Origin of the sequence: Pseudomonas sp., from assembly GCF_049300855.1 — a bacterium.
Classification (GTDB): domain Bacteria; phylum Pseudomonadota; class Gammaproteobacteria; order Pseudomonadales; family Pseudomonadaceae; genus Aquipseudomonas.
In genome coordinates this window covers 1-115343 of sequence record NZ_JBAQKH010000039.1, presented here as the reverse complement: position 1 = coordinate 115343, position 115343 = coordinate 1, and the positions used below count along the sequence as shown (strand labels likewise).

The following is a 115343-nucleotide window of genomic DNA, read 5'->3' as shown; positions in this document are numbered from 1 at the left end:
CCGCCGCTTGTGCGTCGTCAGCGAGTAACGCCAGCGTCCCGGCTGCCACGACCATCCAGTGTTTGCCTGTCATTGCGCCCGTCCCGACTCCTTCAGGTTGACTTGACCACCGCGCTCATCATCGAGCGCCCTTCCCTGCGCAAACCCTGTCCCTTGGTTTGCCCTTTTGAACCTTGCTCACCAGGTGACCGTCACCTTGACCAGATCGGAATAGCGGCTGACTCGCGGTACTTCAGCCAGCCGTTCGATCCGCGCGTACAACGGCAACTCCACCGTGCCGCTGTCCGGTACCCGCCCGCTGACGGGTTCATTGACCACCAGCGGTATGCGCCGCGCCGCGTCCTGAAACAGCCGGTACGGAATCGGCTTGCCGCCTGCGGACCCGGCCATGTAGCGAACCTCTCCGACCCCGCCGTGCAAACCACCGTCGACGCGCAATTGATACGGCGTGTCCGGGTTGCATTCCAGCCGCGGCAGGCGTTGTTGGGTCAGTGCCGCCGACAGCGGCCCGGCAGGATCATCGAGCCGCGCGGTGCTGCCGAAGTCGAGTACACCCAATTGCTCGATGCCGGCCTCGCGTTGCTGGCCGACCAACTGGCAACCACGCTGCACATCAACGCGCACTTCAACCTGCAGATCCGCCGCGTCAACCGATGCAGCCAGCACCCCCAGCAAGCCCATGACCCCACGTAGATTCACCGCGCTCTTCCTTGTCAGCGATCGCTCGCGCTGTCGTTACTGTGTTTCAGGTTAGCAACGGTCGACGATTCCGCCAGTCGATTGGATCCATGTAACGCCCGCGATATGTTACGAAAGGTTGGCAACACGCCGGATGATGCCGCTGAAAAATGCTGTACCGCCCGCACAATATTGTTCAATGACCGCCCACTTTCGCTCACCCCGCTGGATCCGCGATTGAGCATTTGATTAGACTATTGCCGCCGTGCGCACTGACGCCGGCTCGACGAACACGGAGTCATCCCGGATTGCCCGCCCGACCGTCCACACGATCGCGTCTGACCCAACGCTGGCCGGCGTTACGCCGCTGGTTCGGCAGCGGCTTGCCGGCGCCTTCGGGGTCAGAAGCCAGCGCCCAGTCGATCCGCGATTATTTTCGTCTCAAGGCGCACGGCCAGGGTTACACCCTCAGCCACAGTCAGCAGCAGGTGATCGAGTGCATGGCGCAGCAAGCCAGCCTGTTGTTCGCCACGCCGGCACAAACACCGCCAAGCCTGTACTTGTATGGCGCGGTCGGGCGCGGCAAGAGCTGGCTGCTCGACGGTTTCTTTCAGGCGCTGCCGATCACACAAAAACGGCGCCTGCACTTTCATCAATTCTTCGCGCAACTGCATCAGGGCATGTTCAGGCACCGCGAGCAGGACGACGCCCTCGCCGTCACCCTGGATGAGTTGCTGGAGGACTGCCGGGTCCTGTGTTTCGACGAGTTTCACGTGCATGACATCGGCGATGCGATGCTCATCACGCGGTTGTTCAAGGCCTTGTTCGAGCGCGAAATTGTGCTCTTGGTCACGTCCAACTACGCGCCCGAAGGCCTGCTGCCCAACCCGCTTTATCACGCCCGGTTCAAGCCGGTGATCGAGTTGATCAACGCGCGTATGCAGGTCATGGAGGTCGGCGGCCCGCATGATTACCGCAGCCAGGCACGTCGCCATGCGCATCAACTGTTCACGCAGGGGCATTACGTGTGGCCGGCAACGCCCGCTCAGCGGCACACCCTCGACCTGCCGCCACAGAATGCGCCGGCGCTGTCGTTAACCGTGGGCACCCGGCAGTTTCGCGCACGGTTGTGCGAGGGCCGCCGCGTCGGTTTCAGCTTCGACGATTTGTGCGAACAACCGACGGCGGTGATGGATTATCTGGAACTGTGCCGACGTTTCGATCACTGGATCATCGATGATCTGCCGCTGTTGGCGGAGTGTTCGATTGCCGCGCAACAACGCTTTATCAATTTGATCGACGTGCTCTACGACCAGGACAAACACCTGACCCTGCTCGGCAGACTGCCGCTGCACGAAAGCCTGGCCGGCAACGTCATCGATCTGGCCCGCACCCGCAGCCGACTCGGTCAGTTGCAGTAATTCCCTGCGCCTGCACGCGCGTCGGCATCTGCCGTTATCATGTCGCCCATTCTCAGCGACCCTCATTATTGCGAATCCCTACATGCATACCCTTGCTCAATTACGCGCCGGCGAGTTGTCGGGCATCACCCGACTGGACTTGTCTTGCGGCCTGACCGAATTTCCCCCGGAGATTTTCGCGCTGGCCGATACGCTCGAGATCCTCAACCTCAGCGGCAATGCGTTGAACCACCTGCCGGATGACTTGCATCGGCTGACGCGCCTGCGTGTGCTGTTTTGCTCGGACAACCGCTTCACCACACTGCCAGCCTGCCTGGGCCAGTGCGCCGCGCTGAGCATGATCGGCTTCAAGGCCAACGCCATCGTCGATGTGCCCGCTGCCGCCCTGCCACCGCAGCTGCGCTGGCTGATCCTGACCGACAACCGCATCGAAACCCTGCCGGCTGAACTGGGCGAGCGCCCTTATCTGCAAAAACTCATGCTGGCCGGCAATCGCCTGCGCACGCTGCCGTCCTCGCTGAGCCATTGCCAGCGTCTGGAACTGATCCGCATCGCCGCCAACCAACTGAACGAATTGCCGCAATGGCTGCTGACACTGCCAAGCCTGACCTGGCTGGCCTACGCCGGCAATCCGCTGGAAACCGAAGCCCCCGCCACGGCGCTTGAAGCGACACCGCTGATCGATTGGTCGGCATTGCGTCTGCAACAACAATTGGGCGAAGGCGCTTCGGGCGTGATTTCCCGCGCGCTCTGGCAGTGCCGCGACGGTTCGCAGCAACCGGTGGCGGTGAAACTGTACAAAGGCGAGATGACCAGCGACGGCTCGCCCCTGCATGAAATGAACGCCTGTATCACCGCGGGCCTGCACCCGAACCTGATTCGCGTTGAAGGTCGTATCAGCGGCCATCCCGACGCACAGCAAGGGCTAGTGATGCAGCTCATCGACCCAAGCTTTGCCAACCTGGCCGGATTGCCGAGCCTGGCGTCCTGCTCGCGCGATGTTTATGCCGAAGACCGCCGGTTTACCGCCGAGGTGGCGCTGCGCATTGCCCATGGCATTGCGTCGGCGGCAGCACACCTGCACCAGCAAGGTATCACCCACGGTGATCTGTACGGGCACAACATTCTGTTGAATGACCAAGGCGAGTGCTTGTTGGGGGATTTCGGGGCGGCGTCGTTCCATGCCACCCGCGACACCCTGGAAACCCGCGCGTTGCAACGTATCGAGGTGCGAGCGTTCGGGATTTTGCTGGGGGAATTGCTGGCGCGTATCGACTCGGGGTTGAGCGCGGAGCGGCGTGGGGTGCTGGAGGATCTCGAGCGACGTTGCTGCCAGGCCGATGTGCTGGCACGACCGGGGTTCAGTGAGGTGATTGAGGTACTGGCAAAGCGGTGACCGCGACACACGCTGTGGCGAGGGAGCAAGCGCCCTCGCCACAGGTCAATTGAGCAGTCGATCAGCCCGCCAGACCGACAAACATGTCCTGCACGTCATCGTGGTTGTCGAGGCCTTCGAGGAACGCTTCAACCTCAGCCATCTGCTCATCGCTGAGACCGCTGACCGGGTTTTTCGGCTGGTAGCCAAGCTTGGCCGACAGCACGGTGAAGCCTTGTTCCGGCAGGGCTTTCTGTACCGCGTCGAGGTCACTCGGATCGGTCAGGAACAGCGTCGCGCCGTCTTCACCGGCTTCGAAATCCTGGGCACCGGCTTCGATCGCGGCCATTTCCGGATCGGCGTCCGGGGTGTCCGGCGAGGCTTCGATCATGCCGACGTGGTTGAAGTCCCATGCAACCGAACCGGAAGCGCCGAGTTGGCCCTTGCGGAATGCCACGCGGATTTCCGCCACGGTGCGGTTGATGTTGTCGGTCACGCACTCGACGATCAGCGGCACCTGGTGCGGGGCGAACCCTTCGTAGGTCACGCGATGGTACTGCACGGTCTCACCCAGCAGGCCTGCGCCTTTCTTGATCGCGCGGTCCAGGGTTTCCTTTGGCATCGAGGCTTTCTTGGCCTGTTCGACCACCAGACGCAGGTGTGCGTTGGTGGTGGTATCGGCACCGTTGCGGGCAGCGATGGTGATTTCTTTCACCAGTTTGCCGAAGATTTTGCCCTTGGCGTTGGCTGCCGCTTCTTTGTGTTTAACCTTCCACTGTGCGCCCATTACTCACTCTCTTGATCTGTGGCGCCGAGACATCTATTGGCCGACGCGTGCCGCCAAGTTTATACGGCCTAAAGTCGGCAATCGACCAAAAAAATCCAATGTGGAATCGACATCTTCACCAGAGCTTGTAGGGCAATTCTGAAAAACCCCTTTGACATGACCATTTGGCGCTGCGGTTTCGTACCCTCTGAACCCCGTATTCCCGACAGAGCCTGTGCGAATGCTCAATGACAAGGAAAGTCCTTTTACCCTGACCCTCACCGACAGCGGATTATGCCTACCGGTATTGCGCTTCAGTGGCGAGGAAGCACTCAACCAGCCCTACCGTTTCGATATCGAATTGATCGGTCTGGCCCCGGCCATGCCGCCCAGAACGTTTTTGCAGCAACCGGTGTTTCTGCGCCTCAACGATGATCACGGGGTGCACGGCCTGATCCACAGCGCCAGTTGCGAACATCGCGGCACCCACCGGATCGGCTATCGACTGATCGTGGTGCCGCACCTGCGCAGATTGGCAGAGCCCGACAAACGTCGAGTCTTCGTGCAGATGAGCGTGCCGCAGATCCTTCAGCAATTGCTCGAAGACCATGCGCTGCCGAGCGACGCCTACCGGATCGAGATGACGGTGGGGCATTACCCGCTGCGGCCGTTTTGCATTCAGTACGAGGAAAGCGATCTGGCCTTGCTGCATCGTCTGTGCGAAGAAGAAGGCATTCACTACCATTTCGAACACCGCCCGGATGGGCATGTCGTGGTCTTTGCCGACGACAGCCTGAGCCTGCCGCAAACACCGGTGCTGGTGCCGTTCGAGGCCGATGGGCAGACCTCGTCGCCGTGTGTCAGCACGCTGTATCAACATCACCACAGTGCGCCAATCGTCGGGCTGCCGGCGATCCGCAACCGCAGCCAGCCGGTGGCGATGGAAGCGGCCGCCAACCAGACCTCTGCTCAGCCGCGGTCTTCAACGCCGTCACTGGCCCAACGTCATGCCGAGCAGCGCAGCCGCCGTCATCTGGAGCGCCAACGCTGTCAGCACCGCTCGATCCATGGTCGCAGCGACTGCGTGGGTTTACTCAGCGGCCATTTGCTGCAGGTGCTCGAACATCCGCTCAGCCATTTCAACGAGCAATGGCTGATCACCGAACTGCGGCACAACGGTCAACATCCGTCGATACTCGACCCCAGTCCGACGGTGCACCGTTACGCCAACGATTTCACCGCGCAACCGTGGTCGACCGACTATCGCCCACCGCTCAGGCAAGCGCGTCCGAACATCGCCGGCTACCATGTGGCGCGCGTGCAGGGCGCGCCGGGGCAAGCGCCGCGACTCGATGAGCAAGGTCGCGTCGCCGTCACGCTATGGCCCGCCGCGACGGAGCCACCCGACGACACTGCCACGCTGTGGCTGCCGATCGCCATGAGCCAAATCAATGGCCGCCTCAGTGTCGACGACCTGCCCTGTGCCGGCAGTGAGGTGTGGGTCAGTTTTCTCGACAGCGATCCTGACCGGCCCATCCTCTGCCTCGGTTACTCAAGCAAACCCGCCGCAAGAGAAGCCCCGTGCACGCACGATGACAGCTTGCTGCTCGACTGGTTACTCAACGCGCCATGAGCTTTGGCTTCGGGATTTCGCGGCCACCGGGCTCTGCGCAGGATCAGCCTTTGTCGGCCTTGCCCGCCGCCGCGGCGAATTTTGCCAGGCGCACGTCCAGATGCCGTGGCCGGCGCCCGTGATCTTCGGCGCGTTCCTTGCGGCGGATGGCGTTGCGCACCATCAACGAGCCGAGGTAGCGGATGGGCTCTGGCGGAAAGTAGCCCAACGGCCCGTTGACCAACGGTGAACGGGTCCACGGATTATCGAGGCCTTGCACCAGCGCGGCAAGAATCTGCCCGCCCATGTGGCACGGGCCGACGCCGCTGCCGGAGTAACCGAAGCCGTAAAACACATTGCCGCTGTTGCTCATCTGGCCGAAGAACGGCAGCCCGGTGACCGAGCGATCCGACGGGCCGTTCCAGGTCGCGTCGATTTTGACGTCGGCGAATGCCGGGAAGAAATCCGCAAGGCTGCGCTGGAGCAACCCGGCATACGGCGATGGCTGATCGAACACCGGCAACATCCGCCCGCCATAAGCAAAGGTGTTGCCGCCCTTGCCGAGCATGATCCGGCCGTCCGGGGTGTTGTGGTAGTAGTGCACGAAAATCCGCGAATCGAGCACAGTGACGCCGCTGGTCAAACCGATCTCCTGCAACAACTGCGGACGCGGTTCGGTGATCAACATGTCGCTGGAAACAATCGCCACGCTGCGCTCGAACTGCGGGAAAGCCCGGGCCATCCATGCGTTCATCGCCAGTACCACGCGGTCGGCGACGACATTGCCGTTCGGCGTCTGAAGGCGCGCCGGACGGCCCTCCTCCAGCCCGGTCATCGCGGTGTTTTCATGAATTTTCACGCCTAGCTGCAACGCCACCCGGCGCAATCCGCGCACCAGTTTGCCCGGTTGTACACTGGCCGCCGCTGGCGAGAACCAGCCTTCCAGATGTTTGGCGGAACCGGCCATACGCTGCACATCGGCCAGCGGGCGTTGAGTAAATGAATTGATGCCATTGCGTTCCAGCGCCGCGATCACCGCGTCGGTCGAACCGACTTGCGCGCGATTGGTGGCGGTGTACAGCGTGCCGTCGAGGCGGTAGTCGGCATCGACGCCATACTGCTCGCAGAACTCACCGATGGCGTGAATGCTGCGCTCGGATTCCTTGACCAGTCGCACGGCTTCTTCGACACCGAACAAGCGCTCGAGGGTGAAATACTTGGCAGACCACGACAGCGCACAACCACCGTTGCGCCCGCTGGCACCCGCGCCGCAGATGTCCGCCTCGATCAGCAACACATCGAGTTCGGGGTTCTGTTGCTTGAGCATGATCGCCGTCCACAACCCGGTGTATCCGCCGCCAACGATGCACACGTCTGTGCGCACTTCGCCCTGCAACGGCGGGCAGGTTTCAGACGTGTCGGCCAGCAAGGCCTGCTCCAGCCAAAACGGTCTCATGGGGTTTCTCCAATCAATTGGCCACGCCACAGCCTGCCGCGAGCGCCGCAGCAGGCCGCGAGGCACAGGGTTTCAGGAACGCAGCGGTTTGATGGTCAAACGGCAATTGGGAATGGCGGCACGCGGCTCCATCACCCCGACCGGGCGACTGTTCCAGTGCGGAATCAATACCAGCGCCGAGAACAGCGCGCAGCCGGCAAACACGATAAACACCGTCACCGAGTCGAAGTAACCCGGCAGCAAGCCACCGAGCACCGCGCCGACCGAGCCGCAGCCGTTGACGAATCCGGCAGCGGTGGCACCGGCCTTGGCTTTGCCGAAATCGATGGCGGCAGCGCCGCTGATCATCGAATCCGGGCCGTACAGGGTCAGGCCCATGACGAACAGCAACGCGACCACCAACAAGACACTGCCGGTGTGCAACGCGCCCATGAACAGCGCCAGGGTCACGGTCAGCGCCAGCAAACTGATCACGCAGGCTGGCATGCGTCGGGCGCCGAACAACTTGTCCGAAGCCAGGCCGATCATGATCGGCCCGAGCAGGCCGGCCAGTTCGAACGACGTCGGGATGATTGCCGCGCCGACCTTGCCGACACTGGGCATCTGTTCAAAGACAATCACCGGGCCCCACAACAGAATCGCGTAACGCGCCGGTTTCAACAGGAAATACGCGAGGCCCAGCACCAGCACCGTGCGGTTGCGCAGGATTTCCTTCAACGGTTCCCAAACGCTGAGTTTGCTGTTGGCTTCGATTTCCTCGGCGCTGAGTTCCGGCTCCGGCTCCACCGCCGGCAAGCCGACATCCTCCGGTTTGTTGCGCTGGAAGATAAAGAACAGCACCGCCACCACGGCGACCACCGCCGCACTGGAAATAAACGCCGCATGCCAACTGCCGATCAGCGTATACGCCCACCAGCCAGCGAACGGCGAAGCGACCAAACCACCAAACGCATAGCAGGAACTCCATAAGCCGAGTACCCGCCCGCGCTGCTGCGCGGGGAAGAAGCTGCCGAGGTTCTTGCACAACCCCGACCATCCGGTGGACTGCGCCAACCCCTGTATCAGCATGCAGGTGGCGAAGATCGGCAACGTGGCGTAACTGCCCATCACCAGCGCTGCGGCGGCGGAAATCAGCAACCCGCCGAGCACCACGACCCGTGGGCCAAAGCGGTCGGCGAGCATGCCCCAGGTGAACTGGCCAATGGCGTAAGCGGCCAGATAGATCGCATCGAGGTTGGCCATGGCCATCTTGTCGAGCATGAAGGTCGGGTCTTCGGCGATGCCCAGTTTGGCCACCGAAAAAGCTTTACGGGTGAAGTAGAAAGCGGCGTACGCGAGCCAGGTGACAGCGAAGATCTGCACGCGCCAACGCGCAATGGTGCCGATGTGCTTGTTCATGGTGGTTCTGACCTCAGGGTGTGAGTGTGCCGGCAGAATCGTTAAGAAAAACGCCTGTGTTTTTATTGTTGAGCACTGCGCTGGCACCCCGTCCCTGTGGCGCTAGCGGTCAGATGAGTCCTGTTGTTGCACGCACAGGCTCATGGCCACCGTGCTGCCCGAGCGGACAGTCAGCGATGGCGTGAGCCGATCAAAGCAATTACTGTTTAATAAATAAAATCGATTTATCGTATTTCACACATAAGCTCAGCTTGTTACTGACTTAACGATCAGGTGACTTCATGTCGGTTTCCCACGCCCAACTCAAAGCCTTCCACGCCGTGGCCGTGCATGGAAGCTTTACCAAAGCCGCCGAGCGTCTTTTTCTGACGCAACCGGCGATATCCGACCAAGTGCGCAAACTCGAAGAACGCTTCGGCGTGTTGCTGTTTCACCGCAATAAACGTTCCGTGCGCCTGACCGACCTGGGTGAGCGCTTGCTGGCGATCACCCAGCGCCTGTTTGTCATTGAAGCCGAAGCCCAAGAGTTGTTGCAGGAATCTAAGGCGCTGCAGACCGGCAGCCTGATTCTGGCAGTGGATGCACCGGTGCATGTGCTGCCGCAGATCGCGCGGTTCTGCGAGCGCTATCCGGGGATCAGCGTGAAGATCGAGACCGGCAACACCGATGAGTCGCTGTTTCGCCTGTTCAACTATCAGGCCGATCTGGCGTTGCTCGGGCGTGACGTCAGTGATGAGCGTTTGCTCTGTGTGCCGCTGCGCAATGATCCGATGGTGGCGTTCGTGTCGCGCAATCATCCGTGGGCCGAGCGTGAATCGATCTGCCTGGCGGATCTGGATGACACGCCCTTGGTGTTGCGTGAACACGGTTCGGTGACCCGGCAGACCCTGGAAGAGGAAATGGCCCGCGCCGGTTTTCGCATTCGTCCGGCGATTCAGGTCGAGGGCCGGGAAGCGGCGCGTGAGGCGGTGGTGGTCGGGATTGGTGTCGGCGTAGTGTCGGCGGCGGAGTTTGGCGCGGATTCGCGGGTGTGCGCACTGCCGATTGTTGATTGCACGCGGCGGCTGACGGAGACGCTGGTGTGTTTGCGTGAGCAAAGCAATCGACGGGTGGTGGCGACCTTTCTCGATATGGTTCGCGAGAGTCTTGTGTAGGCAATACCGGCCCCATCGCTGGCAAGCCAGCTCCCACAAGGACTTGCGGTGCATACAAATCCCCTGTGGGAGCTGGCTTGCCAGCGATTGGGGCGACTCGCTGTATCAGGCTGGCGCAAGACCGAAGAACGCCTGAATCAAGCGCAACTCCCGCCGCCGCTCCATGCAGCCGATCATGTGCCGATTAACCAGCCCTTCTCCGACAATCGGAATCGCCACCACGCGCGGGTCATGGCTGACCTCCACCGACGACACCACGCCAACGCCCAACTCGGCGGCTACCGCTTCGGTCACCGCCTCGCGGCTATCGAGTTCCAGCAACACCCGCGGCTGGATCGACGCCTGCGCGCAGGCCTGATCAAACGTGCGGCGGGTGATCGAACTCGGCTCGCGCAACACCATGATCACCTGATCCAGTTCCTTGAGTTTCACTTCACCGCCGCGCATCGCCCAGGGATGCCCCGCCGGCACCAACGCGCAAATCCGCGATTCGCTCAAGGCTTGCAGATGCAGGCCCTTGCGCGGTTCGACTTCGGTCAACACCGCCACATCCGCGTGTTCCGATAACAACGCCGCGAGGGTTTCCTGGGCATTGCCCAACCGCAGATTCACGGTGATCCCCGGGTAACGCGCGCGCAGGCTGGCCAGCATCGGCATGACCATGTGCGGCCCGTCGGCCGCCACTTCGAGCCGCCCGGTCAGCAACTGTCGGTTGGCTTCGAGCAGGGTCTGCGCCTCTTCCGCCAGCCCGAACATCGCCCGGGTGATCGCTGCCAGTTTGATGCCCTCCTTGGTCAATTCCACCCGTCGTGCGGTGCGCCGCAACAAGGTGATCTGGTAGTGCTCCTCCAGCGCCTTGATGTGCCCGGTGACCGCAGGCTGACTGATGAACAACCGCGCGGCAGCACGGGTGAAGCTGCCTTCGCGGGCCACGGCGTCGAACGCGCGCAAGTGGAACAGGTTCATGAATAACTCTCACTGATGGCTGGCATAACAACAAACAATTTGATTGATGCAACGGCGAATTGCAACGTATGCCCCGTAGCTTCATCCCACAGCGCAATCGCGAGGACACACGAATGAGTATCGCCGAACCCATCCTGCTCACTCCCGGCCCGTTGACCACTTCGGTCCGCACCCGACAGGCGATGATGGTCGACTGGGGGTCATGGGATGACCGCTTCAACCAACTGACCGCCAGCCTTTGCGAACAATTGCTGGCGATCCTCAACGGCGCCGCGACTCACCACTGCGTGCCGTTGCAGGGCAGCGGCACCTTCGCCGTCGAAGCCGCCATCGGCACTTTGGTGCCGCGTGACGGCAAAGTACTGGTGCTGATTAACGGTGCCTACGGCAAGCGTCTGGCGAAGATCTGCGAAGTGCTTGGCCGCTCGTTCAGCACTTTCGAAACCGCCGAAGACGAACCGACCACCGCCGCCGACGTCGATCGTCTGCTGCGCGCCGACAGCGATATCACTCACGTTGCGCTGATTCATTGCGAAACCAGCACCGGGATTCTCAATCCACTGCCGGAGATTGCCCAGGTCGTTGAGCAACACGGCAAACGCCTGATCATCGATGCAATGAGTTCGTTCGGCGCATTGCCGGTGGACGCACAGAAAGTGCCGTTCGACGCACTGATCGCCGCCTCCGGTAAATGCCTGGAAGGCGTACCGGGGATGGGTTTTGTCTTCGCGCGCAAAGAGTCATTGGCCGCAGCGGCCGGCAACTCGCACTCGCTGGCGATGGACCTGTTCGATCAGCACGCTTATATGCAGAAAACCGGGCAATGGCGCTTTACCCCGCCGACCCACGTCGTCGCGGCGCTGCACGAAGCCCTGCTGCAATACAACGAAGAAGGTGGCCTGCCGGCACGGCATGCGCGCTACGCCGCCAACTGCCAGGCGTTAATGGAGGAGATGAGCAAGCTCGGTGTGCGCAGTTTCCTGCCGGCGGCGATTCAGGCGCCGATCATCGCCACGTTCCATGCGCCGCAGGATCCGCGTTACCAGTTCAAGGATTTCTACGAACGCGTGAAGGCCAAGGGTTACATCCTGTACCCGGGCAAATTGACCCAAGTCGAGACCTTCCGCGTGGGTTGCATCGGTCACGTCAGCCCGGGCGAAATGCGCCAGGCCGTCGCAGCGATCGGCGAAGTGCTGCGCGAGATGGAAGTCCTAGAAATCTAAAACCCACCCTTAATCCCCTGTGGGAGCGAGCTTGCTCGCGAATGCGTCGTCTCAGGCGACATCAATGGTGACTGTCAGACCGCATTCGCGAGCAAGCTCGCTCCCACAGTTTGAATTGCATCGCCAACTCAGGAATTGATTGCCATGAACTACGTAAACCCAAGCAAGCTGCAAGCCGCCATCCTCGACTGGGCCGGCACCGTGGTCGATTTCGGCTCGTTCGCACCAACGCAAATCTTTGTCGAAGCCTTCGCCGAATTCGACGTGCAAGTCTCCATCGAAGAAGCCCGTGGCCCGATGGGCATGGGCAAGTGGGACCACATCCGCACCCTCTGCGATCAGCCGCAGGTGGCCGAGCGTTATCGCAAGGCGTTCGGCCGCACGCCGACCGATGACGACGTGACGGCGATCTACAACCGCTTCATGCCACTGCAGATCGAGAAGATCGCCGAGCACTCGGCGCTGATTCCCGGCGCACTGGAGACCATTGCCAACCTGCGCGAGCAAGGGATCAAGATCGGCTCCTGCTCCGGCTATCCGAAGCAAGTAATGGACAAAGTCGTCGCGCTGGCGGCCACCAACGGCTACGTCGCCGATCACGTGGTCGCCACCGACGAAGTGCCGAACGGCCGTCCGTGGCCGGCTCAGGCCTTGGCCAACGTGATCGCGCTGGGCATCGACGATGTCGCGGCGTGCGTGAAGATCGACGACACCGTGCCGGGCATTCTCGAAGGTCGCCGCGCCGGCATGTGGACGGTCGCGCTGATCTGCTCGGGTAACGCGCTGGGTCTGGATTACGCCGGTTTCCGTGCGCTGGGCAGCGATGAACTGGCCAGCGAGCGCAAGCGCATTCACGCACTGTTCGAAAGCTCGCGCCCGCATTACATGATCGACACCATCAGCGATTTGCCGCAAGTGATTGCCGACATCAACAAGCGTCTGGCCAACGGTGAGATGCCGCAGTCGAGCTGATTCTGCTGCTCGTAGCCAACAAAAACGCCAGGGTCTTCGTGACACTGGCGTTTTTTTATTGGCAAAGCCCTGATTCAGAGCATTGAAAGTCCGATCAGCCTCAGGCAAATCCGCCAAAGCGGATTACAGTTAAAGCATGCCGTCGCACAAGAACGGCAGGTTTTGACCCTGACCTGTGAGGAAACACCGTATGCCGTGGACAAGTTCCGAATCACGTTACAGCACCGTGTCGGTCCTGCTGCACTGGCTGATGCTGGTGTTGTTGGTGCTGGTGTACGCCAGCATGGAATTGCGCGGCCTCTTCCCCAAAGGCAGCGGCGGCCGCACGCTGATCCGCGAAGTGCATTACATGCTCGGCCTGACTGTGTTTGTGCTGGTCTGGTTTCGCCTGCTGGCGCGCAGCCTCGGCCCGGCACCGAAGATCTTCCCCGCCTCGCCGCAATGGCAAACCGTACTGGCGCGGCTGATGCACTGGGCGTTGTACCTGTTCATGATCAGCATGCCGATCCTCGGCTGGCTGATCACCAGCGCCGAAGGGCATCAGGTGATGTTCTATGGTTTTGATCTGCCGCTGTTGGTCGCGGAAAACAAAGACTTCGCCAAGCAGGTCGAGCACTGGCACGTGCTGATCGGCACGATCGGCTACTGGCTGATCGGCCTGCATGCGCTGGCGGGGATCTATCACCATTATGTGGTGGGCGATAACACGCTGTTGCGGATGATGCCCAAGCGCGGCTGACGCTCAGGGGCTGGCGATAAAACCGCGCCGGCCCTGCAAGCCACCGGTGTGAATGAAGATCAGCCGCGTGCCGGTGGTGAACCTGCCCGCCTCGACCTGCTGTTTGAGCGCCAGCAACGCCTTGCCGGTGTACAGCGGCTCCAGAGGAATGCCGGTGGCCTGCTCGGTCTGTTTGATGAACGCAAGCAACGCCGGATCAACCCTGGCAAAGCCGCCACGGCTGGCGTCTTGCAGTTCATAACTCCCGTTGCCGTGCCCTGCGGCGTGCAGGATCGACTCGACTTGCGGCGCCACACCGTGATCGTCCGGCACAGCCAGCGCGCCATAGACCGGGTGGGCCCCTGCTTCGGCCAGCACCAGTCCCGCCAATGTCGTGCCGGTGCCACAGGCCAGCCACCACGCGTGATAATCACTCCAGCCCAGCGTGGGCAATCGGGCTTGCGCCTGCTGTTGGATGGCCGAGCAACCTAGCGCCCCCGTCAATCCGCCACCGCCCTCGGGCACCGCATACAGCTGCGGATACTGCGCGTGCCAAGGTTCCCAAAAGCCTGGTTTATTCCGCGCGCGATAGCCACCGTAACCCAACCAATGCAATTGCATGCCGAACGCCTGCAGATCCTGCACTGTCGGCGTTTCCTGTGCATGCCCGCGCAGCAGCCCCACGGTTTTGAACCCCAGCCGTTGACCGGCCGCCGCCAATGCGTGCAGATGATTGGAATGCGCACCACCGAGACTGATGATGCCTTCGGCCCCTGCGCGGTCTGCCGCTTTGAGGTGTTCGATGAGTTTGAACCATTTGTTGCCGCTGATCAGCGCGTCGATCTGGTCGAGGCGCAGAATGGCGACTTCAATGCCGGCGGCTGTCAGCCAGTCCAGATGAAGGTGTTCGAGAGGGGCTTGGGGTAGCCAATCGGAGGGAGGCAAAAGCATGGGCGGCGATTCGATCTGGACAGAGCCGGCATTCTAGTCGCTCACAAGCCGCCATCGCGAGCAGACTCATAAGGTTCGCGGTGTGCACAAATCCTGTGGGAGCGAGCTTGCTCGCGAAAGCGGAGTGTCAGCCAATACATATGTCGACTGACACCCCGCCTTCGCGAGCAAGTTAAGCGGTGGAGCTTAGAGCTCAGCGGCGAGGCGCGAACCCTGATTGATCGCACGCTTGGCATCCAGTTCGGCCGCGACATCCGCACCGCCGATCAGGTGCACGTTCTGCCCCGCTTCAACCAGACCGTCATGCAGCTCACGCAGCGGATCCTGCCCTGCGCAAATCACGATGTTGTCCACCGCCAGCACTTGCGGCTCGCCGGTTTCACCGATGCGGATGTGCAGGCCCTGGTCATCGATGCTCAGGTATTCGACGCTGTTGAGCATCTGCACCTGCTTGTTCTTCAAACCGGTCCGATGAATCCAGCCAGTGGTTTTACCCAGACCGTCGCCGACCTTGGTTTTCTTGCGCTGCAACAGGAACACTTCGCGCGCCGGAGCATGCGGCGCCGCTTTGATCCCGGCGACGCCACCGCGTGCTTCCAGCTTCGTATCGATGCCCCACTCTTTCCAGAACGCGGCGCGATCCTGACTGGTGGCCACGCCTTCGTGAACAAGGAATTCCGAGACGTCGAAACCGATACCGCCGGCACCGATCACCGCGACGCGCTTGCCAACCGGTTTGCGCTCAAGAATCACATCGATGTAGCTCAGCACCTTGGCGTTGTCGACGCCCGGAATCGCCGGCACGCGCGGCGCAATGCCGGTGGCGAGGATGATTTCGTCGTAACCGCCCTCCACCAGTTTCGCCACGTCGACGCGGGTGTTCAGGCACACCTCGACGTTTGTGGTCTGCAGTTTGCGTTTGAAGTAACGCAGGGTTTCGAAAAACTCTTCCTTGCCCGGCACGCGCTTGGCGATGTTGAACTGGCCACCGATTTCGCTGGCCGAATCGAACAACGTCACCTGATGCCCACGCTCGGCAGCCACAGTCGCGGCAGACAATCCGGCAGGGCCGGCGCCAACCACAGCGATTTTTTTGATCTGCTGCACCGGCAAGTAGTTGAGCTCGGTCTCGTGGCAGGCACGCGGGTTGACCAGGCAACTGGTCAGCTTGCCGCCGAAGGTGTGATCGAGGCAGGCCTGGTTGCAACCGATGCAGGTGTTGATTTCGTCGGCGCGACCTTCGGCAGCCTTGTTGACGAAATCCGGATCGGCGAGGAATGGCCGCGCCATCGAGACCATGTCGGCATCGCCTTCGGCAAGAATCTGCTCGGCGATTTCCGGGGTGTTGATGCGGTTGGTGGTGATCAGCGGAATGCTCACCGAGCCACGCAGCTTGGCCGTGACCTTGCTGAATGCCGCACGCGGCACTTTGGTGGCGATGGTCGGAATGCGCGCTTCGTGCCAGCCGATACCGGTGTTGATGATGGTCGCGCCGGCCTGCTCGATGGCTTTGGCCAGGGTGACGATCTCGTCCCAGGTGCTGCCGCCCTCGACCAGATCGAGCATCGACAGACGGAAAATAATGATGAAGTTCGGGCCGACCGCTTCGCGAACGCGACGAACGATTTCCACCGGCAGGCGCATGCGGTTTTCGTAGCTGCCGCCCCAACGGTCAGTGCGGTGGTTGGTGTGCGCGGCGAGGAACTGGTTAATGAAATAACCTTCCGAGCCCATGATCTCGACGCCGTCATACTCGGCGGTCTGCGCCAGTACCGAGCAGGTGACGAAGTCGCTGATCTGCTTCTCGATGCCTTCCTCGTCCAGCTCTTTGGGTTTGAACGGGTTGATCGGCGCCTGAATCGCGCTCGGTGCCACCTGCTTCGGGCTGTAGGCATAACGCCCGGCGTGGAGAATCTGCATGCAGATCTTGCCGCCCGCCTCGTGCACTGCGCGGGTGACGATGCGGTGCTTGAGCGCTTCTTCTTCGGTGGTCAGCTTGGCCGCACCAGAATAAACCCCGCCCTCGTCGTTCGGGCCAATGCCGCCGGTGACCATCAAGCCAACGCCGCCGCGCGCACGCTCGGCGAAATACGCCGCCATGCGCTCGAAGCCACCCGGTTTTTCTTCAAGGCCGGTGTGCATCGAGCCCATCAGGGTGCGGTTGCGCAGCGTGGTGAATCCCAGGTCCAGCGGGGCCAACAGGTGCGGGTAATGAGCGGCGGTCATCGGTAACTCCACAACGAGCGATCACGGAAAAAGTGCGGGAGCTCTGCGTCCCCCGTCAGTCATGTGGCACAGACTAAGAGTCGCACCGTTGTCACTCAATGACCGTAACTGACAACTTATTGATCCAAATGCGCAGCGCCCTTTCCTGATGGGTAGTGCCAATTGATGACCTGCTAATTCGGCCACTCGGTAACGATGCTCCAATCAAAACACCGAACAATCGAAGCTGGCACCCTGCCATCCATAGCAGCTAGACTGAGTCTGGATTTCCGCTGCACGGCACCCTCTCTGCTTATATGAGAGATTGCGCGATTGGCAGTCTATTTCCAGTCACCGCTTTTTCTATCGCAAGGACGACGATGCTTTCTCCAGAAACAGAAAAGAAAATCGAGGCACTCTGGGACTTAGTGTCCTCAGCTGGTCTCGCAGCCTCTCCCTATGTGGTACTAGATCAAATTGCCTGTCTGATCTTCCTAAAGCATCTGCATGAGCTCGATTTGCAACGTAGTGCAGCGGGGACAGTGGCGGTTTCGCAAGTACGTGTTTCGGACAAAGCCAAGCCAACAACGCCTACTATATCTTTGTGGAAAAAGACTCTGCAGCAGGAAGACATCGGAGTGTTTCTCGTAGATGTCGCCTACCCTTGGCTACGGAAATTAGAACAACGCTTGAGTAACGAAAAAATTTTTGGTACCGCACTACGTCTCAACGGCTTGATGGGGGACGCTTACTTTCAGCTCGATATGACCAAGAACCAAGCGATTCAACAGCTTGTTCAAAGTGTTGATGAATTGTTTCCGTGCCCTGGCTTTGATCACGACGGACCTCAATCTTCAGGCGAAGTGTTCGCAAAACTATTCGAACAAGCGTCGCAGAATAGTACTCTTGGTCAAATCGCCACCCCGCCCCATATCGCAAGATTCATGGTATCGCTGCTAGATCCTGCGGCAGGTGAAAAAATAATTGACCCCGCGGTCGGCACCGGTACATTGCTGGTTAATGCACTTGGATACATGCGCGAGGGCAAGACTCCTAGTGACCGTTCACTTGCGGGGCGCAGTGACTCATTGACTGGCATCGACCTGAATCACGCCCAAGTCCGCATAAGCTGGATATATCTATTGTTGCAAGGCATTGAGTCGCCCTTGTGCATTCAAGGCAATAGTTTGAACATGCAAAACAACGCGTCCATCACCAACAAGATACTCCAAGACAAATACGACTTCGTCCTCTCGGATGTGCCCTTCGGTGGGCGGATTCAGCAAGTAGAGAATTCGGATGCAAATGGTGATGCCAATATTCAGCATATCGAGCTTCAATACCTCTCCCAGGCACTGAGCTTGCTCCGGCCTAATGGCCGTACCGCGCTGATTGTTCCACAGAGCTTGTTGACAGTTGAAGATACAGCCCACATCCGCACTCGCCGTACGCTGCTTATCGGGCATCAGCTGGAGGCTGTGGTCCTGCTGCCAGAGGAAGTATTTGCGCCGCACATCGGAATAAAAGCAGCGATACTGGTGGTCCGAAAGCATCCAGCGCAGCAACCTGCGTCAGCGCGCTCCAACCCTGAGCTGAAAACGACTACCGTCTGGTTTTATGAAGTCGAGAATGATGGAGTATCGGATGAATCCGGTACAACGGGAGTTGCCAGCCCGGAGAATGATTTACTGGATGCATGGATGCACTTTAAGCTCCGCAACGCAGATCTGCAAAGTTGGGAGGCGACGAAGGGTCGCTACTATCAGGCTGTTAGTCTTCAACCTAATACCAAGTGGTTCAATCCGCAAGTAACCCACCGCACTGCCACTCAAACTAAACAATGGCAAGTCCCAGTGCGAATCTGGCTGGAACAGGCTGAATGGAGCAACGCGCCCGACGGTGTACTCGGCTCACACGACGCCGCAGGCCGCGTGCGGTCAGAATATATCGAGGAAATGGCCTCTAGACTCTATGTCGCTGACCGGCTCGACAAAACACTGTTGGCTCACAACTGCATTGAGGCGCACGGCTGGAGTCTTGAACTGACCCGCTATAAGCCACTGGAGAAACCGAATCTATTGGGTGAGAAGTCGGTATTAGAACTTATCAACGAACTTGAGGCTCTTGAAAGGAACATTCTGCAGCATCTGATTGATCTACGTAAAAACTTGGGGGGTGATAGATGACGCTGCCAGACTCTTGGCGGAAAGTCAGCCTGATAGACGTGTGCGAGCTTAATCCACGCCTTTCCCCGGCAGATCGGCCCAACCCTGAGAAGATCGTAAGCCTGTTTTCGTACGACAACTTCGAGAAATCCGATGGTGAGCAGATCAAGTACGAGAGCCAACCTTTTCATCAAATGCCCAAGACCGCAGTGCTATTTCGCGCCAAAGACGTGCTGATCGCAACCCGTGGCTCGAGAGTCATGAACTGCATCTTTGTTGAAGAACTGCCCACCGAATTCGGCGTCGCACAGCACTGTTTGGTATTGCGACATAGCGATGAACTTAATCCGGAATACCTGCTGTACTTTGTTAAACAGCCATCATTCAAACAGGCTGCGCGCAGAACCAACCGTGGTACTTCGCATCAACTCGCGATTCCGACCCAGTTTTTTCGCGACATGTACCTCCCGCTCCCCCCCTTACGCGAACAAAATGCACTAGTTGAACTGTTCAAAAAATCCACTCTCGCGCCTTATCACTTGGCTTTGGCGCAAGCACGGAATTTATCTACCCAGTTGGCCCAAACCCTTCTACTATCAAGTGAGGAAGCGGGTAGTTGGCCCATCTACAGTCTGGCAGATGTCTGTAAATTGGGCCCGCACAAGGTAGTCTCACAAGAAGACACTTCGGGCACAGTAGTTAACTTCTACTCCAGTTCGGGAGTGAACCGGTTGACTCGTACGGTGACGCCTGAAAGAACTGCACTCCAAGTACTCCCGAAGTTAAGTTTTCAGGTACTCGAAGGTGATGTTCTGTTCGGCAGCAGGGCCGGGACAAGTAACTCAGGTAATACATGTTTTATTCCAGGAGACGCTGAGTCGCGCCACTATGCATCTAGGGCATTTCAGGTATTGCGACCAACTCCTTCGATACTGCCGCAGTATTTGGCCTGCTTCATGAGACTGCCTTGGTTGCTTTTACAAATCGAGACGTTTGGTAATAACATAGGTCGTCTGTCCCATTCTTTGTTGAGGAGAATCGAGTTCCCCCTGCCCTCCATCGACCGGCAGCGTGAAATACTCTTACTGATGGATCAAGTGCCGATATCGAGTATACATAGCGCACTTGATATGGCTGCATTATTGTCGCGGGCCATCTTCAGAGAAGGTTTTACCGGCGAGTTATCTAGTCGCTGGCGAGAAGCTTTCGCTCAGATGTCAGAGGTGACCAGCGCTGTTAAAGCGCAATTTTCCAATCCTCAAATCGTAGCCTCTGAACTTTACGCGCCAGAGTGGCGTACCTCTCGGCGCCTGATTATCGAAAGACTCTCGGCAGTACAGCTTGATGTTTGGAAGCAACTGTGCGAACAGCGCCATCCACTGGTGATCGGGGATCCGGCGGCGTTCGCTTCTTTTTGCTTCGCAGTTCAGGCGCAAAGCAATATCAGCCAAATCGCCGTTCGCAGAGCCTTGCATCAACTTGCTGCGTTAGGCTTGATCAGGCACATGTCCATTCCCAATGCATACGGACAATTCATGGCGGCATATCGAAGATGTCGCGTTGTCGATTCAGGCCGCGCGGGTGAAGACACGGCTTACATTGATGCCCTAAACATTCGTCACAATCTTTCGACCCAAGATAAGGCGATATAAAGTGCGTCTTCGTTATTTGAAGCTTGACAACTACGCTCCACTCAGTGACTTGAAAGTATGTTTCGTCAGCGATCCTGCTTGGTCCGCATTTTCCCAAGGAGGGCCGAGTCCCTGTGCAATTCACTTTGTAGTAGGTCTCAATGGCAGTGGAAAAAGCCATCTGCTACGCGCCTTGTCCGCCATTTTCGTTGCCCTAGCCGATGGCCGTTTACCGGGCTTTGCCTTTACTTTGATCTATGAATTGGGCACCGCTGGAAACCTACGAACAGTTATATTTGACAACCCCGGCTCGCGCGATGAAGCCAGTGTGTGGCAGGCCAACGGCCTTGAATTCAGCAGTACCGCAGGGGTAGACGATTTCGAATCGGCTATTCCAATGCGCAAAAGCGACGAGAGCTCAGCCTACATTGCCAGAATTGCGATAGGCGATTTCCCGCAAGCCGTGACCGATCTACTGCCTAAAGTGCTGGCGTACACCTCGGGCTCCTGGACTGCTTGGGATGAAGTCTGGGCACTACCCGTGGAAACAGGTGGAAAAGATTTTCGCTTTACCGAAGACGAAGACTTCCCGTTAGAGCTGGAGCGCCCGTTGGGCTGGTCCCAGCAAGACGAAGAGGCGTTGAATCAGGCCAACGATCAGCCATCCATAACGATTCTGCCACCCCACGCGTATGTCGACGCGAGCGACCTCCTCAACAGACCGATGCTGCTCAAAGGCAATCGTCAGGATGCTGCGGTGCTTGCTGTGGCATTGCAAGAGTTGCAGATTGAACGAAACAAAGGTGCACCTGAGCATTTACTGGCAGATCTGTTTCAAAAAGCCGGATGGCAACGCTTGGTCAGCATACGTTTGCGTCTTGATCTTGAGCAAGTCAAGGCGGCACCACGTGCGATGCAGCACAAAATTCATGACGCCCTGCTCGCTGCCGGTGAAGTAATTGCGCTGCCCGAGCCAGGAGACCGTCTGCGCGTGCTGCATTTCGATGTGGATGCGCCACTCGATCAAGACCGGAATTACTTCGACCGGCAGCTCAATAAAGCCAAATATCAGGACGAGGCCTTGGCGCTCTTACTGGGTGAGCAAAACCAGAGTGCTTTCAGCAGGTTCAGCGAACTCTCACGCTGGTTGGCGTTGGGTTTGATACAAAACATCGAACTTTCAATCCGTCGCAACGCTAAACCCTCACATGCTCAAATATCAGACAGTGGTGTGATGAGTTATACCGACTTGTCTGACGGTGAGCAGATGGTATTGAGACGCTGGGCACTGTTTCATCTACTGGCGGGACAGCAGGACGCCCTTTTATTGCTCGATGAGCCTGAAACCCACTTTAATGACGCGTGGAAACGAGAGATCGTCAGTGTTATCGAACAAGCGATGGGCGAAGACGCCAGTAGCGTATTGATTGCTACCCATTCATCCATCGTGATCTCCGATGTGTTTGATGAAGAGATTTTACACATTCAAAAGACCCCGGACGGCACTTCACAGGCAATCCAAGTCGGCAACCGCACCTTCGGTACTGATCCAAGTGCCCTGATGATGAGCCTGTTCAAGACAGACGATAGCATTGGTCTGCGGGCCCAACGTCGAATCGAAGCGTTTACGGCATATATTCGCGATCAACAATCGCCCATCGAACAGAGAATCAGAGAACTCCAGCTGGTGATCTCGCGGCTCGGTACTGGTTTTCATCGCAGTGAACTACGCACGTTACTTAAAGAGTTGCAAGAGGACGATGACAAACGCGCATTGAAGCAATCAATCATGACCTTGGAGTCGGTTCAATTGAAAACTAAGCTTCTGACGGTCCTAGATCAATCAACGCCTGACGGTAGCGACGATGCTTAGGCCTATCAATAAAACTGGCTGCGCAGGCGCCTTGAGATCTACTCAGAAGATGATTCAGAGTTTTGCTTTGTGGTTGTGTGATCCCAATACCTATGCCGATGGAGTGACTGAGCCTGCCATCGAGCAATTTTTACAAACCCCACAGGAAGCAAAGTGGTTGTGGCGTTTTCTGAACGGCACTCTCAAGGAAAAAACCTACTTGGAGCGCGCGAAGCATTTGGCTGGATTGGCGCCCGAAGAAAAAACGCTCTTAAAAAAATGGATAGAGTGCTCTGTAAATATAGGTATTTACTTCGATGTCGTCCCCACCGGCCAGCAGATACCAACAGCTTCACCGTTCGCTGGACGCCGTGATGGCGAGCTTCATTGGAAAAACTTCAAAGACCTGATGGAGGCTTTCTATTTAAAGGGCCTCAGGGAAGGTCTGGCGTATTCACCTGATGGAGCACCAACGGAAGATAGAGAAACCGCACTGAACTACACTGCGTTTCGCGCAAATTTCATTGAGCAGCATCAGTTTGACAAGCATGAATACGCTCGGAAGGTCTGCGTCATATGCAATGGGGAGTTACGTAACCCGTCAGTTGATCATTGGGTGGCGAAAGCCAACTACCCGTTACTATCCGTCTGCGCCGACAATTTGATACCTATCTGCGGCGAGTGCAATCAGTCACCGAACAAAGGTACAAAAACCGTTCATACCGACGGCGATTTTGAAGACTGGTTCCATCCATACTTTCGTCATCCCAACGGCACACTCAAACTCGTTCACCAGACCTCCGGTTTGCGACTCAAGCTCACCAGCACCCGCGCCACCGATACCAAGCGGGTGGCCAACTTAAATGGGTTGTTTAACCTGGAGCAGCGCTGGACGAGGGAATTCAAAGGTGAATATCGAAAACTGTATAACTCGATACTGACCCGCCAGAAGAAAAGAGGTATCGCTTTGACACTGGAAAGTCTATGTCAGCAACTTGAGGACTGGGCTGATGGTTTAGATTCCAACCAACCCCATTTCGAGGTACATGAGGCACTCGCCAAAACACTCCTAGACGCTAATCGCCTTGTAGCTTGGTGCAAAGATCTGAACATAGACTTGCGACCTCATCTCCTCGGTCGAAACAACGTTGCCGCTCGCTCTGAGGCACCGTGATCCCTTGGTGAATGTCGCGGAACCAAGATCTTTCTGCCGAGCCGAAAAAGCCTATGGTTTACCTCGAAGCTGACGATCCCCTTTGCCATAACGTATTGATTAATTTACTTTCAATGGATCTTTCGAAGTAAAGTGACGTTTTGTACGCGGCTGTTGTTGGTTTTCATGCGCAAACTTTTGTACCTGACGTTTTCCATGGCCCTGGTGGCTGTCCTTACTACCTACGCCATGTGGGCGGCGGACCGGCCGGCGGGGCATTACCTGTCGGACCTGCGCATAAAAGTGGCGGTCGATCAGGGCACGCCCGGCGACCGTGGCAATCTGCTGGGCATCCAGCCCGAGCTGTTTCCCACTGACTATCAAAGCCCCGAGCGCCTGCACCGCAAACTCGCGGCGTATCTGCAGCAGGCCCAGGATCAAGGTCTGCTGAGTGAGAAAACCGTGGTGGTGTTGCCGGAGAACGTCGGCACCTGGTTGCTGCTCAGCGGCGAGAAAGACGAGCTGTATCAGGCGCCGTCCCTCGCCGAGGCGATGAACTGGCTGGCGGCGAGCAATCCGTTGTTGTTCGCCCGCGCCTGGCTCAGCGCCAATGGCAGCGACCGCCTCAACGACGCGTACCTGCGGATGAAATCCAAGGCGATGGCCAAGGATTACCAAGCCCTGTTCGGCGGCCTGGCCAAGGAATTTCACGTGACACTGGTGGCCGGCTCGATCGTGCTGCCGGAACCCAGCATCCGTGACGGCCGGCTGAAACCCGGCAGCGGCGCCCTGTTCAACAGCAGCGTGGTGTTCGGCCGTGACGGCGTGCCGCTTGGCCAGCCGCAGCGGCAGATGCACCCGGTGTTCGATCAGCGTGAAGTGATCGAAGGCGCAGACAAACACCAGATCAACGTGGTCGACACCCCGGCGGGACGCCTCGGCGTGCTGATTGGCAGCGACAGTTGGTATCCGGACAACTACCGCACACTCGACGAGCAAGGCGCGCAATTGGTCGCGGTGCCGGCGCAGGTGTTCGGCCAGGGTGCGTGGAATCAACCGTGGCGCGGCTACAAAGGTTCAAGTACACCGGGATCGGTCAGCCTCAAACCCGGTGAAGTCACCGAAGGACAGGCCTGGCATCGTCTGACGCTGACCGCACAACCGCCGAGCAGTCGGGCGATTGCCGGCATCAGCGTGTTCCTGCGCGGGCAGTTCTGGGACAAGGCCAGTGCCGGTCAGAGTTTCCTCAGCAGCAACGGCCAGCAGTTCGCCGATAGCGAAGCCCGTGGCGCGCGTTTGCTGAACATCTGGTTGTAAGCCATGAAACCACTGCCGATGCGCCTCGGGGATCTGTCGGTGGGCTTCGTTCACAGCCTCGCCGATGCCGTGCGCAGTCAGGCGGCCGACCCACAGCCGTTGCTCGAGCAATATGGTCTGGACGCCGCGCGATTGGCCGAGGCCGGGGCGCGCTTGTCGATTCCGCGCTACATGCGTCTGGGTCATGCGGCGATTCAGTTGACCGGCGATTCGGCGCTGGGCTTGCGCATGGGTCAGCTCAGTCGCCTGAGCCAGGCCGGGCTGGCCGGTGTCACCGCCGCCCAAGCGCCAACCGTGCGCGAAGCCGCGCGCTGCCTGATCCGTTTCGAGGCGCTGTACGGCTCCAACTACCGTGGCCAGTCAAGTTTTCACGAAGACGTCCATGGCGCGTGGCTGCGTTTCTATTCGATCAGCCCGTACAACGCCTACAACCGTTTTGTGGTGGATTCGATCATCGCCGGCTGGCTGCAGCAACTGTCGAGCGTCAGCCAACAGCCCTTACGCGCGGAACGCATCGAGATCGAATTCGACGCACCGGATTACCGCGACGCCTATAGCGTGCTGGGTGATTGCCCACTCCAGTTCGGTGCCGAACGCAATCAACTGCGGCTGAACCTGAGCAGTCTTGCGCAACGGAATCCCGAGCATTGCCCAAGCACCTGGCGGCACCTGCTGCAATTGTGCGAACGGGAACTGGAGCAACTGACCCGCACCCGCAGCCTGCGTGAACGCATCACTCAGCTGTTGGGACCGTTGCTCAATGGTGGTCGGGAGCCCGACCTGGAAGAAGTGGCGGCGCGCCTGAAGCTGCCAACCTGGACATTGCGGCGCAAACTCGCCGAGGAAGGCACGCAGTTTCGCGCAATCCTCAATGACACCCGCCGAGACCTGGCGATGACTTACATCCGCGACACCGAACTGGCCTTCGGCGAAATCGCCTACCTGCTGGGTTTCGCTTCAGCCGAAGCCTTCCAGCGCGCATTCAAACGCTGGAGCGGTCAGACGCCCGGCGAATTTCGCCGCAGTCATCGTCAATCCGCCTGACGCTTACAGCTCGGTCGCGTCTTCCGCAGGTTCCGGTTGGTCCAGTTCAAAGGCCTGGTACTCAAGCAGTTCTTCTTGATAGTCATCCATCGTGTAAACCCCCTACTGCTCTCTTGAATGGGCCTGAACACATATTCAGTGCCTGGAGCATAACGCGCCCATGTGAAGGAAAAGTGAAACCCGGCCTTCATGAATAAAACGTAGCAGGCGGTCAGGAATTTATCGCGGGATTTTTGTCAGGGGAATGTAACGAGATTTAAGGCAAGCCAAAAACCACTGTGGGAGCGAGCTTGCTCGCGAAGGCGCCGGACCATTCAGCACATAGGTGACTGAAAGTCCGTCTTCGCGAGCAGGCTCGCTCCCACAGGGTTTGCGGGTGAAGCTGATTTATTGGCCGGACGCAGGCATCGCCGGAATCGGCTCGGATGGCGGCGGGATGTCCGGGTTGGCCGGTGGCGTGATGATTTCGCTGGCCGGTGCCGGCTCGGCGCTCGGTGCCGGCGTGATCGGCGCGGCTTCTGCAGGTGGAGCGAGCGGTTCAGACGTCACTGGCGCGGCCTCGGCAGGTGCGGGCGCCGGTTCTGCGGCAGGTACCGGGGTCGCAGCAGGTTGAGCGGCCGGAGTCGGCGTCGGCGCCAGCGCTGCCGGCGCAGCCTTTACCTCAGGCACACCCAGATCAGCTTTCGGTTTTTCTTCGATATGCGCGGCTTTCTTCGCATCTGCCGGCATGAACTGCTCGACCAAGGTAAAGAAACGCTCGTAGAACTTCTGTGCGGTCACCGTCTCGCTGGCGACCTTGACCATCGAATCGTCGGACGAGCCGATCGGCATCGACACCGAGCCCAGCACACCCACGCCGAGACTGGCCGAGTTATTGGTCTTCTTCAGTGCGTATCGGTCCTGCAAGGCGTTGGCGAACATCGTCGCATGGTGCCCGGCGCTGCCGTCATCGGCGCAGACCACGTTGAAGCTGATCTCCATGTGGGTGTCGCCGGTTTGCTGAAAGCTCTTGTGGCCGCTGACCAGTTTCGGGTCACTGCTGGTAATGATGTAGCCCTGGCTGAGCAACGCACGACGGGCCGCTTCGCAGCTGACCGAATCGGTCACCGGGTAATTGCGCGAAAACGTACCGGAGTCATCGAAGTTCTCATGCTCATACATCGGCTTGTCTTTCGAACAGCCGGCAACAGCGGTCAACAACAGCGCCAACCCGACAACACGCATGGGAGTGGAAATCAACATTGAACATCCTGAGAGAAAACAGTCCGGGGCGTATTGTGCAACAGATCGCTGCCCCGCTGCGCATGGATTAGTGTCTTAAAGCAGTTACAACTCTATCGACCCTCGGTTGCGGGAAAAAGTCGCAACGCCAGATGATCAATGAACACGCGCAACTTGGCCGTCGCATGACGACTCGATGGCCATAGGACCCAGAACTGCCCGGTGTGTTCAAGATAAGTGTCCAGCACCCGACGCAAACGGCCTTGCGCGACGTCCTCATGGGTCATGAAGTCGGGCAGACAGGCAATGCCCATCCCGGCGAGTGCAGCGAAGTTAACCGCTTCGATCGAGGTGCTGACCAACCGCGCCGGTAATGACGGCTCCGGACTACCTTCGTCACGACGCAAAGGCCATGCTTCCAGCTTGCCGGTGGCGTGGAAGGTATGACGCAGGCACGCGTGACTGGCCAGCTCGGCAGGCGTTTGCGGCACACCGTGCTGCGCGAGATACCCGGGACTGGCGACCAGCACCATGTGAAACTCGCCCAACGGTCGCGCCATCAGTCGCGAATCCCGCGGTTTGCCCGTACGGATCACCGCGTCGAAGCCCTCTTCCACCACATCGACCATGCGGTCGGTCAAGTCCAGATCCAGCTCGATCTGCGGGTACAGCGCCATGAACTCGGCCATGACCGGCATCACCAGGCCGTGCACCTGCGGCAGGCTGATGCGCAACTTGCCATGGGGTTTCGCCGCGGCATCGCACAGCTCGAACTCCGCCGCCTCGACTTCCGCAAGAATCTTGCGACAACGCTCAAGAAACAGCGCCCCTTCACTGGTCAGCGTGACGCTACGGGTGGTGCGCTGAAACAACCGCACGCCCAGTCGCGCCTCCAGCCGGGCAATGCTTTTGCCCACCGCTGACGATGACACCCCTTGCAGCCGACCAGCCTCAGTGAAGCTGCGTGTCTCGGCGACCTGAACAAACACCGAAATACCGCCAAGGCTATCCATACCACCCTCCCATTGCTGACATCCGTGTCCGATATGTTCGGAACCTTAACCCGTTTTTCGCCGACGCGCAGCGCCCTACCCTGTGCTCCTCGTAAACTTTGCACATGGATGCCGGCTCATGAACGATGCCCAACTCGGTTGCCCTGCCCTCGAACAACCTGCCGATCGCCGCGAGCGATTACCCCTCGGCGCGCTGCTGGCGCTGGCCACCGCCGGATTCATCACAGTAATGACCGAAGCCATGCCGGCCGGCCTGTTGCCGCAAATGAGCAGTGGTCTGAACGTTTCCCAGGCGCTGATCGGGCAACTGGTCACGCTGTACGCCATCGGTTCAATCCTGGCAGCCATCCCCCTGACCATCGCCACCCGCGGCTGGCGAAGAAAACCACTGTTGCTGTCTGCCATCGCAGGGTTTGCCATCGCCAACAGCCTCACCGCCCTGTCGCAGCTGTACTGGCTCACCTTGATTGCACGCTTCATCGCCGGCGTATTTGCCGGGTTGCTGTGGGCACTGCTGGCCGGTTACGCCAGCCGCATGGTCGCCCCGCACCTGCAAGGCCGCGCCATCACCGTGGCCATGCTCGGCGCCCCCATTGCGCTATCACTGGGAATCCCCGCAGGCACCCTGCTCGGCACCCTGATCGGCTGGCGCCTGAGCTTTGCGATCATGACCGCGCTGACCGTGGTGCTGGTGATCTGGGTACGCTGGCAAGTCCCGGACTTCGCCGGCGAACGCGAGGAAAAACGCCTGCCGCTGCGTCAGGTATTGACCTTGCCCGGCGTGCGATCCGTATTGTTCGTCACCCTCACCTACGTCGTTGCGCACAACTTGCTGTACACCTACATCGCGCCCTTCCTGCAGCCATCCGGGCTTGATGCCAATGTCGACCGCGTGCTGCTGGCATTCGGCCTCGCTTCAGTGCTGAGCCTATGGATCGTCGGCAGCCTGATCGACCGCTGGCTACGCGAACTGGTGTTGATCAGCGCCGCGTTGTTCATGCTCTCAGCGGTCGTGTTGGCCCTGTGGCGCGATTCGCCGATTGTCATTTACATCGCCACCGCTGTTTGGGGACTGGCGTTCGGTGCCATGCCATCGCTGCTGCAAACCGCCTCGGCGAAAACCGCGAAAGAGGCTGCCGACACGGCGCAGTCGATGCTGGTGACGTTGTGGAATGTCGGGATTGCTGGCGGAGGTTTGGTGGGTGGGTTGTTGCTAGGTAACCTCGGGGTGGAGACATTTCCGTGGATTGTTGCTGGGTTGTTGGTGTTGACCTTGTATGTGGCGATCAAAGCTCGGGACCATGGTTTTCCGAGGGTCAGATGAAACCGAATGGCCTGTTGAGTCGGGTCCGGCCTGCTGGAAATTGAACGGCTGTCAGGCCGCCTTCGCGAGCAAGCTCGCTCCCACATTTAAACCGCGTGCGCCCCACGCGGCAAAGCCGCCCCACTCAACAGGATGAGCGTTAGCTCGGCTGCAGCTTTTGATCTCGCCGTGCCGGCCCCTTCGGCAGGCTTCGTTCCGGGATTTATCCGGGGGTGGGAGCGAAGCGACCGTTTGGCGAAGCCAAACACATCGAGAGGAGGTGCAGCGAAGCAAACCGTAGGCGATGCCCCCGGATGAATTCCGTAACGAAGGAACCCCGAGCCCCAGCGAGCGGGCCGAACGCCGGGGCCCAGACCTTTGCTTCCTTTGGGGCGTTTGCCAAAGGGAGTCGCCGTAAGGGCGAAACCGCCAGCCGCAACCCCCACAGAAACGGATATTCACCCAACCCGAGCCCCAAAAAAAAGCCCCGACCTATACAGGCCGGGGCTCTCACATCACATCTCAGTCAACCATCAAAACCGCTTGATGTCCGCCTGACTCTCCAACTGCTTGCGATAAGCCGCAAAATCCTGCTGACCTTCACGCGAAGCAAGGAAACGACGGTACTGAACCTTCTCTTCATCCGTCGGCGCAGCCGCTTCGTTCACGCCATTCAGACGCACGATCATCAGACTGCCATCCGCCAGCGTCACGCTGGTGAACGTCGGTTTGTCCTTCGCAGCCGGCTTCGGCATACGGAACAACGCTTGCAGTACCGCCGGATCAACCCCTTCCTGACCACGAGTGGCCGCTTCGGTAGCTTTCCAGTTCTGGCCATCAACCGCCTTGTCCAGTGGCGCCTTGCCATCGCGCAGATCAGCAATCAGCTTCTCGGCCTTGGTCTTGGCAGCAGCACTGGCGTGCTCTTTGGTCAGTTGAGTGCGGATGGCCGCATTCACGCTTTCCAGAGGCAGTTGAGCAGGCTTCAGGTGCTCCTTGGAACGCAGCACCACCACGGTTTCCGGATCCAGCTCAATGGCGGTGCTGTTGGCACCCTCGTCGATCACTTCAGTGCTGAACGCAGCAGTGACCACAGCACGGTTGGCTGCAACACCTTCGCCACCTTCACGGCCAAACGGCTTGGAAGTGTGCACGGTCAGTTTCAGATCCGCCGCTGGCTGAGCCAGGTCAGACGCTTCGAACGCCGAGTCTTCCAGTTGCTTGGTCGCCTCGACAAAACGCTGCTCGACCTGTGCGGCTTTCAGCTCGCGGGTCAGCTTGTCTTTCAGGCTGGCCAGGGTCGGCACTTCAGGCGCTTCCACACCCAACAGCTTGATCAGGTGATAACCGAAATCAGTACGAATCGGCTCGGACACCTGGTCTTTCGACAGCGAGTACAGAGCTTTTTCGAACGCCGGGTCGTAAACGCCAGGGCCTGCGTAACCGAGGTCACCGCCATTGTTGGCCGAGCCCGGGTCTTGCGAGAACTCTTTGGCCAGCGCTTCGAACTTCTCGCCCTTGGCCAGACGCGCCTGGACTTCTTCGATCTTCGCCTTGGCCTGAGCTTCGGTGGTCTTGTCGTTCACTTCGATCAGAATGTGCGCCGCACGACGCTGTTCCGACAGGTTGGCGATCTCTTTCTGATACGCCGCCTGCAGGTCTTCGTCCTTGACCGCGACCTGATCGAAGAACGAGGACTTCTTCAGCTCTACGTAATCGATGATCACTTGGTCCGGAGTCATGAACTCCTTGGCGTGCTCGTCGTAGTAAGCCTTGACTTCGTCGTCGGTCAACTTGACCGCTGCCGGGTCAGCCTTGACGTTCAAGGTAGCGAAATCGCGAGTCTGTTTTTCCAGACGGGCAAAGGCCAGCACTTCGGCGTCGGTGACGAAACCGCTACCGGCTACACCGGCGCGCAGTTGGCCGATCAGCATTTCCTGAGCCAGCATTTGGCGGAATTGCATGCGGCTGTAACCCAGCTGACGGATCACCTGGTCGAAACGCTCGGAGCTGAACTTGCCGTCCACCTGAAACTCAGGGGTCTGCAGGATCACTTGATCCAGTGCGCCTTCGGAGAAAGCGAATTTGGCCTGTTCGGCACCTTGCAGCAGCAACTTGCGATCGATCAGACCTTTGAGGGCCGATTCGCGGAGCATTTTTTCGTCGAGCAAAGAAGCATCGAAGTCTTTGCCCAGCTGTTGCATCAGCTGACGGCGTTGCATATCAACGGCCTGGCTCAGCTCGTTTTGGCTGATTTCTTCACCATTGACCTTGGCCGCCTCATTCTTGTGAGTGGTGGCCTGGAAAATGGCGTCGAAACCGGTCAGGGCCATCAGTGCAACGATGACTCCGATAATGGTCTTGGCAATCCAGCCTTGTGAATTGTCCCTGATATTCTGCAGCATGCGTCCCCCAGAAACGGTTGAACTTCAAAATTAGGCAACCGTGGAGCGTGGGTAGAATCCGGATAGAAGAAAGGCGCATCCGAGGATGCGCCTTCTCGTAACTGGCGGAGCGGACAGGGCTCGAACCCTCGATCCCGGCGTTACAGGAAGCTGTTTCAGCGACCTGCTCTACCGCTCCGCTGCCAAGTCAGGCATGACCCCGACCCGGATGGGTAAAAACCTGAAGCTTAGTTAACCGCTTCTTTCAGTGCTTTACCGGCTTTGAAACCTGGCTTCTTGGCAGCCGGGATTTCCAGAGTCTTGCCAGTCTGAGGGTTACGACCGGTACGAGCCGGACGGTCAGTCACGGAGAAAGTGCCGAAACCAACCAGAACAACGGAGTCGCCAGCCTTCAGAGCGCCAGTGACGGATTCGATTACAGCGTCCAGCGCACGGCCAGCAGCAGCTTTCGGGATATCAGCGGATGCAGCGATAGCATCAATCAGTTCCGACTTGTTCACTCTAAGTCCCCTTATATCTATTTTGAGATGATTCTAAGTTTTTTGGTGAAAGCAAAAACGAGTGCTGAATGGCCTACAGACACTTAAGAGCCGCTTTATAACAAGGGCTCTAAAAAACTGTCAAGGAAGCCCCCCAGGCAAAAGCGTATTAATGCGTGCTAATTCTTTCCTTAGAGTCAGACTCACGTTTTTCGTCCTTGGCAACTATCTCCGGATCCACATCCGGCAAGGGCTCCGGCGCGTATTGCAGCGCAATTTGCAGGACCTCGTCAATCCATTTAACCGGTTTAATCTGCAGATCCTGCTTGATATTGTCAGGAATCTCCTTCAGATCGCGCACGTTCTCTTCCGGAATAATCACAATCTTGATTCCGCCGCGGTGAGCCGCCAGCAGTTTTTCCTTCAGACCGCCAATCGCCAGCACTTGGCCACGCAGCGTAATCTCACCGGTCATGGCAACATCGGCGCGCACCGGAATGCCGGTCAATGCCGATACCAGTGCCGTACACATGCCTACACCGGCGCTAGGGCCGTCTTTCGGCGTCGCCCCTTCCGGCATGTGAATGTGCGTGTCGCGCTTCTCGTGGAAGTCCAGAGGAATGCCCAGACTCTTGGCGCGGCTGCGCACAACAGTAAGCGCAGCAGTGATCGATTCGACCATTACGTCGCCCAGCGAACCGGTCTTGATCAACTGGCCTTTACCCGGCACAACAGCGGCTTCGATGGTCAGCAATTCGCCGCCCACCTGGGTCCAGGCAAGGCCGGTCACCTGACCGATCTGATCCTGTTGCTCGGCCAGGCCGTAGCGGAATTTACGCACGCCGAGGAAGTGTTCCAGCAGGTCAGCTGTCACTTTCACCGAGAAGCGTTTTTCCATTGCGTGCTCTTTCACCGCTTTGCGGCAGACCTTGGCGATCTGACGTTCGAGGCCACGCACACCGGCTTCACGGGTGTAGTAACGGATGATGTCGCGGATCGCTTCGGCATCGAATTCCAGCTCGCCCTTCTTCAGACCATTGGCAGCGATCTGTTTTGGCGAGAGGTATTTGACCGCGATGTTGATCTTCTCGTCTTCGGTGTAGCCCGGCAGACGGATCACTTCCATCCGGTCGAGCAGCGCCGGCGGAATGTTCATCGAGTTCGAGGTGCACAGGAACATCACATCGGAGAGGTCGTAATCGACTTCCAGATAGTGGTCGTTGAAGTTGTGGTTCTGCTCCGGATCGAGCACTTCCAGCAACGCCGACGCCGGGTCGCCACGCATGTCGCTGCCCATTTTGTCGATTTCATCGAGCAGGAACAGCGGGTTGCGTACGCCCACCTTTGTCATCTTTTGAATCAATCTTCCTGGCATCGAACCGATGTAAGTCCGACGGTGACCACGAATTTCCGCTTCATCACGCACGCCACCAAGGGCCATGCGCACGAATTTACGGTTGGTGGCATGGGCAATCGACTCCGCCAGCGAGGTTTTACCCACGCCAGGAGGACCGACCAGACACAGCACCGGGCCACGAATCTTTTTCACGCGCTTTTGCACGGCGAGGTATTCAAGGATGCGTTCCTTGACCTCTTCGAGACCGTAGTGGTCGGCATCGAGAATGTCTTCTGCGCGCGCCAGGTCCAGACGTACCTTGCTTTGCGCCTTCCACGGCACTTGCACCAGCCAGTCGATGTAGGAGCGCACGACGGTGGCCTCAGCGGACATCGGCGACATTTGCTTGAGCTTGTTCAGCTCGGCAGTGGCTTTGGCCAACGCGTCTTTCGGCAGACCGGCAGCGTCGATACGCTTTTTCAGGTCTTCGATTTCGTTGTGGCCTTCGTCGCTGTCGCCGAGCTCCTTCTGAATGGCCTTCATCTGCTCATTCAGGTAGTACTCGCGCTGACTGCGCTCCATTTGCTTTTTGACGCGGCCACGAATGCGTTTTTCGACTTGCAGCAGGTCGATCTCAGCGTCCAGCAACGCCAGAACGTGCTCGACCCGGGCCGACAAATCGATGATTTCGAGGATTTCCTGCTTCTGCTCGATTTTCAGCGCCATGTGCGCGGCCATGGTGTCGACCAGACGACCCGGCTCATCAATGCTGTTGAGCGACGACAGGACTTCAGCCGGGACTTTCTTGCCCAGCTGTACATATTGTTCGAACTGCGACAGCAGTGTGCGCACGAACACTTCGGATTCGCGCTCGGCGGCGTCGACTTCTTCGATCAGGGAAACTTCGGCGCGGCAGTGGCCGTCGACTTCGCTGAAGCGCTCGACCGTACCGCGCTGCTCACCTTCGACCAACACCTTGACGGTGCCGTCAGGCAGCTTGAGCAGTTGCAGAACAGTGGCGATAGTACCTACGCGATAGAGAGCGTCTTCACCGGGATCATCATCAGCCGGGTTTCTCTGGGCCAGCAAAAGGATCTGCTTGTCGCCCGTCATCGCGGCCTCGAGGGCTTCGATGGATTTCTCGCGCCCCACGAACAGCGGGATAACCATGTGCGGATAAACCACGACATCACGCAATGGCAGGAGAGGCAATTCGATGGTTGTCTTCATGATTTCGCCTCTACGGCGGCCATATGGCCGTAATCAGATGGAATTAAGCTTGAAACCAAGATGGGGGCTGCCTTGAAAAAAAACAAGCGCAAAGCGGATGTAAAAAACGACATAAAAAAAAAGAGGCCCGAAGGCCCCTTCTTTGTCACAGCGCAGTGGACACTTACGCGTCCGGCGCTGCCTTGGCCGTCGGCTCACTGTTCTCGTAGATATACAGTGGCTTGGACTTGCCTTCGATCACGCTTTCATCGATCACGACTTTGCTCACCTCGGATTGCGAGGGGATTTCATACATCGTGTCGAGCAGCACACCTTCGAGAATCGAGCGCAGGCCACGGGCACCGGTTTTACGTTCCAGGGCACGCTTGGCGACCGATTTCAGTGCGTCGGTCCGGAACTCCAGATCCACGCCTTCCATCTCGAACAGCTTGGCATACTGTTTGGTCAGAGCATTTTTCGGCTCGGTGAGGATCTGCATCAGCGCAGCCTCGTCGAGCTCGTCCAGCGTTGCGAGGACCGGCAGACGACCGACGAATTCCGGGATCAGACCGAACTTGACCAGATCGTCAGGCTCGACTTCACGCAGGGATTCACCGACTTTCTTGCCTTCTTCCTTGCTGCGCACTTCTGCGTTGAAACCGATGCCGCCCTTGGTGGAACGGTTTTGAATAACCTTTTCCAGACCGGAGAACGCACCACCGCAGATGAACAGGATGTTACGGGTGTCGACCTGCAGGAATTCCTGCTGTGGATGCTTGCGGCCACCTTGCGGCGGAACGGAAGCGACCGTGCCTTCGATCAACTTGAGCAAGGCCTGCTGCACGCCTTCACCGGAAACGTCCCGAGTGATCGACGGGTTGTCGGACTTGCGCGAAATCTTGTCGATTTCATCGATGTAGACAATACCCATCTGGGCCTTCTCTACGTCGTAATCGCACTTTTGCAGCAGTTTCTGAATGATGTTCTCGACATCTTCACCCACGTAACCCGCCTCGGTGAGGGTGGTTGCGTCAGCGATGGTGAACGGAACGTTCAGCAAGCGGGCCAGTGTTTCGGCCAGCAGGGTTTTACCAGAGCCGGTCGGGCCGATCAGCAGGATGTTGCTCTTGCCGAGTTCGACGTCGTCCGCCTTTTTGTCACGCTGGTTCAGACGCTTGTAGTGGTTGTACACCGCTACGGCCAGAACCTTTTTCGCACGCTCTTGACCAATCACATACTGATCAAGGATGCCGCTGATTTCTTTAGGCGAAGGCAATTTATGCGCGCTGCTTTCGGCCTGGGCTTCCTGCACCTCCTCGCGGATGATGTCATTGCACAGGTCGACGCACTCGTCGCAGATAAAGACCGAGGGGCCGGCAATCAATTTGCGCACTTCATGCTGGCTTTTGCCACAGAAGGAGCAATAGAGCAGCTTGCCGTTGTCCTCGCCGTTGCGGGTGTCAGTCATTCGTTCGATCCAAATCCGATAGGCTTGCAACACAAGATGAAGGCTATTGCGGGCTTTTTCAAGCCCGCCGCTGATCAGACCAGCCGACCAAGCCTATTTTGAGCTGCTTATTTTAAGCTGGGCGCTGGTTGATCACTTCGTCGATCAGGCCATATTCCTTCGCAGCTTCTGCACTCATGAAGTTGTCGCGATTGGTATCGCGCTCGATTTCTTCCAGAGTACGCCCGCTGTGCTTGGCCATCAGCGTGTTCAGACGCTCGCGAATGAAGAGGATTTCCTTGGCGTGGATTTCGATATCCGACGCCTGGCCCTGGAAACCGCCCAGTGGCTGGTGAATCATCACGCGCGAGTTCGGCAGGCAGAAACGTTTGCCTGGAGCACCTGCGGTCAGCAGGAATGCGCCCATGCTGCAGGCCTGGCCGATGCAAGTGGTCGATACGTTCGGCTTGATGAACTGCATGGTGTCGTAGATCGACATGCCCGCTGTCACCGAACCGCCCGGGGAGTTGATATAGAGATGGATGTCCTTGTCCGGGTTTTCCGCTTCAAGGAACAGCAGTTGCGCGCAAATCAGGTTGGCCATGTAGTCCTCTACCGGACCAACCAGAAAGATCACTCGCTCCTTGAGCAGGCGCGAATAGATGTCATAGGCGCGTTCGCCACGAGCAGATTGCTCGACAACCATCGGGACCAGGCCGCCTGCGGCCTGGATATCAGAGTTCTGCTGAATATACGAATTACGGAACATGCTCTGCAGTCACTCCCAAATAGTTATGTCTTGAATACGCATAAGCCAGCGCGAAGGCTGGCTTATGTGTGTACTTCTTAACGCAAAAACAATCAGTCGGCTGTTGGAGCTTCTACCGGCTTGACCGCTTCTTCGTAAGAGACCGATTTGTCGGTCACGCTAGCTTTCTGCAGAACAGTATCCACAACTTGCTCTTCCAGCACAACCGAACGCACTTCGTTCAGTTGCTGCTCGTTTTTGTAGTACCACGACACAACCTGCTCAGGCTCCTGATAAGCCGAAGCCATTTCCTGAATCATTTCGCGAACGCGAGCTTCGTCAGGCTTCAGGTCGAACTGCTTAACCACTTCAGCAACGATCAGACCCAGCACAACGCGGCGCTTGGCTTGCTCTTCGAACAGCTCGGCCGGCAGTTGATCAGGCTTGATGTTGCCGCCGAACTGCTGAACAGCCTGCACGCGCAGACGGTCAACTTCGTTGGCCAGCAGAGCCTTAGGCACTTCGATCGGGTTGGTGGCCAGCAGACCGTCCATTACCTGATTCTTGACCTTGGATTTGATTGCCTGACGCAGTTCACGCTCCATGTTCTTGCGAACTTCGGTGCGGAAACCGTCGATGCCGCTTTCCTTGATACCGAATTGAGCGAAGAACTCTTCGTTCAGTTCTGGCAGCTTAGGCTCGGAAACAGTGTTGACGGTCACGGTGAACTCGGCGGTTTTGCCAGCCAGGTCCAGGTTCTGATAGTCCTCTGGGAAGGTCAGGTTCAGAACGCGTTCTTCGCCAGCTTTAGCGCCTACCAGACCTTCTTCGAAGCCCGGGATCATGCGGCCGGAACCCAGTACCAGCTGAGTACCTTTGGCGGAGCCGCCAGCGAACACTTCGCCGTCAACCTTGCCAACGAAATCGATGTTCAGTTGGTCTTCGTTCTGGGCAGCGCGATCGGCCACTTCAAAACGAGTGTTCTGCTTGCGCAGGATGTCGAGCATTTTGTCCAGGTCAGCGTCAGCCACGTCAGCGCTCAGGCGCTCAACGGTGATGCCGTCGAAGCCAGCAACGGTGAACTCCGGGAACACTTCGAACACTGCAACGTATTCCAGGTCCTTGCCAGCTTCGAGCGACTTGGGCTCGATCGACGGCGAACCGGCCGGGTTCAGCTTCTGCTCAACCACAGCTTCGTAGAAGGAGGACTGGATCACGTCGCCTACAGCTTCCTGACGAGCATCAGCACCGAAACGGCGCTTGATTTCGCTCATTGGCACTTTGCCTGGACGGAAGCCAGCAATCTTGGCCTTTTGGGCAGTCTGCTGCAGACGCTTGTTGACCTGAGTCTCGATGCGCTCAGCCGGCACGGTGACGCTCATGCGGCGCTCGAGAGCAGTAGTATTTTCAACAGAAACTTGCATGGATATTCCTCGTTGCACAGACGTTAGCCGGCCGTTTCCGACCCCAGAATCAAGGGCATGCATTCTAGTGGGTCAAACTCAAGAAGTCACCCTACTGAAAACGGGTAAAAAAACAGCAGGCAATTTATAGGGACCGCAGCACAAATGCAGCGCACCCCAAAGGCGAATACAACCAATCACGCCAGGGCTCTGCGCCAACCTCTTCTATATATAGAGGAGGCTGCCAATCACTCCCTGACGGCCGACCCTGCAAGCAAGCCCGGCGAGCAGCACGACATCATCGAGCAACATAAATACGACGAAGCGCCCTGCCCCTGCGTCTCGAAACCGGCCATCGCCGGCTTTCAAAACCGCAAAACAAAAAAGGCGCCAGACTGTTAAATCTGGCGCCTTTCGAAATATGGGGTGGACGATGGGGATCGAACCCACGACAACGGGAGTCACAATCCCGTGCTCTACCAACTGAGCTACGCCCACCATATTGCGTAACAAAAAAGCCAAATAACTTCTTTGTTGAAACCTCACCAGCCCGAAGACATGAATGAAGCTTTAATTGGTGCGGATGAAGAGACTCGAACTCTTACGCCTCGCGGCGCTGGAACCTAAATCCAGTGTGTCTACCAATTCCACCACATCCGCGGATGAAGCTTTTAAAGCAAAGGCGCCAGACTGTTACATCTGGCGCCTTTCGAAATATGGGGTGGACGATGGGGATCGAACCCACGACAACGGGAGTCACAATCCCGTGCTCTACCAACTGAGCTACGCCCACCATATCGCGTTACTTGTGCCAAAGCTGCCTAATGGCGCACCCGGCAGGACTCGAACCTGCGACCATCCGCTTAGAAGGCGGATGCTCTATCCAGCTGAGCTACGGGCGCCTTATTAATCTGTACTCTTAAAGGACTACAAACTAAGTGCTTTCCAGCGTTGCAGAACCTTGATTCCGCTTCACCTTCTTAACCAGTGCTAGGCTGTGCCCGACAAGTGCGACGAATAGTATAGAGCGCTCCGAAGGTCGTCAAATCCTTTTTGAAAAAAATTCATTTAATTAAAGGAGTTAGAGGAATTTGCTGACCAAGCGCCTTTGCCCTCATCGCTCGACATGCGAGAATGCGTTCTCATTTTTTCCCCTCTCGATGGTTAATCACGCGCAATGACTGCACAACTAATCGACGGCAAATCGATCGCCGCCAGCCTGCGCCAGCAGATCGCCCAACGAGTTGCCGAGCGTCGCCAGCAAGGCCTGCGCACTCCCGGCCTCGCGGTGATCCTGGTCGGCAGCGATCCTGCCTCTCAGGTTTATGTCTCGCACAAGCGTAAAGACTGTGAAGAGGTTGGCTTCCTCTCTCAAGCCTACGACCTGCCCTCCGAAACCACCCAGGACACATTGACCGATCTGATCGATCGCCTCAACGACGATCCGGCAATCGACGGCATCCTGCTGCAACTGCCGCTGCCCGAGCACCTGGACGCCTCCAAATTGCTGGAGCGCATTCGTCCGGACAAAGACGTCGACGGCTTCCACCCTTATAACGTCGGTCGCCTGGCCCAGCGCATTCCGCTGCTACGTCCGTGCACACCTAAAGGCATCATGACGCTGCTGGAAAGCACCGGCGCTGACCTTTATGGCATGGACGCAGTGGTTGTCGGCGCGTCCAACATCGTCGGTCGCCCAATGGCGATGGAACTGTTGCTGGCCGGCTGCACCGTGACCGTGACTCACCGCTTCACCAAGGATCTGGCCGGCCACGTTGGTCGTGCCGATCTGGTGGTGGTGGCCGCCGGCAAGCCGGGCCTGGTCAAGGGCGAGTGGATCAAGCAAGGCGCGATCGTGATCGACGTCGGCATCAACCGTCAGGACGACGGCAAACTGGTCGGTGACGTTGTCTACGAAACCGCCCTGCCCCGCGCCGGCTGGATCACTCCAGTACCGGGCGGCGTCGGCCCGATGACCCGTGCCTGCCTGCTGGAAAACACCCTCTACGCAGCAGAAACCCTGCACGTCTGAGTCGTCGCTTCAGCAGTCAAAAAAACCCGCCTCGTGCGGGTTTTTTCATGCCTGAGAAAAAACTGTAACCGTTCGCCGGAAACCCCTCTTTTTACAGGCCTTTTCACGAGTTTTTCAGGTCATTCAAACAACCATCGACAGATCTTCAGCCATACTCCTAGAATGCGACGCTTTGAAGAAATAACCCGTTACAAACTAACGGAATATCCAACCTTTATGAGTTCGCCCGCGTGAAAATTCGTCTTTCGATTCTGAGCCTGTTTTTTGCAGTTTCAGGCACTTTCATCACGCCAACGATCAACGCTGCGGAAACCACCGCTGCCCCTCGTGACGCTTCGAGCCTGAAGATCGCCTCCGGCAGCGCCCTGCTCATGGATATGCAGACCAACAAAGTCATCTACTCCAGCAACCCTGACGTGATCGTGCCGATCGCCTCTGTCAGCAAGCTGATGACTGGACTGGTAGTGGTTGAAGCCCGGCAGAACATGGACGAATGGATCAATGTCGATATCAGTAACACGCCGGAAATGAAGGGCGTGTTCTCCCGAGTCAAACTGAAGAGTGAACTGCCGCGCCGCGAGATGCTGCTGATTGCCCTGATGTCCTCGGAAAACCGTGCCGCCGCGAGCCTGGCGCATCACTACCCGGGTGGCTACGCAGCCTTCATCGCAGCGATGAACGCCAAGGCCAAGGCGCTGGGCATGACCAACACGCACTATGTCGAGCCGACCGGCCTGTCGGAGCGTAACGTCTCCACCGCCCGCGACCTGAGCAAGTTGCTGGTCGCGGCCAGCAAGTACCCGATCCTCAGCGAACTCACCACCACCAAGGAAAAAACGGTGTCGTTCCGTAAACCCAATTACACCCTGGGTTTCCGCAATACCGATCATCTGGTGAACAAGGCCGATTGGGACATCAAAATCACCAAGACCGGTTTCACCAACCCCGCCGGTCATTGCCTGGTGCTGGTGACGAAGATGGGCAACCGCCCGGTCGCCCTGGTGATTCTCGACGCGTTCGGCAAGTACACCCATTTTGCCGATGCCAGCCGCATCCGCAGTTGGGTGGAAACCGGCAAGAGTGCCAGCGTTCCCGCGGTGGCCCAACAGTACAAGGCCGATAAAAACCTGAAGTCGCGCCAGAGTGGCGTGATCGAAGCGGCCAAGTAACCTGCCACTCATGAAAAAGCCCCGAATCATCGGGGCTTTTTTTCGCCGGCGTATCAGTCATTTGGCAGCGGCATCTGGTCATCATCGGGAATGCCATCGCCCGCACTCGGATCGCGCGCAGGTTCGGGGGTCAGCACATTCGGCCGGGCCATCGGATCGCGTAGCGGGCTGTCCGGATCCAGCACCGGATCAATCTCCGGTTCTGGAGTAGTAGGCACGCTGTCCGGTTTATGGTCGTCGAAGCTTGAATCGGTACTCATACGCACCTCGCATCAAGGTTTCAGATTGGCTAACGGGTCATAAGGCTTGGCGGGCTTCCTGGCATCTTCGCCGGGCTCGACGTCGAGAGGCGCCTTGGCGGGGCCGACAGGATCGACCTGCGGATCATCAAGATCGGGCGAGTCCGGATCGAATCCCAAATCATCTCCCGAGGAATGCTCGGAGGAATGCGGGCCTTTCGCTGCTGGGGAATCTTTCATATCGCCTCCTTATTTACCCGCAAAAACACGGGATGTATAAGTAGGAGGCTTGCCGGGCGCCGTCGTGCCCGGCAGATGACGAACGGAAAACTCAGTGTGCGGCCAACGCCTTGCGCGCCTGCGCCGCTTCGTTTTCCTGACCGGCCTGAGCCAGTTCATCCGCCGCTTTGAGCCAACGCTGACGGTCGACCGCTGCCGGAATCTGTGAAGGCTTCTGGATCAGGATTGCCCAGCCACCGGATTTCTCCAGTGCCGACTCAAAGGCGCTGAAACTCATCAGTTCGCGACGATTCATGCCTGCGCGCAGCAGCACTTTCTGTTTGTTGCGATCGTAGCCGGACAGGATCGCGTAACGCGGCTCGGCCCAGAACGCCGAGCCCTCGCTGAAGCGCACCATCACCGGATAGCCAGCGGCCACTTGAGTCAGCAGCGCGGGCAAATTGCTGTCCAGTGGATAGACAACCATGCCGTATTCGCGGGCAAGGTTCTGGATGTTCTGCTGCAGCTTGTCCTCGGCACCCGGCAGGTGCAGTGGTTTCTCGAGAAGCCCCGGCGTGATCACGATGCCCTGCTGCGACAACAGACTGGCCAACACCTGCGGCCCGCTCTGATTGGCTTCGCCGCGATAGAACGTGCCGCTCAGCTCGACCCGCTCCGGCAGACGCTTGACCTCAGGCGAAACACTGCCTGCACACCCGGCCAACACGGCCGCGCAACCGGCCACCAGCAGCGCCGCACGAATTCGAGAAAATACCTGCACCATCATCACTCTCTGTTCAGACGCCGGTCATCGTGTTCCGGCAACGCCTGCGATCATAGGGCCGCGACCGGCTGCGGTATAGCCTTAAGCGCCAGACTCATCGATTGCATAGAGCAAACTGATTGGTCACCAGCGACCTTTGGTCAATAGTCTGAAACACCGCATTGGCTAGACTGTCATTGAAACAGAGCGAATTGAAAAAGTGGGCGCCCGATGCAGGGCAAAGAGGAGGCACAGATGAGCCTGACCATGACTATCGTAATGTTGATTGCCGGCTGGCTGGCCGTGGCCACCGCCATGCTGTGGGGCGTGCTGCGGGTTTCGCGGCGCCACCATCATCATCCGGTTCAGCCTGCTGCGGTTGAGAAAACCGAGAAACATCGGGTACGCCACGCAACTGCGCATTGAGGATTAACGTCAAAAGCGAAAAGCCCCTCATCGGAACGCCGCCCGCCTATCCCTCTCCCGGAGGGAGAGGGGACTGACCGAGTTGTTTTTTCGAGTTACGCCGACCTGCAATAACGAGCCGAACTCAGGTTTGAGAACCGCACCGATCGGCTCCCTCTCCCTCGGGAGAGGGCTGGGGTGAGGGGCTGGTTTTACCAGAGCATAGAGAACCTGAAATGAAAAAGGCCGCCTGAACTCAGTTCAAGCGGCCTTTTTGGCTTACTGGCAGTTACGCCTGCTCAGCCAACTTCTTCTGCTTCGCCCGACGCGACATCATGTTCAGCACTTCAATCGAAGCCGAGAACGCCATCGCCGCATACACATAACCTTTCGGTACATGGGCGCCGAAGCCTTCGGCGATCAGGGTCATACCGATCATGATCAGGAAGCCCAGGGCCAGCATCACCACCGTCGGGTTGTCGTTGATGAACTTGGCCAGCGGTTCAGCAGCAAACAACATCACCAGCACCGACACCACCACCGCGATGATCATGATCGGCAAGTGTTCGGTCATGCCAACCGCAGTAATGATGCTGTCGATCGAGAACACCATGTCGAGCATCAGGATCTGGCCAATAGCGGCAGCGAAACCCAGAGTAACCGTCGAGGTCGCCGACTTCGGATCTTCCGGCGCCGGGTCCATGCTGTGATGAATCTCGGTCGTGGCTTTCCAGACCAGAAACAGACCACCGGCGATCAGGATCATGTCCTTCCACGAGAAGGCCTGACCCAGGATTTCGATTACCGGGGCGGTCAACTGCACGATGAAGGCGATGGTGCTCAATAGCGCCAGACGCAGGATCAACGCCATGCCGATACCGATGCGGCGCGCCTTCTGCTGGTACTGCTTGGGCAATTTGTTGGTCAGGATCGAGATAAAGATCAGGTTATCGATGCCGAGCACGATTTCCATCACCACCAATGTGGCCAAAGCAACCCAGGCGGTGGGGCTGGCGGCGAGCTGTAACAGATATTCCATGGGTCAGTCCTGACTCTGTGTAAGACGAATTAGATGGTCTTGGAGGAAGATTCGGATTTTTCCGCGTCTTTTTCCGGTGTTTCTTTTTTCTCGATCAAGCCGCCGGTGGCATCACTCAGCGCTTGTTCGGCGGCTTTGTGGGTGTCGTCGATCGCTTGTTTGGCGCTTTCAGCGGCTTTGCCCATCAGTTGCTGGGCGCTTTTCTCGGCCTGATCGCAACCGGCCAGAAGCAATAAAGACGTAAACATCAACGCAGGGATAGTGTATTTCATGGGGCTTCCTTCGAATGAACAGACAGGGTCACAGACCGGCCGTCGATGGCTGGGCATTCTAGGGAGACAAACACTTCAGGAAAATTCGTATTTTTAGCGGCTATACTTCGTTTTTCACGAAGTGTAGATCACCATGCTCAATTACCGACAACTGCATTATTTCTGGGTTGTAGCCAAGACCGGCAGCATCGTGCGCGCCTGCGAGCAGCTGAACCTGACCCCACAAACCATCAGCGGGCAGATTTCCCTGCTCGAACAGACTTATGGCATTGAATTATTCAGACGAGTCGGCCGGCAACTGGAATTGACCGAGGCTGGCCGACAAGCTCTGCCCTACGCCGAGCAAATGTTTCAACTAGGCGGTGAGCTGGAACTGATGCTGCGCGCACAACCCAACGAACAGCAGATTCTGTTCCGTGTCGGTGTCGCCGACGTAGTGCCGAAATCCATCGTCTATCGCCTGATCGCGCCGACCATGGAGCTGAACGAACCGCTGCGCATCACCTGCCGCGAAGACAAACTTGAACGCTTGCTTGCCGATCTGGCCATCCAGCGCTTGGACCTGGTGATCTCCGACAGCCCGATGCCCTCGCACCTCGACATCAAGGGCTACAGCCAGAAACTCGGTGAATGCGGAATCAGCTTCTTTGCCACTCCGGAACTGGCGGCCAGGTACGGTCAGGACTTCCCGCACAGCCTGCACGGTGCACCGCTGTTGATACCCGGCGCCGAAACCGTGGTGCGCAGCCGCTTGCAGCGCTGGTTTGCCGAGCAGCAGATCCAGCCGCAAATCGTCGGCGAGTTTGATGACAGTGCGTTGATGCAGGCGTTTGGCCAATCCGGCAGCGGGATTTTCATCGGCCCGAGCGTGATAGCCGATGAGGTGAAGCGCCAGTATGGCGTCGAGCTGATAGGCCAGACCGACGCGGTGACCGAGTCGTTCTATGCCATTTCGGTGGAGCGCAAGGTCAAGCACCCCGGTATCGTTGCGATTACCGAAGGTGCCCGACGCGAGCTGTTTACGGCGTTATGAGGCCTCGGCGCACATTTCGCGCGGCTTGAGTGTCATCAACACCATGGCGAGGAACACCGACAGCAAGATGAAGCCGGCGGCGGCAAAGCCGAGAAAGCCCAGACCGGCGCTGTCGATCACCCGGCCACCGACGATGGCACCCAGACCGATGCCCAGATTGGCTCCGGCGATGTTCAGCGATGCAGCAAATGCCGGCGCTTCTGGAGCGGCTTTCATCAGGCGCACATGGCTGACCAGGAACAATGCAGCCTGGGTGATGCCCCAGATGCCCATCGCCACCGCCAGCCCCAGCGGCGAGTGAATGTTTGGCACCAGCGAGACCATGCCGGAAATCATGAACGCACAGAACAACACCGACGCCCCCAGCGGATGGCGGTCGACCGCACGACCGCCCAGCGAGTTACCGATCAGCCCGACCGCGCCGAAGGCCATCAGGCACCAACCCACCACAGTGCCGTTGAAGCCGGCGAGGCGCTCAAGGATGTCGGCCAGATAGGTGTAAGCGGTAAACATGCCGCTGAACACCAGAATCGACAGGACGATATGGCCGATCATCAACGGGCTGCGCAGGATCTTGAACTGCGAACGGAAGCTGACCTGATGCTGGTGCAGGCTGGTTTTCGGCAGGTAAACAAACAGCAGCAAGGCTTTGGCAAAGGCGATCACCGCCAGAATGCCGAAGGCACTGCGCCAGCCGAACGCATCGGAAATCAGCGTACCGACCGGAATGCCGAACACCGTGGCGCAGACAATGCCGAAGCCGATCTTGGCGATCGCACGACCGGCGAAATCCGGGCCGACGATGTCCACTGCGGTCTCACTGGCTAACGCCCAGAACACCGGCAGACCGAGCGCCGGGATCAAGCGGGCAATCGCCATTACCCAGATGTTCGGCGCCAGCGCCGCCACGGTATTGGCCAGGCCAAACATGATCAGGATGCTGATAAACAGCTTGCGCCGCTCGAAGCGGGCGAAATAGGCGGTCAGGAAAGGCCCGAACATGGCCACGGTGAAAGCGAACAGCGTCACCAGCAACCCGGCCTGCGGGATGGTGACCTCAAGGTCTCGGGCAATCGCCGGCAACAGGCCGACAATGACGAATTCCGTGGTCAGCACCGTGAACCCGGCGGCAGACAACAGAAGAATGGGCAACAGCATGCGCAACTCCAGCAAAACGACGACACCAGCGTTGACCCGGAGGCCCGCTGGCAGAACTTGAAAATAAGGATGAGGAATCTTAACAGAGTGTGTCCGCACTGACTTGCACAAACCTGCCGACTTTGTTGCCTGATCCGGTGGCAGATCGTCACAGGCCTGAAGGATAAGGCCTACGCTGTGATAAAGTCCGCGCCCTGAAAAACGTACAGCCTGTTCAACGACCGGTTTATTGGCGTTGATGTTGCGTCAACACTTTCGGTTCGTGACGGTGGTCTGCCGCTGTTTTGCCATCGCCTCACGCAGCCTTGCACCCTATAAAAAATCAGAGATGCCGTTATGACCGCTTCATCCCCTTCTCTATTGCAACGCTTGAAAAACCTCAGCCTGGTCACGCAGATCGTGATCGGCCTGATCGCCGGTATCGCTCTGGCGATGTTTGCCCCGGAAGCCGCGAAGTCCACGGCATTCATCGGCAAGGTGTTCGTGTCGGCGTTGAAAGCCGTCGCACCGATTCTGGTGTTCGTCCTCGTGATGGCGTCGATTGCCAACCACAAGCACGGTCAGGAAACGCATATCCGCCCGATTCTGTTCCTCTATCTGCTGGGCACCTTCGCTGCGGCGGTGGTGGCCGTGGTCGCGAGCATGGCGTTCCCGTCGCACCTGGTGCTGTCCACCGAAAACGTTGCGGTCACCGCACCGGGCGGCATCAGCGAAGTATTGCAAAGCCTGCTGCTGAGCGTGGTGGATAACCCGGTCAGCGCGCTGATGAACGCCAATTTCATCGGCATTCTGGCCTGGGCGATCGGCATGGGCATCGCGATTCGCCATGCCGGCGACACGACCCGCGAAGTGCTGGGTGATCTGTCCAACGGCGTGACAGTCATCGTACGCGTGGTGATTCGCTTCGCCCCACTGGGTATTTTTGGCCTGGTCGCTTCGACACTGGCTACTTCCGGTTTCGGCGCGCTGATCGGTTATGCGCACCTGCTGGCCGTGCTGCTCGGCTGCATGCTGTTCGTCGCGCTGGTGATGAACCCGCTGATCGTGTTCTGGAAACTGCGTCGCAACCCGTACCCGCTGACCCTCAAGTGCCTGCGTGAAAGCGGTATCACCGCGTTCTTCACCCGTAGCTCGGCGGCGAACATTCCGGTCAACCTGGAGTTGAGCAAGCGTCTGGGTCTGCATGAAGACACCTATTCGGTGTCGATCCCGCTGGGCGCGACCATCAACATGGCTGGCGCGGCGATCACCATCACTGTTTTGACCCTGGCTGCCGTGCATACACTGGGCATTGCCGTGGACATTCCGACGGCGATTCTGCTCAGCGTTGTCGCTGCGATTTGCGCGTGTGGCGCTTCGGGTGTGGCCGGTGGTTCGTTGCTGTTGATTCCGCTGGCGTGCAGCCTGTTTGGTATTCCGAGCGAGATTGCCATGCAGGTCGTGGCGGTCGGTTTCATTATTGGGGTGCTGCAGGATTCGGCAGAGACGGCGCTGAACTCGTCGACTGATGTGCTGTTTACCGCTGCGGCGTGCCTGGGTGAAGAAGAAAAGGCCCAGCGTACGGCTTAATCTTCGCTGTAATGAAAAGCCCGCCATGGTGTGAACCTTGGCGGGCTTTTTTGTGGCTGAGATCTTTTCCCCCTCACCCCAACCCTCTCCCCCCAAGGGGGGCGAGGGGGAAGGGAGCCGATCGTTGTTGCCTTCCAGACTTGAGTTCGACTTGATAGTTCAGGTCGGTGTATCTCGAACCAACAACTCGGTCAGTCCACTCTCCCTCTGGGAGAGGGCTAGGGTGAGGGCTTTTGCCTTTTTAGAACGCGCCCATGTAATCACGCTTGCCCACTTCAACCCCGTTATGACGCAGCAGCGCATAGGTGGTGGTGACGTGGAAGAAGAACTGCGGCAGACCGTAAGTCAGCAGGTAAGCCTGACCGCTGAAGCGCTTCTCTTTCGGGGTGCCCGGGCGAGTAACGATTTCGATGCCTTCCTTGCCATCGATCTGCTCCGGCTTGATCTCGCCGATGTAGGCCAGAACCTTGGCGATCAGGGCTTGCAGCTCGGCGAAGGTGGTTTCGGTATCGTCGTACTTCGGCACTTCGATTTCAGCCAGACGCGAAGAAACGCCTTTGGCGAAGTCGACGGCGATCTGCACCTGGCGGGTCAGCGGAAACATGTCCGGGAACAGACGGGCCTGGAGGAGCGCGTTCGGGTCGATGTTTTTTTCGGTGGCGTGGGCTTCAGCCTTTTTCAGGACATCGCTCAAAGCGTTGAGCATTTGTTGAAAAACCGGGACGGATGCGGCGTACAGGGAAATGGTCATGGCATTCTCGTGTGGTGGCTGGGTGGAACAAGGAGGCGATTATAGCCATGCTTGATGACCACACGGCTTGCCTTTTGTTTGGCAAGGATTAGGCTAGGCGCCTTCGACTGCAAAGGGAACGCGCGATGACCACTGAACCAGAATCCACCTTCGACGAGCCACGCCTCAATGCCACGGAAATCCGCATCCTCGGCTCGTTGATCGAGAAACAGGCGACCAGTCCGGAAACCTATCCGCTGACCCTTAATGCGCTGGTCACGGCGTGTAATCAGAAAACCAGCCGCGAACCGGTGATGAACCTGACTCAGGGCCAGGTCGGCCAGAGTTTGCGTGCGCTGGAAGGTCGCGGTTTCGCCAAACTGGTGATGGGCAGTCGCGCCGACCGCTGGGAGCACAAGGTCGACAAGGCGTTGGAACTGGTGCCAGCGCAGGTGATTCTCAGTGGTTTGATGTTTCTGCGTGGCCCGCAGACCGTCAATGAACTGCTGACCCGCAGTGGCCGCATGCATGAATTTGAAGACACCGAGCAGGTGGTGCATCAGCTCGAACGTTTGATCGCGCGGGGTTTGGCCGTGTTGATACCACGTCAGGCCGGGCAGCGCGAAGATCGTTACACCCATGCGCTGGGTGATCCGGCGGATATCGAGGCGATCATGGCGGCGCGGCAGAATCCGTCGGATCGCGGCGTAAGCAGCGGCGTGTCAGTCGAGCGCATCGAAGAGCTGGAGGCGCGGATCGCCGCACTGGAAGAACGCCTGGCCCGTCTGGAATAACCACCACCGTTTTATTGTGGGAGCGAGCTTGCTCGCGAATGCGGTGTGTCATTCAACGATGATGTAACTGACACGGCCTATTCGCGAGCAAGCTCGCTCCCACAGGGGTTATTCATCAGGTTTCAGATCCTGGGGTTATTCACCATCCCAGTAATCAACGCCATCCTTCTGCCGCGCCACGGCGACAAAGCCTGAAGTATTACCTTCGGCATCCACCTGAAAATTATCCATCACCGCATATTTGTTCGAATCCGGATACTCGCAAATTTCCGGCTGCTGCTGGGTACTCACCGCCAGATAACGCAACTCCTGCTGGCTGGTATTGATGATCTGATGCGCCTTTTCCGGGCCGCCCGGCGGGCAAGCGATCACGTCGCCTTCGCGGATCGGGAAACGTTCGGCGCCAAGACGCACCTCGCCCTCCCCGGCCACCACGTAAAACATCTCCTCATTGACCCGATGACTGTGAAACGGACTGCCGCGCATGCCCGGCGGCAACGCGTACAGGCGATAACCGAGTTTCTGCGAACCCAGTTGCTGGCCGACACGGGCCATGCGCTGCTGATAACGCCCGGCGGTTTCGCCTTCCGGGGCCAGGGCTTCGGGCAGGGGTTCGAGTTCGACCTGATGCAGGTTGAGGATGGGCGGATGCATGGTGGGCCTCGGTCACGGTTTTTGTGGTGGGCAAGTCTGTGCTTGCTGGGGAGGCAGTATAGGCAGCAGGATAAACCGCGGTGAATTCATCGCTGGCAAGCCAGCTCCCACAAGCTATGGGAGCTGCTCACATATTTGTGTTCCAACCCGATAACTGTGGGAGCTGGCTTGCCAGCGATGAGGCCGGTTACCTCACTGCATAATCATGAGAATCAGCTCCGGGCAAACGCCACCGCCGCCGCAAACTGCTCTTCATTCGGCCGCACGCCGGTGTACAGCACAAACTGCTCCAGCGCCTGGATCGCGATGACTTCCAGACCGGTAATCACCTTTTTATCTTCAGCCCGAGCGAGCACGATCAACGGCGTCTCCGACGGAATCGCCACCACATCAAAAACGGTTTCAGCGGCTTTGATGACTTCAGACTCGAACGCCAGTTGCCCCGCCTCCGGCCCACCGTCCATGCCCACCGGGGTGACGTTGATCAGCATTTGCGGGCGCTCATCACCCAGCTCAGCCTGCCAGCGATAACCCAGCGAATCCGCCAGCGCACGCCCGGCGCGCTCGTTGCGGGCGACGATCACACCGTTTTTGTAGCCGCCATCACGCAAGGCACTGGCCACCGCTTTGGCCATCCCGCCACTGCCACGCAAGGCAAACGTCGAGTCCTTGGGCACCGCGTGGGTTTCCAGCAGTTGCGCGACGGCGATGTAATCGGTGTTGTAGGCCTTGAGATGGCCATTGGTGTTGACGATGGTGTTGATCGACTGGATCGCCGCCGCCGACGCATCCAGTTCATCGACCAGCGCAATGCAGGCTTCCTTGAACGGCATCGACACGCCGCAACCACGGATGCCCAAGGCGCGAATGCCGCCGACCGCTCCCGTCAAATCCTGGCTGCTGAAGGCCTTGTAATAGAAGTTCAGACCCAACTGCTCATACAAATGGTTATGAAAACGCAGACCGAAATTCCCCGGCCGCCCGGACAGGGACATGCACAGCTGGGTGTCTTTGTTTGGGTTCATCTGCATGAAACTTCTCCTTCAAACGCACTTTCGGATAGACGGGATTAGCCAGCCCATCGGGTTCTGAACGATCATAGAGGCCTGTTTTAAAGGTGTTCTGTGGCCCTTGCCTGGCCCGGTAAAGAAGCCGGTACAGACCTTACACAAAATTTACCCAGCGGCTGTGCTGATTTTCAGAATTTCGCTGTCTTAGAAGTATCCCCGCGACAACTGTGGGCCTGGTGCAGGCCCTGCCGCCGGGTCGAAGAACCGAGGACTTATCATGATTCGTAAACTCCCTATCGTGGCCCTGCTGATTGGTGCATTTGCTGTCGCAGGGCAAGCAGAAGCCCATGGCGGCAACTACTGGCAAGGCCCAGCGGTGTTTGGCGCGATCGTTGGCTCGGCCATCATCGGCTCGGCGCTTATCAATCAGGATCGCCCGGTGTATGTGCAACAAGCGCCGGTGTATGCCGCCCCGCCGCCACCGGTTTACGTGCAGCAGCCACCGCCACCGGTCTACTACCAGCCAGCGCCGGTGTATGTGCAACAACCGGTCTACGTGCAACCGGCCCCGGTCTATTACGGCCCACCGCGTGGTTACTACGGTCGCCCGCACTACTACGGCGGTCCACGCTGGTAATCGACACACAGAGCCCCGCTTTTACAGCGGGGCTTTTTTATGACCGTTGGTCGGCCAACGTCTGAAAAAATCTCGCCAAGGTCGTTGTCGGGACAGTTTCAGCGGCTAAAGTCGGCATGATTGATTGACCGTTATGTACATTTCCACAAAACGGTCATTTATTTGTCATGACGGAACTGCAATCTGAATCCGTCCGTAAACAACAGGTTGATAACAACAAGGACGACGGTATGCCAACACAAAACCCGCACCGCATTGTCGGCCTGTGCACCTCCAGCAAGGTGTACGGCGCGCTGACCGAACTCAAGCACCTGGAAGGCCATCGCTGCGCGAAATTTCTTTCGCTGCTGGCCGAAAACCTTGTGCACAAAGGTCTGCTCAACGAGCGCGAAGTCATGCACATGCTCGATCAAGTGGTCGATTGAGCCCACCCTCAACGGCGTCAATGACCACTATCGAAAGCGTTGATTGTCCGTAGAAGTGGCGAATCTCTAAGGTAGCTCCATTGTTAGATGGAGGTACTCGTCATGGCTCAGGTTCAAATCATGTCCGTTATCGGCAGCGCCGTACCCGCTTCGCTCAGAGCGTCGGGCCTGCTCGCCTGCTGGTACCTGATGCGCGATGGCGAGCCGATCAGCGGCCCGCTCACCTCGTTACCCGCCGCGCAGGCACTCTCGCAGAAGCTCATCAGCGAGCCGTTCAACGCTTAGGGCAGTTGCACCTTGGGCTTGGTTTCGGCGAACAGTGCCCAACTCGACATGAACAACGCCGCGATCAACGGCCCGATCACAAAGCCATTGAGGCCGAATACCGCAAGACCACCAAGGGTCGAGATCAGAATCATGTAATCGGGCATTTTGGTGTCCTTGCCCACCAGAATCGGCCGCAACACGTTGTCCACCAAACCGATCACGAATACCCCGAACAGCCCCAGCACCACGCCCTGCCAGATCATTCCGCTGAGCAGGAAATAGATTGCCACCGGCGCCCAGACAATCCCCGCGCCCACCGCTGGCAGCAACGACAGAAACGCCATCAACACCGCCCACAGCAACGCGCTGGGAATATCGAGAAACCAGAAAATCGCCCCGCCCAGTGCGCCCTGAGTCACCGCGACCACCAGATTGCCCTTCACCGTCGCGCGCACCACGCGGTTGAACTTCAGCTGCAAGCGGCGTTTGTGGGTTTCCTCCAATGGCACAGCGGTGCGCACCTTGCGCGCAAGCTCCGCACCGTCGCGCAGAAAGAAAAACAGCAAATACAGCATGATGAAAAAACTCACCACGAATTCGAACGTGCCCTGGCCGAAACTGAACGCCTGACTGGCCAGCACCTGGCTGCCCTGCATCGCCGATTTGACGATTTTCTCGCGCAGGCCATTGAGTTCGCCCATGCCGAAACGATCGAGCAAGTGCTGAAAGTACGGCGGCAGGCTGTGCTTGAATTGCGCCAGATACGCGGCAATATCCAGCTCGCCGCTTTCGATGTTTTTGTAGACCGTCGCGCCTTCCTGCACCAGCAGCACACTGAGGATGATCACCGGCAGAATCGCGATCACCAGGCAGATCGCCAAGGTGCACAGGGACGTCAGGTTGCGCTGCCAGCCGAATTTCGCCTGCAGCCGGCGTTGCATCGGCGCAAACACAATGCCGAGAATCACCGCCCAGAACACCGCGCCGTAGAACGGCAAGAGGATCCAGATAAACGCCACCGTGACCAGCAACAGCAGCACGGTGAGGGATTTGAATTGAAGGCTTTTTTCGTTCATGTCCGATCCATGTCAGTCAGGCGTCGTGCACGCCCCGATGCTTAGTCAACCGGGGCCTGCTCGAGTGCCATCTTTATTCATGGAGCATAGATCCAGATCAACAAACCCTCGCCGCATCCGACTTACCCTGCCGCGCTTTTGCGACCGACACCGCCATGATCCCGACCCTCACCGCCCCCGAATTGCTCGCCCCCGCCGGCACCCTGAAAAACATGCGCTACGCCTTTGCCTACGGTGCCGATGCGGTTTACGCCGGCCAGCCGCGTTACAGCCTGCGCGTGCGCAACAACGAGTTCGATCACGCCAACCTCGCGTTGGGCATTGGTGAAGCCCAGGCGCAGGGCAAGCGCTTCTACGTGGTGGTCAACATCGCGCCGCACAACGCCAAGCTGAAGACCTTCCTCAAGGATCTGGCGCCAGTGATCGAGATGGCGCCGGATGCACTGATCATGTCCGACCCGGGGCTGATCATGCTGGTGCGCCGGCATTTCCCGCAGATGCCGATTCATCTGTCGGTGCAGGCCAACACGGTGAACTGGGCGAGTGTCGAATTCTGGCAGCAGCAAGGTTTGAGCCGGATCATCCTGTCGCGGGAATTGTCGCTGGAAGAAATCGGCGAAATCCGCGAACAGGTGCCGGGCATGGAACTGGAAGTCTTCGTCCACGGCGCGCTGTGCATGGCCTATTCCGGGCGCTGCCTGCTGTCGGGTTACATGAACAAACGCGATGCCAATCAGGGCACCTGCACCAACGCCTGCCGCTGGAAATACTCGGCGCAAGAGGCCACGGAAAATCAGCTCGGCGAGATCGTCCAGACCTTCCAGCCCGAGCCGACCCTGGGCCTCGGCGCGCCCACCGATCAGGTGTTCCTGCTCCAGGAAGCCAACCGCCCGGACGAACTGATGCCGGCGTTCGAGGATGAGCACGGCACCTACATCATGAACGCCAAGGACCTGCGCGCGGTGCAACACGTCGAGCGCCTGACGCGCATGGGCGTGCACTCCCTGAAAATCGAAGGCCGGACCAAATCGCACTTCTACTGCGCGCGCACCACCCAGGTGTATCGCCGGGCGATTGACGATGCGGTGGCCGGTCGTGAGTTTGATCGCAGCCTGATGACGGATCTGGAGTCATTGGCGCAGCGTGGCTACACCGAAGGTTTTCTGCGCCGGCATGTGCATGACGAGTACCAGAATTATCAGCATGGCAGCTCGGTGTCAGAGCGTCAGCAGTTCGTTGGCGAGTTGACTGGCGAGCGGCGCGGGCGGCTGGCTGAGGTCAAGGTGAAGAACCGTTTTGGTCTGAGTGATCATCTGGAATTGATGACGCCCACGGGCAATTTTCATTTTGATCTGCGTGAGTTGCAGAGCGTCAAGGGTGAGGCGATCGAGGTGGCGCCGGGGGATGGGCATACGGTTTATGTGCCGATTCCGGAGGGGGTGGGGTTGCGGTTTGGGTTGCTGATGCGGGATATCGGGGTTGCCTGAAAAAGCCCCTCATCGGAACGCCGCCCGCCTAGCCCTCTCCCAGAGGGAGAGGGGACTGATTGGGGGATATTGGAGAAGTCCACCGACCTGAAAGCATGGCAGTGAATCCATAATCGACTCGGTTGTTCAGGTCGATGCATAACGCATGACACCTCGGTCGGCCCCCTCTCCCTTTGGGAGAGGGCTGGGGTGAGGGTAGCCTTTATCATGCAACAAACTCCTCCCGCAACATCGCCACAAACGCCTCCCGCGCCGGATGCACCCCGGCGTTTTCATGCCAGTAAAACAAGTTGTCGACAGCCGTCAGTTCCAGGAACTCGTACCCCACACACCCAGCCCCTTTCGCGTACTGCTCAAACACGCCCTTGGGCACCAGCGCCACCCCCGCCCCGGCACTCACACAACCGACAATCGCGCCGTAACTGGCGAGGCTGACAATCGGCAACGCCTGGCCCTGACGCAACAACCAATGCTCCAGCGCCGCGCGATACGGACAACCCTGCGGCCACATAAATACGGTCTTGTCCTGCAGATCATCGATGCTGCGGACCGGCCCAAACGAGGTCGACGCGATCAGCAGCAATTCTTCGCGATACATCGGCGTGCGCTTGAGCTGCGAACGTTCGACATCCACCGCAACAATCGCCCCGTCGAGGCGATGGCTGACGGTGTCGTCGAGCAACTGCCCCCAAGTGCCCGTGGTGAGTTCCAGCGCCACTTGCGGATAGCGCTTGTGAAACTTCGCCAGCAAGCGCGGCAAACGCCCGGTCGCCGACGATTCGATCGCGCCGATGCGCAGTGGCCCGGACGGCTCGGCCGAAGGATCGACCGCGCGTTTCGCTTCAGCGGTCAGCGCGAGAATCTTTTGTGCATAGGCGAGAAACGTCTGCCCCGCCGGGCTGATCCGCAACCCGCGCCCCTCGCGCAGGAACAGTGCAACGCCCAACTCGGCCTCCAGCGCCTTGATCCGCGCGGTGATGTTCGACGGCACGCAGAACAGCTTTTCCGCCGCCCGGGCGATGCTGCCCTCGTCGGCGACGGTCTTGAACATACGGATTTGTGCCAGCTCCATACTCATCACTCTGAGTGAACATTCAGCGCAGTATAAGTCAGTTGTGGCGAATGATCGGGCGCCCGGATACTCGGCGCATCGACACCACCGAGCGCCTGATCATGCCGCACCCTTCCCCGTTGAAAATCCTTTTGGCGATGGCCTTCGTCGTCGGTTGCTGGGCGTATTCGCCGACCGGCGTCCACATCGGTCTGCAAGCCTACGACCCCGGGCACCTGGCGTTGCTGCGGTTTCTATTGGCGTCGGTGTTCATGGCAGTAATTGCCGCGTTCAAAGGCATTCGCTTGCCGCGATTGCACGATGTGCCGCTGTTGTTCGCCTTGGGTTTCTTCGCCGTCAGCCTGCACCACGTCGCGCTGAACATCGGCCAGCAAAGCGTCAGTGCCGGCGCCTCCAGCGTACTGGCGCAATCGAGCCCCCTGTTCAGCACGTTGCTGGCGCGGTTCGTATTCAAGGATCAGGTCAGTGTCTGGCGCTGGGGCTGTGTGCTGCTCGGTTTGGTCGGCGTGGTGCTCGTGGTCGGCGGCGACAAGGGCTTGGGCGATATTGATGCGCATGCCCTGCTGATCCTGTTGGCGGCGGTGTCATGGAGCATCTACTTCGCGCTGCAAAAACATCATGCGCGGCGATACGACGGCTTCAGCCTGGCCTGTTATGCGGTGTGGTCGGGGACGTTGATGCTGCTGATTTATCTTCCCGGGCTGGTTCAAGCCGTGCTGAATGCGCCGCTGCGGGTGCAGTGGGCGGTGTTGGCGCTGGGGGTATTTCCCAGTGCGCTGGCCTATCTGGCGTGGGGCTTTGTGCTCAAGCATGTGGACCTGAGTCGGGCGACGATGACGCTGTATCTGATACCGCCGACGGCGATGGCGATTGCTTCGGTCGGGTTGGCGGAGCGGCCGACGCTGATGGTGCTGGTGGGGTCGGTGGTGGTGTTGATCAGTGTGCTGGCGTTGAATCTGGAGCGGCGGGTTGGCGATGTTCGGGCAGCGATCTGATCAATGATTGTTGTTGAAGCAAATGCCGCCATCGCTGGCAAGCCAGCTCCCACAAGGTTCTATGGTGAACATAATTTTCAGGTACATCCGCAGAACCTGTGGGAGCTGGCTTGCCAGCGATGAGGCCAGCACAGCCATCACATTAATCAAGGCAATCGCCGATCAGCGCCGATCATCGGACAGCGGCGTTGGCTCATCCGCCGGCAGCACATCATCATCCGCCGTCGGATCCTTCCAGTCTTCGGGCCGGTCAGCATCGCTCAACGGATCGCGCCCTGGGGGCATTCCCATCGGAGAATCATGATCGGCCAGCGTCGGCTCATCGGTGCCGGGCATCGGCCGGGTTGGGTCGGTGGGCAGCACGCCGCCCTGAAACAGCAAATCATTAGCCATGACACACCTCACCAAGGAGGTCCGGAATACCCGGGCCGTACAGCTTGGAATCGGGCCTGTCGGCAGCGTGCTATCGAACAGACCAGCGGCGCTCAACCCCGTGCAGAGAAGCGATCCCGGCTGTTGGTCAGATGCAGCCACATCGCCGCTCGTGCGGCATCCGCATCCTGACGCTTGATCGCATTCAGAATCGCCTCATGTTCCAGATGGGCCAGTTGCCCGAGCTTGCTCAGATCGGCCGCGCCACGCTCGGCGGCATTGAGCCGGTGACGCGGAATCATTGCGCTGCCCAGGTGCTGCATGATCTCGCTGAAACAGACGTTGCCGGTGGCCTCGGCGATCAGCAGATGAAAGCGCCGATCCGCTTCGACGCAACTGTCGTTGCTGTCCAGCAGCCGTTGATAGTCATCCAGCGCCTGACGCATCTGCAGCACTTGCGGCTCCGTGCGCCGCTGCGCCGCCAGCGCTGCCGCTTGGGTTTCCAGGCCCAGACGCAGTTCAAGGATGCTGCGCACGCCGAGCGCGGTGTCGACATTCAAACGCAAGCCCTGCTCCGCTGCGCGCTCGATGACGAACGTGCCGATGCCGTGCCGGGTCTCCACCAGCCCGGAGGCCTGCAATTTGGAAATCGCCTCGCGCACCACCGTGCGGCTGACCCCATGCTCCTGAACGATGGAATTCTCCGACGGCAGTTTGTCGCCGGGGGACAGTTGGCCGAGCAGGATGCTCTGGGTGAGTTTCTCCACCAGATCATGGGCGAGATTGTGCGCACGTTTACGGGCGGGGACGTCGAGGTCTTCTTGCATGGTCGGTTCCGGTGATCGGGGCTTGTCGATCGTAGCATCGCGCACAGGTCTTACGAGATTGATTTTAGCGCTCCAGCTTGTATGACAACACTCAAATAAATCCAACCACCCTCTGAACCTCCTGTCGAGGAACGCTGTGTTTTTAGTGGAGTGGCATCGCGTTTAAGTCCAGATTAAAACCAACAAACATTGGGAAAAAACGTGAAAAGGCATAAAAACCCGAGCATCCAGAGAAAATTAATCGACTCGACCCACTTGTAGGACAAAAAATCTCAGTTGTATGATGTCTATCAACAACGCAGCACCTGCCCTACCCCGCATAAAAATAATCAGTGGGAGAAAACCAAGTGAAAACCTCCGTCTCCGGGATCAACGAGGGCGTCGACTCGACACTCGCGTCGGCCATCTCGAAAGTCAAACGCCACGTCCTGCCGCTCTTCGTGATCATGTTCATCGTCAATTACATTGACCGGGTAAACATCGGTTTCGTCCGCACCCACATGGAACACGACCTCGGTATTGGTGCCGCCGCTTACGGCTTCGGCGCCGGGCTGTTCTTCATCGGTTACGCGCTGTTCGAAGTCCCCTCCAACATGCTCCTGCAGAAAGTCGGCGCACGCATCTGGCTGACTCGCATCATGTTCACCTGGGGCCTGGTCGCCGCCGGCATGGCGTTCATCCAGAACGAAACCCACTTCTATGTACTGCGCTTTTTGCTCGGCGTGGCCGAGGCCGGGTTCTTCCCCGGGGTGATCTACTACTTCACCCGTTGGCTGCCCGGCGCCGAACGCGGCAAGGCGATTGCGATCTTCCTCAGCGGCTCGGCCGTGGCCTCGTTGATCTCCGGTCCGCTGTCCGGCCTGCTCCTGCAAATCAACGGGCTGGGCATGCACGGCTGGCAATGGATGTACTTCATTGAAGGGATGTTCTCGGTGGGCCTGTGCGTGTTTGTCTGGTTCTGGCTCGACGCCAAACCCCACGATGCGAAATGGCTGACCCGCGCCGAACAGGACGCACTGGTCACCGCCATCGACGACGAACAGAAGGCCCGCGAAGCCGCAACACCGATCCGGCCTTCCATGGGCAAATTGCTCAAGGATCGGCAGATCATCCTGTTCTGCCTGATCTACTTTTTCATTCAGTTGACCATCTACGCCGCGACCTTCTGGCTGCCGAGCATCATCAAGAAAATGGGCGAGATGAGCGACTTTCAGGTCGGCCTGTTCAACTCGATTCCGTGGTTGCTGTCGATCATCGGCATGTACGCCTTCGCCTCGTTCTCGGCCAAGTGGAAACACCAACAGGCGTGGGTCGCCACCGCACTGTTGATCGCCGCTGCGGGGATGTTCATGTCGACCACCGGCGGGCCGGTCTTCGCCTTCGTTGCGATCTGCTTTGCCGCACTGGGTTTCAAATCCGCATCGTCGCTGTTCTGGCCGATTCCGCAGGCGTATCTGGATGCCCGCATCGCTGCGGCGGTGATCGCACTGATCAACTCGGTGGGCAACCTTGGCGGCTTCGTCGCGCCGACCACGTTCGGCCTGCTCGAAGAACACACCGGCTCGATTCAGGGCGGCCTCTATGGTCTGGCCGCGACCTCGATCATTGCCGCGATCATTGTCTTCTTCGCACGCACTACGCCGAAACCTGCTGCCGACATCGCCGTGGTCGAGACCGCGCCGAAACACGCCTGACGCCCATTTTTAAAGATTGCGTTTTAAAAGGATAAGAACATGACCGCACACGACACCGCCAAAGCTCCGATCATCACCGACATGCAAGTCATCCCGGTGGCCGGCCACGACGGCATGCTGCTCAATCTGAGCGGCGCCCACGGGCCGTTTTTCACCCGTAACATTGTCGTCCTCAAGGACAACGCCGGCCACACCGGCGTCGGTGAAGTGCCCGGTGGCGAGCGCATTCGCCAGACCCTGGAAGACGCGCGCAGCCTGGTGATCGGCAGCCCGATCGGCACGTATCAGAAGATCCTCAATCAAGTGCGCCAGACCTTCGCCGACCGCGATGCCGGTGGCCGTGGTCTGCAGACTTTTGACCTGCGCATCACCATTCACGCCGTGACGGGCCTCGAAGCCGCGCTGCTCGACCTGCTCGGTCAGCATCTGGATGTACCGGTGGCGGCATTGCTTGGCGAAGGTCAGCAACGTGATCAAGTGAAGATGCTCGGCTATTTGTTCTACGTCGGTGATCAGCGCGAAACCGACCTCGCCTACCGCAGCGAACCGGACGCCGACAACGACTGGTTCCGCGTGCGTCACGAGAAAGCCATGACCGCCGAAGCTGTGGTGCGCCTCGCTGAAGCGGCGCATGCCAAGTACGGTTTCAAGGACTTCAAACTCAAGGGCGGCGTGCTCAGCGGCGATGCGGAGATCGAAGCGGTCACGGCACTGGCCGAACGCTTCCCCGAGGCGCGCATCACCCTCGATCCAAATGGCGCCTGGTCACTGAAAGAAGCGATCCGTTTGTGCCGCGATCAGCATCAGGTGCTCGCCTATGCCGAAGACCCATGCGGTGCGGAAAACGGTTATTCCGGCCGTGAAGTGATGGCCGAATTTCGCCGTGCCACCGGGCTGAAAACCGCCACCAACATGATCGCCACGGACTGGCGCGAAATGGGTCATGCGATCCAGTTGCAGTCGGTGGACATTCCACTGGCCGACCCGCATTTCTGGACGATGCAGGGTTCGGTGCGCGTGGCGCAGATGTGCCATGAATGGGGCCTGACCTGGGGCTCGCATTCCAACAACCACTTTGATATCTCGCTTGCGATGTTTACCCATGTCGCCGCTGCGGCGCCGGGCGAGATCACTGCGATCGACACCCACTGGATCTGGCAGGACGGCCAGCGTTTGACCAAGGCGCCGCTGCAAATCGTCGACGGTCTGGTGCAAGTGCCGAAAAAACCGGGGCTGGGTGTCGAGCTGGACATGGACCAAGTGGCCAAGGCTCACGAGCTGTACAAAGGCATGGGCCTCGGCGCGCGCGATGACAGCGTGGCGATGCAGTTTTTGATTCCGGGGTGGACGTTCGATAACAAGCGGCCGTGTCTGGTGCGTTGATCATTAGTCCAACCCGATACCCCCACAGGCTCATCTTTACTGGGAATAGGGGTTGAATTGGGGTATCCGGTTCAACAGATGATCCTGTGGGAGCTGGCTTGCCAGCGATTGCGGTGGGTCTGCCTGCATAGATGCTCGCCATGCCGGCCCCATCGCTGGCAAGCCAGCTCCCACAGGGGATGATGTGAGTCAGACAGAGATTTGCAGCAGCCAGTTTTTGAAGGCAAGCATCGCCGCCGTTTCGGGACGCGACTGTAACCGCGTCAACCAGTAACTCCCCGTCGTAATCTCAACCGCAAACGGCTGACAAATCGCCTCCGCCGCCAGTTGCCGGGCGAACATCAGCGGTGGCGCCAGTGCCACCCCACTGCCCTGCAACGCCGCCTCCATCATCGCCAGCGACGAATCAAACACAATGCTTTGCGGCGGCGCCGCATGCGTTGCCAATCCGGCGGCCTGAAACCACTGTGGCCATTCATCGGTGCGATAGGAACGCAGCAGGGTTTGCTGCAGCAAATCCCCCGGCGAATGCAATTGCCGGGCGATTTCCGGGACGCACAACACCGACAGCGGCGCATCGAGCAGCCGCGTCGCCTCGATGCCATGCCACGCCCCCGCGCCAAAACGGATTGCGTAATCCAGCCCTTCTGCCGCCACATCGACGCGGTTGTTGTGGGTCGACAGCCGCAAATCTATGAGCGGATGTTTCGCCCGGAAGTCCGCCAGCCTCGGCAACAGCCAACCCACGGCGAAGGTGCCGACCGCGCCGACCGTCAACATTTCGCGATACTGCCCACCGGCAAGGCGTTCGAGAATCTGCGCGATGTGGTCAAAGGATGTGCTCAGCACCGGCAGCAAGGTTTCGCCTTCACTGGTCAGCATCAGCCCACGGGGCAGGCGTTTGAACAGGGTGACGTTGAGTTGCGCCTCAAGGCTTTTCACCTGATGGCTGACCGCTGCTTGCGTGACACACAGTTCTACAGCCGCGCGGGTGAAGCTTAAATGACGCGCGGACGCTTCAAACGCACGCAATGCGTTGAGCGGCAATTGCGGTCGAATCATGCCCACTCCCAAATTTTTCTAATGGCTCGTGCGAGTTTTCGTCGTTTGCCGATTGGCGCCGCGCTGACTAGATTGGCGGCGCTGATCAGTCGCCCCACGAAGAAATCGCCCGCAGTGTAGCGGGATAACATCATCAACACTCATGGAGAGTGGTTCATTCATGTCATCCATTCAATCGAGCAAAGTCATTTCCCGCGCCGCTTTCGGTCTGTTTTTTGGTGCTACGACCTGCCTTGCGGCCGCGCCCGACGCTGCGCAACTGCAAGCATTGGTCAACGACGCGGTAACGCCGGTGATGCAGCAGCAGAACATTCCCGGCCTCAGCGTGGCACTGACCATCAACGGCCAGCCGCATTACTTTAACTACGGCGTCGCCAGCCAAGACACCGGGCAAAAAGTCAGCGAAAACACCCTGTTCGAAATCGGCTCGGTGAGCAAAACCTTCACCGCCACCCTCGCCGGTTACGCACAAGCCACCGGCAAACTGGACCTGGCGACCCAGGCCAGTCAGCTCTGGCCGGAATTGAAAGGCAGTGCCTTCGACAATATCAGCGTGGTGCAACTGGGCACGTACAGCGCCGGTGGTTTGCCGCTGCAATTTCCGGCGCAATGGGATTCGGCTGACAAGATGCTCGGCTATTTCCAACAGTGGAAACCGACCTATCCCGCCGGCAGCCATCGCCAGTATTCCAACCCGAGCCTGGGCCTGTTCGGTTATCTGGCGGCGAAAAGCCTCGGCCAGCCGTTTGATCAGGCGATGACGCAAACCCTGCTGCCGAAACTCGGCCTCTCGCACACCTACCTCAGCGTTCCCGCCGCACAAATGGGCCTGTATGCGCAGGGCTATGACAAGGAGGGCAAACCGGTCCGCGTTACTCCCGGCGCCCTCGATGCGCAGGCCTACGGGGTGAAAACCAGCGCCGTGGACATGCTGCGTTACGTGCAAGCCAACCTGAAACCGCAAACGCTGGAAGCGTCCCTGCAAAAAACCATCGCCAACACCCACACCGGCTACTACACGGTTGGCGACATGACCCAGGGCCTGGGTTGGGAAATGTACCGTTACCCGATCAGCCTCGATCGTTTGCTGGCGGGTAACTCGACAGAAATGGCCATGCAGGCGCACAAGGTGCAGTGGCTGAATCCGCCGCAACCGCAGCCGCATGACGTGCTGATCAACAAGACTGGCTCTACCGGTGGTTTTGGCACTTATGTGGCGTTTGTGCCGAGCAAGGACATTGGCATCGTGATCATGGCCAACAAGAACTTCCCGATTCCTGAGCGGGTGAAGATTGCCCATACAATTCTCAGCGCTGTCGCTGAATAAAGATCAAAAGATCGCAGCCTGCGGCAGCTCCTACATTGACCGAGTGAAAACCCGATCCTGTAGGAGTTGCCGCAGGCTGCGATCTTTTGTCTTTAAAGCTGCGCCTGCAGCTTCCAGCCGATGACATCCATCAAGTCGCAGCTGTCGCGCAATGGAATCGCCATCACCCGGGCGAAGTCCTGCAGCAGCAAGGCGTCGTGGCCCTTGCCGTCACCGAGCGCCAGGGTTTCCATCAATTGCGTCACACAGCGCAAACGGTAAGCCGCCGTGCCATGCAGTACATCCACCGGTGCCTCGCGGTCGATCAGCAGGCAGGGAATGGTGCAGTCGATGCCGGTTATGGGTATGTATCGAGCCATGGTAGAACCTCCCTGTTCAATGTTGAGTGGCGGCGTGCGGCGGGTCGAGATTGTCCAGCGCGCGGTTGACCAGCAACTCACCGAGAATGGCCAATTGCTGAATCGACAAGGCGAGACTGCGCGGTGAACCTCGCAGTTCTGCGGCCAGATCAGTGGTCAGGACGTTTAATGAAGCGAGGGTTTCGCAAGCGTGGCAGAGCAGCGTGGGGGTATCAATATCGGGGAGGATGGTGAAGAGGTGGCTGATGGGATCGGGATAACGGGGGTTGCGTAATCGGGGGTTGTTGGCGTCGAAGGATCCTGAATCCATGGGGGATTCCGGAGGGTTTGGCGTGTGTTTTTTCATGTATGAAGTACCGTAGTGAATTGTAGGAAAAACTACCTTTCTCACTTCCACATGAGGGTGGCAGCTGTACGCAGGTGTGGAAGACCAGGCCAATCCACCAAAACCCGGCGCACTCGAAAGTGCCCCTGCGCACAGCCGCCAAAAACGCGGCGATGTTGACATAAATAACGTCGACATGCGCTTTTGAGACATTGATGGATGTAACCGACAACCGGACTTCCACGTCCGACCACTGTGTTTTGCAGCGGCCACAGAAGACTATCCCTCCTCTCCAAAACCCACCAGTTCACCACCGCCGCCGCGACTTGCAGGAAAAATCCGCAGAGGTTGAAGGGCGTTGCGTCGGAGCATTCAGAAATAAAAAAAGGGGCGAGAAGATTCAATCTTCTCGCCCCTTTGACGTGAAATTGTAGCTACAGCAACCAATCAATCATCCGGCATTTCCGGCGGCTTGGCCGGTTTCGCCGGTTTGCTCGGCTTGGTGCCCTTCGCACCTTTCGCGGCCGGTTCGGTCGCTGCCGGTGTCGTCGCCACGGACGGTGGTGCGATGTCCTTCTCGGTGGCGGGCAATGCATCGACGGTGTCGAAGATCTTCTTCAGATCCACCGACTTCGCTTCATCCCCGGAGGCCGTGAGCTTGGTCTCGCCGTCCTTGCCCACCAGAAACACTTTCGGATAGGCACCGGCGCCGAGCTTCAGCGAGCGCAGCAGCGCCATGGTGTCTTGCTGGCCCATGTCCTTGCCGTCGAGCTGGCCGGACATGTTGAGGATGGTGTAGACCTTGATGTTGCGGTCGGTGACGCCCTTTTTGTTGGCGGGATCCTCCAACGACTTTTTCAGAGCCACCCACACGGGGTCGACCGTGCTTTGTGCGATCACGATCAGCGGTCGGGCGCGGCCCATGTCCCCGGCGATGGGCGAATCGTTGTCAGCGGCGAACAATGGGCCGGCAATCGCCAGCAAGAGTGTCAGGGTCAATGACCTGATGAGCATGCGCATCTCCTTTTGATATCCACGCTCTAATGATTGCGCATCGTGGCGATTGTTCCGGGCCAACCCGGCAAATATCTGTCGCCTAGTCAGAAGCTTAGGACAGGCACGACATTGCGCAACATCACCGACACGATCGCAACCCGCATTTGATTACCTTTTATGACCGCATTAGGCTGGCTGCTCTGCTCATGAAATGGAGTTCAACCGCATGCACATCGATTACCTGTGCGATCACCCCGAATTGATCGAAGAACTGGCCACGCTCAACTTCGAGGAGTGGGGCGAGTTTCGTCCCGGGCAAACCGTCGAGGACCGCATCGAACACATGCGTGATTCCTGCGGCAAAGGTGCCGTGCCGAGTGTCGTGGTAGCGCTAGAGGGTTCGCGGTTGCTGGGCGGCGCGCTGTTGATCGAAAGTGATCTGAAGCTGCGCCCGAATCTGACGCCATGGCTGGCCGGGGTTTATGTGAAGGCCGAGGAACGTGGACGCGGGATTGCTTCACAACTGGTCAATCGAGTCGTTGCAGAAGCGAAAGCGTTGGGTGTGCGGGAGTTGTATCTGTACACCGACACGTCGCAGTCGCTGTATGCGCGGCTGGGTTGGGAAGTGGTTGAGGATCTGATCTACGACGATTTATCGGTGACGGTGATGAAATACGTTATTCAGCGCTAACCCTGTGGCGAGGGAGCAAGCTCCCTCGCCGCAGGTTTGTTGCAGCACCGGATCAGAACGCCAGTTTGTAACCGATCAGCACCAGCATCGTCGCCAGGCACGGGCGCAGCACTTCATCGGAGATACGACCGGTCAGGTGGCTGCCGAGCCAGATACCTGGCAGCGAGCCGACCAGCAAGAAGCCCAGCACACCCCAATCCATGTTGCCCATGCTCGCATGACCGAGGCCTGCAACCAGTGTCAGCGGCACGGCGTGGGCGATTTCGGTGCCGACCAGACGGCGGGTCGGCAGCAACGGATAGAGGATGAACAACGCGACGGTGCCCAAGGCGCCAGCGCCGATCGATGTCAGCGCGACCATGGTGCCAAGGACCAGACCGGTGATCACGGTCATCACGTTCAGTCGCGATCCGCTCGGGTTGTAGTTGCCACCCGCGCGTTTGTGGGCGAATTCGAGCAAGCGTTTCTTGAAAAAAATCGCCAGCGCCGTGGCGAACAGGACAAAGCCCAGCGCCTGTTTGATGATGGCGTTCATCGCATCCGGCGCGGTGTGCAGGGTGCTGAGGAACCACAGGGTCATGGCCACCGCCGGCACGCTGCCGAGGGTCAGCCAACCGGTGATCGCCCAGTCGATGTTCTTGTTCTTGCGGTGAACGAGGACGCCGCTGGATTTGGTAATGGCGGCGTACAACAGGTCAGTGCCCACCGCCGTTGCCGGGTTGATGCCGAACCACAACAGAATCGGCGTCATCAACGAACCACCGCCGACGCCGGTCATGCCGACGATAAACCCCACCACCAGCCCGGCAATCACCAGGCCGAAATTTGCCAATTCCATTAAACCGTCCAGAAAAACGACAGGAAAAATCTGGCCCGCAGCATAGCGATTTTTCTTATAACCACATATATCGATGCGGTCTATCGTTATGCCATATCGAATTCACCACGATTACCCCCTGTGGGAGCGAGCTTGCTCGCGAAGGCGTTGTGTCAGGAAACAGATAAATTGAATGACCCACCGCTTTCGCGAGCAAGCTCGCTCCCACAGGGTTATGTGGCTGGCTTCGAGCGTTAGTGCACCCTTCGGCCCGGTTTGAAGCTGTGGGTTTTGTTGATCCACACCGTGGCCAGCGCAATCAGCGACAGAATCAGCAATGCCCACGGAAAAGACATCGCCCCTGCCCGATCCAGCAGCAAGCCGCCGAACAAGCCGCCACCGGCGATCGCCACGTTCCACGAAGTGGTGAGCATTGCCTGCACCACATCAACGTGATCACCGGCCGAGTCCGCCGCCGAGGTCAGCAGCAAAGTGGCCGAGCCGCCAAACGACAATCCCCACACCGCCATGCACGCGTAAATGACCAGCGGTGACGGTGCCGCCAGCGCCAAGACCAGTGCCGTCAGGGCAAACACCGCGAGGCTGATCAACGTCAGCCAGCGCAACCAGCGATCCACCAGCATGCCGATGATCCAGATCCCCACCAGCGAACACAGGCCAAACACCAGCAGCACCAGATCGACCCGGTCAGCCAGCCCGGCCTGCATCAGAAACGGTGCAATGTAGGTGTAGAGAATGTTGTGTCCGAGCATCCACGTCAGCACCACGAACAACACCGGTCGCACGCCCGGTAGACGCATCGACTCAAGCAGCGGCAGACGTTCGGCACTGGCTTGCCCCGGACGATCCGGCACCGCAATGACAATCCACGCCGCCAACACCAGGGCCAGCGCCGACATGATCCCGAACGACGCGCGCCAGCCGATCAGATTGCCCAGCCACGTACCCGCCGGTGTGCCCAGCGACAGCGCCACTGGTGTGCCGAGCATGGCAATCGCCAGCGCGCGACCTTGTTGATGCACCGGCACGATTCCGCGCGCGTAGCCAGCCATGATCCCCCACGACAACCCCGCCGCCATCCCGGCGAGGAAGCGCGAGGCCAAGGTCAGACCGTAATGGCTGGAGAACGTGGTGACGGTGTTGAACAGCAGAAACCCGCCAACCGTCATCAACAACACCCGCCGCCGAGGCCAGCCGCGCGTGGCGACGGTCAGCGGAATCGCCGCGACAATCGAACCCAGCGCATACAGCGTCACCAGTTGCCCGGCGAGCACTTCGCTGACGTCGAGCCCGGCGCCGATTTGCGGCAGCAAACCGGCGGGCAGGGTTTCGGTGAGGATGGCGATGAACCCGGTCATGGCGAATGCCAGCAACGCGGCATAGGGCAGTTTGTCGGCACGGGCGGTGCAGTCGACGCGAGTGAAATCGGCGCTTGCGGGGTCGGTCATGACGGGTGCAGCTCCTTTTTGATCAACAGTGGCGACGGATTGTATACAAAAACCTCCTGCGTTATTGAGTCAATGTGCACCACAAAACCTTGTGGGGCATTGATCATCACCGCCCCAACAGAACTCATTGCACCGGCAAGAAATTCAAAAACAACAAACTCTGCGCGTAGTTAAGGCCGATCCGCCGGTAACGCTCATCAAGCATCTGCGTGATCAGGTCCAGTCGCGCGACGATTTTGCCGAACTCGGTGGCGAAGCTCAGGTTGCTGCCCTCCTCCGAGATTTCATTGGAAAACAACAGCGGCTGGCCTTCCTTGTTCTGTCGCTGGGACAAAATCCACGTGGCTTTTTCGATATTGCGTGCAGCGTTGTGAACGAACGTCGGGTTGATCGCGTCCGTCATATAGAACTCGGTGCGATTGCCATGGGCGGTGACCAGCATGCTGCCGATCGCATAGATGAATGCGCCGACGCGGTCACCAAGAAACTCCGGGCTCATCGCATAGCTCAGCGCCGCCAGATCCTTGCGACCACCCAGCACCGGCAGCGGCTGTTGCTGCTCGACGGCCATCCGCACCTGTTTCACCGCAGCATGGATGTTGAGAAACCCTGACTTGCGCAGCTCGTCCGGGTTGCGCAGGTACAGCTTGGCTTGCAAGCGGTAAAGACTGCTGAGGTTGTCGCGCATCGCCAGCGTGGCCATGCGGTCGACGCTGGTCTGCAGGAACTCCTGCGGCTTCCCTTCACGCATCTGGTTGAAGAAGCCGTTGCCGTCCTGGTGACTGCAACCGCTGAACAGCAGCGACGACAAACACGCCAGCAACAGGCAAGGGCGGCGGAAAAAAGCAGCGATCAGGGCAAAAACTCTCGGCATGAAATCTCGAACAGGCACATTCCTGTGCGGCGGGAGTCACCGCATCCTGGCCATGGATAGAGCCGCCGATTGCGAAAAAGTGCAGTGCGCCGAATGCCCGGTCGTCCTTCCACCCACTACGACCTGCAATTTAGTCTGTCTTTATTGTTGAAATAAACGATTAATCAGCTATAAATTTTCACCTGATGAGTATTTAGTATGACTACTTTGTTTTTTCGGTGATTAACATACCGATAGAACGCCGCTTTCAAAAACAACAACAAAAAGGAAGGTCTACCATGCTTCAATCCCGTCACCTGCTCTCCGGCCTCGGACTGTCCCTGATGATCGCCACCCTTTCCGCCAACGCGGCCGGCCTCAGCGCCGAACACAAAGCTTTCGGCAAAACCAATGACGGCACGCCCGTCGAGCAATACATCCTGCGCAACAGCCACGGCATGCAAGCCACCGTCATCACCTACGGCGCGACCCTGCAATCGCTGAAAGTGGCGGACAAGCACGGCAAGTTCGACGACGTCGTGCTCGGCTTCGACGATGTGCAGGGCTACCAGAAAGGCACCGCCTACTTCGGCGCGACGATCGGCCGTTTCGGCAATCGCTTGGCCGAAGGTGCGTTCGAACTCGACGGCAAGCGCTATCAAGTGCCGCAAAACGACAAGACCAACGCGCTGCACGGCGGCACGCTGGGCTTCGACAAAAAAGTCTGGAAAGCGCAGGAAACCAAAGACAAGGATTCCGTCGGAGTGACCCTGACCTATCTCTCGGCGGACGGCGAAATGGGCTTCCCCGGCAACCTCACCACTGAGGTGACCTATCGCCTCACCGACAACAACGAACTGCGCATCGACTACAAGGCCAGCACCGACAAACCGACCGTGCTCAACCTGACCAACCACAGCTACTTCAACCTCGCCGGTGCCGGCAATGGCGACATTCTCAAACAGGTCGCCACCTTGCACGCCAGCCATTACACCCCGGTCACCGCCAAACTGATCCCGACCGGCGAACTGGCACCCGTGGCCGGCACGCCGATGGACTTCACCAAACCGACGGCAATCGGCACGCACATCAAGGCGGATCATCCGCAACTGAAATTTGCTGAGCCGAAACAGGGTGGGTTTGATTTCAACTGGGCGCTGGATACCAAGGGCGATATCGGCAAACTTGCGACTGAGGTGAGTGATCCGCAGTCTGGTCGCGTGCTGCAGTTGTTCACCACGGAGCCGGGCGTGCAGTTCTATACCAGCAACTTCCTCGACGGTACGGTCAAGGGCAAGGGTGGCAAGGTATATCCGCACTGGGGCGCGTTTACTCTGGAGACTCAGCATTATCCGGATTCGCCAAATCAGCCGAACTTCCCGAGTACTCGGCTTGATCCGGGGCAGGCTTACAGCCACAGCGTGGTGTTGAAGTTCTCCGCCAAATAACCTCCAACGCTGATCGTTCCCACGCTCCGCGTCCCTTCGCGAACTGGAACGCGGAGCGTCCCTTGAGGCATTCCATTGTTGCGCGTGGGAACGATCAATCACCAAGGAGATTACAGACCCACACGCTCCAATCCCTGGCGCATGCCTTGATCCGCCTGCTCGCACCACTGCTTCAGCGTCAGACTCGGCGGCAGATTGCCTCCTCTTGATCGCTACTCTGCGGTGCGGGTTACTCTTGTGGCCGCCTGCTCAAATGCATGCCCGAAATCGCCAATCCTATTGATCATTTCGAAAAACCAATCAAAAGACTCCTGCACGAAATCCTCATCAGAAACTCTGTCGGGATACATCACGCAAAATAAGGCTCTGACTGCAGCGTCTTCATTGTCTTCAATCTCTACATCACGCCCTTTCGCTTCCAGGAAATCCCAACATTTAATTCTGGCAGCATTCAATTCGTTCTTATTCTTTGCACCCTCAAACCAGTATCTGCGCGCGACTGCAAACGCGTCTCTGACAATAGTTGACACTTGTTCGTCTTGAAGAACCATACCGATACCCGCGCACATGAACTTCATTACGACCCGAGACGCTTCAGCTTCATCCTTACCATTGGTTAAGCGATTTGAAAAATCAACAATTTTCTCATGACTAACCATGGTGAACTCCAACCTGAAATCCGGTGGCGCAGGCTGTCGGGAACGTCCGTGGTCTCGCACCTCACCGGAGAGAAATACGAGAGATCTCGAAAAGCTCTACACAGTCATCGAACCGAAGCCTAATTCTGACCTGCTGACGCCATTGCCATCCAAATATCCTTATTCCTTTAGGCGTCAGCGGCAAGTTTCGCCTCACAGTGCCACTACACTGATCCTTGCCTAGCGAACTTAAATTTCATTTAAATTCAAAATACTCAATCATCATTCTCATTGGCATTGTCATATCAACTTTCAAGAATCCCAGCACCTCAAAAAACCATGAAAGATTATCTCCCATTACAGAAACATCATCTTCATCATTTGACAGCAGGCAGATAGCTAGCCGCGCCAGTAATACGTCCTTATCTTGAAAGTCACGTATTGCGCCTATCTCATCGATTTTAGCCCACCAAACCGAAGCCTCGGCCTTACAGACTTCAATTGGGATCTTGCCTTCCACATAGTCTTTAGCAAGACGCAAAGGATCATTCTCACAATCAGAGAATTTGATATCCAAAGCATCCACAACCTTGACCAAAAATCCGATCTGCTGCTTGAGCGCTTCGCGATTGTCAGATGGCCGAATAATCGCGCCAACGTTATATTTCTTAAAATCAATTTGATTCATACGACGTTAACCTTGAAATGTTGTAAAAGGTCGGCACACGAGGAGCAGGGAGCCTTGTTTGTGCCATGACCATTTCCGGAGCCACCAATATTAACGGTCCGAATGGTTCCTCCAGCAGGATCAATACCTGCATTCATAGCTTTATCCAAGCAAACCACCTCGGCGCATCCGCCGTGCCATTGGGCGCGTTTATCTGCTGGCGTACCCATCAGCCCCGCCGTTACCTGGGAATTATGCGGCACTTCTTCACCGCTTACACCCGTAATAACATGGTCTCCTTGGCGGAACTCAGATGCCGCCCCAGATGTTTTCCCTCCTGCTACCGCAGCGTCTGCTGCACCCTCGGCAGTGTTGGTTTTTTTGGAGCCAGATGTAGTGCCTTTTCGAGACAGTCCCAAAGCATCGGTCCAACCTGTCGGATTCGGTGCGTACTGATAAAGGTTCAACCCGGCATCGTAACTGAGCGGATCCTTACTGATGAACCGCCCTACTGTGGGGTCATAGTACCGATGTCGGTTGTAATGCAGTCCCGTCTCATGATCATGATATTGGCCCTGGAAGCGTATAGGGTTCATCACCCCATTCTGCCGCGCCCATTCTGAGTGCTGTTCCGTTGCCTGCCCCCATGCCTTGCATTGCGCAGCCCAAGCCACGCTGCCTTGATAGTCAGTCAGCTCTTGGGGCGTACCTAAGTGATCGCACTGATACCAAGCCAACGCATCAAACGGTAACGCGCTAGCCTTGTGATTCCACAGCGGATCTTCATCAAGGCTGTATTCACCACTGTAGTCCGGCTGGCCCATGAGGTTGATCGGTGCGTGGCGCACAGCTTGAGCGACCGGGACGAAGGTGCCTGGTTCGAATATGTAGTGAACCGTTCGACCCGGTTCACCATCGGCCTTTGCTGGGCTACTTTCCCATGCGAGGTTGTCGCCATCCCACCCATACAAGGTGAAACCGCAACCCAGTTCTCGCTGTTTGCGAGCATGCTCATTACGGTTCCAGAGCGAACCAGCTTCCGGACGCTGTTTGTAGTGCGCAAGGGAGTTTTTGTGCAGGCGCCGCCCCAAAGCGTCGTAAGCAAAATCGACGGATAATCTTGAGTCCTCGAAATGCACCAACCGATCAAACAGATCCCATTGCAGGTCACTGCGCTGACCGTTATGCCAACGCTGGATCTGGTTGCCGCGCTCGTCATAATCGTAATGGGTACCAGCGTACTCACGCAGCAGGTTGTCGACTAGCTTGCTTCGCGCTGGAGTTAAATCCAGTGGACGGCGAATTTCATTCGTTTTGTCGTCAAGTAGGTTACCTGCCGGGTCAAAAGCGAACGTTTCTACGCCTTGACGTGTAGTCGCGCTAAGCAGACGACCGACCGGATCATAACGATAAGCCAGGGGGCCACGGCGGCTATCATTGATGTCGGCCAGTTGGCCTACAGCATCGTATTTGTACTCGCGCTTGAGCAGGGTAGATTTGTCATCGCTGCGCCCCAAAACCTGCTCCTGCAATCGCCCTACAGGGTCCCAGCTTTGGGTCTGCAGTAGATGGTTACCTTGATGACGGGCAATTTCGCGGTGTAAATCATCTCGCTCAAAGCCGACCAGTTCGTGCTCATCCAAGCGCATGCCCAACAAGTGGCCGCTGCCGTAAGTGAGCCAACTGACGCGATGCCCGTCCGGGCGAATGGTGGCTACACGCTGGTTGAGCAAGTCGTACTCATGCTGCCAAATCGCGACAGTGGCTTTTTCAAGACCGAGGTAATGCTGGTGTTCGCGCAGCAAATTACCCGCTGAGTCATGGAACCAATGCAACTGACTGTCGGTATTCTTGGCCAATACCAAACGACCGTTGCCATCGTAAGCGAAGTTCTCGACTTGTGATTTCCCCCCCAAAGTAGCGCAACGTTCAGTCAAGCGCCCCATCGGGTCAAAGCTCATCGAAATCACACGTTCGCCATTGACCGATTGCGCCAAACGCCCCGTGACAGGGTCGTACTGATAGCGTGTGCTCCGCCCATCAAAGCCGCTTTCTTCGAGAATGCGACCGACCGGGTCGTAATTAAAATGTGCGCGTTGCTCGTTTTCGTTTTCCAGGGCCGTTAACCGACCGAGACGGTCCCAGCGATAGCGCAAGGTTTGCTCAGCGGCGTCGACGCGTTCGGCAATCAGACCAGCAGCGTTGTAGCTCCATGTCGTGCAACGATCCAGTCCATCAACATGGGCCAGCAAACGACCTTCAGCGTCGCGCTCAAAACGCTCCTCAGTCTTGTCCGGGTGCTTGATCAGCACCACTTGCCCGGCCTTGTAATCGTACTCGGTGGCGTTTCCCGCAGCGTCAGTAAAGCAGATCATCTGCCCAAATTCGTTGTACTCCCAGGCGCTGGTCTTACCTGAGCAATCAACGTATTCAACTACTTGCCCGGAATCGTTGTAGCCCAAGGTCTTTTCGTTGCCGTTGGCATCTTTGATCGCCGTAGGCAGACCTGACTTGTTATAGGCGTATTCGGTTTTGTTCCCCAGTGGGTCGATGGCTTCGACTAGATTGCCCATGTCGTCATAAGCCCTTTGCCACTGGCCACCCTCGGCATCACTGATCTTGATCAGCTTATCCTGATCGTCGTAGGCGTAATGCATGACGGTATGATCGGCGCGGGTATGCTCAAGCAAATTACCGCGATCGTCATAACGGTAACGGTTGGTGCTGCCATCGGCTTGTACGTGGCGCACGACGTTTTTTGCGTCGTCACGGAAAAGCCATTCCGAGCGTCCGTCAGCATGGCGAATGCGGTAGGTGTAGCCAAGGATGTCGTAGTAGTGCCAAGTTTCGTTGCCATGGGCGTCGGTGACATAGGTCAGACGAATGGTCTCGTCCCACTCCAAACGCGTATCGAAACTGCCATCATCGGCCCATTCACGGATGGCTTTCGCGTTGGAGCCCTGCCCGTCCCACTCAAGATTCATACCTCGACCGGTACGGTCGGTGTAACGAGTGACCAGGTGATGCTGATACTGATAAGACCAGGCCGCACCGTTCTCATCTTGGCCCTGAGTCAAATCGCCATAAGCGTCGTACTGATAGGCGCACAATTGGCGATGCGGTACGCCGTCACGAATTTCCCAGATGCCGACCAAGCGGCCTTGACCATCAAGCATCGTGCCCAGGTGCGCATGCACTTTGCTGATGTCGTTTTCCTGATACGTGATCAGGTCTGAGAGTACCGACTGCTCGCCATGGCGATGCTCATAATGCAGCATGACCCCGGCGCCATTGCGCCGCGAAATGTTGGTCAGCACATAACGTTGGTCAAGGCGTATGTAGGTTTCCTTGCGCTCAAAACCGCGGCACAGTACCAACTGATCTTCGCTGGCACGAATCAGCGTGACGTTTTCAATGGCGTCGTAGTGGAACAGACCGACTTTGGGTAAAGGATAACTGTGGTCGCGGCCGTCCGCGCCGTAGAACGTCAGGCCGTCATCCACGCAATCAAATCGTGTGGTGAATTCGCTGATCCAACGCGCACCGAGCTCGCTATGGTCGAATTCCCCCAGGCGAGAATTGTAGGTGCGCGTCCACTCAACAGGAAAAGGACCCGGAAGGCTGAAATCGGTATGGCTGAGGCTTTCAGAACCCAGAGCAAAATTGATGCTGCGACGAGTGCTGGAGCAGGCGCAGTTTTTATCCGGGTTGGGCGCATGCGCTGCCGCAGCCTGTTGACCGGTGGCGCCTAGGCCGCCCTCGGAGGCAGTGTGATTCGCCTTACTGGTCTTGTCCGGTTGAACGCCCGCACTCTGGCCGTGGGCATTACGTTTACGCCAAAGAGTGACGGCAGTGGAGAGGGTCAGCAGTAACCAGCCAATAGAGTTCTGAACTGACTCATCATCGAGCTTGCTCAACTGACTACGTAATTCAGGCCCCATTGCGCGGAGTTTTGCTGTCTCAGTGACCACCCGTTTCTTCACATCATCAGGTAGCAGATTATCCGCCGCACTGTTGGCCAAGCCCTTGCCTGCAGCCTTATACGCACTGGCAGCCGCTCCGAATATATTGTCGATCGCCGCGAGTGGATCGTTCAGAAGTTGGTCGCCAGCGGTGCTGAGTTTTTGACTGGCGGCCTGCGCGTCACCTTTGGCGTCGAGTTTACCGTTGGCAACCGTTTCCAAGCCTTTGGCAATCTCGTTGATGACGTCTTCACCGAGCTTGCCGGCCTCCGCCAAGATACCGGGTAGCTTGCCTTTGGCTTGTGCGACAAAGTCATCGAGAGTACCAACGATGGATTCGTTCAAGTGCCCTATCAGGACCTCAATGACCGATGAACTAAGCAGTACCTTGCCTGAGGCTTTCATCTCCTGACGCACAAGAAACAACGTTGGACGCAAAGTCATGCGCGCCGCCGCCATCGCCGGTGGCAACGGCAACACACCGATCAGGTTGATACCCAAGCTCGCCCAAGCAAGCAGATCTCGTTTCTGCGCATTCGACAAAGTAACGATGTCACCCAGAGCGTCGACCAACGCCATGATGTTACCCACTACGGGCAGTGCTCCGGCGACGTTTTTGATCCGGTCAAGCGTGACCACACCCCCACTCGCAGACTGCAGCCATGCATCAAATGTCGCTGCACTGCTTGCGACATCCTTGATGTCGATAGCATTGAGTGGAACGATGGCTACCTGGGGTTCACGTTTGTTTGCAACAGCGATATCAGTCGTCATGAAAGCGTCTTACCGGCCAACAGGCTGGAGTTTCGAAGATGAATTGAAAGGCGCAGGTCCTCGTCGAGTTCGCGATTCGAGATCGCAGCCTCATGAGGCCGAAGCAATAATTTGGGTGATTCAACTAACAACCGCGCCTTTCGGGCCACTGGCAATCAGCGCAGCACCGCAGGCGGTCTTCATGCCATCCAGCGCGATTGGCGTGCCATCGACGGTGTAGGTGCTGCTGCCCTCGGCAATCGGGAAAATCCCCTTGCACAACGGGCAACTGACCTTGTGACCGACCCCGGCAATCGGTTTGCCATTGAGGTCGGTTTGAGAGAAGGCTTCGAGAACCTTGCCACCGTGGGTGGTGGAGTCCCCCAAACGAATAGCGTCTTTCATTGCGTCACTCCTTTGACCGAAATCGTTTCCGTTGTCATGACAGCATCTCACCCGCCAACAGGCCCGGGGTTTTCAAGGAAGGTTTTGGCAGACTCGGTGCAGGCAGGCTCGGCAACTTGCCCGCCTTGCTCGCCGCCCCTAGAAGCCCCGAAGCACTCGGCAACGCCGCACTCGCCAGCTTCGGCAACCCGGCCACACCGCCCTGCACCACACCCTTCACTTGCTGCGCTGTTTGCATCGCACCTTGCGCGGTCTGCATTGCGTTCATCCCTGTTTGCGCCATGTCCTTACCCTTTTCCAACATCTCCCAACTCTTGCTCGGCAAGACCTGCGCGACCATCGCCTGCACCTGACTCGGCACCTCTTCAGGCCCCGGCGGATTCAACGGCCACTCCGGCTTGCCGATGTAACTGCCATCGCTCCAGGTATCCGCCGGGTCTTTACCGAACAGCACGCGCGCAGGCCCCGGTGCGGCGCCGGCGACGCTGGCGAAACCCTTGCCGTCGAGCTTGCCCTTGATGCTTTTGCCCAGCGCATCGATGACTTCGTAATCGCCTTCCTTGATGCCCTGACGCCCGGCGTATTGGTTGAACAACTCCAGATTGCCCTTGCCCGGTTTCGGCGGTTCCGGGAATACCCCGGCCAAAGATTTCGCGCCGGTGTAGGCGAAGTTCGCCGCGTGCGCGGTGTACGGGCCGCTGGTGGCGTGGGTGATGCCGCCGGCGTTGTACGTCGTTGCGCTGCCGCCGCCCTGTATCACCAGTTCGGTTTTTGCGGTGATGGTGATGCGGTCGGCGTTGGCGGTGATGTTGAGTTTGGCCAGCAGGTTGATGCTGTCCTTCAGCGCGCGCACATCGATGTCGCCGGACGCCGCGACCAGCCGCCAGCCCATGCTCTGCACGAACAGGCGCATGCCGCGACTGGCACTGGCCAGCAGGCGTTTGCCGATCGACAGGCTGGTGTGGCCGGTGCTGCTCAGCGCCAAATGCTCGCCGGTGGCGATGTGGCTGGAGCGCGGCGTGGTCAGGGCGATGCCGGCCGGGCTGGCGAGGACCAGATGCGGCTCGGTGAATTCCGGGAATTCGTTGGCGGTGAGGTTTGCCGGGCCACTGCCGAGCACGCCTTGATGCTGGGCGTGCAACGCTTTGGCGACGTCGTCCTGATCGCCCGCCTCCTGGGCCTGCAACTCTTTGGCCTGCACCGCAAAACCGTCCTGCTGATCGCTGGCCGTCGCAAGGCGCTCGGCGGTTTCCGGCAGATCCTTGTGGTGCTTGGATTCGTTCGGACGCGGCTCGGTGGTGATCAACAGACCCGCACCCGCACGCACCGCACCGTGGCGGTCGGTTCTTAGTTCGAAACCTTCACCGCGCGGCTGGCCACCGCTCGGGCGTGGATGGGTCAGATAACCGAGGTTGATTGCACTCGCGCCATGATCACTGCGCAACGCGATGCTGATCTCGCTGGTGGTGTCGTCGATGCGCAGTTCGTTGGCGCGACTGCCCTTGTATTCCTTGCTCTTGACCGTGGCCAGGGTCTTGAAATCCGGCAGTTTGTACGGCGGCAGGTTCGCGCCGTGGTACAGGCAACCGGTGATCAGCGGCTGATCGGGATCGCCTTCAAGGAAGGTGATCAGCACCTCCATGCCGACCCGCGGAATGTTGATCGAGCCAAAGGTTTCCGCAGCCCAGCTCGACGCGACACGCATCCAGCAACTGGTCATGTCGTCGTGCTTGCCTTCGCGGTCCCAGAAGAACTGCACCTTCACCCGGCCGTATTGGTCGCAGTAGATCTCTTCGCCTTCAGGGCCACAGACCACCGCGCTTTGTGTGCCGAGGACTTTCGGTTTCGGGTGGTCGAGCGGCGGACGGTAAGGCACGTCCCACGGAATGGCGCTGAAACGGTTGCGGTAGCCCTGGTGGAAATCGTCCTTGTTGTCGGTGGTGTCGCTGGTCACCGACTCTTCGAGCACCTGCGGCTGTTTGCCTTCGTGGAAGATTTCGGTGAGCAGCCAGAGGTCGTTCCAGGTCGGGTTGGCGTGCTCGGTCAGGGCGAGGAAATGCCCGCTGACCAGGATCGGCTGATCGCTGTTGCCCTCGGCCAGACGGTAGTCGCTGCGATGACGTTCCAGCGCGCGATTGGCCAAGTGTTTGCCACGCTCGCGATCGACGAAACGGCCCGGGTAATCGTAGTCTTCGAGGTCCGGTTGCGCGCTGCTTTTGGCATCGCTTTCCAGCTCGATCTTCGGTTTGACGAAGTCGTAATCGCGGCGCGTGGTGCGGCTGGTGCGCGTGGCCAGACGCAGGCCAAAACGCTTGACCACCGGTTTGTCGGCAACCAGCCCGGAGTCCTGCTGATAGGCCACTGGCGCGAGTTTCGGGAACACCGTCTGGTCATCGCCGAAGGTCAGTTTGTGCCCGCTCGACGTGTGCTGGAAGTGGTAGTGAATGCCCTCCTCTTCACACAAGCGCTGGATGAAATCGAGGTCCGACTCGTCGTACTGCACGCAGTAAATGCGTTCGGGATAAATCGCGCTGAGCTGGAAGTGGTAATCGCTGGCGAGAATGCCGTGCTCTTCCAGAACCTGGCTGATGATCTGCTGCACGGTCATCTGCTGGAAGATGCGTTGGTTAACCCGGTGCGCGAGGTACGCCAGTTGCGGGCGCAAGGAGATTTTGTAACGGGTCAGGCGCTTGCCCGCCTCACCCTGGGCGATGCTGTAGACCAGCCCGTGAATGCCAGTGCCGCTTGGCGACAGCTGCAAAAACGCCAGTTTGTGCAGCACGCTTTCGAGGTTGATCGAGGCCTTTTCGCTGACCAGTTCCAGCTCGAATTCGAACGGCGTGTTAAGGGCCTCACGACCGGTGAACGACAGCACCTGGAAGTCGCTGTCGATGCCATCGACGGTCAGATTGAAATGAGGCTGGTTGGCCGGTGAGAACATCCCTTGTTCCTCGCGCAGTGCTGCGACGCGCAACAGCCCCTCAAGGGGCTATTGGCAAAATTCTTTAAAAGTAAGTGCGCCCCGACCAGCGATGCCGGCCGGGGCGGTACAACCATCAGCCGTAATTAAACGACTGGAGCACGCCAGTCATCGGAACCCGAAGTACCGGAGACTTCGTGAGTCCAGGTGATTTTGCGGTAGGTGAACTGCACTTCTTCCAGGTGGGTGAAGTGCGCGTTGCCTGGGTCCTGGCAGTTGTGCATTTTGTTGTTGATGGCGACGATGATCGCGTCTTCCAGTTTGGTGGTGTAGTAGTGCTCTTGGGTGCCCTGCGCCGAAGTGCGGTACCACTGGATAACAATTTCGCTCATGCGCTCGCCGGAGGTAAGAGCGGCTTGCAGCAGAGGCGAAGCCTTGTCGTAGACCTTGGTAATCACAACTGGCTTGTGCACGCGCTGACCGGTTGGCTGACCGGATTGCGGATCACGCGGGATGATTACGTCGTGGGTGAAAGCCTGCACCATGACCTGGTCTTCATGGCCTTCCTGGTAGGTGTTGCCAACGGAGTCGGCGGTGAATGCGCCGGCAGTGATCAGGCCTTGTTTTTCGCCGGTAACCGACATGTACGCTGGTGTTGCCATGGGATGCTCTCCTTGCTCAAAATGACGTACCCGGCGGGCACCATTGCTCACCGGAGTGGCCTTGAGCCATCAAAGTTCATGCCAGCTTTCATGCAACCCATAGAGATCAAGGCTTTGCGGCCATCGATTCACTTTTCTTGACGCTAAACCGATGAAAAACCAAGAGAAGTGCGCAACTTCTTGCGCAGTGGTGTGCAAGAAGTTGCGCACTTGGCTACAGATCACGAACGACGTGGTCTCCAGCGATATCGACGGGCAAAACCGCGCAAGTACTGCGCAAGCACTGCGCAACTTCTTGCGCACTTGCGAATGACTTCAAAAATCCTCGAACCAACAACGCTTAGCCATAAATGACTCGACACTCCGGCACTGCTCATTCGGAACCCCTGCGCTATCCTGCTGCCCACTAAAAGGTATCGACACATTCAGCAAGGAGGTTTGCATGCGTACCCTCGAACTGGCCGGCGTCCAGGTTCCGATCATTGGCCAGGGCACCTGGCGCATGGGTGAAGACCGCTCGGCGCACAAGCGTGAAGTGGCGGCGCTGCGCACGGGGATAGAACTGGGCATGACCCTGATCGACACGGCGGAAATGTACGCCGAGGGCGGCGCCGAAAGCGTGGTTGGCGAAGCGATTGCCGGCCTGCGCGATCAGGTGTTTCTGGTGAGCAAGGTCTACCCGCACAACGCCAGCCGCAAAGGCATTCCGCAGGCCTGCGAGCGCAGTCTGCGCCGACTCGACACCGATTACATCGACCTCTATCTGCTGCACTGGCGCGGCCAGTATCCGCTGGAAGAAACCGTCGAAGCCTTCGAACGATTGCGCGAGGACGGCAAGATCGGCCGCTGGGGCGTGTCGAATTTCGATGTCGATGATCTCGAAGAACTCTCGAGTTCGGCCTGCGCGACCAATCAGGTGCTGTACAACCTCGAAGAGCGCGGCATCGAGTTCGATCTGCTGCCGTGGTGCCAACACCAGCGCATGCCACTGATGGCCTACTGTCCGATTGGCCAGGGCGGCGCGATGCTGGCTGAACCGCTGCTGAATCAGATTGCCGCTCGTCATGGTGTCACCCCCGCGCAGGTTTCGCTGGCGTGGATTCTGCGTCAGGATGGGGTGATTGCGATTCCCAAGGCTGTACGGCCGGAACACGTGCAACTCAATGCACAAGCCGCGCAACTGCAACTGGAGGCCGGGGATCTGGCGGCGCTGGACCAGGCGTTTCAAGCGCCACAACGCAAGCAGCGGCTGGCCATGGTTTGAGCCAGCGGCTGGCGAGGGCTTCGCGATGAGAAGCACTGATCAGTACGACCCGTTCAACCTGCAACGTTTTGTCCAGGCCCAGGACCCGGTGTTCGAGCGCGTGCAACGCGAGCTCGATGAGGGCCGCAAGCGCAGCCACTGGATGTGGTTTGTCTTCCCGCAGTTCGCTGGTCTTGGCGGCAGTGAAATGTCCCGGCGCTTCGCCATCGGCTCAGCCGAGGAAGCCCGGGCCTATCTGGCCCACGAGCTGCTCGGCGCACGGCTGCGCACCTGCACGCAGTTAGTGCTGAAGGTGCAACATCGCTCGATCGCGGAGATTTTCGGCCATCCCGATGACCTGAAATTCCATTCCTCGATGACCCTGTTCGCCCAATTTGCCGCTGAAGACAGCGTGTTCAATCAGGCGCTGGAACGCTACTTCCACGGCATTCTCGATGAGTGGACGCTGCAACTGCTCGACTCAAAACAGGCCCAGTTGTCCCCCGATCAGGGTTGAAAAGTCGTCGTCGACAAACGGCAGAATCGCGTCCGCTACCGGTTGCAATTGCCGAGTGATGTAGTGGTCGTAGTCGATAGCGGCGCGGCGCACCTCCAGCGGCTCGGGACCGGCCAGGGTGATGACATAGCTGATCCAGCCACCGTTCTGGTATTGCCGTGGGCGGCCGTGCTGGGCGTTGTAGTCGTCGGCCAGGCGCGCCGCGCGCACGTGCGGCGGCACGTTGCGCTCGTAATCGTCGAGGGTGCGACGCAGGCGCTTGCGGTAGACCAGTCGATCATCGAATTCACCGGCGAGGGTTTTGCGCACGTAGTCGCGCACATAATCCTGATACGGCTTGCGCTGGAAAATCCGCTCGTAGAGTTCCTGCTGGAATTGCCGAGCCAGCAGCGACCAGTCGGTGCGCACGGTTTCGAGGCCCTTGTAGATCATTTCATCGCTGCCGTCGGCACGGGTGACGAGGCCGGCATAACGCTTTTTGCTGCCCTCCTCCGCGCCGCGGATGGTCGGCATCAGGAAGCGTTTGTAGTGAATTTCGAATTGCAGTTCGAGGGCGCTTTCCAGGCCATATTCATCACGCACATGCTCGCGCCACCAATCGTTGACGTGTTTGACCAGCGCATGACCGATGCTCGCCGCTTCTTCCTGGCCGTGCGGGCGACGCAGCCAGACGAACGTCGAGTCGGTGTCGCCGTAGATCACCGCGTGGCCCTGCTCTTCGATCAGCTTGCGCGTGCGCAGCATGATCTCGTGACCGCGCAGGGTGATCGATGAGGCCAGCCGCGTATCGAAAAAGCGGCAACCGCTGGAGCCAAGCACGCCGTAGAAGGCGTTCATGATGATCTTCAGTGCCTGCGACAGCGGTGCGTTGTGCTCACGCTTGGCGGTCTCACGACCCTCGGCGACACGCGAGACGATCGACGGCAGACAATGTCGGGTACGCGAGAACCGCGCACCTCGGAAGCCCGGCACGGAGTCGGCATCATCCGGGTGTTGCAAGCCTTCGATCAGGCCGACCGGGTCAATCAGAAAGGTGCGAATGATCGACGGATACAGGCTCTTGTAATCGAGCACCAGCACCGATTCGTACAGCCCCGGTTGCGAGTCCATGACAAATCCGCCGGGGCTGGCCTGCGGCGGATTGGTGCCGAGGTTCGGCGCAACAAAACCCTGGCGGTGCATCAACGGCATATACAGGTGGGTGAACGCCGCCACCGAGCCGCCGCTGCGATCGGCCGGCAGCCCGGTGACGCTGGCGCGTTCGAGCAAAAAGGTCAGCAGTTCGGTCTTGGCGAAGATCCGCGTGACCAGTTCGCAGTCCTTGAGGTTGTACTTCGCCAGCGCCGGTTTGTCTTCGGCGAACATGCGGTTGATCTCGTCCATGCGCTGGTACGGGTTGTCGATGGACTTGCCTTCGCCGAGCAGGGTCTGCGCGACGTTTTCGAGACTGAACGAGGGGAAACTCCACGTTGCCGAGCGCAGGGACTCGATACCGTCGATGATCAACCGCCCCGCCGCCGAGGCGAAGTAGTGATTGCGACTGCCGTGTTCGCGCCATTGCATCTCTTCGCCGCCACGGCCGATCTTCAGCGGCACACCGAGGCGCCGCGCGTGTTCGTGGAGAATGCGCAGATCGAACTGCACGACGTTCCAGCCGATGATCGCATCGGGGTCGTGGCGGGCGAACCATTCGTTGAGTTTCTTCAGAATGACGGTGCGCGAGTCGCAATATTCGAGATCGAAATCGACAATGCTGTCATCACCGTTGGGCGCACCGAGCATGTACACCTGACGTTCGCCGCAGCCTTCGAGGGCGATGGAATACAACTCGCCGGTTTCCGTGGTCTCGATGTCGAGCGAGACCAGCCGTAGTTTCGGCCGATAGCTGGGGTCGGGTTTGAGCTGGGCGTTGAGCAATAAGCCGTCGGCATCGGGCGTGCCGCTGAACCGCACCGGCGCGGTGATAAAACGCTCCATCAGGTAGCGTTCCGGCGGGCGTACGTCGGCTTCGTAGACGTCAACACTGTTGCGGTTGAGCGCGGTTTCCAGGCGCATCAACTGGCCGTGTTGCTGGCAATACAGACCGAGCACCGGGCGATGCTCGAAATCCTGCAAGGCCAGCGGGCGCAGTTCGACGTTCTTTTCGTCGTGCAGCAGGCGTTCGGCGGCAGCGCGCTGCTCGGCGGGTATGAACGCCACCGACGGCTGATGCGGCAAGCGCACACGGCGCGGCCCGGCGTCGGTCGCCAGCCAGAACTCGACTTCGGTGCCGGCCGGGGTATCGCGCCAATGCCGGGTCAGGACGAAGCCCTGCGGTAAATCCACCACTGCAACCTCAGTAATTGAAACAGAGGGGCATTCTACGCGGCATTAATCCCTGCCGTGGTTGCTCAATGCTTGATCGCTGCGCGTTGGGTACCTGACAAAGTTGACAGGTCAAATCTGGTCCAATTGCTGATAGCCTCTGTTTTGCTAGCCAACATCTCGCATCGGTGGTTAACGACATGAATCCCAGTGTGCATCAAAGTACTCCTACGATCACTGCAATTGATTGTCGTGGTTTGCAGATCCGCCAAGTGCACTATCTGCGCAAAGTAACAGGCGGCAGCATAGAGCCGATGGTCACTCGTCAGCATCATGACGTGGGTGGCAGGCCGGTAGAGCAATGGGATCCACGCCTGTTCGTTTCTCACGCGAAACCCAACCTGGCAACGATTTTCGGCCTGACCGGCCAGTCTCTCCTGGTCGACAGCGTTGATTCCGGATGGCGTCTCAGCCTGCCGGGAGAGGCCGGGCAAACCCTCTTGCGCTGGGACGAACGCGCCACTCAATGGCGTAATATTTACGACAATCTTTTGCGCGTGGTGGGTATCGAAACAAATGCCCAGTCGACCATCGAGTTGCTGACTTTTGGCGCTGCTGATGCGGATGCCGGAAGAAACCTGTGCGGGCAGTTGCTTCGCAAAGTCGATGCCACGGGTTCATTGATTTACGGTTCTTACAGCCTGAACGCTCTGCCCCTCGAGGAGACCCGCACGCTGTTCGATGGTGGTGTCTACGCAACGCAATGGAGCTACGGCGCCGATGGTTTGCCGCTCAGCCAGCATGATGCCGGACGCCATGAGCAGCATTCGTTCTATGACGTCGCTGGCCAACTCCAACAGGTGACGCTAAAGATCAGTGACGATGACACGCCGAAGGACATCCTCAAAAAGGCCCGTTACAACGCCGAAGGCCAACGTATCGAACAGGCACTGGGCAACGATGTGACCCGCTATTGGTTCTACGACCCCGCCAACGGTCGCCTGCAATATGTGAAGGCCGCTGTGCCGGGACACAAGCTGCGTCAGGATCTGGAGTATGAGTACGACATGGTGGGCAACGTTGTCAGCTTGGTGGATCACACGCTTAAACGGGGGTTTTTCGCCAATCAGGTCACCGATGGTAGACGCGATTTCAGCTATGACTCGCTCTACCGCCTGACCAGTGCCACCGGCCATGACTCCCCTCCCCCCACCGACAGACCGGGTTTGCTTGCCGAGCGATCCCAACAATCGCCTCCAATACACGCAGACCTACGAATACGACACGGGTGGCAACCTGATAAAACTGGTGCACTGTCGTGCAACAGGTGGCTATACCCAACGAATGTCTATTGATCCTGCCAGTAACCGCGCGGTGCGCTGGAAAGAAGGCGATCCCGATCCGGACTTCTCAACGCAATTTGACGGTCACGGCAACCTTCAAGCCTTGCAATACGGTCAAACGCTACTGTGGAACCTTCAGGATGAACTGGTATCGGCTGCGCTGGTCGAGCGCGAATCCGGTCTGCATGATCAGGAAACCTTCTGCTACAGCGGTGGCTCTCGGGTTTTCAAACGCCATGAGACCCATGCGCCCAAGACCAATCATTTTCACGAAGTACGCTACCTGCCGGGGCTTGAGATTCGTGCACGCGATAACGGTGAAATATTGCATGTCATCATCCTGCCGGCCTTGATCGGCAATGTGCGCTGCCTGCATTGGCAGGAAAAACGTCCTGATGAAATAGAACAGGATCAAGTGCGCTACTGCCTCGACGACAGCCAGAACTCAAGCCTGATCGAACTTGATCAGAACGGCCGTCTGATCAGTCACGAAGACTATTATCCGTTTGGCGGCACGGCCGCTTTGACCGCGACTTCGGATCTGGAAGTTAGTTACAAGACCTTGCGTTATTCAGGTAAGGAAATGGATGTTAGCGGGCTCTATTACTACGGACGTCGCTATTACGCACCATGGTTGCAGCGCTGGGTAAGCGCTGATCCGGCTGGTGCTGTGGATGGCTGGAATCTGTATGCGATGGTGGGGAATAATCCGGTGAGTTTCATCGATGTCAACGGATTGGGGCGTAATAAGTTCGGCGACGGGCTTACCAATCGAATGACCATGCGAACGACCGAGATCCTCAATCCGCCGAATGCAAATCAAGTCCCTGTTGAAGAAAGACAACGGTTTATCAAACATAACGCGGATGCGCAGTTCACGGCTGAACTGAAAGACAAAGCGCTCGTCGGTCATGCGGGCATAGCACTGCACATTCCCGAAGAAAATACTGGAGACGTTCTGCAGTACTCAGACTTTTTCAATATCCCTCGAGAAGGAGGATATTCAAGAAATGGCAATCAATTTCTTACCTCCCTCACATCCGACTCTCACGGTTTGGTGACGAGTGCCAGCAGCAATCCAGAACTTGGCCTGCGCTACCCGTTATCTGGCGGAGTACTAAAAGTCACCGCCCCAGAAAAACTCCTCGAGTACATGAGTAATAGATACATCCAGAGATTCAATGACGCGGCATATCCCGTCAGGGTCTATCAGGGATCAAGCTCAGCACCCGTCAGTCTGGCTGGCATGGAGTACGAAGTTGCACCTATTCATCCAATCATTCAAAACAATATTCGCTACCATATCTCTGCAGCGGGTGGTTATTTACCTTATTCGGCCGGTCTTCCGCTTGCACATGCTGAGGTCCAAGCGGGTAGTTTCGCCCTTCATATGCAGAAAAACTTAACCGGCTCCAACGATCCAGCGCACATTGAGATAGTGGTTCACAGGTTGAAGCAAGCTTCAGTAGCAGGAGCCTTCCCAGGCTGTTTCAATTGCAGCGGTACACTACTTGCGACCTACGACAACGCAATAAACCCCTTCTATGTGCCGACTGGTCGTGAAGGAATGACCCACTCGATGTGGAGAACCTCGAACATCACCAAAGACTCGCGCGCAGAAATGAACTCAAAAAGAAAAACCTGGCCTTGAAGTCCTCGCGGATCGGCTTTTCACCAGGAGCAGGCTGATTTTTCTTGCCAGCAGCCTAAGAGGGCGATGAGTGAGCAAAACCTTGAAAAACCCGGCAAATGACGTTTTTTGCGTGTTATCTGCCGCTTTGCCACCTTGCCCTGCGCGCTTGCGTCTACGATGCTTGGATAACAACGACAACACCTGAGTAACCACCATGAAGACCGTCGCCCAACTGCTCAAGCTCAAAGATCAGAAAAATCAGGAAGTGCACCAGATCAAACCTGATCACATGGTGCTCGAAGCGCTGATGAAGATGGCCGAGAAAAACGTCGGCGCCTTGCTGGTGGTCGAAGACGATAAGGTGGTCGGCATCATCAGTGAGCGGGACTACGCGCGCAAACTGGTGCTGCATGGTCGCTCATCCGTGGGCACGCCGGTGCGCGACATCATGGTGGCGAACGTGATCACCGTCGACACCCATCAAACCGTCGACACCTGCCTGGGCATTATGTCCGACAAACGCCTGCGCCACTTGCCGGTGGTGGAGAACGGCAAGCTGATCGGCCTGCTGTCGATCGGTGACCTGGTCAAGGAAGCGATTGCCGAACAGGCGGAGCTGATCAAACAGCTGGAGCAGTACATTCGCGGGGAATAGTTTTTCAGGATCATCCCCTAACCCTGTGGGAGCGAGCTTGCTCGCGAAAGCGTAGTTTCGTCGACACTTGTTATTCTGACCCACCGCTTTCGTCGGAACGCCGCCCGGAGCAAGCTCGCTCCCACAGGGTTCTTTGGTGCTCAGGACGGCCAATGCCGGGCAAACACCGGCGCCAGCACCGGATGCCGGTCAATCCGCTGCAACCACGCATAAAACCCCGGCCGCGCCTGACGCAAATGCTCGCGGCTGCCGGCCCAGCGCGTCACCACTGCCGCCAGCACATCCAGCGCCCCAGGGGTTTCGTCATCCAGATACAACTCAGCGGAAAACTGGTCGGCAAACACTTCCCAACTCCAGTGCAAACGCTCACGCGCGCCGGCGACCAGATTCTGCCGCGAGGCTTCGTCGGGCATCAGCAGCCAGCGCTCCGGATAATCGATGACGCCGATCGCCGCGTAGCAGTTGCTGACGATGTAGACCAGACCGCGAATCGCCTGATCGCGATCCTCCGCTTTGGCTGGCAGCAAAGCGGACTTGGGAAACGTCAGCCCCAGGTGAATCAGGATCGCCGCACTCTCGGTGATGGCGCTGCCATCGGGCAGTTGCAAGGTCGGTATCTGCTTCAGCGGATTGAGTTGCGCCAGCGCCTCGGCGGCTTCGGTGCTGGCTTCGATGTCAATGAAGCGGTAAGCGATCTGGCACAGTTCCAGCGCCGCTTCAATGGCGGCTGCGCCTGAATTTCTGTGCCCGTAGAGCTGGTACATATCCAATCCCCCGAAAAGGCCATTGCCACAGGGTAGATGGCTGTAGCGCGGGTGTAGAAAAATTCTGTCTGTGTATCGGTTTTGGCACGGTTTTCCCATGCACTCGCGACTTGCGAATTCAAACCTCGCAAAACAGCGCTGGCGGTGCCCATCCCGCACCAAGAGCAATCATCGAACGCTATCCGCGTTCTTGTAAGGTGCGATACCGAACCAAAAGTTCGCGTATCCGAGCTGGCAACAAGGAGTTCACCGCGTGAATCTTCAAACGCTCTGCCGCATCACAGCCTCTTTGCATTTATCCGTTCGCCGCCGAGTTCATCCGAACAGTCCCGGCTGCCTTCACACTTACTTTATTACCTGACACCTCGACAGCGCACTGCGTTCGCCAATGAGTTATTGGCCGACGGCAGCGTGCTATTTATTTTTTAAATAAGACTCGGACAGTAACGCACAAATGCAGTGTGCATTGAACGACAGCAGGATTGTCGAACAATAACTTTCGGCGCCATTGCAAGTGCACCAAAACTGCTCCACCGGCTTGAACTATTCAGTACTTCAAACATTGATTTCATTTAAACAAGAACAAGGAACATACCTCGTGACCCGCTAAAACATTGGCCCGCACCAAATCAGTCCGCCGCGCACCAGCAAGTGCACCGGTCGCCAGCCACGCCGCCGCTCTATCCCGCCGATCAGCGTGATAGCGCGTCTAGCCTGACTCGCCTCTGAAAAAGCTCCGTCAAGTGGAGTAACGGGGATCTGCGTGCCAGCGAAAAATCACCGCAAAGGTAAAACTTATATAAATGCGACATGGGTAACACTCATGAAATACGCACTCTACATTTCAGCAACATTTGGCACAGCCGTTGCTATGTGTAACAAGCATGAGACAGCGACCGATGTCTTACGCAATAGAAGAACAACCAGGGAATGGCCAATGAACACTCGAAGTCGATGGCGCTAAGCCAGTAAGTTTGCACAAGCCTTGGTAACTGGATAGTTAAACTAACTATCGGCTTCTGCTCACCTTGAAGAAAGTTGCATCCACTCACTCGAACATCAGCCAAATGTTCGGACGGCACCTTATTGCCCTTCATCCACCCGAGGGAGCTTTAATGAACGATGCGGTAAAGCACAGAACCCTGCCGGGGTCGTTGCGGGAAGCTCCAGTTCCGCCACCACCGGGCAGGCCGGCGTTTAAAGCCAATACCTCACAACCCGGCGGTTTGAATAAACAGCAGATGGTGTTGCTGGTGGCTGTGTCGGCGCTGATACATGGAGGCGCCTGGTGGTTTCTCCAGCAGTCAAAGACAGAGCCATTGCCAACGCCGCCGCAAATTCCGGAAATGACCGTCGAGCTGACCAGCCCGACGCCACCGGCACCGCCCGCGCCCGAGCCGCCACCACCGCCGCCGCCCCCACCGGAGCCTGAACAACCGGTGGAAGACGAAGACGCGGTCAAGCCGCCACCGAAACCGGTGGAGAAACCCAAGCCGATCGAAAAACCGAAACCGGTCGAGAAGCCGAAACCAGTGAAAAAGGTCGAGCCGCCGAAAGCTCCACCGGCCCCGGCACAACCGGCTGCACCTGCTGCCCCGGCCACCCCGAGCGCGCCACCGGCCCCTGCCGCCGCGCCCGGTCCGGTCAAGGAGTCGGCAGCCGTTTCCGGCCTCGCCAGCCTCGGCAACCCGCCACCGGAATACCCGTCGCTGGCGCTGCGACGCAACTGGGAAGGCAGCGTGGTGCTGCGTATTCAGGTGCTGGCCAACGGTCGCGCCGGCTCAGTGACGGTGACCAAATCCAGCGGCAAACCGCAACTGGATGACGCCGCCGTCGCCGCCGTGAAGAACTGGAAGTTTATTCCGGCCAAACGCGGTGACACGCCGATTGACGGCTTCGCCACCCAGACCATCGATTTCAAATTGCCGCAATAACCGAACGCTCAATCAACGCACAACCGAATAACGCAAGCGAGGTGTCACCATGAACGATTTGTCTTCGATGATTGTCCCCGGCGTGCTCTGGGGTCTGGTGCTGTTTTCCGTGGTCAGCTGGGCGATCCTGCTGGTCAAGTCGGCGCAGTACCTGCGGCAGAAAGCGCAGAACAAGCAGTTCACTAAAGCCTTCTGGGGCGCGCCGGATCTGCTCACCGCCGCCGAACACGCCAGCCAGTATCCGGGCTCGCTGGCGCGCATCGCCAGCAGCGGTTTCGAAGCGCTACTGGTGGAAGATTCGCCGCGCACCACGCAACAACTGGCGCACACCATCAACCGTTCCGATCGCCTGGAGCGCAACCTGCGCCAGCAGATCCAGAAGGAACGCCGCTCGCTGGAAAACGGCCAGGCAATTCTTGCCAGTATTGGCAGCACCGCGCCGTTCATAGGTTTGTTCGGCACCGTGTGGGGAATCATGGAAGCGCTGAAAAGCATCGGTGAAACCGGTTCCGCCAGCCTCGAAGCGGTCGCCGGGCCCATCGGTCACGCGCTGATTGCCACCGGTGTCGGTATCGCCGTCGCCGTACCGGCGGTACTCATTTACAACTTCTTCCTGCGTCGCCTGAAACTCGCTTCCGCCGACATGGATGACTTCGCCCACGACTTCGACGCCCTCGCCTCGCGCAGTGCGTTTTCCATCAGCCGTCAGGCCATCGCCAGCAAAACCACGGCCGCCGTGCGGGAGGCCAGCTGATGTCCTTTTCCACTCAAGACAGCGATGAAGTGCTCAGCGAAATGAACGTCACGCCGCTGGTCGACGTGATGCTCGTGCTGCTGGTGGTGTTCATCGTCACCGCGCCGCTGATGACCAACGCGATCAAGGTCAACCTGCCAAAAACCGACGCCGTCGCCCCCGCCGAGAAGAAAGACCCGGTGGTGGTCAGTGTCGATCAGGACGGCAAGTTCTATCTGGCGAAAACCGAGCTGGCCCCGGAATCGCTGGAGGCCAGCCTCAAGGAGGTCAAGGCCAAGGACGCCGAAGTCCGCGTGCAGTTGCAGGCCGACTCCGCCGTCAATTACGGCCAGGTGGCGAAAGCCATGGCGTCGATCGAACGCTCGGGCATTACCAAAATATCGGTGATGACCACCCATTGAGTGCGGTGGCGGGCGCGCCTTGAGAAACACGCCCGCCACCGCTCGCTGACTCCCGTCGCAACCCGCCGACCGAAAAAACGCCACGCGTCTTCGGAGGGGATCGGCTTGCTTGAAGAAAGTGGTTTTCCGCACGCGGTATCACCGATAGCGGAGCAATGAGGGGCTCACAAGGCCAATTCGATAACGTCTAAAAAGTCGGAAATAACCATGCTGATGAACACTCCACGCTTCACGCTCAAACCCTTGGTGGCAACGATTTCTCGCCACCGTTTTGTTCCGTTGTATCTGGTGGCCATGGGGATGGGCGCCGGGACTGTGCAAGCGGCCGAGGACGACAACGCTGCCGTCCCGGCGGCTGCGGCGGTGGTGGCGCCGACCACGCAACTGCAACGGGTGGAAGTGACCGGTTCGGCGATTCGCCGGGTCGATGCGGAAACGGCGGTACCGATCACCATTCTCAAGGCCGATGAGCTGCGCAAACAGGGCGTGACCACCACCGCCGAACTGGTGCAGCGCATCACCGGCAGCCAGTCGATCAACAACAGCGCAGGCTCCGTCGGCGCAGCCACTGGCGGCGCCTCGTTCGCCGACATGCGCGGCATCGGCGCGAACAAGACGCTGGTGCTGCTCAACGGTCGACGCCTGGCCAACAACGCCTTGTCCGGCACCAACTCGGCTGGCGGCGCAGTGGATCTGAACATGATCCCGTTTGCCGCCATCGAGCGCGTCGAAGTCCTGCGTGACGGCGCCTCGGCCTTGTACGGCACCGACGCCATCGGCGGCGTGATCAACTTCATCACCAAGAAATCCCTGACTGACGGCCAGTTGACCCTCGGCGGCGAAACCCCGACCCACAGCGGCGGCGGTGCGAGCAAGGACATGAGCGCCAGTTGGGGCTACGGCGATCTGGAGGAGGACCGTTTCAACGTCCTCGGCGTGTTCAACTACAACAAGCAGCAGAACCTCGACGCCAACGACCGCTCCTTCGCCACCGACTATGCGCCCGGTCGCGGTCTCGATCAGACCTCCGGCACCGCGTTTCCCGGCAACTACAGCCAGAACGGCAACGCCACCAATCCACTGGCCAACAGCAATTGCAACGGCCCCAACCTGATCGCCCGCGACGGCTTGTGCCGCTTCAGCACCCGTGAATTCATCGACCTGGTGCCGCAGACCGAGAAGACTTCGTTCTTCGGCAAGACCACCGGCAAACTCGGCGACGATCACAACGTCAACCTCGAATACTTCTGGTCGCGCAACAACAACGCCACCGCTGTCGGCCCCGCGCCGTTGACCGGCCTGAGCCTCGACGGCTCGTCGCCCTATTACCCCGGCAACGGCATCACCCCGGCACCGACCGGTTTCGCCCTCGACCCGACTCAACCCGTCGATGTGAACTGGCGTGAAACCGCCGCCGGCCCGCGTGAATCGAAAGACCAGAACACCAGCCAGCGCTTCTTGCTCAGCTTCGATGGTCTGGTCGGTGGCTGGGATTACAACGTCGGCGCCTCGTACAACCAGAACAAAATCGTCTCCAGCGTCACCAGCGGTTATGTCAGCGATCAGGCGATGATCGCCGGTCTGGCCAGCGGTTTGCTCAACCCGTTCGGCCCGCAGTCGGCGGCCGGCCAGCAGTACATCGATGACGCGGCGTACCACGGCGCCTACTCCACGGCTGTCGGTCGCGTGGCCGGTTTTGACGGACGCATCAGCCGCGAGATCGGCGACTGGTTCGGTGCCGGGCCGTCCGGTCTGGCCCTGGGTGGCGAGTACCGCAAAGAGAAATTCCACCAGGACTTCGAGTCCTTCGCCGGCGATATCCAGAGCCTCGGCATCGACCCTGCCGGCAGTGTCGAGGGCGACCGCAGCGTCAAAGCCGCCTACGCGGAAATCAACGTGCCGGTGCTCGACAGCCTCGAACTGTCCGCCGCCGTGCGTCACGACAAATACAGCGACTTCGGCAGCACCACCAACCCGAAATATTCGTTCCGTTATCAGCCGTTGAAAGAGCTGGTGGTGCGTGGCGCCTACAGCGAGGGTTTCCGTGCGCCGTCGCTGTACGAGCTGTACTCGCCGCGCAGCATCACCTTCACCCAAGGCTTCTACAACGACCCGGTGCTGTGTACCGGCGGTGTGGTGCAACCGGGCGGCAACGGTGGCCGCGATTGCGGTCAGCAGTTCCTCAACCAGATTGGCGGCAACGAAGATCTGGCCCCGGAGAAGGCGCGCAACGTGACCCTGGGCTTCGTCTATCAGCCGATCAACAATCTGTCGGTGGGCCTGGATTTCTGGTGGATTCACATCTCCAACCAGATCCAGCCGTTCCCGGAATCCACCGTGTTTGATCAGGCCGGCTCCTACCCGGACCGTTTCGTGCGCAACGCCGACGGCACGCTCAATTACATCGTCACCGGCAACGCCAACCTCGGCATCGTCGAAACCAACGGTGTCGACGTGTCGCTGGATTACCGCTTCCCGAACACGCCGTACGGTCAGTTCGGTCTGGGCCTGCAAGGCACCTATGTTGACGAGTACGACTTCCAGAGCACCATCAAAGGCCCGTTCACCGACAAGGTCGGCGACTTCGAGGGTGACGGCGTGATCGCGCGCTGGAAGCACAACCTCACCGGCAGCTGGACCTTCGGCGCGGCGCGGGCGGCGCTGACCAACCGCTTCACCACCGGCTACAACGACTACGACCGCGATACCCATGCGACAGTAGCCTCGTATTCGGTATGGGACCTGTCGGCCGGCTACACCTTCGACAAGGTGCTGGATGTCGATGCCGGGATGAAGAACGTGTTTGACCGTAATCCGCCGTTCTCCAACCAGGCTTACAACTTCCAGAGCGGCTATGACCCGCGCTACACCGACCCACTGGGCCGCACCTTGTTTGCGCGTATGACTTACCACTTCTAAAGAACGAGCACCACAAAACCCTGTGGGAGCTGGCTTGCCAGCGATTGCGGTGTGTCAGTGAAGTAGATGTCGACTGACACGACGCCATCGCTGGCAAGCCAGCTCCCACAAGGGTTCCGTGACCATTCAGGGATTTTGGGGAGTGACCTCATGAGACTCATGCGCAACATGGCGGGCCTGCTTTTGGGCAGTGCGCTGCTGTGCTCCGGGGCATCGGCGCTGGCCGGCGGCAGTTATGCGCTGACGGTGTACGGCGAGGCGCCGAAGTATCCGCCGGGCTTCCAGCACTTTGATTTCGTCGACCCCAACGCACCCAAGGGCGGTTCGCTGAGCCGCGCGTCGATGGAGATCGGCCAGTACAACTACATCAGCCCGTATGCCGATCAGGGCATTTCCGTGGTCCAGGTCAACGACTGGGTGTATTCGCCATTGGCGTTCCGCTCGCTCGACGAGCCGTACACCGTTTACGCATTGGTCGCGCAACAGATCGAGCGCGATCCCGAAGGTATGTGGGTACGTTTCACCCTCAATCCAAAAGCACGTTTCGCCGACGGCACGCCGATCACCGCCGAAGACGTGCGCTACACGTACAACCTGCTGATGACCAAGGGCAGCCTGAGTTATCGCCAGCAATACGCCGACGTGCAGGACGTGCTGATCGAAGGCCCACGGCAGGTACGCTTCACCTTCAAGAACAACCTCAACCGCACCCTCGCGCTGGACCTGGCGACGATGCGCGTGGTCCCCGAACACTGGTGGAAGACCCGCGATTTCGCCAATGGCGGCGGTTTCGAGCCACCGCTGGGCAGCGGCCCGTACCGGGTGAGCAAGGTCGACGCCGGGCGCAGCATCGGTTTTCAACGCGATCCGGACTGGTGGGGCAAGGATTTGCCGGTGAGTCGCGGCATGTACAACTTCGACACCCTCACGGTGAATTTCTACGGCGACACCGACGTCGCCCGCCAGTTGTTGCAGGCCGGCGCGTTCGACTACAACCGCGAGTTTTCCTCGTCCGGTTACGTGGTCGGCTACGACAGCCCGGCGTTGCGCGACGGGCGCTTGCAGCAGTCGATTCTGGCCCCGGAAAAACCCACCGCCGCCCAAGGCTTCGTGTTCAACCTGCAAAACCCGATCTTCCAGGATCGCCGCGTGCGTCAGGCGATCAGCCTGCTGTGGGATTTCGAGTGGACCAACAAGCAGATGATGCGCGGCTTCTACGTGCGTCAGAACAGCTTCTGGCCAAAGAGCGAAATGGCCGCCACCGCGCTACCTGATGCCGAAGAATTGAAGATCCTCGAACCGCTGCGCGGACAGGTTCCTGACGAGGTTTTCACCACGGTGTATGAGGCGCCGAAAACCGATGGCAGCGGCTACATCCGCGACAAGCAACTGCAAGCGCTGAAGCTACTCGCCGAGGCTGGCTGGACGCCGCAACACAATCGTCTGGTCAACGCTGCCGGCGAGCCGCTGGAGTTCACTTTTCTCGACGGCCAGGGCGGCTTCGACCGCATGTTGTTGCCGTTCAAACGCACCCTCGCGCAGATCGGCATCACCCTCAATCTGCGGCGGATCGATTCGGCGCAATACGTCAACCGCCTCAACGCCCGCGACTACGACATGATCGTCACCAGTTTCCCGCGCAGCGGCGATCCGATCGTCTCTCCCGGCCGCGAGTTGTACAGCCTGTACGCCTCGCAAAGTGCCACGCAAGTCGGCAGTTCCAACTCGATGGTGCTGGCCAATCCGGCGGTCGATCAACTGATCGACGGACTGGTCCAGGCCAACACCCGCGAAGCCATGGTGCATTGCGCCCGCGCCCTCGACCGGGTGCTGCAATGGGGTTACTACATGATTCCCAACTACTACTCCAAAGGCACGCCGACGGTGTATCAGAACCGCTTCGGCATGCCGCCCGTGCAACCGGCGTACGACGAAGGCCTCAACACCTGGTGGGAGGTATCGGCCAAGGCGCTGACCACGCAACAGATGCACAGCCAACTCGCGGGGGGCCAGTGACATGCTGCGTTATCTAAGTCGACGTTTGCTGCTGATCATCCCCACGCTGTTGTGCATTCTGGTGGTCAATTTTCTTATTGTGCAAGCCGCGCCGGGTGGCCCGGTCGAGCAAGCCATCGCGCGCTTACAAGGCTTTGGCGGGCACAGCATGGGCGGTGGTGGCGAGGTCGCCGCGATTGGCGGCGCCGGGCGCAGCAGCCGTGGTCTCGATCCGGCGCTGATCGAGGAGATCAAACACCATTACGGCTTCGACAAACCGCTGTACGAACGCCTGTGGCTGATGTTGAAAAACTACGCGCAGCTAGATCTGGGCAACAGTTTCTTTCGCGGCGCCAAGGTCACCGATCTGATCGTGCAGAAGCTGCCGGTGTCGCTGTCGCTGGGTTTGTGGGCGACGCTGATCACTTACCTGATTTCGATCCCGCTGGGCATTCGCAAAGCGATCAAGAACGGCAGCGCGTTTGATGTCTGGAGCAGCACGGCGATCATCATTGGCTACGCGATGCCAGCGTTCCTCTTCGCGATTCTGTTGATCGTGGTCTTTGCAGGTGGCAGCTACGTCAACTGGTTTCCAGTGCAGGGGCTGGTCTCGGACAACTTCGACAGCCTCAGCACCCTGGGCAAGGTCGGCGACTACCTCTGGCACCTGGTGTTGCCGGTGACGGCGCTGGTGATCGGCGGCTTCGCCACATTGACGATCCTCACCAAAAACAGCTTCCTCAACGAGATCAGCCGCCAGTACGTGATCACCGCGCGGGCCAAGGGTTTGACCGAGCGCCGCGTGCTCTACGGCCATGTGTTTCGCAACGCCATGTTGTTGGTGGTGGCCGGTGTGCCGTCGGCACTGATCGAGGTGTTTTTCGCCGGTTCCCTGCTGATCGAAACTATCTTCAACCTCGACGGCCTCGGGCGCATGAGCTACGAGGCGGCGGTGTCGCGCGACTATCCGGTGGTGTTCGGTGCGCTGTTTCTGTTCACCCTGTTCGGCTTGTTGATCAAGCTGATCGGCGACCTCTGCTACACCCTGCTCGACCCGCGCATCGACTTCTCGGCGAGGACTGCCTGATGTTCACTCTTTCTCCTCTCAGTCAGCGTCGCGTTGCGCAATTCAAAGCCAATCGGCGCGGACGCTGGTCGTTGTGGCTGTTTATCGGTCTGTGCCTGATTTGTCTGGGCGGTGAGTTGATCGCCAACGACAAGCCGTTGGTGATCCGTTACCACGACGCCTTTTACTTGCCGATCCTCAGCGATTACCTGGAAACCGATTTCGGCGGCGAGCTGCCGTTTCAGCCGGATTACGCCAGCAATTACGTACATAAACTGATCGAGGATCAGGGCGGCTGGATGCTGTTTCCGCCGATCCCGTTCAGTTACGACACAGTCAATTACGACCTTACGGAACCGGCACCGAGCCCACCGTCCTCAAGCAATTGGCTGGGCACCGATGATCAGGCGCGCGACGTGTTGGCGCGGGTGATTTTCGGCACGCGGATTTCGATTCTGTTTGCACTGATTCTCACCGGCATCAGTGCATTGATCGGCATCGTCGCCGGGGCATTGCAGGGTTATTACGGTGGCTGGGTCGACTTGCTCGGGCAGCGCGTGCTGGAGATCTGGTCGGGGTTGCCGGTGCTGTATTTGCTGATCATTTTGTCCGGGTTCGTCTCGCCGAGTTTCTGGTGGTTGCTGGGGATCATGGCGCTGTTTTCCTGGCTGGCATTGGTCGATGTGGTACGTGCCGAGTTTCTCCGTGGACGCAATCTGGAATACGTCAAAGCCGCACGCGCGCTGGGCCTGACCGACAACGAACTGATGTGCCGGCACATCCTGCCCAACGCCATGACCTCCACCCTCACCTACCTGCCGTTCATTCTCACTGGTGCCATCGCCACGCTGACTGCACTGGATTTCCTCGGCTTTGGCATGCCGGCCGGCACTGCGTCGCTGGGCGAATTGATCGGTCAGGCCAAACGCAATCTGCAAGCGCCGTGGCTGGGGCTGACGGCGTTTTTTGCCTTGGCGCTGATTTTGTCTTTGTTGGTTTTCATCGGTGAGGCTTGCCGTGATGCGTTTGATCCAAGGAGCTGAGATGAACGACAACCTGATTGAAATTCGTGATCTGCGCGTGGCCTTCGCCGGGCAGACAGTGGTGCACGGTTTGAACCTCGATATCCGCCGTGGCGAATGCCTGGCACTGGTCGGTGAATCCGGCTCGGGCAAGTCGGTGACGGCGCATTCGATTCTGCGTTTGTTGCCGGGCAAGAACGTCAACAGCAGCGGCGCGATCCGCTACAACGGCGTGGATTTATTGCAGGCCAGCGAGCAGCAGATGCGCGGTTTGCGCGGCAACCGCATTGCGATGATTTTTCAGGAGCCGATGACCTCGCTCAATCCGTTGCACACGTTGGAAAAGCAGGTCAGCGAAGTGCTGGAGATTCACAAAGGTTTGAAGGGCCGCGCCGCTCGCGAACGGACATTGGAGTTGCTGGAACTGGTCGGGATTCGCCAGCCTTTGCAGCGTTTGAAAGCCTATCCACATCAGCTATCCGGCGGTCAGCGGCAACGGGTGATGATTGCGATGGCGCTGGCCAACGAGCCGGAGCTATTGATCGCCGATGAGCCGACTACGGCGCTGGATGTCACGGTGCAGCAGAAGATTCTTGAGTTGCTGATCGAGTTACAACAACGGCTGGGCATGTCGCTGTTGCTGATCAGTCATGACCTCAATCTGGTCCGGCGCATCGCGCAGCGGGTGTGCGTGATGCGTCAGGGCGAGATCGTCGAGCAGGCGGATTGCGAAGCGCTGTTTCGGGCGCCGCAGCATCCTTACAGTCGCTTGTTGATCGAGGCCGAACCGAGCGGTGCGCCGGTGCCGAGTGAATATGATCACAACCTGCTCGAAGTCGATGATTTGAAGGTCTGGTTTCCATTGCCGAAAGCGCTGTTCAGTCGCCAGCAGGATTACATCAAAGCGGTGGACGGGGTCAGTTTCACCCTGCAGCGGGGCAAGACCTTGGGGATTGTTGGCGAGTCCGGTTCGGGCAAGTCGACGCTGGGCCAGGCGATCCTGCGGTTGGTCGAATCCGAGGGCAATATCCGTTTTGGCAACAAGCAATTGAGCCTGCTCAATCAGCGCTTGATGCGGCCGTTGCGGCGGCAGATTCAAGTGGTGTTCCAGGATCCGTTCGGCAGCCTCAGCCCACGGATGTCGGTGCAGCAGATCATTGCCGAAGGCTTGCTGACTCACGGTATCGGCACCGAGGCCGAGCGGGAGGCCGCGGTGATTCGCGTATTGGAGGAAGTCGGCCTCGACCCGCAGAGCCGTCATCGTTATCCCCACGAATTTTCCGGTGGGCAACGCCAGCGCATTTCCATCGCCCGCGCACTGGTGCTGGAACCGGCGCTGATTCTGCTCGATGAACCGACGTCGGCGCTGGATCGTACGGTGCAAAAGCAGGTGGTGGAGTTGTTGCGGCAACTGCAGATCAAGCATGGGCTGACCTATTTGTTCATCAGCCATGATCTGGCGGTGGTGCATGCGTTGGCGCATGACTTGATGGTGATCAAGGATGGCAAGGTGGTTGAGCAGGGTTCGTCACGGGAAATCTTTGCCGCCCCGCAACATCCCTACACCCGGGAACTCCTGAAAGCCTCCGGCCTCAAGCCCACTGAAAAACCCTGTGGGAGCTGGCTTGCCAGCGATGGCGCCGGGTCAGTCAACATCCCCTCCTCTGACCCACCGATATCGCTGGCAAGCCAGCTCCCACAGGTATAGAGGTGATCCAAAAAATATTTTCCGGGCACTGCATCCAAACACCTCCGCCACGGGTAGTCCCTGTAACAGCCCTCTTCGGCTGCCAGCGATCTACCCTTTTCGGAGAAACATACTGATGAACATCACCCAGTTGATCTGCCTCACCGGTTTGCTCACCGCCAGCGCCTCAACCTTCGCCCAAAGCAGCTATCCCGACGCTATCAAAGTCCCGGACGGCCACAAGATCGCCATGGAAACCACCGGCGTCGGCGAGATCACTTACGAATGCCGTGACAAAGCCAATACCCCAGGGCAGACCGAGTGGACCTTCGTCGGCCCGAAAGCGGTGCTCAATGATCGCAGCGGCAAGCAGGTTGGCACCTACTTCGGCCCGCCGGCCACCTGGCAGGCCAAGGACGGTTCGAAAGTCACCGGCACGCAGTTGGCCGTAGCGCCGTCGACTCCGGGCAACCTGCCCTACCAACTGGTCAAAGCCAATCCGGCCGAGGGCAAAGGCGCAATGAGTGGCGTGAGTTACATCCAGCGTGTCGCGCTCAAGGGCGGCGTGGCGCCGGGCAGTGAATGCACGGCGGCGAACAAGGGCAAGCAGGAAGTGGTGAAGTACCAGGCTGATTACATTTTCTGGGCGGCGAACTGATTTCCGGAGTTACCGAGATCCCAATGTGGGAGCGAGCTTGCTCGCGAATGCGGTGGGTCAGAAAAGGATGTATCGACTGACACGCCGCCTTCGCGAGCAAGCTCGCTCCCACAGAGGGCAATTGGGTTGTCTGGATGTTTGGGGAATGTGAGCTAGATTGCACACCATGCCTTTAGCCGAATCCACATTCGATTACGAAGCCCGCCTCGCTGCCTGTGCCCGTGGCGAACGTTCGGCCCTGCGCGATTTGTATGTGCAGGAAGGCGCGCGTCTGCTCGGCGTGGCCAAGCGGTTGGTGCGCGATACGGCACTGGCGGAGGACATCGTTCATGAGGCCTTCATCAAGATCTGGAATGGCGCGGCGGGGTTTGATCCGGCGCGGGGTTCAGCGCGGGGCTGGATGTTTACGGTGACGCGGCATCTGGCGCTGAATCTGCTGCGTGATCAGGGCCGGGAAACACCCTTTGACGAAACTCACGAGGTGACGGTGGACGATGACGGTTACGACGGCCACGCGCATTCGGCACGCATCCACCGTTGTCTGGAACAACTGGAGCCACAACGGCGCCGCTGCATCCTGCATGCCTATGTCGACGGCTACAGCCACGCGCAGATTGCCGCGCGCCTCGACACGCCGCTGGGCACCGTCAAAGCCTGGATCAAGCGCAGCCTCAATGCCTTGCGGGAGTGCATGGGATGACCAGCGAATCGGCGCAGGACCGCGATGAACTCGCCGGCGAGTATGTGCTCGGCACGCTGTCGTTCGCGCAGCGCCTCGAGGTGCAACGTCGCTTGCCGAACGAACCCGAACTGCGCGCGGCGGTGGATGCCTGGGAGCGTCGTCTGCTGGAGTTGACAGACCTTGCGCCCGCGCAGCAACCGTCGGCGCAGTTGTGGCCGAGGATCGAACGCAGCCTCGAACGACTCACGCCGAACGCGCCATCGACCTCATGGTGGAACCTGCTGCCGCTCTGGCGCGGTTTGAGCGCGGCCGGATTGGCTGCAACGTTGATTTTGGGCTCGATCCTGCTGACCCAGACCACGCCGAAACCGAGTTATCTGGTGGTGCTGGTCGCGCCGCAGGACAAGGCTCCCGGTTGGGTGATCCAGGCGAGCAATTCGCGGGAGATTCAGTTGATTCCGCTCGGTGTGGTCGAAGTACCGGCGGACAAGGCGCTGGAATTCTGGACCAAGGCTGATGGCTGGCAAGGGCCGGTATCGCTAGGTTTGGTCAAGCCGGGGCAGGCGTTGTCGGTGCCGCTGGACAAACTGCCGCCGCTGCAACCGAACCAGTTGTTCGAACTGACGCTAGAGGGCGCCAATGGCTCGCCGATCGGCAAACCGACCGGGCCGATTCAGGCGATCGGGCGCGCGGTGAAGGTGCTGTAAGGCTCTGCTCTGCGGCTTCTGGCAAACATCATCGGCATCGATGTTTACAATCACGGCAATGAAGTTCTCATAAAAAATCCCGGGCGTAACATCGGCTCCATACCAACCAATAACACCCCGGAGCACACCATCATGAAACGCCAGACTCTTCTCAGCATCGCTTTCTCGGTTTTCGCCGTTAACGCTTTCGCTGCTACCCCGACCCACACGATGATCGCCGCCGATGGCTCGGATCGTCTGTACCAGAACGCTGTCACCGCTGATGGTTCCGATCGTCTGCAGGGCAACACGGTCGCCGCCGATGGCTCCGATCGCCTGCAGGGCAACACGGTCGCTGCCGATGGTTCCGATCGTCTGCAAGGCAACACGGTCGCCGAAGGTGGCGCAGATCGCTTGAACGAACGTCGCAACGCTTGAATGCAGTGCGACATCGCAACAACCCAGAGAAACCCGGCTTACCTCAGCCGGGTTTTTTATGTTTGTGTGTTTTATCCCGCCTTGGCCATGCAACGCTTGTAGCGCTCATCCACGCGCTTGGCGAACCACGCCGTCGTCAGCTTGCGGGTGATCTTCGGACTCTGCAGCACGATCCCCGGCAACACCGCGCGCGGCAGCTTTTTCCCTTCCGCTTGCTCCGCCAGTTCAAACACCCGTTGATAGAGTTTGGTCTCTTCGAACTCCAGGGTTTTGCCCTTCTCCAGTTGATCGCGAATGGTCGGGTTGCGCATGCCCAACGACTTGCCGAGGGTGCGCACCGCCAATTCCGTGCCGCCGGGCATGATCGAGTCGTAGCGGATCAGGTCGCCATCGAGCGCCAGCGGGATGCCCGAAGCACGGCTCACCGCATTCTGAAACGCTGCATTGCGGCTGGCGTACCAACCGGCGTTGAAGTCGGCGAAGCGATACAGCGGCTCGCGATAACTCACCGGATAACCGAGTAAGTGCGCGATGCCGAAATACATGCCGCCACGGCGGCTGAACACTTCGTGGCGAATCGTGCCGTCCACCGGGTACGGATAATCCTTGGCATGCTGTTCGGCAAATTCGATGCTGACCTGCATCGGCCCGCCGGTGTGGACCGGGTTGAAGCCGCCGAACAGCGTACGGCCCATGGGCACCCTGCCGATGAAGTCGTCGAAAATGCCACTGAGTTCTTTTTCACTGCGCGCCGCGTTCAGGCGTTCGCTGTAGGTTTTGCCGTTGGTTGAGCGCACTTGCAGCGCGCCGCTGACCAATAGGCTGGGGATGTGCACTTTGGCGGCGCGACGGTCGATTTCGTCGCGGGCGATTTTGCCCAGGCCGGGCACGGTGGGGTCGGCCTGAAAAGTGGATTCCTGTTCGGCCACAGCCAGCACCGAGCAAAGATTTTGCGTGGTCGGGCTGATGTTCTGCGCGGCGAACGCGGCGTAAATATCGGTGGCCCAGCCTTGGCGATCAGCGGTCTTGGCCGGCATCAGCCGTACGATCTCAGCCTTCACTTCAGCAGGCGCACGGGGCACCGGCTCCTGAGTGCGCTGCCCGGCGCAACCGGCGAGCACCAGCAGTGCGGCGAGGGTGATCGGTAATCGAAGTTTGTGCATGAAGCGTCATCCAGTCCGTTGTGCCGGGTTCACCATACGTTCAATGGTATGGCGCAGGCTAGGACTGCGAGGCCACTGCCACGTTCCCCAGGCTAATTCCCCTGTGCAATCAAATCGCCCGGAACAGAGCTTTCCAAGGCTGATGACAAACTGATTGCAAACCGTTACTGAGAAAACCTATCATTTGCACCTGGAGTCGCATTTGCGCAAGGAGTTCCCGCGCCGCCCTTATTTTTTCCAACCGGCCGCGCGCCTCCAGGTACATACATGCCCGCTTCAGCTCGACTCGCCGTCCCGTTTCGCCCGACGCTTCTCGCCCTGCTGTGCTCCCTGACTGTCACCGCTTACGCCGCCGAAGGCGATACCAAAGCGCTGGTCCTCGACGACGTCAACGTCAATGCCCAGGCCCCGACGCCCGGTGCCCTGCCCCCGGTCTACTCCGGCGGCCAAGTGGCCCGTGGTGGTCAACTCGGCGTGCTCGGCAATCAGGACATGATGGACGTGCCGTTCAGCGCCGCCTCCTACACCGAACAACTGATCCAGGATCAGCAAGCCGAAAACGTCGCCGACGTGTTGCTCAATGATTCGTCGGTGCGCCAGGCCTCCGGTTTCTCCAACCAGGCGCAGGTCTTCATGATCCGCGGCCTGCCGCTGACCGGCGACGACATTTCCTATAACGGCCTGTACGGCGTGCTGCCACGCCAGATCATCTCCACCGATGCGCTGGAGCGCGTGGAAGTGTTCAAAGGCCCGAACGCCTTTATCAACGGCGTGACCCCGACCGGTTCCGGCATCGGCGGTGGCGTCAACCTGCAACCGAAGCGCGCCGGTGATGTGCCGCTGCGTCGTTACACCACCGACATCAACAGCGAAGGCCGCATCGGTCAGCACTTCGACATCGGCCAGCGCTTCGGTGAGGACAACCGCTTCGGCGCACGGGTCAACCTGTCCCAGCGCGAAGGCGACACCGGCATAGATCACGAAAACCAGCGTTCGAAACTGTTCGCCATCGGTCTCGATTATCGCGGCGACGCCCTGCGTCTATCCGGCGACTTCGCCTATCAGAAAGAGCGCGTCAACGGTGGCCGCAACTCGGTCAACCTCGGCACTGCCACGCACATTCCGGACGCGCCATCGGCCGACACCAACTACGCGCCGAAGTGGGGCTACACCGACATCGAAGACACCTTCGGCATGCTCCGCGCCGAATACGACCTGAACGATAACTGGACCGCCTACGCCGCTGGCGGCGCCAAGCACACCCGCGAAGTCGGGCGTTACAACTCGACCACCCTGGTCGGTAACAACGGCGCGTCGTTCACCACCGGCTCGTTCATTCCGCACGATGAAGACAACACCAGCGTCATGGCCGGCCTCAACGGCAAATTCGATACCGGTCCGGTCAGCCACAAGCTCAACTTCGGCCTGACCGGGATCTGGACCGAACAGCGCAGCGCCTATGATTTTGACCTGACCCAGTACGCCAACAACATCTATCACCCGGTGCAGACACCGTCGCCGGTCGGTAACTTCTCCGGTGGCGACTTGAATGATCCCGGCATCGTCGGCAAGACCTTCAACCGCAGCATCGCGCTCTCCGACACTCTCGGTTTCTTCGATGATCGGCTGCTGGTCACCGCGGGTCTGCGCCGCCAGCAACTGGTGGTGCAAGGCTACAACTACGCCAGTTGGGGCAGTGGCGATCGCAAGTCGAGCTACGACGAATCGATCACCACACCGGTCTACGGCGTGGTGTTCAAGCCGTGGGAACACGTGTCGTTCTACGCCAACCACATCGAAGGCCTGGCCCAAGGCCCGACCTCGCCGACCAGTTCCGGCGGTTTCCGTGTGACCAACGGCAACGAAGTCTACGCGCCGAAACGCTCCAAGCAGACCGAAGTCGGGGTGAAAGTCGACATGGGCACTTACGGCGCCAGCCTGGGTGTCTATCGCATCGAACAGCCGAGCGACGGTTACTGCGAAATCAACAGCGCCACCACCTGCACCTACGTACGTGAAGGCGAGCAGATCAACAAAGGCGTGGAAATGAACGTGTTCGGCGAGCCGATCCAGGGCCTGCGCCTGATCAGCGGCCTGACCCTGATGGACACCGAACTGAAGAACACCCTCAACGGCGCCAACGACGGCAACCGTGCGATCGGCGTGCCGACCTTCCAGTTCAACGCCGGCGCCGACTGGGATGTGCCGGGACTGCAAGGTGTCGCGCTGAACGCGCGGATGCTGCGCACCGGCGGTCAATACGCCGATGCGGCGAACAACCTCAGCCTGCCGACCTGGAACCGTTTCGATGCCGGCGCGCGTTATGCGTTCAAGGTCTCGGAGAAGGACGTGACATTACGTCTGGGTGTGGAGAACCTGGCGAACAAGAAGTATTGGGAATCGGCTCAGGGTGGTTATCTGACCCAGGGTGAGCCGCGGGTGGCGAAGTTGTCCGGGACTATTGATTTCTAAGGCTGAGAAGCCCCTCACCCTCAAAAGCCCCTCACCCTAGCCCTCTCCCGGAGGGAGAGGGGACTGACCGTGATGTTCTTGCAAGCTACACCGAATTGAAATATCGAGTCGTACTCAGGTTTTGAAACGCCCCCAATCTGCTCCCTTCCCCCTCGCCCCCCTGGGGGAGAGGGCTGGGGTGAGGGGGTAAATTTCACTGTCACCAAAATCTCTCGCCGACCACCTGAACAAGGCCTCGCAGCCTCACACTGCGGGGCCTTTTTCCGTCCGGCCGACCAACTGGCCACCCTCTCCTCTTGATCCATACTTGCTGCACAGCAAACGGAGGACAGGCCCATGAACCGCAGCGACGTCCTGATCATCGGCGCCGGCCCCACCGGACTGGTGCTGGCCCTGTGGCTGAGCAAACTCGGCGTACGCGTGCGCATCATCGATAAAACTTCCGCGCCCGGCACCACGTCGCGAGCGCTGGCGGTGCAGGCGCGCACCCTTGAGTTGTACCGACAACTGGACCTCGCCGACACCATCGTGCGCCACGGCCATCGGGTGGCGGCGGCGAATTTCTGGGTCAACGGCAAACCGGTCGCGCAACTGCCGCTGAACCGCATCGGTGAGGGACTGACGCCCTACGCGTTCGTCGAAATCTTCCCGCAGGACGAGCACGAACGGCTGTTGATCGAACGCCTCGAAGACTATGGCGTCACGGTCGAACGCGACACCACGCTGGAAAGCTTCGAAGAAACCGGCGACGGCCTCACCGCCCATCTGCGCCGGCCCGATGGTGAGCAGGAAATCTGCCAGGCCTGTTATCTGGCGGGCTGCGACGGTGCCCGCTCAGTGGTGCGCAAAAGCCTCGACAGCGGTTTCCCGGGCGGCACTTATCAGCAGATTTTCTACGTGGCCGACGTCCAGGCCAGCGGCCCGGCGATGAACGGCGAGTTGCATCTGGATCTGGATGAAGCGGACTTTCTCGCGGTGTTTCCATTGGCCGGCGAAGGCCGCGCGCGGTTGATCGGCACGGTGCGTGACGAACGTGCGGATCGCGCCGAAACCCTGCAATTTTCCGATGTCAGCAGCCGCGCCATCGAACATCTCAAGGTGCACATCGAAGACGTGCACTGGTTCTCGACCTACCGCGTGCATCACCGCGTCGCGGAGCATTTTCGCAGTGGTCGCGCGTTTCTGCTCGGCGACGCGGCGCATGTGCACAGTCCGGCGGGCGGGCAAGGCATGAACACCGGCATTGGCGACGCGATCAATCTGGCGTGGAAACTCGCCGCGGTGCTCAGCGGCGCCGCCGAACCACATCTGCTTGACAGCTACGAAACCGAACGTATTGCCTTCGCCCGCCGGCTAGTGTCGACCACCGACAAGGTTTTCAGTTTTGTCACCGCCGAGGGGCCTATGGCGGACTTGCTGCGCATGCGCGTGGCGCCGTTTCTGATCCCGAAAATGGCTTCGTTCGAGGCCAGTCGCGAGTTCCTCTTTCGCACGGTGTCGCAAGTCACCCTCAACTATCGCGGCATGCCGCTGAGCCAGGGCGCAGCCGGCCACGTGCACGGCGGTGACCGTTTGCCGTGGGCGCATGATGGTGAGGGGGATAATTACGAATCGCTCAGGCAGCCGTGCTGGCAGGTGCATGTGTACGGCGACACCAGCGACGAGATGATTGCCTGGTGCCACGAACATCACTTGCCGCTGCATGTGTTCGACTGGCGCCCGGCGTTTGAAACAGCAGGATTGGGGCGTAACGGCTTTTATCTGCTGCGCCCGGATACGTACGTGGCGATTGCTGAAAACAGTGCCGACCCGAAAGTGATCGAACGGTATTTCCGCGATCACGGCATCCGGCCTTACTTCAACTGTTCCTGATCCAAAAACACCATAAATACCTGTGGGAGCGAGCTTGCTCGCGAAGGCGTCGTGTCAGCCAACACCAATGCCAACTGATAAACCGCTTTCGCGAGCAAGCTCGCTCCCACAGGGGTTATTGGGTGGGCGTTAGATCCCGGCCAATGCCAGATCCATCGCAAAGTAAGTGAAGATCAAATCCGCACCCGCACGCTTGATCGCGCCCAGGCTCTCGCGCACCACGCGATCCTCATCAATCGCCCCGGCCTGTGCGCCGAACTTGATCATCGCGTACTCGCCACTGACCTGATACGCCGCCAGCGGCAGGTTCGAGGCTTCACGGATGTCGCGGATGATGTCGAGGTACGCACCGGCCGGTTTGACCATCAGCGCATCGGCGCCTTCCTGCTCGTCGAGCAGTGATTCGCGCAGAGCTTCGCGGCGGTTCATCGGGTTCATCTGATAGCTTTTGCGATCGCCCTTCAGCGCACTGCCACCCGCCTCGCGGAACGGGCCGTAGAGTGCCGAAGCAAATTTGGTCGAGTAGGCCATGATCGGAATCTGGGTGAAGCCGGCCGCATCCAGCGCCTGACGAATCGCTCGCACCTGACCGTCCATCGCCGCCGACGGCGCGATCACGTCGGCACCGGCGCGAGCAGCGGCTACCGCCTGTTTGCCGAGGTTGATCAGCGTCTGGTCGTTGTCGACTTCATGGTTGTGCATCACGCCACAGTGGCCGTGATCGGTGTATTCACAGAAGCAGGTGTCGGACATCACGATCATTTCCGGCACGGCATCTTTGGCAATGCGCGACATGCGCGAGACCAGACCGTCATCGCGCCAGGTATCGCTGCCGGTGCTGTCCAGATGATGCGACACGCCGAAGGTCATCACCGACTTGACGCCGGCACGGGCATAACGCTCGATCTCGCTGGCCAGTTTTCGCTCGGGAATGCGCATCACCCCGGGCATGCTGTTGATCGGCACGAAGTCGTCGATGTCTTCCTCGACGAAAATCGGCAGCACCAGATCGTTCAGGCTGAACTCGGTTTCCTGGAACAGGCTGCGCAGGCTCGCATTGCGGCGCAGACGGCGGGGACGTGCTTCGGGGAACTGACTGGACATGGGGCCTTTCCTGAAAACGGCAGATGAGACGAAAGTCGTAGGGGGCGAAGCTTATGCCTTGCGGGGGGCGGGGTACAAACCTGGATCAATCAAGAGTGCATTACCGGGGGTGTAATAATCGCTGTGACACAACAAATCCCCTGTGGGAGCGAGCTTGCTCGCGAAGTCGGTGTATCAGCAATAGAAATGCTGGCTGACACGACGCCTTCGCGAGCAAGCTCGCTCCCACAGGGTTATGTGTGCAGCCCTGAGATTACGAGGGGATGGTCAGGCCGCGAACAACCGCCGGACGGGCGAGGAAGCGCTCAAGCACACGGGTAACATTGGGGAAATTGCTGATGCCGACCAGATCACCCGCCTCATAAAACCCGATCAGGTTGCGTACCCACGGAAACGTGGCGATATCGGCAATGGTGTAGCGCTCGCCCATGATCCAGTCACGGCCCTCGAGCCGACCGTCGAGCACCTTGAGCAGACGTTTGCTTTCATCGACATAACGATCACGCGGGCGCTTGTCCTCGTAATCCTTGCCGGCAAATTTGTTGAAGAAACCAAGTTGGCCGAACATCGGGCCGATGCCGCCCATCTGGAACATCAACCACTGGAGGGTTTCGTAGCGCAGCGCGCCTTCCTGCGCGAGTAACTGGCCGCTCTTGTCGGCCAGATAAATCAGAATCGCGCCGGATTCGAACAGCGGCAGCGGCTTATCTTCCGGACCGTGGGGATCGAGAATCGCCGGGATCTTGTTGTTCGGGTTCAGCGAGAGAAACTCGGCGGACAACTGATCCTGGGCATCGAAAGCGACCTTGTGCGGCTCGTACGGCAGGCCGATTTCTTCGAGCATGATCGAGACTTTGACGCCGTTGGGCGTCGGCAAGGAATAGAGCTGAATCCAGTCAGGGTACTGCGCCGGCCATTTCTGGGTGATCGGGAACGCGGACAGATCGGTCATGGGAAGCATCCAGTCACAAATTAAAGTCCTGAGCATAATCCAGGATCACCCGCTCTAGCGCGGGTTCTTTTCCCCGGCACCGTTGCCCCTACTTAAATCCGCAACATCCTGTCGCTAACCTGCGACCAGGCCGCGGAACGTTGTCGTTAGAGTGCTGCGCGCTCGCACGATCGAACCAAACGGCCCTCAGGGGACTCTGAGTTATGCCTTTCTCGCAGAGGAAGCCGTTCATGACAGGGAAAACATCCGGTGCTGGGAGCCCGCGGTGTAAAGGTTTGTCAGCCTTAACTGAATTTGCTGAAGAACTTTTTATTTCATGACGAACCTTATGCGTTTCGCCAAACGTTTCAAACATCGCGCGTATGTGGCCCTGCCTTCCCTGCTGGCCGTCAGTGCGCTGTTCCTGTCGCTGGAGTCCAGCGAAAGTCGCGCACAACCCGTGGACGGCACTCAGACGCTGGTGTTCCTGCGCCATGCCGAGAAACCCGAGGGCGGTCTCGGCCAGCTCAACTGCCAGGGCCTGAACCGCGCCATCGACCTGTCGACGCTGCTGCCGGAAAAATTCGGCAAGGCCGATTACGTGTTCGCCGCCAACCCGACGCGCAATGTCGAGGAAGGTGAGCTGGACAACTCCTACAGTTACATTCGTCCACTGATGACCATCAGCCCGGCGGCGATCAAGCTCGGCCTGCCGGTGAACATCGAGTTTTCGGCCAACGACACCAGTGATCTGGCCCGCGAATTGCTGGAAGACAAGTACCACAACTCGACGATCTACACCGCCTGGTCCCACGGCTACCTGCCAGAGCTGATCAACAAAGTGGCTGGCAAAGCGGTCGGCGAGAAACAGCACATCACTGATGACTGGGCCGGCAACGATTTTGACTCGCTGTATGTGCTGACCCTGACCTGGCACAACGGCAAGGCCAGTTTGCAGAGCCACAGCTACAAGCAGGGGCTGGATCATGGCAAGGAAACCTGCCCGACCTGAGTCATTTTCTGTCTGAACCGGCCTCATCGCTGGCAAGCCAGCTCCCACAGGTTTTGTGTACAACGACAATCACTGTGGGAGCTGGCTTGCCAGCGATGAGGCCAGCAAAAGCACTATCAAACCTTCTGATTCAACCGCTCACGCAGATACTCGAGCACCGCCCCACGCTCCCCGGCAAACTCGATCCGCCCGCCCTTCTTCTCGCGCTGAAACACATACATCGGGTCGTAATACTCACGCAGCAACCCTTCGATCCAGCCGCGATGCAAATCCACCGCGCCACTGCGCCCCTGCTCCGCCAGCGCTTCTTCCATCAACAGCAACATCCGTCGATGGCGCTCGCCACCCAAGCGCTTCTGCACGTTGTTGAGGCTTTCCAGCAGGCGTTCAGAGAACAGCGTAAAGCCCTCCTCGCCATGCACTGTGGCGAACTCCGCTGACAGCTCCACCACGTAATCACGCAAGATTCGTTCGACGCGATCATCAAAACGGTCTTCCAGCCAGACCATCGGGTACTGCTGCATGCCCTGATACAGCGGCAGCGGCAAGGCACAACTGCCCACCACCCGGCTCTCGTCCTCCAACACAAACTGCGCGATACCCGCGTCGCGTTTCTTGAGGATATCGATGGCCAAACGATTCTCGAAATCGATGTTCGACGGCTGCCCGGTCGCGCGCTTGCCGAAGCTTGAACCGCGATGATTGGCGTGCCCTTCCAGATCCAGGCCATTTTGCAACTGCACCAGCACTTCAGTCTTGCCGGTGCCAGTCATGCCACCGAGCAAGACGAAATCACATTGCGCGATGGCCTGCTCAAGGGTGTCGATGAGGAAGTTGCGCATCGCCTTGTAACCACCCGCGACGCGCGGATAGTCGATGCCCGCCTCGTCACGCAGCCATTGCTGGGTGATCTGCGAACGCAGGCCACCACGAAAACAATAGAGATAACCGTCGGGATGGGCGTGAGCAAAATCGGCCCAAGCCTGGATGCGCTCGGCTTTCACCGCGCCAGACACCAGTTGATGACCCAATTCGATAGCAGCTTGCTGACCGTGCTGTTTGTAGCAGGTGCCGATCTTCTGCCGCTCGACATCGTTCATCAGCGGCAGGTTGATCACGCCAGGGAACGCGCCCTTGTGAAACTCGACCGGCGCGCGGGCATCCATCAGCGGCCGGTCGTTGAGGAAAATATCACGGTAGTCGGTGCAGTCGCGGAGCATCAAATCACCTCGACTGCGTTCGTCTGTCGCTCAACCAGTTCGCCGATTGGCGCCAGGTCAAGGCCCAGTTCGGCGGCGACGGCGAGGAACTCGGCATCGCCCTCAGGGGTAACGGCGATCAGCAGGCCACCGCTGGTTTGCGGGTCACAGAGCACGCGTTTGTGCAGTTCCTGCACGCGGCCGACCTTGCTCGCATAGCTGTCGAAATTGCGCAGCGTACCGCCGGGCACGCAGCCCTGATCGAGGTAATACTCGACGCTGTCCAGACGCGGCACGCGATCGTAAGCGATGCGTGCGGTGAGTTGGCTGCCGTCAGCCATTTCCACCAGATGCCCGAGCAGACCAAAACCGGTGACGTCGGTCATCGCGGTGACGCCGGCGAGTTTGCCGAAACGGCTGCCGGGTTTGTTCAGGGTGCACATCCAGTCGCGGGCCACGCCGACGTCGGCGGTGCGCAATTTGCCCTTCTTCTCGGCGGTGGTGAGGATGCCGATGCCCAGCGGTTTGGTCAGGTACAGCAGGCAACCGGCGGTGGCGGTGTCGTTGCGTTTCATGTGGCGTTTTTCCACCAGACCGGTGACGGCGAGGCCGAAGATCGGCTCCGGCGCGTCGATCGAATGTCCGCCCGCCAGCGCAATACCCGCCGCGTCGCAAACGGCACGGCCACCGCGAATCACTTCGCGCGCCACTTCCGGCGCCAGCACATTGACCGGCCAGCCGAGAATCGCGATCGCCATCAACGGATCACCGCCCATCGCATAGATGTCGCTGATCGCATTGGTCGCGGCAATGCGGCCGAAGTCGAATGGGTCGTCGACGATCGGCATGAAAAAGTCCGTGGTCGAGACCACGCCGCGCTCGGCATCGATCTCGTACACCGCCGCGTCATCACGCGAGGCGTTGCCGACCCACAGTTTCGGGTCGAGGTTCTGCGCGCCGCTGCCGGCCAGAATCACTTCCAGCACCTGCGGAGAAATCTTGCAGCCGCAACCGGCGCCGTGGCTGTATTGGGTCAGACGAATCGGCTCGCTCATGGGGGAGTCTCAGGCTGTTGATGGGGCGGATTCTAGCAGAGCCACTGCGGCGGAATGTTTCACCAAGCCAGGCGGACAGTTGCGTTGAGTGTGAAACCACCATCGCGAGCAGGCTCACGCTTGTAGGGTTTTGTGTACGCCCCGTTCAAATATGGGAGCCAGCCTGCTGGCGATTGCGCTGTTCGACTTCACCTGAGTGCGCACAATCAAAAAATCGCTGCCTGCGATTTTTTGCGCTGTTAACGCTCGCGCTGCACCTGAGCAAAAATTTCGGTGATCGGTCGGTGAGGCTGGCGCTTTTGCATTTGCCGTACCTGTTCACTCATCCGCAGCAGCTCTTCACTGGGTTTGGCCCATTGCTCTTGTGGCAGCGGTTCTGACCATTCGCGCATGACGTCGGGCAGTGCCTGTTTGCCGATTCTTTCGAGGCGGCGCACTTCCCATTCGACGAGGTGGTTGGGGATCGTCCACAACGTCATGACGTGGTAGAGGTACCAGAAAAACCCGGACAGCCGAGTGCGTGTGCCTTCGCGGATCT

The 115343-nt window shown here is 58.8% G+C and carries 99 protein-coding genes, 4 tRNA genes and 2 pseudogenes (1 of these 105 running past the window's edge); 51 read left to right on the top strand and 54 right to left on the bottom strand.

Annotated features, from left to right (window positions below; genetic code table 11):
- Together WA225_RS20935 and WA225_RS20930 are read right to left on the bottom strand one after the other, a co-directional pair.
- A protein-coding gene (locus WA225_RS20935) for a spore coat U domain-containing protein (protein WP_422609412.1) crosses the window boundary here: on the bottom strand, nucleotides 1-73 show its 5' end (the start). The gene continues 461 nt to the left of window position 1, outside the view; the window shows 73 of its 534 coding nt (coding positions 1-73); its start codon is at nucleotides 71-73; the stop codon falls past the left edge of the window.
- Nucleotides 74-177: 104 nt separating this feature from the next.
- A complete protein-coding gene (locus WA225_RS20930; RefSeq protein WP_422609434.1) occupies nucleotides 178-681 on the bottom strand; it encodes a spore coat U domain-containing protein in 504 nt (167 codons plus the stop codon).
- A gap of 305 nt (nucleotides 682-986) precedes the next feature.
- On the opposite strand from WA225_RS20930, the gene zapE reads away from it, so the two are divergent.
- Nucleotides 987-2099: a cell division protein ZapE gene (gene zapE, locus WA225_RS20925; RefSeq protein ID WP_422609411.1), complete on the top strand. Its 1113-nt coding sequence runs from the start codon at nucleotides 987-989 to the stop codon at nucleotides 2097-2099.
- Between the two features lie 82 nt (nucleotides 2100-2181).
- Nucleotides 2182-3495 carry a leucine-rich repeat-containing protein kinase family protein gene (locus WA225_RS20920; RefSeq protein WP_422609409.1) on the top strand — a complete coding sequence of 438 codons (1314 nt, stop codon included), beginning with the start codon at nucleotides 2182-2184 and terminating at the stop codon, nucleotides 3493-3495.
- 61 nt (nucleotides 3496-3556) lie between these two features.
- Here WA225_RS20920 and WA225_RS20915 read toward each other — a convergent pair whose 3' ends face one another.
- Nucleotides 3557-4261: a YebC/PmpR family DNA-binding transcriptional regulator gene (locus WA225_RS20915; protein ID WP_064117732.1), complete on the bottom strand. Its 705-nt coding sequence runs from the start codon at nucleotides 4259-4261 to the stop codon at nucleotides 3557-3559.
- A 220-nt stretch (nucleotides 4262-4481) separates the two neighbouring features.
- Between WA225_RS20915 and WA225_RS20910 the strand changes: the two genes are divergently transcribed.
- Complete coding sequence (locus WA225_RS20910) at nucleotides 4482-5873, top strand: type VI secretion system Vgr family protein (RefSeq protein WP_422609408.1); 1392 nt, start codon at nucleotides 4482-4484, stop codon at nucleotides 5871-5873.
- A gap of 43 nt (nucleotides 5874-5916) precedes the next feature.
- On the opposite strand, the gene WA225_RS20905 is transcribed toward WA225_RS20910, so the two are convergent.
- Nucleotides 5917-7308 (bottom strand): FAD-dependent oxidoreductase, encoded by a 1392-nt coding sequence (locus WA225_RS20905; protein ID WP_422609407.1) that lies wholly within the window; start codon nucleotides 7306-7308, stop codon nucleotides 5917-5919.
- A gap of 72 nt (nucleotides 7309-7380) precedes the next feature.
- Nucleotides 7381-8706: an MFS transporter gene (locus WA225_RS20900; protein ID WP_422609406.1), complete on the bottom strand. Its 1326-nt coding sequence runs from the start codon at nucleotides 8704-8706 to the stop codon at nucleotides 7381-7383.
- A gap of 281 nt (nucleotides 8707-8987) precedes the next feature.
- On the opposite strand from WA225_RS20900, the gene WA225_RS20895 reads away from it, so the two are divergent.
- Nucleotides 8988-9860, top strand: a complete 873-nt coding sequence (locus WA225_RS20895) for a LysR family transcriptional regulator (protein WP_422609405.1) — start codon at nucleotides 8988-8990, stop codon at nucleotides 9858-9860.
- Between the two features lie 105 nt (nucleotides 9861-9965).
- Here WA225_RS20895 and WA225_RS20890 read toward each other — a convergent pair whose 3' ends face one another.
- Nucleotides 9966-10826, bottom strand: a complete 861-nt coding sequence (locus WA225_RS20890) for a LysR substrate-binding domain-containing protein (RefSeq protein WP_422609404.1) — start codon at nucleotides 10824-10826, stop codon at nucleotides 9966-9968.
- 113 nt (nucleotides 10827-10939) lie between these two features.
- Between WA225_RS20890 and WA225_RS20885 the strand changes: the two genes are divergently transcribed.
- The 3 genes from WA225_RS20885 (at nucleotide 10940) to WA225_RS20875 (ending at nucleotide 13760) form a co-directional block, all read left to right on the top strand.
- Complete coding sequence (locus WA225_RS20885; protein ID WP_422609403.1) at nucleotides 10940-12049, top strand: 2-aminoethylphosphonate--pyruvate transaminase; 1110 nt, start codon at nucleotides 10940-10942, stop codon at nucleotides 12047-12049.
- Nucleotides 12050-12193: 144 nt separating this feature from the next.
- Nucleotides 12194-13021, top strand: a complete 828-nt coding sequence (phnX, locus tag WA225_RS20880) for a phosphonoacetaldehyde hydrolase (protein WP_422609402.1) — start codon at nucleotides 12194-12196, stop codon at nucleotides 13019-13021.
- A 190-nt stretch (nucleotides 13022-13211) separates the two neighbouring features.
- Nucleotides 13212-13760: a cytochrome b gene (locus WA225_RS20875; RefSeq protein ID WP_422609401.1), complete on the top strand. Its 549-nt coding sequence runs from the start codon at nucleotides 13212-13214 to the stop codon at nucleotides 13758-13760.
- Between the two features lie 3 nt (nucleotides 13761-13763).
- Here WA225_RS20875 and WA225_RS20870 read toward each other — a convergent pair whose 3' ends face one another.
- Together WA225_RS20870 and WA225_RS20865 are read right to left on the bottom strand one after the other, a co-directional pair.
- A complete protein-coding gene (locus WA225_RS20870; protein WP_422609400.1) occupies nucleotides 13764-14690 on the bottom strand; it encodes a 1-aminocyclopropane-1-carboxylate deaminase/D-cysteine desulfhydrase in 927 nt (308 codons plus the stop codon).
- A 186-nt stretch (nucleotides 14691-14876) separates the two neighbouring features.
- Nucleotides 14877-16916, bottom strand: coding sequence for an FAD-dependent oxidoreductase (locus tag WA225_RS20865; protein WP_422609399.1), 2040 nt, complete (start codon nucleotides 16914-16916; stop codon nucleotides 14877-14879).
- 359 nt (nucleotides 16917-17275) lie between these two features.
- On the opposite strand from WA225_RS20865, the gene WA225_RS20860 reads away from it, so the two are divergent.
- The 6 genes from WA225_RS20860 to WA225_RS20835 all read left to right on the top strand — a co-directional run bounded on the left by WA225_RS20860 (nucleotide 17276) and on the right by WA225_RS20835 (nucleotide 26057).
- Nucleotides 17276-19081: an N-6 DNA methylase gene (locus WA225_RS20860; protein WP_422609398.1), complete on the top strand. Its 1806-nt coding sequence runs from the start codon at nucleotides 17276-17278 to the stop codon at nucleotides 19079-19081.
- Nucleotides 19078-20712 (top strand): restriction endonuclease subunit S, encoded by a 1635-nt coding sequence (locus WA225_RS20855; RefSeq protein WP_422609397.1) that lies wholly within the window; start codon nucleotides 19078-19080, stop codon nucleotides 20710-20712. Before WA225_RS20860 ends, WA225_RS20855 begins: the two co-directional genes overlap by 4 nt.
- 1 nt (nucleotide 20713) lies before the next feature.
- Nucleotides 20714-22564 carry an AAA family ATPase gene (locus WA225_RS20850; RefSeq protein ID WP_422609396.1) on the top strand — a complete coding sequence of 617 codons (1851 nt, stop codon included), beginning with the start codon at nucleotides 20714-20716 and terminating at the stop codon, nucleotides 22562-22564.
- Complete coding sequence (locus tag WA225_RS20845; protein WP_422609395.1) at nucleotides 22557-23717, top strand: hypothetical protein; 1161 nt, start codon at nucleotides 22557-22559, stop codon at nucleotides 23715-23717. The genes WA225_RS20850 and WA225_RS20845 overlap by 8 nt, the downstream gene beginning before the upstream one ends.
- Nucleotides 23718-23882: 165 nt before the next feature.
- Nucleotides 23883-25013, top strand: coding sequence for a carbon-nitrogen hydrolase family protein (locus WA225_RS20840; RefSeq protein WP_422609394.1), 1131 nt, complete (start codon nucleotides 23883-23885; stop codon nucleotides 25011-25013).
- Between the two features lie 3 nt (nucleotides 25014-25016).
- Entirely contained in the window at nucleotides 25017-26057 is a 1041-nt protein-coding gene (locus tag WA225_RS20835) for an AraC family transcriptional regulator (RefSeq protein ID WP_422609393.1), read from the top strand.
- Between the two features lie 387 nt (nucleotides 26058-26444).
- Here the strand turns inward: WA225_RS20835 and WA225_RS20830 are convergent, their stop codons facing one another.
- Nucleotides 26445-27299 carry a DUF2242 domain-containing protein gene (locus WA225_RS20830; RefSeq protein WP_422609392.1) on the bottom strand — a complete coding sequence of 285 codons (855 nt, stop codon included), beginning with the start codon at nucleotides 27297-27299 and terminating at the stop codon, nucleotides 26445-26447.
- Nucleotides 27300-27391: 92 nt separating this feature from the next.
- Complete coding sequence (locus WA225_RS20825; protein WP_422609391.1) at nucleotides 27392-28291, bottom strand: LysR family transcriptional regulator; 900 nt, start codon at nucleotides 28289-28291, stop codon at nucleotides 27392-27394.
- Between the two features lie 118 nt (nucleotides 28292-28409).
- Between WA225_RS20825 and WA225_RS20820 the strand changes: the two genes are divergently transcribed.
- The gene (locus WA225_RS20820) at nucleotides 28410-29615 is read left to right on the top strand and encodes an MFS transporter (RefSeq protein ID WP_422609390.1); all 1206 of its coding nucleotides are present in this window, start codon (nucleotides 28410-28412) and stop codon (nucleotides 29613-29615) included.
- Nucleotides 29616-30127: 512 nt separating this feature from the next.
- Here WA225_RS20820 and WA225_RS20815 read toward each other — a convergent pair.
- The 6 genes from WA225_RS20815 to tig all read right to left on the bottom strand — a co-directional run bounded on the left by WA225_RS20815 (nucleotide 30128) and on the right by tig (nucleotide 38642).
- The gene (locus WA225_RS20815) at nucleotides 30128-31999 is read right to left on the bottom strand and encodes a SurA N-terminal domain-containing protein (RefSeq protein ID WP_064117717.1); all 1872 of its coding nucleotides are present in this window, start codon (nucleotides 31997-31999) and stop codon (nucleotides 30128-30130) included.
- A 227-nt stretch (nucleotides 32000-32226) separates the two neighbouring features.
- Complete coding sequence (locus WA225_RS20810; protein ID WP_003183171.1) at nucleotides 32227-32499, bottom strand: HU family DNA-binding protein; 273 nt, start codon at nucleotides 32497-32499, stop codon at nucleotides 32227-32229.
- A 148-nt stretch (nucleotides 32500-32647) separates the two neighbouring features.
- Nucleotides 32648-35044: an endopeptidase La gene (gene lon, locus WA225_RS20805; RefSeq protein WP_422609388.1), complete on the bottom strand. Its 2397-nt coding sequence runs from the start codon at nucleotides 35042-35044 to the stop codon at nucleotides 32648-32650.
- A 163-nt stretch (nucleotides 35045-35207) separates the two neighbouring features.
- Complete coding sequence (gene clpX / locus WA225_RS20800) at nucleotides 35208-36491, bottom strand: ATP-dependent Clp protease ATP-binding subunit ClpX (protein ID WP_003223632.1); 1284 nt, start codon at nucleotides 36489-36491, stop codon at nucleotides 35208-35210.
- A 112-nt stretch (nucleotides 36492-36603) separates the two neighbouring features.
- Complete coding sequence (gene clpP, locus WA225_RS20795; RefSeq protein ID WP_007951559.1) at nucleotides 36604-37239, bottom strand: ATP-dependent Clp endopeptidase proteolytic subunit ClpP; 636 nt, start codon at nucleotides 37237-37239, stop codon at nucleotides 36604-36606.
- Nucleotides 37240-37331: 92 nt separating this feature from the next.
- A complete protein-coding gene (tig, locus tag WA225_RS20790) occupies nucleotides 37332-38642 on the bottom strand; it encodes a trigger factor (RefSeq protein ID WP_422609387.1) in 1311 nt (436 codons plus the stop codon).
- Between the two features lie 144 nt (nucleotides 38643-38786).
- Here tig and WA225_RS20785 point away from each other — a divergent pair, with 144 nt between their 5' ends.
- Entirely contained in the window at nucleotides 38787-39023 is a 237-nt protein-coding gene (locus tag WA225_RS20785) for a hypothetical protein (RefSeq protein ID WP_422609386.1), read from the top strand.
- 20 nt (nucleotides 39024-39043) lie between these two features.
- Here WA225_RS20785 and WA225_RS20780 read toward each other — a convergent pair.
- The 4 genes from WA225_RS20780 to WA225_RS20765 form a co-directional block, all read right to left on the bottom strand.
- Nucleotides 39044-39119, bottom strand: a tRNA-His gene (locus WA225_RS20780).
- Between the two features lie 77 nt (nucleotides 39120-39196).
- A tRNA-Leu gene (locus WA225_RS20775) sits at nucleotides 39197-39281 on the bottom strand.
- 57 nt (nucleotides 39282-39338) lie between these two features.
- A tRNA-His gene (locus WA225_RS20770) sits at nucleotides 39339-39414 on the bottom strand.
- A 32-nt stretch (nucleotides 39415-39446) separates the two neighbouring features.
- A tRNA-Arg gene (locus WA225_RS20765) sits at nucleotides 39447-39523 on the bottom strand.
- A gap of 275 nt (nucleotides 39524-39798) precedes the next feature.
- Between WA225_RS20765 and folD the strand changes: the two genes are divergently transcribed.
- On the top strand, nucleotides 39799-40653 hold the full coding sequence (gene folD / locus WA225_RS20760) for a bifunctional methylenetetrahydrofolate dehydrogenase/methenyltetrahydrofolate cyclohydrolase FolD (RefSeq protein WP_422609385.1): 855 nt from the start codon (nucleotides 39799-39801) through the stop codon (nucleotides 40651-40653).
- 230 nt (nucleotides 40654-40883) lie between these two features.
- Nucleotides 40884-41822: a D-alanyl-D-alanine endopeptidase gene (pbpG, locus tag WA225_RS20755; RefSeq protein ID WP_422609384.1), complete on the top strand. Its 939-nt coding sequence runs from the start codon at nucleotides 40884-40886 to the stop codon at nucleotides 41820-41822.
- A gap of 53 nt (nucleotides 41823-41875) precedes the next feature.
- Here the strand turns inward: pbpG and WA225_RS20750 are convergent, their stop codons facing one another.
- The 3 genes from WA225_RS20750 to WA225_RS20740 all read right to left on the bottom strand — a co-directional run bounded on the left by WA225_RS20750 (nucleotide 41876) and on the right by WA225_RS20740 (nucleotide 43064).
- Nucleotides 41876-42082, bottom strand: coding sequence for a hypothetical protein (locus tag WA225_RS20750; RefSeq protein WP_095114516.1), 207 nt, complete (start codon nucleotides 42080-42082; stop codon nucleotides 41876-41878).
- A gap of 12 nt (nucleotides 42083-42094) precedes the next feature.
- Nucleotides 42095-42301: a DUF6021 family protein gene (locus WA225_RS20745; RefSeq protein WP_422609383.1), complete on the bottom strand. Its 207-nt coding sequence runs from the start codon at nucleotides 42299-42301 to the stop codon at nucleotides 42095-42097.
- A 91-nt stretch (nucleotides 42302-42392) separates the two neighbouring features.
- Nucleotides 42393-43064 (bottom strand): peptidase C39 family protein, encoded by a 672-nt coding sequence (locus WA225_RS20740; protein WP_422609382.1) that lies wholly within the window; start codon nucleotides 43062-43064, stop codon nucleotides 42393-42395.
- A gap of 234 nt (nucleotides 43065-43298) precedes the next feature.
- On the opposite strand from WA225_RS20740, the gene WA225_RS20735 reads away from it, so the two are divergent.
- Nucleotides 43299-43469 carry a hypothetical protein gene (locus WA225_RS20735; protein ID WP_422609381.1) on the top strand — a complete coding sequence of 57 codons (171 nt, stop codon included), beginning with the start codon at nucleotides 43299-43301 and terminating at the stop codon, nucleotides 43467-43469.
- A 268-nt stretch (nucleotides 43470-43737) separates the two neighbouring features.
- Here the strand turns inward: WA225_RS20735 and WA225_RS20730 are convergent, their stop codons facing one another.
- Both WA225_RS20730 and WA225_RS20725 read right to left on the bottom strand, forming a co-directional pair.
- Entirely contained in the window at nucleotides 43738-44487 is a 750-nt protein-coding gene (locus WA225_RS20730) for a TerC family protein (RefSeq protein WP_034154674.1), read from the bottom strand.
- A gap of 29 nt (nucleotides 44488-44516) precedes the next feature.
- Entirely contained in the window at nucleotides 44517-44759 is a 243-nt protein-coding gene (locus WA225_RS20725) for a hypothetical protein (RefSeq protein WP_007917343.1), read from the bottom strand.
- Between the two features lie 133 nt (nucleotides 44760-44892).
- On the opposite strand from WA225_RS20725, the gene nhaR reads away from it, so the two are divergent.
- Nucleotides 44893-45792: a transcriptional activator NhaR gene (gene nhaR, locus WA225_RS20720; RefSeq protein WP_422609380.1), complete on the top strand. Its 900-nt coding sequence runs from the start codon at nucleotides 44893-44895 to the stop codon at nucleotides 45790-45792.
- On the opposite strand, the gene WA225_RS20715 is transcribed toward nhaR, so the two are convergent.
- Nucleotides 45787-46950 carry an MFS transporter gene (locus WA225_RS20715; RefSeq protein ID WP_095123386.1) on the bottom strand — a complete coding sequence of 388 codons (1164 nt, stop codon included), beginning with the start codon at nucleotides 46948-46950 and terminating at the stop codon, nucleotides 45787-45789. The two genes, nhaR and WA225_RS20715, sit on opposite strands and share 6 nt — an antisense overlap.
- A 336-nt stretch (nucleotides 46951-47286) precedes the next feature.
- On the opposite strand from WA225_RS20715, the gene sstT reads away from it, so the two are divergent.
- Nucleotides 47287-48519, top strand: coding sequence for a serine/threonine transporter SstT (sstT, locus tag WA225_RS20710; RefSeq protein ID WP_422609379.1), 1233 nt, complete (start codon nucleotides 47287-47289; stop codon nucleotides 48517-48519).
- A 241-nt stretch (nucleotides 48520-48760) separates the two neighbouring features.
- Here the strand turns inward: sstT and WA225_RS20705 are convergent, their stop codons facing one another.
- Complete coding sequence (locus WA225_RS20705) at nucleotides 48761-49270, bottom strand: DUF1993 domain-containing protein (RefSeq protein ID WP_422609378.1); 510 nt, start codon at nucleotides 49268-49270, stop codon at nucleotides 48761-48763.
- A gap of 125 nt (nucleotides 49271-49395) precedes the next feature.
- Between WA225_RS20705 and WA225_RS20700 the strand changes: the two genes are divergently transcribed.
- Nucleotides 49396-50043: a YceH family protein gene (locus WA225_RS20700; RefSeq protein ID WP_422609377.1), complete on the top strand. Its 648-nt coding sequence runs from the start codon at nucleotides 49396-49398 to the stop codon at nucleotides 50041-50043.
- Between the two features lie 135 nt (nucleotides 50044-50178).
- Here WA225_RS20700 and WA225_RS20695 read toward each other — a convergent pair whose 3' ends face one another.
- Both WA225_RS20695 and WA225_RS20690 read right to left on the bottom strand, forming a co-directional pair.
- Nucleotides 50179-50697, bottom strand: coding sequence for a cupin domain-containing protein (locus WA225_RS20695; protein WP_422609376.1), 519 nt, complete (start codon nucleotides 50695-50697; stop codon nucleotides 50179-50181).
- 212 nt (nucleotides 50698-50909) lie between these two features.
- Nucleotides 50910-51728, bottom strand: coding sequence for a shikimate 5-dehydrogenase (locus WA225_RS20690; protein ID WP_422609375.1), 819 nt, complete (start codon nucleotides 51726-51728; stop codon nucleotides 50910-50912).
- A gap of 256 nt (nucleotides 51729-51984) precedes the next feature.
- On the opposite strand from WA225_RS20690, the gene WA225_RS20685 reads away from it, so the two are divergent.
- The 3 genes from WA225_RS20685 (at nucleotide 51985) to WA225_RS20675 (ending at nucleotide 53054) form a co-directional block, all read left to right on the top strand.
- Nucleotides 51985-52344 carry a hypothetical protein gene (locus tag WA225_RS20685; protein WP_034154666.1) on the top strand — a complete coding sequence of 120 codons (360 nt, stop codon included), beginning with the start codon at nucleotides 51985-51987 and terminating at the stop codon, nucleotides 52342-52344.
- A 230-nt stretch (nucleotides 52345-52574) separates the two neighbouring features.
- Entirely contained in the window at nucleotides 52575-52769 is a 195-nt protein-coding gene (locus tag WA225_RS20680) for a hypothetical protein (RefSeq protein ID WP_007917358.1), read from the top strand.
- Nucleotides 52770-52871: 102 nt separating this feature from the next.
- Nucleotides 52872-53054: a hypothetical protein gene (locus WA225_RS20675; protein WP_422609374.1), complete on the top strand. Its 183-nt coding sequence runs from the start codon at nucleotides 52872-52874 to the stop codon at nucleotides 53052-53054.
- Here WA225_RS20675 and WA225_RS20670 read toward each other — a convergent pair.
- Nucleotides 53051-54112, bottom strand: a complete 1062-nt coding sequence (locus WA225_RS20670; protein ID WP_422609373.1) for an AI-2E family transporter — start codon at nucleotides 54110-54112, stop codon at nucleotides 53051-53053. The genes WA225_RS20675 and WA225_RS20670 overlap by 4 nt on opposite strands.
- 155 nt (nucleotides 54113-54267) lie before the next feature.
- Between WA225_RS20670 and yegQ the strand changes: the two genes are divergently transcribed.
- A complete protein-coding gene (gene yegQ / locus WA225_RS20665) occupies nucleotides 54268-55599 on the top strand; it encodes a tRNA 5-hydroxyuridine modification protein YegQ (protein WP_422609372.1) in 1332 nt (443 codons plus the stop codon).
- Nucleotides 55600-55804: 205 nt separating this feature from the next.
- Here the strand turns inward: yegQ and WA225_RS20660 are convergent, their stop codons facing one another.
- Nucleotides 55805-56671, bottom strand: a complete 867-nt coding sequence (locus WA225_RS20660) for a LysR family transcriptional regulator (protein ID WP_422609371.1) — start codon at nucleotides 56669-56671, stop codon at nucleotides 55805-55807.
- Between the two features lie 50 nt (nucleotides 56672-56721).
- On the opposite strand from WA225_RS20660, the gene WA225_RS20655 reads away from it, so the two are divergent.
- Nucleotides 56722-57666, top strand: a complete 945-nt coding sequence (locus tag WA225_RS20655) for a DMT family transporter (protein WP_422609370.1) — start codon at nucleotides 56722-56724, stop codon at nucleotides 57664-57666.
- Nucleotides 57667-57828: 162 nt separating this feature from the next.
- Here the strand turns inward: WA225_RS20655 and WA225_RS20650 are convergent, their stop codons facing one another.
- On the bottom strand, nucleotides 57829-58059 hold the full coding sequence (locus WA225_RS20650; protein WP_422609368.1) for a hypothetical protein: 231 nt from the start codon (nucleotides 58057-58059) through the stop codon (nucleotides 57829-57831).
- A gap of 92 nt (nucleotides 58060-58151) precedes the next feature.
- Nucleotides 58152-58865 (bottom strand): FadR/GntR family transcriptional regulator, encoded by a 714-nt coding sequence (locus tag WA225_RS20645; RefSeq protein WP_422609367.1) that lies wholly within the window; start codon nucleotides 58863-58865, stop codon nucleotides 58152-58154.
- 347 nt (nucleotides 58866-59212) lie between these two features.
- On the opposite strand from WA225_RS20645, the gene WA225_RS20640 reads away from it, so the two are divergent.
- Complete coding sequence (locus WA225_RS20640) at nucleotides 59213-60559, top strand: MFS transporter (protein ID WP_422609366.1); 1347 nt, start codon at nucleotides 59213-59215, stop codon at nucleotides 60557-60559.
- 39 nt (nucleotides 60560-60598) lie between these two features.
- On the top strand, nucleotides 60599-61942 hold the full coding sequence (gene gudD / locus WA225_RS20635; protein ID WP_422609365.1) for a glucarate dehydratase: 1344 nt from the start codon (nucleotides 60599-60601) through the stop codon (nucleotides 61940-61942).
- 189 nt (nucleotides 61943-62131) lie between these two features.
- On the opposite strand, the gene WA225_RS20630 is transcribed toward gudD, so the two are convergent.
- The gene (locus WA225_RS20630; protein WP_422609364.1) at nucleotides 62132-63004 is read right to left on the bottom strand and encodes a LysR family transcriptional regulator; all 873 of its coding nucleotides are present in this window, start codon (nucleotides 63002-63004) and stop codon (nucleotides 62132-62134) included.
- Between the two features lie 160 nt (nucleotides 63005-63164).
- On the opposite strand from WA225_RS20630, the gene ampC reads away from it, so the two are divergent.
- Nucleotides 63165-64331, top strand: coding sequence for a class C beta-lactamase (gene ampC / locus WA225_RS20625; protein ID WP_422609363.1), 1167 nt, complete (start codon nucleotides 63165-63167; stop codon nucleotides 64329-64331).
- A 92-nt stretch (nucleotides 64332-64423) separates the two neighbouring features.
- On the opposite strand, the gene WA225_RS20620 is transcribed toward ampC, so the two are convergent.
- From WA225_RS20620 to WA225_RS20610, 3 genes are all read right to left on the bottom strand, one after another.
- Nucleotides 64424-64690 (bottom strand): hypothetical protein, encoded by a 267-nt coding sequence (locus WA225_RS20620; RefSeq protein WP_016984652.1) that lies wholly within the window; start codon nucleotides 64688-64690, stop codon nucleotides 64424-64426.
- Nucleotides 64691-64706: 16 nt separating this feature from the next.
- Nucleotides 64707-65036: a DUF6124 family protein gene (locus WA225_RS20615; RefSeq protein ID WP_422609362.1), complete on the bottom strand. Its 330-nt coding sequence runs from the start codon at nucleotides 65034-65036 to the stop codon at nucleotides 64707-64709.
- 426 nt (nucleotides 65037-65462) lie between these two features.
- Nucleotides 65463-66029 carry a DUF4174 domain-containing protein gene (locus tag WA225_RS20610; RefSeq protein ID WP_422609361.1) on the bottom strand — a complete coding sequence of 189 codons (567 nt, stop codon included), beginning with the start codon at nucleotides 66027-66029 and terminating at the stop codon, nucleotides 65463-65465.
- A gap of 208 nt (nucleotides 66030-66237) precedes the next feature.
- Here WA225_RS20610 and WA225_RS20605 point away from each other — a divergent pair, with 208 nt between their 5' ends.
- A complete protein-coding gene (locus tag WA225_RS20605; protein WP_422609360.1) occupies nucleotides 66238-66702 on the top strand; it encodes a GNAT family N-acetyltransferase in 465 nt (154 codons plus the stop codon).
- Nucleotides 66703-66754: 52 nt separating this feature from the next.
- On the opposite strand, the gene WA225_RS20600 is transcribed toward WA225_RS20605, so the two are convergent.
- From WA225_RS20600 to WA225_RS20590, 3 genes are all read right to left on the bottom strand, one after another.
- Nucleotides 66755-67540 (bottom strand): sulfite exporter TauE/SafE family protein, encoded by a 786-nt coding sequence (locus WA225_RS20600; protein ID WP_077573721.1) that lies wholly within the window; start codon nucleotides 67538-67540, stop codon nucleotides 66755-66757.
- A gap of 233 nt (nucleotides 67541-67773) precedes the next feature.
- A complete protein-coding gene (locus WA225_RS20595; RefSeq protein WP_422609359.1) occupies nucleotides 67774-68988 on the bottom strand; it encodes an MFS transporter in 1215 nt (404 codons plus the stop codon).
- Nucleotides 68989-69112: 124 nt separating this feature from the next.
- Complete coding sequence (locus tag WA225_RS20590; RefSeq protein WP_093433963.1) at nucleotides 69113-69862, bottom strand: hypothetical protein; 750 nt, start codon at nucleotides 69860-69862, stop codon at nucleotides 69113-69115.
- 278 nt (nucleotides 69863-70140) lie between these two features.
- Here WA225_RS20590 and WA225_RS20585 point away from each other — a divergent pair, with 278 nt between their 5' ends.
- Nucleotides 70141-71289, top strand: a complete 1149-nt coding sequence (locus WA225_RS20585) for an aldose epimerase family protein (protein WP_422609358.1) — start codon at nucleotides 70141-70143, stop codon at nucleotides 71287-71289.
- Between the two features lie 212 nt (nucleotides 71290-71501).
- On the opposite strand, the gene WA225_RS20580 is transcribed toward WA225_RS20585, so the two are convergent.
- The 6 genes from WA225_RS20580 to WA225_RS20555 form a co-directional block, all read right to left on the bottom strand.
- Nucleotides 71502-71948 (bottom strand): hypothetical protein, encoded by a 447-nt coding sequence (locus tag WA225_RS20580; protein WP_422609357.1) that lies wholly within the window; start codon nucleotides 71946-71948, stop codon nucleotides 71502-71504.
- Nucleotides 71949-72183: 235 nt separating this feature from the next.
- Complete coding sequence (locus WA225_RS20575) at nucleotides 72184-72615, bottom strand: hypothetical protein (RefSeq protein WP_201226121.1); 432 nt, start codon at nucleotides 72613-72615, stop codon at nucleotides 72184-72186.
- Nucleotides 72612-77330, bottom strand: a complete 4719-nt coding sequence (locus tag WA225_RS20570; protein WP_422609356.1) for an RHS repeat-associated core domain-containing protein — start codon at nucleotides 77328-77330, stop codon at nucleotides 72612-72614. Before WA225_RS20570 ends, WA225_RS20575 begins: the two co-directional genes overlap by 4 nt.
- 120 nt (nucleotides 77331-77450) lie before the next feature.
- Nucleotides 77451-77714 (bottom strand): PAAR domain-containing protein, encoded by a 264-nt coding sequence (locus WA225_RS20565; protein ID WP_007918680.1) that lies wholly within the window; start codon nucleotides 77712-77714, stop codon nucleotides 77451-77453.
- Nucleotides 77715-77748: 34 nt separating this feature from the next.
- Nucleotides 77749-80655 carry a type VI secretion system tip protein VgrG gene (locus WA225_RS20560; RefSeq protein WP_422609355.1) on the bottom strand — a complete coding sequence of 969 codons (2907 nt, stop codon included), beginning with the start codon at nucleotides 80653-80655 and terminating at the stop codon, nucleotides 77749-77751.
- A 125-nt stretch (nucleotides 80656-80780) separates the two neighbouring features.
- Nucleotides 80781-81296, bottom strand: a complete 516-nt coding sequence (locus WA225_RS20555; RefSeq protein ID WP_007949952.1) for an Hcp family type VI secretion system effector — start codon at nucleotides 81294-81296, stop codon at nucleotides 80781-80783.
- 442 nt (nucleotides 81297-81738) lie between these two features.
- On the opposite strand from WA225_RS20555, the gene WA225_RS20550 reads away from it, so the two are divergent.
- Nucleotides 81739-82560, top strand: coding sequence for an aldo/keto reductase (locus tag WA225_RS20550; RefSeq protein ID WP_422609354.1), 822 nt, complete (start codon nucleotides 81739-81741; stop codon nucleotides 82558-82560).
- 25 nt (nucleotides 82561-82585) lie between these two features.
- Nucleotides 82586-83056, top strand: coding sequence for a DUF1810 domain-containing protein (locus WA225_RS20545; protein WP_422609353.1), 471 nt, complete (start codon nucleotides 82586-82588; stop codon nucleotides 83054-83056).
- On the opposite strand, the gene WA225_RS20540 is transcribed toward WA225_RS20545, so the two are convergent.
- Entirely contained in the window at nucleotides 83021-85381 is a 2361-nt protein-coding gene (locus WA225_RS20540) for a DNA polymerase II (protein ID WP_422609352.1), read from the bottom strand. The genes WA225_RS20545 and WA225_RS20540 overlap by 36 nt on opposite strands.
- 179 nt (nucleotides 85382-85560) lie before the next feature.
- On the opposite strand from WA225_RS20540, the gene WA225_RS20535 reads away from it, so the two are divergent.
- From WA225_RS20535 to WA225_RS20525, 3 genes are all read left to right on the top strand, one after another.
- Nucleotides 85561-86715: a hypothetical protein gene (locus tag WA225_RS20535; RefSeq protein ID WP_422609351.1), complete on the top strand. Its 1155-nt coding sequence runs from the start codon at nucleotides 85561-85563 to the stop codon at nucleotides 86713-86715.
- Nucleotides 86705-88354, top strand: coding sequence for an RHS repeat-associated core domain-containing protein (locus WA225_RS20530; protein ID WP_422609350.1), 1650 nt, complete (start codon nucleotides 86705-86707; stop codon nucleotides 88352-88354). The genes WA225_RS20535 and WA225_RS20530 overlap by 11 nt, the downstream gene beginning before the upstream one ends.
- 196 nt (nucleotides 88355-88550) lie before the next feature.
- Entirely contained in the window at nucleotides 88551-88991 is a 441-nt protein-coding gene (locus tag WA225_RS20525) for a CBS domain-containing protein (RefSeq protein WP_008084932.1), read from the top strand.
- Between the two features lie 140 nt (nucleotides 88992-89131).
- Here WA225_RS20525 and WA225_RS20520 read toward each other — a convergent pair whose 3' ends face one another.
- Nucleotides 89132-89755: a glutathione S-transferase N-terminal domain-containing protein gene (locus WA225_RS20520; protein WP_422609349.1), complete on the bottom strand. Its 624-nt coding sequence runs from the start codon at nucleotides 89753-89755 to the stop codon at nucleotides 89132-89134.
- A 1115-nt stretch (nucleotides 89756-90870) separates the two neighbouring features.
- Between WA225_RS20520 and WA225_RS20515 the strand changes: the two genes are divergently transcribed.
- The 12 genes and pseudogenes from WA225_RS20515 to WA225_RS20460 form a co-directional block, all read left to right on the top strand.
- Entirely contained in the window at nucleotides 90871-91689 is an 819-nt protein-coding gene (locus WA225_RS20515) for an energy transducer TonB (protein ID WP_422609348.1), read from the top strand.
- A gap of 67 nt (nucleotides 91690-91756) precedes the next feature.
- A complete protein-coding gene (locus tag WA225_RS20510) occupies nucleotides 91757-92443 on the top strand; it encodes a MotA/TolQ/ExbB proton channel family protein (RefSeq protein WP_371857975.1) in 687 nt (228 codons plus the stop codon).
- On the top strand, nucleotides 92443-92844 hold the full coding sequence (locus tag WA225_RS20505; protein WP_007918272.1) for an ExbD/TolR family protein: 402 nt from the start codon (nucleotides 92443-92445) through the stop codon (nucleotides 92842-92844). Before WA225_RS20510 ends, WA225_RS20505 begins: the two co-directional genes overlap by 1 nt.
- A 207-nt stretch (nucleotides 92845-93051) precedes the next feature.
- The gene (locus WA225_RS20500) at nucleotides 93052-95763 is read left to right on the top strand and encodes a TonB-dependent receptor (RefSeq protein WP_422609347.1); all 2712 of its coding nucleotides are present in this window, start codon (nucleotides 93052-93054) and stop codon (nucleotides 95761-95763) included.
- 150 nt (nucleotides 95764-95913) lie between these two features.
- On the top strand, nucleotides 95914-97779 hold the full coding sequence (locus tag WA225_RS20495; RefSeq protein ID WP_422609346.1) for an extracellular solute-binding protein: 1866 nt from the start codon (nucleotides 95914-95916) through the stop codon (nucleotides 97777-97779).
- Nucleotide 97780: 1 nt separating this feature from the next.
- The gene (locus WA225_RS20490) at nucleotides 97781-98845 is read left to right on the top strand and encodes a microcin C ABC transporter permease YejB (protein WP_422609345.1); all 1065 of its coding nucleotides are present in this window, start codon (nucleotides 97781-97783) and stop codon (nucleotides 98843-98845) included.
- Nucleotides 98845-99867, top strand: a complete 1023-nt coding sequence (locus tag WA225_RS20485) for an ABC transporter permease (protein WP_422609344.1) — start codon at nucleotides 98845-98847, stop codon at nucleotides 99865-99867. Before WA225_RS20490 ends, WA225_RS20485 begins: the two co-directional genes overlap by 1 nt.
- Nucleotide 99868: 1 nt before the next feature.
- Nucleotides 99869-101554, top strand: coding sequence for an ABC transporter ATP-binding protein (locus WA225_RS20480; RefSeq protein ID WP_422609343.1), 1686 nt, complete (start codon nucleotides 99869-99871; stop codon nucleotides 101552-101554).
- 115 nt (nucleotides 101555-101669) lie between these two features.
- Nucleotides 101670-102191: a DUF3455 domain-containing protein gene (locus WA225_RS20475; protein WP_160058724.1), complete on the top strand. Its 522-nt coding sequence runs from the start codon at nucleotides 101670-101672 to the stop codon at nucleotides 102189-102191.
- 166 nt (nucleotides 102192-102357) lie between these two features.
- The gene (locus WA225_RS20470; protein ID WP_422609342.1) at nucleotides 102358-102891 is read left to right on the top strand and encodes a sigma-70 family RNA polymerase sigma factor; all 534 of its coding nucleotides are present in this window, start codon (nucleotides 102358-102360) and stop codon (nucleotides 102889-102891) included.
- On the top strand, nucleotides 102888-103580 hold the full coding sequence (locus WA225_RS20465) for an anti-sigma factor (RefSeq protein ID WP_422609341.1): 693 nt from the start codon (nucleotides 102888-102890) through the stop codon (nucleotides 103578-103580). Before WA225_RS20470 ends, WA225_RS20465 begins: the two co-directional genes overlap by 4 nt.
- Before the next feature lie 132 nt (nucleotides 103581-103712).
- Nucleotides 103713-103994, top strand: a pseudogene (locus WA225_RS20460) (hypothetical protein); the annotation flags it as partial.
- 74 nt (nucleotides 103995-104068) lie between these two features.
- On the opposite strand, the gene WA225_RS20455 reads toward WA225_RS20460, so the two are convergent.
- Nucleotides 104069-105160: a DUF1615 domain-containing protein gene (locus WA225_RS20455; RefSeq protein ID WP_422609340.1), complete on the bottom strand. Its 1092-nt coding sequence runs from the start codon at nucleotides 105158-105160 to the stop codon at nucleotides 104069-104071.
- 267 nt (nucleotides 105161-105427) lie between these two features.
- On the opposite strand from WA225_RS20455, the gene WA225_RS20450 reads away from it, so the two are divergent.
- Nucleotides 105428-107632, top strand: coding sequence for a TonB-dependent receptor (locus WA225_RS20450; protein ID WP_422609338.1), 2205 nt, complete (start codon nucleotides 105428-105430; stop codon nucleotides 107630-107632).
- Nucleotides 107633-107968: 336 nt separating this feature from the next.
- The gene (locus WA225_RS20445; protein WP_422609337.1) at nucleotides 107969-109504 is read left to right on the top strand and encodes an FAD-dependent oxidoreductase; all 1536 of its coding nucleotides are present in this window, start codon (nucleotides 107969-107971) and stop codon (nucleotides 109502-109504) included.
- Nucleotides 109505-109633: 129 nt separating this feature from the next.
- Here the strand turns inward: WA225_RS20445 and hemB are convergent, their stop codons facing one another.
- Both hemB and WA225_RS20435 read right to left on the bottom strand, forming a co-directional pair.
- Nucleotides 109634-110608: a porphobilinogen synthase gene (hemB, locus tag WA225_RS20440; protein WP_422609336.1), complete on the bottom strand. Its 975-nt coding sequence runs from the start codon at nucleotides 110606-110608 to the stop codon at nucleotides 109634-109636.
- Between the two features lie 253 nt (nucleotides 110609-110861).
- The gene (locus tag WA225_RS20435; RefSeq protein ID WP_422609335.1) at nucleotides 110862-111560 is read right to left on the bottom strand and encodes a glutathione binding-like protein; all 699 of its coding nucleotides are present in this window, start codon (nucleotides 111558-111560) and stop codon (nucleotides 110862-110864) included.
- A 316-nt stretch (nucleotides 111561-111876) separates the two neighbouring features.
- Here WA225_RS20435 and WA225_RS20430 point away from each other — a divergent pair, with 316 nt between their 5' ends.
- Nucleotides 111877-112551 (top strand): histidine phosphatase family protein, encoded by a 675-nt coding sequence (locus WA225_RS20430; protein WP_422609334.1) that lies wholly within the window; start codon nucleotides 111877-111879, stop codon nucleotides 112549-112551.
- Between the two features lie 116 nt (nucleotides 112552-112667).
- On the opposite strand, the gene mnmH is transcribed toward WA225_RS20430, so the two are convergent.
- The 3 genes and pseudogenes from mnmH to WA225_RS20415 form a co-directional block, all read right to left on the bottom strand.
- On the bottom strand, nucleotides 112668-113771 hold the full coding sequence (gene mnmH, locus WA225_RS20425) for a tRNA 2-selenouridine(34) synthase MnmH (protein ID WP_422609333.1): 1104 nt from the start codon (nucleotides 113769-113771) through the stop codon (nucleotides 112668-112670).
- Nucleotides 113771-114805 carry a selenide, water dikinase SelD gene (gene selD, locus WA225_RS20420; RefSeq protein WP_422609332.1) on the bottom strand — a complete coding sequence of 345 codons (1035 nt, stop codon included), beginning with the start codon at nucleotides 114803-114805 and terminating at the stop codon, nucleotides 113771-113773. The genes mnmH and selD overlap by 1 nt, the downstream gene beginning before the upstream one ends.
- Before the next feature lie 239 nt (nucleotides 114806-115044).
- Nucleotides 115045-115343, bottom strand: a pseudogene (locus WA225_RS20415) (hypothetical protein); the annotation flags it as partial.

What these genes read in the sequence shown, in the direction of transcription:
- WA225_RS20930 (WP_422609434.1), bottom strand. Translation starts at nt 681, where the DNA reads ATGGGCTTGCTGGGGGTGCTGGCTGCATCGGTTGACGCGGCGGATCTG.
- WA225_RS20920 (WP_422609409.1), top strand. Translation starts at nt 2,182, where the DNA reads ATGCATACCCTTGCTCAATTACGCGCCGGCGAGTTGTCGGGCATCACC.
- WA225_RS20915 (WP_064117732.1), bottom strand. Translation starts at nt 4,261, where the DNA reads ATGGGCGCACAGTGGAAGGTTAAACACAAAGAAGCGGCAGCCAACGCC.
- WA225_RS20910 (WP_422609408.1), top strand. Translation starts at nt 4,482, where the DNA reads ATGCTCAATGACAAGGAAAGTCCTTTTACCCTGACCCTCACCGACAGC.
- WA225_RS20905 (WP_422609407.1), bottom strand. Translation starts at nt 7,308, where the DNA reads ATGAGACCGTTTTGGCTGGAGCAGGCCTTGCTGGCCGACACGTCTGAA.
- WA225_RS20900 (WP_422609406.1), bottom strand. Translation starts at nt 8,706, where the DNA reads ATGAACAAGCACATCGGCACCATTGCGCGTTGGCGCGTGCAGATCTTC.
- WA225_RS20895 (WP_422609405.1), top strand. Translation starts at nt 8,988, where the DNA reads ATGTCGGTTTCCCACGCCCAACTCAAAGCCTTCCACGCCGTGGCCGTG.
- WA225_RS20890 (WP_422609404.1), bottom strand. Translation starts at nt 10,826, where the DNA reads ATGAACCTGTTCCACTTGCGCGCGTTCGACGCCGTGGCCCGCGAAGGC.
- WA225_RS20885 (WP_422609403.1), top strand. Translation starts at nt 10,940, where the DNA reads ATGAGTATCGCCGAACCCATCCTGCTCACTCCCGGCCCGTTGACCACT.
- phnX (WP_422609402.1), top strand. Translation starts at nt 12,194, where the DNA reads ATGAACTACGTAAACCCAAGCAAGCTGCAAGCCGCCATCCTCGACTGG.
- WA225_RS20875 (WP_422609401.1), top strand. Translation starts at nt 13,212, where the DNA reads ATGCCGTGGACAAGTTCCGAATCACGTTACAGCACCGTGTCGGTCCTG.
- WA225_RS20870 (WP_422609400.1), bottom strand. Translation starts at nt 14,690, where the DNA reads ATGCTTTTGCCTCCCTCCGATTGGCTACCCCAAGCCCCTCTCGAACAC.
- WA225_RS20865 (WP_422609399.1), bottom strand. Translation starts at nt 16,916, where the DNA reads ATGACCGCCGCTCATTACCCGCACCTGTTGGCCCCGCTGGACCTGGGA.
- WA225_RS20860 (WP_422609398.1), top strand. Translation starts at nt 17,276, where the DNA reads ATGCTTTCTCCAGAAACAGAAAAGAAAATCGAGGCACTCTGGGACTTA.
- WA225_RS20855 (WP_422609397.1), top strand. Translation starts at nt 19,078, where the DNA reads ATGACGCTGCCAGACTCTTGGCGGAAAGTCAGCCTGATAGACGTGTGC.
- WA225_RS20845 (WP_422609395.1), top strand. Translation starts at nt 22,557, where the DNA reads ATGCTTAGGCCTATCAATAAAACTGGCTGCGCAGGCGCCTTGAGATCT.
- WA225_RS20840 (WP_422609394.1), top strand. Translation starts at nt 23,883, where the DNA reads ATGCGCAAACTTTTGTACCTGACGTTTTCCATGGCCCTGGTGGCTGTC.
- WA225_RS20835 (WP_422609393.1), top strand. Translation starts at nt 25,017, where the DNA reads ATGAAACCACTGCCGATGCGCCTCGGGGATCTGTCGGTGGGCTTCGTT.
- WA225_RS20830 (WP_422609392.1), bottom strand. Translation starts at nt 27,299, where the DNA reads ATGTTGATTTCCACTCCCATGCGTGTTGTCGGGTTGGCGCTGTTGTTG.
- WA225_RS20825 (WP_422609391.1), bottom strand. Translation starts at nt 28,291, where the DNA reads ATGGATAGCCTTGGCGGTATTTCGGTGTTTGTTCAGGTCGCCGAGACA.
- WA225_RS20820 (WP_422609390.1), top strand. Translation starts at nt 28,410, where the DNA reads ATGAACGATGCCCAACTCGGTTGCCCTGCCCTCGAACAACCTGCCGAT.
- WA225_RS20815 (WP_064117717.1), bottom strand. Translation starts at nt 31,999, where the DNA reads ATGCTGCAGAATATCAGGGACAATTCACAAGGCTGGATTGCCAAGACC.
- lon (WP_422609388.1), bottom strand. Translation starts at nt 35,044, where the DNA reads ATGAAGACAACCATCGAATTGCCTCTCCTGCCATTGCGTGATGTCGTG.
- clpX (WP_003223632.1), bottom strand. Translation starts at nt 36,491, where the DNA reads ATGACTGACACCCGCAACGGCGAGGACAACGGCAAGCTGCTCTATTGC.
- clpP (WP_007951559.1), bottom strand. Translation starts at nt 37,239, where the DNA reads ATGTTCCGTAATTCGTATATTCAGCAGAACTCTGATATCCAGGCCGCA.
- tig (WP_422609387.1), bottom strand. Translation starts at nt 38,642, where the DNA reads ATGCAAGTTTCTGTTGAAAATACTACTGCTCTCGAGCGCCGCATGAGC.
- WA225_RS20785 (WP_422609386.1), top strand. Translation starts at nt 38,787, where the DNA reads ATGCAGCGCACCCCAAAGGCGAATACAACCAATCACGCCAGGGCTCTG.
- folD (WP_422609385.1), top strand. Translation starts at nt 39,799, where the DNA reads ATGACTGCACAACTAATCGACGGCAAATCGATCGCCGCCAGCCTGCGC.
- WA225_RS20750 (WP_095114516.1), bottom strand. Translation starts at nt 42,082, where the DNA reads ATGAGTACCGATTCAAGCTTCGACGACCATAAACCGGACAGCGTGCCT.
- WA225_RS20745 (WP_422609383.1), bottom strand. Translation starts at nt 42,301, where the DNA reads ATGAAAGATTCCCCAGCAGCGAAAGGCCCGCATTCCTCCGAGCATTCC.
- WA225_RS20740 (WP_422609382.1), bottom strand. Translation starts at nt 43,064, where the DNA reads ATGGTGCAGGTATTTTCTCGAATTCGTGCGGCGCTGCTGGTGGCCGGT.
- WA225_RS20735 (WP_422609381.1), top strand. Translation starts at nt 43,299, where the DNA reads ATGAGCCTGACCATGACTATCGTAATGTTGATTGCCGGCTGGCTGGCC.
- WA225_RS20730 (WP_034154674.1), bottom strand. Translation starts at nt 44,487, where the DNA reads ATGGAATATCTGTTACAGCTCGCCGCCAGCCCCACCGCCTGGGTTGCT.
- WA225_RS20725 (WP_007917343.1), bottom strand. Translation starts at nt 44,759, where the DNA reads ATGAAATACACTATCCCTGCGTTGATGTTTACGTCTTTATTGCTTCTG.
- nhaR (WP_422609380.1), top strand. Translation starts at nt 44,893, where the DNA reads ATGCTCAATTACCGACAACTGCATTATTTCTGGGTTGTAGCCAAGACC.
- WA225_RS20715 (WP_095123386.1), bottom strand. Translation starts at nt 46,950, where the DNA reads ATGCTGTTGCCCATTCTTCTGTTGTCTGCCGCCGGGTTCACGGTGCTG.
- sstT (WP_422609379.1), top strand. Translation starts at nt 47,287, where the DNA reads ATGACCGCTTCATCCCCTTCTCTATTGCAACGCTTGAAAAACCTCAGC.
- WA225_RS20705 (WP_422609378.1), bottom strand. Translation starts at nt 49,270, where the DNA reads ATGACCATTTCCCTGTACGCCGCATCCGTCCCGGTTTTTCAACAAATG.
- WA225_RS20700 (WP_422609377.1), top strand. Translation starts at nt 49,396, where the DNA reads ATGACCACTGAACCAGAATCCACCTTCGACGAGCCACGCCTCAATGCC.
- WA225_RS20695 (WP_422609376.1), bottom strand. Translation starts at nt 50,697, where the DNA reads ATGCATCCGCCCATCCTCAACCTGCATCAGGTCGAACTCGAACCCCTG.
- WA225_RS20690 (WP_422609375.1), bottom strand. Translation starts at nt 51,728, where the DNA reads ATGCAGATGAACCCAAACAAAGACACCCAGCTGTGCATGTCCCTGTCC.
- WA225_RS20685 (WP_034154666.1), top strand. Translation starts at nt 51,985, where the DNA reads ATGATTCGTAAACTCCCTATCGTGGCCCTGCTGATTGGTGCATTTGCT.
- WA225_RS20680 (WP_007917358.1), top strand. Translation starts at nt 52,575, where the DNA reads ATGCCAACACAAAACCCGCACCGCATTGTCGGCCTGTGCACCTCCAGC.
- WA225_RS20675 (WP_422609374.1), top strand. Translation starts at nt 52,872, where the DNA reads ATGGCTCAGGTTCAAATCATGTCCGTTATCGGCAGCGCCGTACCCGCT.
- WA225_RS20670 (WP_422609373.1), bottom strand. Translation starts at nt 54,112, where the DNA reads ATGAACGAAAAAAGCCTTCAATTCAAATCCCTCACCGTGCTGCTGTTG.
- yegQ (WP_422609372.1), top strand. Translation starts at nt 54,268, where the DNA reads ATGATCCCGACCCTCACCGCCCCCGAATTGCTCGCCCCCGCCGGCACC.
- WA225_RS20660 (WP_422609371.1), bottom strand. Translation starts at nt 56,671, where the DNA reads ATGGAGCTGGCACAAATCCGTATGTTCAAGACCGTCGCCGACGAGGGC.
- WA225_RS20655 (WP_422609370.1), top strand. Translation starts at nt 56,722, where the DNA reads ATGATCGGGCGCCCGGATACTCGGCGCATCGACACCACCGAGCGCCTG.
- WA225_RS20650 (WP_422609368.1), bottom strand. Translation starts at nt 58,059, where the DNA reads ATGGCTAATGATTTGCTGTTTCAGGGCGGCGTGCTGCCCACCGACCCA.
- WA225_RS20645 (WP_422609367.1), bottom strand. Translation starts at nt 58,865, where the DNA reads ATGCAAGAAGACCTCGACGTCCCCGCCCGTAAACGTGCGCACAATCTC.
- gudD (WP_422609365.1), top strand. Translation starts at nt 60,599, where the DNA reads ATGACCGCACACGACACCGCCAAAGCTCCGATCATCACCGACATGCAA.
- WA225_RS20630 (WP_422609364.1), bottom strand. Translation starts at nt 63,004, where the DNA reads ATGATTCGACCGCAATTGCCGCTCAACGCATTGCGTGCGTTTGAAGCG.
- ampC (WP_422609363.1), top strand. Translation starts at nt 63,165, where the DNA reads ATGTCATCCATTCAATCGAGCAAAGTCATTTCCCGCGCCGCTTTCGGT.
- WA225_RS20620 (WP_016984652.1), bottom strand. Translation starts at nt 64,690, where the DNA reads ATGGCTCGATACATACCCATAACCGGCATCGACTGCACCATTCCCTGC.
- WA225_RS20615 (WP_422609362.1), bottom strand. Translation starts at nt 65,036, where the DNA reads ATGAAAAAACACACGCCAAACCCTCCGGAATCCCCCATGGATTCAGGA.
- WA225_RS20610 (WP_422609361.1), bottom strand. Translation starts at nt 66,029, where the DNA reads ATGCTCATCAGGTCATTGACCCTGACACTCTTGCTGGCGATTGCCGGC.
- WA225_RS20605 (WP_422609360.1), top strand. Translation starts at nt 66,238, where the DNA reads ATGCACATCGATTACCTGTGCGATCACCCCGAATTGATCGAAGAACTG.
- WA225_RS20600 (WP_077573721.1), bottom strand. Translation starts at nt 67,540, where the DNA reads ATGGAATTGGCAAATTTCGGCCTGGTGATTGCCGGGCTGGTGGTGGGG.
- WA225_RS20595 (WP_422609359.1), bottom strand. Translation starts at nt 68,988, where the DNA reads ATGACCGACCCCGCAAGCGCCGATTTCACTCGCGTCGACTGCACCGCC.
- WA225_RS20590 (WP_093433963.1), bottom strand. Translation starts at nt 69,862, where the DNA reads ATGCCGAGAGTTTTTGCCCTGATCGCTGCTTTTTTCCGCCGCCCTTGC.
- WA225_RS20585 (WP_422609358.1), top strand. Translation starts at nt 70,141, where the DNA reads ATGCTTCAATCCCGTCACCTGCTCTCCGGCCTCGGACTGTCCCTGATG.
- WA225_RS20580 (WP_422609357.1), bottom strand. Translation starts at nt 71,948, where the DNA reads ATGGTTAGTCATGAGAAAATTGTTGATTTTTCAAATCGCTTAACCAAT.
- WA225_RS20575 (WP_201226121.1), bottom strand. Translation starts at nt 72,615, where the DNA reads ATGAATCAAATTGATTTTAAGAAATATAACGTTGGCGCGATTATTCGG.
- WA225_RS20570 (WP_422609356.1), bottom strand. Translation starts at nt 77,330, where the DNA reads ATGACGACTGATATCGCTGTTGCAAACAAACGTGAACCCCAGGTAGCC.
- WA225_RS20565 (WP_007918680.1), bottom strand. Translation starts at nt 77,714, where the DNA reads ATGAAAGACGCTATTCGTTTGGGGGACTCCACCACCCACGGTGGCAAG.
- WA225_RS20560 (WP_422609355.1), bottom strand. Translation starts at nt 80,655, where the DNA reads ATGTTCTCACCGGCCAACCAGCCTCATTTCAATCTGACCGTCGATGGC.
- WA225_RS20555 (WP_007949952.1), bottom strand. Translation starts at nt 81,296, where the DNA reads ATGGCAACACCAGCGTACATGTCGGTTACCGGCGAAAAACAAGGCCTG.
- WA225_RS20550 (WP_422609354.1), top strand. Translation starts at nt 81,739, where the DNA reads ATGCGTACCCTCGAACTGGCCGGCGTCCAGGTTCCGATCATTGGCCAG.
- WA225_RS20545 (WP_422609353.1), top strand. Translation starts at nt 82,586, where the DNA reads ATGAGAAGCACTGATCAGTACGACCCGTTCAACCTGCAACGTTTTGTC.
- WA225_RS20535 (WP_422609351.1), top strand. Translation starts at nt 85,561, where the DNA reads ATGAATCCCAGTGTGCATCAAAGTACTCCTACGATCACTGCAATTGAT.
- WA225_RS20530 (WP_422609350.1), top strand. Translation starts at nt 86,705, where the DNA reads ATGTCTATTGATCCTGCCAGTAACCGCGCGGTGCGCTGGAAAGAAGGC.
- WA225_RS20525 (WP_008084932.1), top strand. Translation starts at nt 88,551, where the DNA reads ATGAAGACCGTCGCCCAACTGCTCAAGCTCAAAGATCAGAAAAATCAG.
- WA225_RS20520 (WP_422609349.1), bottom strand. Translation starts at nt 89,755, where the DNA reads ATGTACCAGCTCTACGGGCACAGAAATTCAGGCGCAGCCGCCATTGAA.
- WA225_RS20515 (WP_422609348.1), top strand. Translation starts at nt 90,871, where the DNA reads ATGAACGATGCGGTAAAGCACAGAACCCTGCCGGGGTCGTTGCGGGAA.
- WA225_RS20510 (WP_371857975.1), top strand. Translation starts at nt 91,757, where the DNA reads ATGATTGTCCCCGGCGTGCTCTGGGGTCTGGTGCTGTTTTCCGTGGTC.
- WA225_RS20505 (WP_007918272.1), top strand. Translation starts at nt 92,443, where the DNA reads ATGTCCTTTTCCACTCAAGACAGCGATGAAGTGCTCAGCGAAATGAAC.
- WA225_RS20500 (WP_422609347.1), top strand. Translation starts at nt 93,052, where the DNA reads ATGCTGATGAACACTCCACGCTTCACGCTCAAACCCTTGGTGGCAACG.
- WA225_RS20495 (WP_422609346.1), top strand. Translation starts at nt 95,914, where the DNA reads ATGAGACTCATGCGCAACATGGCGGGCCTGCTTTTGGGCAGTGCGCTG.
- WA225_RS20490 (WP_422609345.1), top strand. Translation starts at nt 97,781, where the DNA reads ATGCTGCGTTATCTAAGTCGACGTTTGCTGCTGATCATCCCCACGCTG.
- WA225_RS20485 (WP_422609344.1), top strand. Translation starts at nt 98,845, where the DNA reads ATGTTCACTCTTTCTCCTCTCAGTCAGCGTCGCGTTGCGCAATTCAAA.
- WA225_RS20480 (WP_422609343.1), top strand. Translation starts at nt 99,869, where the DNA reads ATGAACGACAACCTGATTGAAATTCGTGATCTGCGCGTGGCCTTCGCC.
- WA225_RS20475 (WP_160058724.1), top strand. Translation starts at nt 101,670, where the DNA reads ATGAACATCACCCAGTTGATCTGCCTCACCGGTTTGCTCACCGCCAGC.
- WA225_RS20470 (WP_422609342.1), top strand. Translation starts at nt 102,358, where the DNA reads ATGCCTTTAGCCGAATCCACATTCGATTACGAAGCCCGCCTCGCTGCC.
- WA225_RS20465 (WP_422609341.1), top strand. Translation starts at nt 102,888, where the DNA reads ATGACCAGCGAATCGGCGCAGGACCGCGATGAACTCGCCGGCGAGTAT.
- WA225_RS20455 (WP_422609340.1), bottom strand. Translation starts at nt 105,160, where the DNA reads ATGCACAAACTTCGATTACCGATCACCCTCGCCGCACTGCTGGTGCTC.
- WA225_RS20450 (WP_422609338.1), top strand. Translation starts at nt 105,428, where the DNA reads ATGCCCGCTTCAGCTCGACTCGCCGTCCCGTTTCGCCCGACGCTTCTC.
- WA225_RS20445 (WP_422609337.1), top strand. Translation starts at nt 107,969, where the DNA reads ATGAACCGCAGCGACGTCCTGATCATCGGCGCCGGCCCCACCGGACTG.
- hemB (WP_422609336.1), bottom strand. Translation starts at nt 110,608, where the DNA reads ATGTCCAGTCAGTTCCCCGAAGCACGTCCCCGCCGTCTGCGCCGCAAT.
- WA225_RS20435 (WP_422609335.1), bottom strand. Translation starts at nt 111,560, where the DNA reads ATGACCGATCTGTCCGCGTTCCCGATCACCCAGAAATGGCCGGCGCAG.
- WA225_RS20430 (WP_422609334.1), top strand. Translation starts at nt 111,877, where the DNA reads ATGACGAACCTTATGCGTTTCGCCAAACGTTTCAAACATCGCGCGTAT.
- mnmH (WP_422609333.1), bottom strand. Translation starts at nt 113,771, where the DNA reads ATGCTCCGCGACTGCACCGACTACCGTGATATTTTCCTCAACGACCGG.
- selD (WP_422609332.1), bottom strand. Translation starts at nt 114,805, where the DNA reads ATGAGCGAGCCGATTCGTCTGACCCAATACAGCCACGGCGCCGGTTGC.